The sequence below is a fragment of the Paenibacillus harenae DSM 16969 genome, assembly GCF_000422465.1.
Lineage (GTDB): Bacteria > Bacillota > Bacilli > Paenibacillales > Paenibacillaceae > Pristimantibacillus > Pristimantibacillus harenae.
In genome coordinates this window covers 115,344-212,320 of record NZ_AULV01000016.1, presented here as the reverse complement: position 1 = coordinate 212,320, position 96,977 = coordinate 115,344, and the positions used below count along the sequence as shown (strand labels likewise).

At 49.8% G+C, this 96,977-nt stretch carries 66 protein-coding genes and 2 pseudogenes (1 of these 68 only partly in view); 14 read left to right on the top strand and 54 right to left on the bottom strand.

The genetic code is table 11. The features are described 5' to 3' along the window. A partial coding sequence (locus tag H581_RS0104715; RefSeq protein WP_028609021.1) for an IS3 family transposase occupies positions 1-301 on the top strand: 301 nt, incomplete at its 5' end. A gap of 202 nt (positions 302-503) precedes the next feature. Beyond that, positions 504-638, top strand: coding sequence for a helix-turn-helix domain-containing protein (locus H581_RS39565; protein WP_084134466.1), 135 nt, complete (start codon positions 504-506; stop codon positions 636-638). Positions 639-1,025: 387 nt separating this feature from the next. Here H581_RS39565 and H581_RS36915 read toward each other — a convergent pair whose 3' ends face one another. Together H581_RS36915 and H581_RS0104710 are read right to left on the bottom strand one after the other, a co-directional pair. After that, positions 1,026-1,412 (bottom strand): YmaF family protein, encoded by a 387-nt coding sequence (locus H581_RS36915; RefSeq protein WP_084134465.1) that lies wholly within the window; start codon positions 1,410-1,412, stop codon positions 1,026-1,028. Positions 1,413-1,815: 403 nt separating this feature from the next. Next, positions 1,816-3,834 (bottom strand): beta-galactosidase, encoded by a 2,019-nt coding sequence (locus tag H581_RS0104710; protein ID WP_028609020.1) that lies wholly within the window; start codon positions 3,832-3,834, stop codon positions 1,816-1,818. Between the two features lie 234 nt (positions 3,835-4,068). On the opposite strand from H581_RS0104710, the gene H581_RS0104705 reads away from it, so the two are divergent. Next, positions 4,069-4,923 (top strand): helix-turn-helix transcriptional regulator, encoded by an 855-nt coding sequence (locus tag H581_RS0104705; protein WP_028609019.1) that lies wholly within the window; start codon positions 4,069-4,071, stop codon positions 4,921-4,923. A gap of 59 nt (positions 4,924-4,982) precedes the next feature. On the opposite strand, the gene H581_RS0104700 is transcribed toward H581_RS0104705, so the two are convergent. After that, positions 4,983-5,819, bottom strand: a complete 837-nt coding sequence (locus H581_RS0104700) for an AraC family transcriptional regulator (protein ID WP_028609018.1) — start codon at positions 5,817-5,819, stop codon at positions 4,983-4,985. A 134-nt stretch (positions 5,820-5,953) separates the two neighbouring features. Here H581_RS0104700 and H581_RS0104695 point away from each other — a divergent pair, with 134 nt between their 5' ends. Together H581_RS0104695 and H581_RS33035 are read left to right on the top strand one after the other, a co-directional pair. Continuing rightward, entirely contained in the window at positions 5,954-7,090 is a 1,137-nt protein-coding gene (locus H581_RS0104695) for a glycoside hydrolase family 88/105 protein (RefSeq protein ID WP_051250457.1), read from the top strand. Positions 7,091-7,383: 293 nt separating this feature from the next. After that, positions 7,384-7,569: a DnaJ-like cysteine-rich domain-containing protein gene (locus tag H581_RS33035; RefSeq protein ID WP_036717724.1), complete on the top strand. Its 186-nt coding sequence runs from the start codon at positions 7,384-7,386 to the stop codon at positions 7,567-7,569. A 200-nt stretch (positions 7,570-7,769) separates the two neighbouring features. Here the strand turns inward: H581_RS33035 and H581_RS0104685 are convergent, their stop codons facing one another. The 3 genes from H581_RS0104685 to H581_RS0104675 all read right to left on the bottom strand — a co-directional run bounded on the left by H581_RS0104685 (position 7,770) and on the right by H581_RS0104675 (position 12,138). Beyond that, a complete protein-coding gene (locus tag H581_RS0104685; protein ID WP_028609016.1) occupies positions 7,770-8,699 on the bottom strand; it encodes a glycoside hydrolase family 43 protein in 930 nt (309 codons plus the stop codon). Between the two features lie 81 nt (positions 8,700-8,780). Further along, a complete protein-coding gene (locus H581_RS0104680; protein ID WP_051250456.1) occupies positions 8,781-9,746 on the bottom strand; it encodes a glycoside hydrolase family 43 protein in 966 nt (321 codons plus the stop codon). A gap of 10 nt (positions 9,747-9,756) precedes the next feature. Then, positions 9,757-12,138, bottom strand: a complete 2,382-nt coding sequence (locus H581_RS0104675) for an alpha-L-arabinofuranosidase C-terminal domain-containing protein (protein WP_028609014.1) — start codon at positions 12,136-12,138, stop codon at positions 9,757-9,759. A gap of 114 nt (positions 12,139-12,252) precedes the next feature. Here H581_RS0104675 and H581_RS0104670 point away from each other — a divergent pair, with 114 nt between their 5' ends. After that, complete coding sequence (locus tag H581_RS0104670) at positions 12,253-13,032, top strand: helix-turn-helix domain-containing protein (RefSeq protein WP_028609013.1); 780 nt, start codon at positions 12,253-12,255, stop codon at positions 13,030-13,032. Between the two features lie 531 nt (positions 13,033-13,563). Here the strand turns inward: H581_RS0104670 and H581_RS38580 are convergent. The 16 genes from H581_RS38580 to H581_RS0104590 form a co-directional block, all read right to left on the bottom strand. Next, the gene (locus H581_RS38580) at positions 13,564-14,127 is read right to left on the bottom strand and encodes an immunoglobulin-like domain-containing protein (protein WP_028609012.1); all 564 of its coding nucleotides are present in this window, start codon (positions 14,125-14,127) and stop codon (positions 13,564-13,566) included. 82 nt (positions 14,128-14,209) lie between these two features. Next, on the bottom strand, positions 14,210-15,907 hold the full coding sequence (locus tag H581_RS0104660; protein WP_028609011.1) for a glycoside hydrolase: 1,698 nt from the start codon (positions 15,905-15,907) through the stop codon (positions 14,210-14,212). A 9-nt stretch (positions 15,908-15,916) separates the two neighbouring features. Beyond that, positions 15,917-16,933 (bottom strand): carbohydrate ABC transporter permease, encoded by a 1,017-nt coding sequence (locus H581_RS0104655; RefSeq protein ID WP_084134464.1) that lies wholly within the window; start codon positions 16,931-16,933, stop codon positions 15,917-15,919. 59 nt (positions 16,934-16,992) lie between these two features. Next, a complete protein-coding gene (locus tag H581_RS0104650; protein ID WP_028609009.1) occupies positions 16,993-17,892 on the bottom strand; it encodes a carbohydrate ABC transporter permease in 900 nt (299 codons plus the stop codon). Then, the gene (locus tag H581_RS33030; protein WP_051250455.1) at positions 17,889-20,471 is read right to left on the bottom strand and encodes a DUF5696 domain-containing protein; all 2,583 of its coding nucleotides are present in this window, start codon (positions 20,469-20,471) and stop codon (positions 17,889-17,891) included. Before H581_RS33030 ends, H581_RS0104650 begins: the two co-directional genes overlap by 4 nt. Before the next feature lie 16 nt (positions 20,472-20,487). Then, entirely contained in the window at positions 20,488-21,111 is a 624-nt protein-coding gene (locus H581_RS0104640) for a Yip1 family protein (RefSeq protein ID WP_028609008.1), read from the bottom strand. Next, complete coding sequence (locus tag H581_RS33025) at positions 21,089-22,537, bottom strand: hypothetical protein (RefSeq protein ID WP_051250454.1); 1,449 nt, start codon at positions 22,535-22,537, stop codon at positions 21,089-21,091. The genes H581_RS0104640 and H581_RS33025 overlap by 23 nt, the downstream gene beginning before the upstream one ends. Positions 22,538-22,557: 20 nt before the next feature. Beyond that, positions 22,558-23,421 carry a carbohydrate ABC transporter permease gene (locus H581_RS0104630; RefSeq protein WP_051250453.1) on the bottom strand — a complete coding sequence of 288 codons (864 nt, stop codon included), beginning with the start codon at positions 23,419-23,421 and terminating at the stop codon, positions 22,558-22,560. Positions 23,422-23,426: 5 nt separating this feature from the next. After that, positions 23,427-24,359, bottom strand: coding sequence for a carbohydrate ABC transporter permease (locus H581_RS0104625; RefSeq protein WP_036717762.1), 933 nt, complete (start codon positions 24,357-24,359; stop codon positions 23,427-23,429). Positions 24,360-24,403: 44 nt separating this feature from the next. After that, positions 24,404-27,307, bottom strand: coding sequence for an extracellular solute-binding protein (locus H581_RS0104620; RefSeq protein WP_036717760.1), 2,904 nt, complete (start codon positions 27,305-27,307; stop codon positions 24,404-24,406). Positions 27,308-27,439: 132 nt separating this feature from the next. Continuing rightward, on the bottom strand, positions 27,440-28,840 hold the full coding sequence (locus H581_RS0104615; protein WP_028609004.1) for an ABC transporter substrate-binding protein: 1,401 nt from the start codon (positions 28,838-28,840) through the stop codon (positions 27,440-27,442). 296 nt (positions 28,841-29,136) lie between these two features. Then, positions 29,137-30,165: a LacI family DNA-binding transcriptional regulator gene (locus tag H581_RS0104610; protein ID WP_028609003.1), complete on the bottom strand. Its 1,029-nt coding sequence runs from the start codon at positions 30,163-30,165 to the stop codon at positions 29,137-29,139. A 137-nt stretch (positions 30,166-30,302) separates the two neighbouring features. Next, entirely contained in the window at positions 30,303-33,122 is a 2,820-nt protein-coding gene (locus H581_RS0104605) for a beta-galactosidase (RefSeq protein WP_051250452.1), read from the bottom strand. Between the two features lie 397 nt (positions 33,123-33,519). After that, positions 33,520-34,368: a formylglycine-generating enzyme family protein gene (locus tag H581_RS0104600; protein ID WP_028609001.1), complete on the bottom strand. Its 849-nt coding sequence runs from the start codon at positions 34,366-34,368 to the stop codon at positions 33,520-33,522. A gap of 240 nt (positions 34,369-34,608) precedes the next feature. Next, positions 34,609-35,247 carry a glycoside hydrolase family 11 protein gene (locus tag H581_RS0104595; protein WP_028609000.1) on the bottom strand — a complete coding sequence of 213 codons (639 nt, stop codon included), beginning with the start codon at positions 35,245-35,247 and terminating at the stop codon, positions 34,609-34,611. Between the two features lie 322 nt (positions 35,248-35,569). Next, positions 35,570-36,364 (bottom strand): AraC family transcriptional regulator, encoded by a 795-nt coding sequence (locus tag H581_RS0104590; protein ID WP_028608999.1) that lies wholly within the window; start codon positions 36,362-36,364, stop codon positions 35,570-35,572. Between the two features lie 212 nt (positions 36,365-36,576). Here H581_RS0104590 and H581_RS0104585 point away from each other — a divergent pair, with 212 nt between their 5' ends. Further along, the gene (locus H581_RS0104585; protein WP_051250451.1) at positions 36,577-39,168 is read left to right on the top strand and encodes a pectate lyase family protein; all 2,592 of its coding nucleotides are present in this window, start codon (positions 36,577-36,579) and stop codon (positions 39,166-39,168) included. Positions 39,169-39,241: 73 nt separating this feature from the next. Here the strand turns inward: H581_RS0104585 and H581_RS0104580 are convergent, their stop codons facing one another. Further along, the gene (locus H581_RS0104580; RefSeq protein ID WP_028608997.1) at positions 39,242-40,828 is read right to left on the bottom strand and encodes a glycoside hydrolase family 43 protein; all 1,587 of its coding nucleotides are present in this window, start codon (positions 40,826-40,828) and stop codon (positions 39,242-39,244) included. 32 nt (positions 40,829-40,860) lie between these two features. Continuing rightward, entirely contained in the window at positions 40,861-43,044 is a 2,184-nt protein-coding gene (locus H581_RS33020; protein ID WP_051250450.1) for a glycosyl hydrolase family 28 protein, read from the bottom strand. Positions 43,045-43,243: 199 nt separating this feature from the next. On the opposite strand from H581_RS33020, the gene H581_RS0104570 reads away from it, so the two are divergent. Continuing rightward, positions 43,244-44,068 (top strand): helix-turn-helix transcriptional regulator, encoded by an 825-nt coding sequence (locus tag H581_RS0104570; protein WP_028608996.1) that lies wholly within the window; start codon positions 43,244-43,246, stop codon positions 44,066-44,068. Positions 44,069-44,193: 125 nt separating this feature from the next. On the opposite strand, the gene H581_RS0104565 is transcribed toward H581_RS0104570, so the two are convergent. Beyond that, the gene (locus H581_RS0104565) at positions 44,194-45,324 is read right to left on the bottom strand and encodes a glycoside hydrolase family 88/105 protein (protein ID WP_028608995.1); all 1,131 of its coding nucleotides are present in this window, start codon (positions 45,322-45,324) and stop codon (positions 44,194-44,196) included. Between the two features lie 175 nt (positions 45,325-45,499). On the opposite strand from H581_RS0104565, the gene H581_RS33015 reads away from it, so the two are divergent. Next, positions 45,500-46,390 carry a helix-turn-helix transcriptional regulator gene (locus tag H581_RS33015; RefSeq protein ID WP_036717720.1) on the top strand — a complete coding sequence of 297 codons (891 nt, stop codon included), beginning with the start codon at positions 45,500-45,502 and terminating at the stop codon, positions 46,388-46,390. Here the strand turns inward: H581_RS33015 and H581_RS33010 are convergent. From H581_RS33010 to H581_RS33000, 11 genes are all read right to left on the bottom strand, one after another. Continuing rightward, positions 46,375-47,166, bottom strand: coding sequence for a response regulator transcription factor (locus tag H581_RS33010; protein WP_036717717.1), 792 nt, complete (start codon positions 47,164-47,166; stop codon positions 46,375-46,377). The genes H581_RS33015 and H581_RS33010 overlap by 16 nt on opposite strands. Then, the gene (locus tag H581_RS0104550) at positions 47,141-48,904 is read right to left on the bottom strand and encodes a sensor histidine kinase (protein WP_028608994.1); all 1,764 of its coding nucleotides are present in this window, start codon (positions 48,902-48,904) and stop codon (positions 47,141-47,143) included. Before H581_RS0104550 ends, H581_RS33010 begins: the two co-directional genes overlap by 26 nt. A gap of 100 nt (positions 48,905-49,004) precedes the next feature. Next, positions 49,005-50,576, bottom strand: coding sequence for a type 2 periplasmic-binding domain-containing protein (locus H581_RS0104545; protein ID WP_028608993.1), 1,572 nt, complete (start codon positions 50,574-50,576; stop codon positions 49,005-49,007). 80 nt (positions 50,577-50,656) lie between these two features. Continuing rightward, on the bottom strand, positions 50,657-51,538 hold the full coding sequence (locus tag H581_RS0104540) for a carbohydrate ABC transporter permease (protein ID WP_028608992.1): 882 nt from the start codon (positions 51,536-51,538) through the stop codon (positions 50,657-50,659). 32 nt (positions 51,539-51,570) lie between these two features. After that, positions 51,571-52,428: an ABC transporter permease gene (locus H581_RS0104535; RefSeq protein ID WP_342663390.1), complete on the bottom strand. Its 858-nt coding sequence runs from the start codon at positions 52,426-52,428 to the stop codon at positions 51,571-51,573. A gap of 309 nt (positions 52,429-52,737) precedes the next feature. Beyond that, entirely contained in the window at positions 52,738-55,452 is a 2,715-nt protein-coding gene (locus H581_RS0104530; RefSeq protein ID WP_028608990.1) for a glycosyl hydrolase family 95 catalytic domain-containing protein, read from the bottom strand. A 261-nt stretch (positions 55,453-55,713) separates the two neighbouring features. Then, positions 55,714-57,450 carry an ABC transporter ATP-binding protein gene (locus H581_RS0104525; protein ID WP_156889498.1) on the bottom strand — a complete coding sequence of 579 codons (1,737 nt, stop codon included), beginning with the start codon at positions 57,448-57,450 and terminating at the stop codon, positions 55,714-55,716. Between the two features lie 43 nt (positions 57,451-57,493). Then, positions 57,494-57,697: an ABC transporter ATP-binding protein gene (locus H581_RS37660; RefSeq protein ID WP_028608988.1), complete on the bottom strand. Its 204-nt coding sequence runs from the start codon at positions 57,695-57,697 to the stop codon at positions 57,494-57,496. Next, complete coding sequence (locus H581_RS33005; protein WP_084134461.1) at positions 57,691-58,434, bottom strand: carbohydrate ABC transporter permease; 744 nt, start codon at positions 58,432-58,434, stop codon at positions 57,691-57,693. The genes H581_RS37660 and H581_RS33005 overlap by 7 nt, the downstream gene beginning before the upstream one ends. A 3-nt stretch (positions 58,435-58,437) precedes the next feature. After that, complete coding sequence (locus tag H581_RS0104510; RefSeq protein ID WP_028608987.1) at positions 58,438-59,331, bottom strand: ABC transporter permease; 894 nt, start codon at positions 59,329-59,331, stop codon at positions 58,438-58,440. 253 nt (positions 59,332-59,584) lie between these two features. Beyond that, on the bottom strand, positions 59,585-60,442 hold the full coding sequence (locus tag H581_RS33000) for an AraC family transcriptional regulator (RefSeq protein ID WP_036717713.1): 858 nt from the start codon (positions 60,440-60,442) through the stop codon (positions 59,585-59,587). 389 nt (positions 60,443-60,831) lie between these two features. Between H581_RS33000 and H581_RS32995 the strand changes: the two genes are divergently transcribed. Beyond that, a complete protein-coding gene (locus H581_RS32995; protein WP_051250449.1) occupies positions 60,832-62,859 on the top strand; it encodes a beta-galactosidase in 2,028 nt (675 codons plus the stop codon). A 172-nt stretch (positions 62,860-63,031) separates the two neighbouring features. Here H581_RS32995 and H581_RS0104490 read toward each other — a convergent pair whose 3' ends face one another. After that, positions 63,032-64,669, bottom strand: coding sequence for an alkaline phosphatase D family protein (locus tag H581_RS0104490; protein WP_028608985.1), 1,638 nt, complete (start codon positions 64,667-64,669; stop codon positions 63,032-63,034). A gap of 408 nt (positions 64,670-65,077) precedes the next feature. After that, positions 65,078-66,565: an alpha-L-arabinofuranosidase C-terminal domain-containing protein gene (locus tag H581_RS0104485; protein ID WP_028608984.1), complete on the bottom strand. Its 1,488-nt coding sequence runs from the start codon at positions 66,563-66,565 to the stop codon at positions 65,078-65,080. Positions 66,566-66,765: 200 nt separating this feature from the next. Between H581_RS0104485 and H581_RS0104480 the strand changes: the two genes are divergently transcribed. Next, complete coding sequence (locus tag H581_RS0104480) at positions 66,766-67,758, top strand: LacI family DNA-binding transcriptional regulator (protein ID WP_028608983.1); 993 nt, start codon at positions 66,766-66,768, stop codon at positions 67,756-67,758. 128 nt (positions 67,759-67,886) lie between these two features. Here the strand turns inward: H581_RS0104480 and H581_RS0104475 are convergent, their stop codons facing one another. After that, the gene (locus H581_RS0104475; protein WP_084134469.1) at positions 67,887-68,168 is read right to left on the bottom strand and encodes a winged helix-turn-helix transcriptional regulator; all 282 of its coding nucleotides are present in this window, start codon (positions 68,166-68,168) and stop codon (positions 67,887-67,889) included. Positions 68,169-68,364: 196 nt separating this feature from the next. On the opposite strand from H581_RS0104475, the gene H581_RS32990 reads away from it, so the two are divergent. From H581_RS32990 to H581_RS0104465, 3 genes are all read left to right on the top strand, one after another. Beyond that, positions 68,365-68,964, top strand: coding sequence for an SDR family oxidoreductase (locus H581_RS32990; protein WP_051250447.1), 600 nt, complete (start codon positions 68,365-68,367; stop codon positions 68,962-68,964). Further along, complete coding sequence (locus tag H581_RS38780) at positions 68,952-69,263, top strand: Rossmann-fold NAD(P)-binding domain-containing protein (protein ID WP_051250446.1); 312 nt, start codon at positions 68,952-68,954, stop codon at positions 69,261-69,263. Before H581_RS32990 ends, H581_RS38780 begins: the two co-directional genes overlap by 13 nt. 195 nt (positions 69,264-69,458) lie before the next feature. After that, positions 69,459-70,220, top strand: a complete 762-nt coding sequence (locus tag H581_RS0104465; RefSeq protein ID WP_028608981.1) for an MBL fold metallo-hydrolase — start codon at positions 69,459-69,461, stop codon at positions 70,218-70,220. A 164-nt stretch (positions 70,221-70,384) separates the two neighbouring features. Here H581_RS0104465 and H581_RS32985 read toward each other — a convergent pair whose 3' ends face one another. The 15 genes and pseudogenes from H581_RS32985 to H581_RS32960 form a co-directional block, all read right to left on the bottom strand. Next, positions 70,385-71,806 carry a family 43 glycosylhydrolase gene (locus tag H581_RS32985; protein ID WP_051250445.1) on the bottom strand — a complete coding sequence of 474 codons (1,422 nt, stop codon included), beginning with the start codon at positions 71,804-71,806 and terminating at the stop codon, positions 70,385-70,387. A 327-nt stretch (positions 71,807-72,133) separates the two neighbouring features. Continuing rightward, positions 72,134-74,215 (bottom strand): glycosyl hydrolase 115 family protein, encoded by a 2,082-nt coding sequence (locus H581_RS0104455; protein ID WP_028608980.1) that lies wholly within the window; start codon positions 74,213-74,215, stop codon positions 72,134-72,136. Positions 74,216-74,225: 10 nt separating this feature from the next. After that, the gene (locus tag H581_RS0104450) at positions 74,226-75,104 is read right to left on the bottom strand and encodes a carbohydrate ABC transporter permease (protein WP_028608979.1); all 879 of its coding nucleotides are present in this window, start codon (positions 75,102-75,104) and stop codon (positions 74,226-74,228) included. After that, on the bottom strand, positions 75,104-76,036 hold the full coding sequence (locus H581_RS0104445) for an ABC transporter permease (RefSeq protein ID WP_084134460.1): 933 nt from the start codon (positions 76,034-76,036) through the stop codon (positions 75,104-75,106). Before H581_RS0104445 ends, H581_RS0104450 begins: the two co-directional genes overlap by 1 nt. A gap of 98 nt (positions 76,037-76,134) precedes the next feature. Continuing rightward, positions 76,135-77,703 carry an extracellular solute-binding protein gene (locus tag H581_RS32980; RefSeq protein WP_051250444.1) on the bottom strand — a complete coding sequence of 523 codons (1,569 nt, stop codon included), beginning with the start codon at positions 77,701-77,703 and terminating at the stop codon, positions 76,135-76,137. An 87-nt stretch (positions 77,704-77,790) separates the two neighbouring features. Continuing rightward, entirely contained in the window at positions 77,791-79,638 is a 1,848-nt protein-coding gene (locus H581_RS0104435) for a cache domain-containing sensor histidine kinase (RefSeq protein WP_028608977.1), read from the bottom strand. Beyond that, positions 79,635-80,651 carry a response regulator transcription factor gene (locus tag H581_RS0104430; RefSeq protein ID WP_028608976.1) on the bottom strand — a complete coding sequence of 339 codons (1,017 nt, stop codon included), beginning with the start codon at positions 80,649-80,651 and terminating at the stop codon, positions 79,635-79,637. Before H581_RS0104430 ends, H581_RS0104435 begins: the two co-directional genes overlap by 4 nt. A gap of 446 nt (positions 80,652-81,097) precedes the next feature. After that, on the bottom strand, positions 81,098-83,149 hold the full coding sequence (locus H581_RS0104425) for an RICIN domain-containing protein (RefSeq protein WP_156889496.1): 2,052 nt from the start codon (positions 83,147-83,149) through the stop codon (positions 81,098-81,100). A gap of 187 nt (positions 83,150-83,336) precedes the next feature. Then, positions 83,337-88,850, bottom strand: coding sequence for a discoidin domain-containing protein (locus H581_RS32975; RefSeq protein WP_051250443.1), 5,514 nt, complete (start codon positions 88,848-88,850; stop codon positions 83,337-83,339). 269 nt (positions 88,851-89,119) lie between these two features. After that, positions 89,120-90,019 carry an AraC family transcriptional regulator gene (locus H581_RS0104415; protein ID WP_028608974.1) on the bottom strand — a complete coding sequence of 300 codons (900 nt, stop codon included), beginning with the start codon at positions 90,017-90,019 and terminating at the stop codon, positions 89,120-89,122. Between the two features lie 175 nt (positions 90,020-90,194). Continuing rightward, entirely contained in the window at positions 90,195-90,452 is a 258-nt protein-coding gene (locus tag H581_RS39235) for an RICIN domain-containing protein (RefSeq protein WP_028608973.1), read from the bottom strand. Between the two features lie 99 nt (positions 90,453-90,551). After that, positions 90,552-91,139 (bottom strand): annotated as a pseudogene (locus H581_RS38775) (chitinase N-terminal domain-containing protein); the annotation flags it as partial. 1,014 nt (positions 91,140-92,153) lie between these two features. Next, positions 92,154-94,523: pseudogene (locus H581_RS38770) on the bottom strand (discoidin domain-containing protein); the annotation flags it as partial. Between the two features lie 1,739 nt (positions 94,524-96,262). Next, a complete protein-coding gene (locus H581_RS37655) occupies positions 96,263-96,577 on the bottom strand; it encodes a hypothetical protein (protein ID WP_156889495.1) in 315 nt (104 codons plus the stop codon). A 169-nt stretch (positions 96,578-96,746) separates the two neighbouring features. Next, on the bottom strand, positions 96,747-96,977 hold the 3' portion of the coding sequence (locus H581_RS32960) for a glycoside hydrolase family 97 protein (RefSeq protein ID WP_051250441.1). It continues 1,626 nt past the right edge of the window; 231 of the gene's 1,857 nt are visible here — the last part of the coding sequence; its start codon lies off the right edge, out of view; the stop codon is at positions 96,747-96,749.

The following is a 96,977-nucleotide window of genomic DNA, read 5'->3' as shown; positions in this document are numbered from 1 at the left end:
TGATGCAATCCTTCACTCGGACCAAGGGGTGCACTACACCCATCCTGTGTTTCAACAGAAAGTAAAGAATGCGGGGTTCACACAATCCATGTCTCGCAAGGGTAACTGCTGGGATAACGCACCCATGGAGTCCTTCTTTGGTCATATGAAAGATGAGTTAGATTATGAGGACTGCCAAACCATAGAAGAGCTTCGTCAAAGAGTTAACGAATACATCCTAATGTACAACACATCTCGCTATCAATGGGGATTAAAAAAGATGACTCCTGACGAATACAGGAGCCATCTACTTTCAGCTTAGCACTTTTTATTAAGTGTCCACAAACGGGGTTACAGTTCAGGAATCCCTGCACCGCCATTATTTCGTATTTCACCTTTTTTAAGTCGAAAAACAGCCTCTTTTGTTCATTGCGTCTAATCTTTCATCCTCGCCAGCAGCTGCTCCAGCCAATCCTTGTCGTTTCTGATCGAGCGGTAAACGTGATCGACGATCGTCACGCTATTTGAGCTTATTGTTTAAACAAGTCACCGGCAAATCATTAAAGCAATACGCTATAAAATTACGCATGGACAGAGCGCGAATGCTGCTGGAAGAGACGACCTTGAACATTTCTCAGATTGCAGAAGCCGCCGGATAAGAATTCGCCATCAAGCGGGTCGGGAATCGATAAAGCCCTAAAATGATGTTAAACAATCCCTCAAACAAATCCGCGCAAGAAACTCCGTCAACGATACCGTACATATCGGCTGAGCAACGAGCTCTATATGGTCTAACGGTTGCTATAATCGTTATTCGCCCCAAAAAGCCGTTCTTGAAAACCTAACGGTTATAATCACCGCTATCTGCGCTATCATTAACCGAACTCATTAGAAAACAAGGAAATAGCATCTATGACAAACGTTAAATCATAAAAGAGACTAAAATCGGCGAATTAACGGTAATGGCAACCATTAGAAAAACTATTCCCCCTGAAAATGGACAGCAATTTGCTGTCCATTGTTTATTTCCTAAGCTGATGACACAATTAAGCTTCGTTACCGGTTGCTCCTTGGTAATGATGCGTATGTGGTCTCATGCCGTTTACGGTCGTAAAACCCTCAAAATAATGGATATGCCCACCACCCGGAACATCAATAGCTGGACCTGTAACCCCTTGTAAAACATGAGTGTGACCATGATTTACTGATGTTACGGTATGATAACGGTGAACATGGGGGACGCCTGTTAGGGCTGGCTCGGTAACACCCACATATTGATGGACGTGTCCATCGTCATATGAAGTTACACCTGAAAAAGGATGAACGTGATAAACGGGACGACCGTCCCAAGAAGTAATGTATAGACCATGGGAATGTTCATCCCCTAGGTCATTTGAATGGAGAACGAAACCTTTAACAGGGATTTTTTTCAATGCAGCAGCTCCTCTATAAGTGGTCTTGATCTTAAATTATGTCAAGTCGTCTATATATGCCCTAGGTATTAGCCGATTGTTAAGCGTTGTTCCAGCACATATTGTCACTTATTCGGAAGAATAATTAGTTAGGCGATGTAGCGGATGGACAAAATGAAAGAGCTGTCGCTCACTGTTCCATGTAGGACCGGAGTGACAGCTCCTTTCTGCCTTGGAGTATATCGGTGATTTACGGTGCAAAGGAGAAGTATTTTTCGTCCCCACTGCGTTCCCAATCTCGAAAATGACCTGATCGATACGCTTGGACAGGAACTGGCGTTGTTAACAGATTTCCCTTCCGTCCAAGACGCACGGTCCTGCCTTCTAAACGTTTAAGACAGCCCTTGCCTCTACTTGCCTTTGCTTATCCTTCCGTCTCCGCGCTCGCCTCGACGATTGCGACTCCCCAGCGGTCCAGCTCGATCCGCTCTCCCGCGCGAATCTGCCGGTCTTCCAACAACTCCGTACCGCTCCCGTACGGATAGAAGAACGATACCGGCTCGTCCGAATAATTGAAGTAGTACCGGATCGTTCGTCCCGACTCATTTGTTCCAGACTTCATGATCAGAGGGAAGCGGAGCTCTTGTTCGGGGCCCCACAATCCCGCGGCCCTACCGGCTCGCTCCAACACTTTCCCCATAACTTCGGCACTCGGCAAGCAGCCGATATAAGTCGCGGTGCCTTTGCCGTAACGGTTCTCGGTAATGGCCGCATAAGCGCCCCAGTGCGGATGATCGTACCGGGCGAGGACTTCCGCCGTCGTCGGCGTAAGCAGCTCCATCCAGACGTTAACGCCGTTATGCTCCGCACCCGCCCCGAACGGGTCTCCCTTGAGAGAAACCTTCTTCGGTTCGACGAACTGGCTGTATCGAACGCCGCAAACCTCCCCGATATAACCGGGCTGAACATCGGTCCGGACCTTGATATGCTCGTTGGTGAATCCACTCCTGAACGTATATACGACGTGTCCGCCGTTCTCCACGTATTGGTTCAAGCGAGAGAGCAATTCGTCCGACGCCGCATACAGCGAGGGCACAGCGATCAAGTCATACTGCTCGAATGAATCCGATCCCGGATGCAAAATGTCGCAACCGATGTTCATCTCGTATAGCCGGTCGTAGATGAGGCGGACGATGTCATTGTAATCGACTTTCCCGCCGGGGAACGAGAACCACTGCAGCGCTGTCAACGCTTCGTTGCTGACAAGCACGGCCGCACGGTTCTTTTTCTTCAAGTTGACCAGCTTCGGGGACAGCCGAGCGAAATCGCGTCCGATCGTTACCGCCTCTTCATAGGTTGGATTCGTGCCCATGTCGTGACTGAGCAAGCCTTTCCAATACGTCTCGATCGAATTGTGAATCGAATGCCAATGCCAGTATTCGACCATATTGGCGCCGGAGGCCAGATGGCTGAACGCTTGAAGCCGCAGCTGTCCGGGATAGGGCGTCCAATGTGCAAAAGCTTGCGCTTGCGTCTCCAGCACGAAGTAATTCGTCCCTTTGAGCGAACGGGCAGAGTCGCCGCAGAACGAAATTTCTTTACCGGTCAGCTCGTCTTGCGAAGGGTGATAAATGTCAACCCCCGCAATGTCGAGCGCTCCCGCCGCGGAGAAGTGGTCGACGTCCGGCTGCACGCCGAACGAACCGTCCTTCCACCCGAAGTCGAAGTTATGCGTGACGAATTGATCCGGACGCTTGTACTCGTTCACGATCGATGTCTGCCAAGCCAGAAATTCGGTGACGAGCTGCCGTTGGAAACGGGCGAACTCCGCGCCCAAGCTTCCGTTGATCGTGCCGGCGACGGACGGGAAGTCCTCCCAGCTGTTGATCCGGTTACTCCAATAATCGAGTCCGAACTCCTGGTTCACCTGCTCCAACGCGCCAAATTTGTTCTTCATGTATTTAACGAACCGATGCTGCACGTTCGAACCGCTCGTACGGTAATGCTTCGTCTCGTTATCGACCTGATAGCCGATGACGGCGGGATGGCCGCATACATGAGCGATCAGCTTGCGTATGATGCGTTCGGCATAGAAGAGATACGTCGGGTTCGCGATGTCCATAATTTGCCGGGCACCGTAACGGCCGGGACCGTCCGGTGTGACCGCCAGCACATCGGGATGTTCCTTGACCATCCAGGTCGGAACCGCATAAGTAGGCGTTCCGACGATAACGTGAATCCCTGACCGGTGCATGGCGTCAAGCACCCGGTCTACGCTGGAGAAATCAAAGACGCCGTTCTGCGGCTCGTGAGTGCTCCATGTCGATTCCGCAATGCGGACGAGGTTAATACCTGCCGCTTTCATCATTCGGATATCTTCGTCAAGCCGCTCATATGGCATATATTCGTCGTAATAGGCCACCCCATAAAGCAATTGTTGCATCGTTCTACTCTCCCTTGTTTACCGATCGAACGGTATCGATTTTGTATATTTCCGGTGAAACGGAACTCCCTGCCCGTTATGCGACTCCTCCATTTTAGAGGATATCCGGACTTGAATAAATGACAAAATCATGCGACTTCTGTTAAAATAATGTCATTGATGTCATAAATGTTCGCAAATATGACGATCAATGTGATTGATGTATTGCAATATATTGCGTTTAAGGAGATGCTCATGCGCGAACACATCTTTCTTCCCAAACCGTTATTTCCTAGACACGTTTGCTATCCGGATTTTATCGGCGGTTATAGCGAATATCCCGAGCATACCGTGAAACGTGAGTACCGAACCACGGAGAACAATCTGGATCGCTGCTATAATTTACACATCGTTCTTGACGGTAAAGGCTACCTGCTCACCGAAGGCAAGCGTTATGAATTAACGAAAGGACAGGGCTTTTTATACGGACCCGGCATGAGGCAAAGGTACCACTCCGATACCTATGAGCCTTGGAATATCCGATGGATTCATTTCTTCGGGGATCGACTCGAGGAGTTGTTGGATGGTAAAGGATTGGACGAACCATGGCTGTTTGCCCTATCGAATTTGCCCCCCATCGAGGCTTTAATCGATAAATTGCTGACTATTGGGCGGACGTACCGGATCGAGGACGAACACCGGATTGCCTCCATGTTGTACGAACTCTTGACCCGGCTGCAGACAACGTCTGACCGGCTGAACGTACCCGTCAATCAAGCCGCCGATAAAATCCGTGCCGTCGCAAACTACGTGCGTGCCCACAGCGGCCAGCAATTCTCCATTGAGCAAGCGGCAGCCCTCGCCGGATACAGCACGCATTACTTCAGCCGCAAATTCGGGCAGACGTTCGGCAAGTCCTTTCCGGATTTTCTGTTAGAATCACGCTTGATCCATGCCAAGCGTCTCCTTGCTTCCACTCAGTTATCCGTCAAGCAAATCGCGCTGGAAACGGGCTTCTCTCAGGCCAGCTACTTCAGCTCTTGTTTCCGGCGCCTCGAAGGGATGACGCCCATACAATTCCGAAGCATTCACAAACTCGGTGACCATTAATAATACCAATCCGCCTAGTAAAGAATACTAGACGGATTGGATTCATCATGTTCCATCGGTTACGTTCCTCTTCTATAATGTAACGGAACAAATCCGGTGACTGACTTGAATACCCTACCAAAATGCGTAACACTGCCGAAGCCTACCTTCTTGGCAATCAGATTGACCTTCATCGAGGATTGTTCCAATAGTTTCTTCGCTTCCTTGATTCTGACGCTGTTCAAATACTCCACGAACGTAAATCCAGTCGCTTCTTTAAAAAAACGGCTTAGATAATAAGGGCTAACGTAGAATTTCTCTGCCAGCAGATACAGCGACAGTTCCTGCATATAATGGCTGTTGATATAACGGACAACTTCCGAGATTCTTTCATGCATGGGGCTTGGAGATTCCAACAGCTCTGTGCTGTTCTGCTTGACATGCCGGCAGCATATCATAAGCAGCTGCAGAGCCAAAGTCTGCGAGTACATCTCGAAGCCCGGCTTCTTATCCTGCATCTCCTGAATGATACGGTGTGAAAGCGCCTCTATGGAGAGCCTGTCGTGCAGAGAACATTTTACGATGATGTACTCCTGCTCAAACAAAGGATGAAGAACGTCCATATAGGAAACACCCGTCGAGGCCATTTGGTTCCCATGAATATTTACAATAAGCCGCTCATGCTCGGGCATATCCGTATTAGTGGTCCGATGCAGGATATTCGGAGCGATTATGACGATATCCCCCTCATGGATCACAATCGTCCTTTCCTTAATAAAAAACTCCCGTTTACCGGACATTAAATAGAAGATTTCGTAGGTACTATGAAAATGGCTGGCCGGCATATGATGACTTGGCGCCTTCCGGTAGGATACCGAGAAGGTCCTCTCGCTGTTATCGAATTGAAGATCACCCATCCGATTCCACGCCTCTCATTGGATTTCTTTTTATTATACTGCAAGATATGAGAAGTTTTCGTATATATCTGCAAAAAATGTACATATCCTTCGTGATACTATTTCCTTAAGCCTAAGAAGGAGGAATCAATATAATGAATTCTTCAGGAACCAATTCCAAGAAGCACTTACTAGAGACTGTAGAGACACTACTCCCCATTCAATGGGCCGAGAAGGCTTGCGAGGCGTTGATGTCTACATTTGAGCCGGAACAACTTCCGCCGGACCGATTCCATTATCATCAGGGAGTCTTTCTGTCGGGTATGGAGAAATGCTGGCGGGTAACCGGCGACGATAAATATTATGATTATATCAAACGGTGGGTAGACAGCCAGGTTCTCGCGGATGGCAGCATTAAGAAACACAAACCTGATGAATTGGATGATATTCAGCCGGGCGTGCTTCTTTTTAACCTGTTTGAGCAGACGGGGGACGAACGGTACAAGAAAGCTTTGTATAAACTTGTGCCGCTCTTAAAATCATGGCGGACCAATGAGTCGGGCGGGTTCTGGCATAAGGGGCATCTTCCGAATCAGATGTGGCTGGACGGGTTATATATGGCTGGACCGATCGCCGTCCAATTCGGAAAGACATTTGGCGAAAGCGAATATTTTGACATGATGACCTTCCAGGCGATCCTAATGGAGAAGCATACCAAGGACCCGGGCACCGGCTTGCTATACCACGGGTGGGATGAAACCAAAACCGCAGATTGGGCCGATCCCGTTACAGGCCTGGCTCCGGAATTTTGGGGCCGCGCGATCGGCTGGTATCCTGTCGCCCTTCTGGAAATGTTCGAATACCTTCCAGAGGATCATAAGGATAAAGCGACGCTGACAAGCATCCTTCAGGATCTGCTCATCGCCTTGACCAAATACCAGGATGTTGCCACCGGTTTATGGTATCAGGTTGTCGACAAGGCAGACCGACCGGATAATTGGCTGGAAAATTCCTGTACCGCCTTGTATGTTCATGCCATTGCCAAAGCCGTGCGGTTAGGCTATTTGGACGATAAGTATTTGCCATATGCCTGGAAAGGCTATCAGGGCGTAATAGACACGCTGAAGTTCGATGGAGACGGCAACGTGATTATCGGCCAAATCTGCATCGGCACAGGAATCGGAGACTACGCCCACTATATTGCACGTCCTACCAGCGAGAATGATCTGCACGGCGCAGGCGCTTTTATTCTCATGTGTGTGGAGATGAGTCAGGCTTCATATCCTTCGTAAAATAACGATAGCAATAGCGGAGCCAATTTTTATCGGGAGCTCCGCCTTTGCTGTTTCGTCTTCTTTTCGATGTTATGAACACCCCGTTGGACTAACATGCTAAGGAATTTGGAGAATGAGGGAGAATATTTCAGAATAATCAGACTTTTTAGAGGCGCATCGCAAATAAACCATTTATATCGGTTTTGCCTTCTCCAAAAAAGTAATGATATGATATTTGTGACTCGATTCACATCTCGTTATACTTATATGCGTGCTCCTCATTTTTCAAAAACAGTGAAGGAGGAACAAAGATGAAGTGTAAACCATGTGATGGAACCGGGAAGGCAAAATGCTCCGACTGCAATGGTGAAGGTTTTGGCTATGGACATGGAAAGTGTATGGCCTGCGATGGAAGCGGTTTAATTGAATGCACGCAGTGTGATGCGACCGGCAAAGTGAGCCTGTTCCGATGGATGAATCTCAAAAAAGCAGAGTAATTTCTATTATCCCCTCTATAAAAAAAAGCGAGATTATGATTCTACATACACTCGCTCAGACTGTTAACTAAGCCCCGTTACTCGGGGCTATTGTTTTAATCGTTCTTCAAATGTGCGCATCAATACCGATAGTGGAAGGGGCAGCCCCAAAGCCCAATATAAGGAACACTTTGACCCCGAAAAGCCCAGTCGAGAATAACCTAATACCCGTTTTTTATTCTGCTGTACTCTTCCATTGTTATTGAAAGCACAGTTCCGTGCTTGAAGCGGTAAGGGAAGCTGAAGCTTTCATCCGATCTGATAAAGAGTCCGCTATCAATCTCGTCGGCTACAAAAGGAACATAGCCCTGCCCTTCTCCCTCGACACCGAAAAAGTCCAGCATTAGGCACCATTTGCCACTGCTCAGCTTATACGCAGTAGGCGCTTCATAGGCGGGGTGGCCGAGTTTTGCCATTTCACCGTTAAAAACCTCGTTTGTTGTGTATTCACCGGTAAGGGATTCTCCCTTTTGCAATATAATGCCTAAGGGGTTTGCCTCGCTTTTTACAAATCGGTAGAACATGCCGTTTTCCTCATAAATAGCGGAATCAATAACCCCGCTGTCTTCTTTACGATACAGCAGCTGCGGTTTCGTATAGCTTTCAAAATCCTTTGTACGAGAGTAATAGATGGCTTTATGCCCGTAATCATTGGAAGCATGAGCCGATGACCAGTGAATGACGTAGTCTTTATTAAGACGATCGTAAAACACATCAGGCGCCCAAAGACAGCCGAAATCCTCATCGCCTAATTCGATCATTCTCTGCTCCGACCAGTTCACAAGGTCGGTCGATTCCCACAAGGAAAGGCATTTACTTCCCTCTCTGCCGATGTTCGTCCAGCTCCCCCTGTACTTGGTATGAAAGCAGTTGGCTAAGCTCAAGTCGGTGGCAAGGATATAAAATTTGCCATAATCCGTTCGCACGATTGTATGGTCACGAACTCCCTTATCACCTTTTTCACTCCAGATAACGGGTTGTCCGCCGTTTACCTGTTCCCAGTTAAACCCGTCTGTACTGAGCGCAAAATAGACCTGCTCGCCGTCAGCGGTTTTCTTTTCTTTAAAATGTACGAATAAATAAGCTTCCATTAGAATGAATCACTCCTCTTCAGGCATGAAACAGCCGTCATTCCGCGAATGACGGCTGTTTTCATAAGCTGCTACAGCATTTCACTCGGGTTCGCCGAACTCCGGGAACCCCTCCTCGTTCCAATCCAATACTTTGGCACGAGCATGACGATTGGGGTCGTTAAGCGGTTCACCTACGATTTCCTTATAGTCACGGGAATGATAGATCAGGATATCGGCCGAACCATCTTCCGAGACGGTGAAGCAGTTGTGGCCCGGTCCGTATTGTCCGGATTCTTCGCTCGTTCGGAAGACGGGCTCCGGAGACTTCGTCCATGAATCCGGGTCCATCAGATCACAATTATCGGATGCGCTTAGCAGGCCCATGCAATAATGGCTGTCCGTAGCGCTTGCCGAATAGCTGATAAAGATCCGTTCATTCTTCTTCAGTACTGCAGGTCCTTCGTTCACCCGGTGGCCAATGATTTCCCACTCATATTCCGGTTTTGCAAGCAGGACCTGTTTACCGCGTAACGTCCATGGATTAGACATCTCAGCGATATACAAATTGGAGCTTGCTGTGGTTTCCTGGTCATATTGCGCCCAAACCAAATACCTTACGCTGCGATGCTCGAAGGTAGTGGCATCCAAAGAGAAGGAATCCCAATCGGTTCGAATCTGTCCTTTTTCCACCCATGACGGTTCCAGCGGGCTCTCCGCATCATTTTCCAAGACGTACATACGGATCTCCCATGCCGTCTCGTACTCGTCCGATCCGCCGGCGGCAAAATAGATGTACCATTTGCCGTCGATATAATGGATTTCAGGCGCCCAAATATGCCCGCTCATTCTGCCCTTCTCGTGTTTGCGCCAAATAACAATCGGTTTGGCGGTCCCGAGCTCCTGAATCGATCTGGCTCTTCTAAGCTCGATGCAATCATAAGCGGGAACAGAAGCGGTAAAATAATAATATCCGTCCGTATGTTTATAAATCCAGGGGTCAGCCCGCTGTTCGACGAGCGGGTTAGGGAATTGACGTTTGATTTGAATTTGTTCTTTTGACAGCATAATATACTCCTTATTTCACCCTGAATACGGTAATAGAATGTTTGGGAAAATCGTAATGAAAACCGCTGCCTTCCGTACTGAATTCCTTCTGCTTCGGCGCTACCCGCTCAGGCGACTCAAACGTGTTTTCGTCATCCAGCGCATGTCCGGACATCTCGTATACTTCAACGGTCAAAGACGTTTTGTGCAAATCCGCCAAAGCAATCTGCGCGCTAACGCTATTCTTCTGAACATTGACCACCTTGACGATGATATCCCCTGTCGAACGTTCGTAGCTTGCCGAATAATACAGCGGCTCGATCACGGGGAGTTTATCTTCCGTGTCATTGATTAACATATTGTCGATGTAAGCGCGGATCCGTCTTCCCGAAATCTTCAAAGCAAGTTCGTATTCCATGTCAGGTTCCACGTTAAATAAGCTTTGGGTCAGGCAAGAGGTTCTGCCGTTCACGCTGGAGCATATTGCCGAATCCTGATTCTGCCACCCGCCAACTTCCCAGATCAGCTGATTGTTATCGTCGCTTTTTCCAAAATAAATATTGAATCCTTTGGGGCCGCTGATTTTTTGGGCTTTCAGACTCAGCGTGTAATTCTCCCAATCCGTCTCTCCAAGATCCAGCTTTCGCGTTGCCGTTCCGCCCAGCCGGTCTTCATCCGTATCCGACAGCGCGGCAGACGAGCCGTTCAATTCTCTCGTTTCTCCGGTATCGTTGTTAACCAGCAACATGTCCCGGAAGCGGAAGGAACAACGGTCTGTCCCGAGCGCCAAGGCTCCGTTAATCGGCTTCATTTTGTTTTCCTGTTTTTCCCCGAACCCGTTTGCTTCAATTTGTAAGAGCTGATCTCCCTGGTGATGCATAAACAGCTTCTGCACGTAGTAGTTTGCCGTTCCGTATACTTCATGATTATTGAACCAAATAAGGTCCGGCTTCCAATTGATATAATCGACATTGCACAGCATCGGAGCATAGCAGGCCAGTCCCACCGCATGAGCGTTTTTTTCCAGTCCGGTCATAAAAGCGGCTTCAACGAGCGCGTTATAATAGGTATTTCCCCATGAAGCGTATTCGCCCAAAAATACTTTCGGATCCTCGGCCCTGAAGTCGTCGTAACGGTGATAATGGGCCAGAAACCATTCCGGCGACTGATAATAGTGCTCGTCCACAAGATCCGAATTGTTTTCTCTTGCGGAATTCCAGCCGCGTTCATATTCGCCGCCGGCCGCAAACGGACCGGAGGAGTTGATGACCTTGATATCCGGATATTTCTCTTTGATTGCGTTATGGAAATAGGGATAGCGTTCGAAAAACGGTTCTCCGACTTCTTCGTTTCCGATGCCGATGTATTCCAGCCCAAACGGCTCCGGGTGACCAAGCTTTGTCCGAATAGCCCCCCATTCGGTTGAAGAGTCGCCATTCGCAAATTCGATCAAATCAAGCGCGTCATCAATCCAGGGCTGCAGCTCATCAAGCGGAACGATTCGTTTATGGTGCGGGTCATATCCGCCCGGAAGGATCGGTATCGGCTTGGCGCCAATATCCTCGCAGAACAGAAAATATTCATAATAACCCAAACCGAGTGTTTGATTGTAGCTCCAATTATTCCGTCTGGCCGGTCTTTGCGCTATATCGCCTAATGTGTTTTTCCAGCGGTACATCGAGTTTCTGTCGTCGGGATTCAATGAACCGTCATGCACAAGGCAGCCGCCCGGAAACCGCATAAACTTGGGTTTCAGATCCGTGAGCAAGGCGGCAATGTCTTCCCGCATGCCGTTCGGCCGATTGCGGAAGGTCTTTTCCGGAAAAAGGGACACCATATCGAGATAAAGCTTGCCTTTTCCTTTCGTCACAATCACTAAACGGCTGCTGGTATCGGTATCGACCGCCGTAAGTTTTGCATCATATTTTGTCCATTCGGACGATTGCACCACGATCGTTGCCTCGCCATGAACGGCACCGTCCGTCCCTTCAATCGTTACGAAAACCGGTTCTTCAAAGCTGGCATCCCGCCGTGCATAAATCGAAAACAAGTAGTTTTCTCCCCGTTTGACGGGAATGCCGCTGTTAAAGCCCTGGTTCATAATCCCGACGCCGTCGCCCTCGGATTGAATGTCGATGGCAACGTAATGCAGATTGCGCGGGTTTAAAGGATGACTGTCTTCGACAGTCATTTCCGCCTTTCCGCCGCCTCTTTCGATTTTTTCCCAGGCAGTCAAGGCATGGTATTCCGCGCGATCGATCGGATCGAATTCAAAAGAACGGTTTTGAACAAGCTCAGCATAAAGTCCTCCGTCCGCCGCATGATTCAGATCCTCGAAAAAAATCCCGAACAAGTCGCCTAATTCCGCACCTCGCTCCTTTGTATAGATAGTCAACGTTGATTGTGCGCTCATCACGATTTCATCTCCTTGCTCCTTTTGATTCGATTGTAAGCGCTTGTTCATCCCGAAACAATCCATTATAATGATGAAAAACTGACTTATCGTGCTTTTTTAAGGAGACACACAATGATTTCAATGATAAGCTGCGGATATAATTTTATTCATAAGGACGGGATCACGATTGATCGTCCTGCAGGCGCGGGGAATTATGCCTTTGTTTTTTTCAAAAGTAAAGCGGAACTGATTCTGGATGGCAAGCTGCTGGCGGCAGAAAAGAATTCCTACATCCTGTTTCACCCCTCGACCCCCCATCTTTACCGGGAACTAGATAAGCCGTTCATCAACGACTGGTTCCACTGCGACGGCAATGAAATCCTGGAATTTCTCACGCAGTTGAAGCTTCCGCTCAACACGCTTGTCAAGGCTACAGATCCGCTTTTGATTGCCGGATGCATCCGGGAATTGCAAAGCAGCAACAGACTGGGCGGCCCGCTGCGTGATCAGATTATTGACTTTGATATCAGAGCGCTGTTTATGAAGCTCAGCAATCTTATGGAGTTAGCCGGCCTCCCCGATAAAACGAGCCGATATTTCCGCCAGTTTTCCGAGTTGAGGAGCGAGCTGTACAGTTCGCCCCAAACCCATTTGACGGTAGAGAACATTGCTTCGCGCGTCAATTTGAGCAAGTCGTATTTCCAGCATATCTATAAGGAGCTGTTCGGATGTTCAGTCGTTTCGGACATGATCAACAGCAGGCTCGAATATGCCAAATATCTTTTGGGGAACAGCTCGTTAACCATAGCAGCTATTTCGAAGATGTGCGGGTACGAGAACGATACCCACTTTATGCGTCAATTTAAACGCTTCGTGGGCACTACGCCAAGCCAATTCAGGTCACGACGATAATAACATGATCTGCCGCTGAAGTATTAGGAAGTGATCGAGAAGATGCAAATGAGCAAGCAAATTACTTCATAGATGTTTGATCTCTTCTAATTATGTCTTCTGTAGGAATATCATGGCAGAGGGTACGACAATTACAGAGTAAAACTTTTCTTATTGCTCCACATAAAACAGAATGTCTGGCTATGGCAGATCACATCATTGTCCTTAACGAAGGACGGATGGAAGCGTCTTCCTAAGCAAATATATTTTTGTCACGTAGAGACCCGTTATTCTTGAACTGTCAACGGTGACTCAAGTATTTGGCGTAAATCGCATCGTACTCGGTTTTCGTTATCGGTATAACCGTTCCGTGACGGGGACTGCTGGGCAAATCGTAATCGTGAGGCCCAATACATCCTGAAACACCATTTTGCCGTAAGGGGATATTGGCTGATTGTCAAGCATTACCGGTATGACTTTCATCAGCGAACAGCTTGGAGGCCCAGAACACGATATACTCGCCTGTTGCTTCATCATAAAAACTTCGGGAGCCTACGTGTTGCCTGCCTCTGCAGGCGAAACCTCGACCATGCTTTGCTCGATCCAATTCAGAAGATCGCTCGATTCCCATACCATGATGGATCGGCTCCCCTGTCTTTGAGCCCGGTCCCAGTTCCAGTCTCCGTTTATTTTCAAGTCGGTGGCAATCATATAGAACTTGTCGCCTTCGGGTGACCGGATGAGAAAGGGATCCCTTACCCCTTTTTCGCCCATAGTGGACGTAAGTACCGGTTTCCCGCCATTCAGCTCTTTCCAGTGCAGCGGGTCGTTCCCTTCACTAAGCGCAAAGTAGACTTGCTCTCCGTCCGGCGTCCCTTCTCCCGTAAAGTAAGAGAAGAGGTAACCGGCATAATCTTCCTTTGCAGGACTCGTTCTGACCGTTGCCTGAAACACCTTCTCCGCAGTGACACCATTTCGGGAGATGGTCGCCGTAAGCTTCACCGATTCATTTCCGTTGCCGAGCTTGGGACGAGTCACTTCTCCGTACGCCGTAATGACTTCTGGGCTTCCAGATTGCCATGTTATCGTCGTTCCGTTCTCCCCTTTGACAGGCAAAGTCAAGTGGTCCTGCACATTATCGATATTGTATGCCGTCAGCGCTTCTTGGTCTATTTGAACCGCTTCTTCGTCGCTTCTGCTATTTCCTTGAATCGTCTGCCCCTCTCCCTATCAAGGAAACGATAGACTTCGCAGGAATAACCGCTTCGAAGGCTTGATCGTCCCGAACCGTAACGTCTTCACCCCGAGCAAGATCGCGGCCAGCCGACGTGATGTATGATTCCATAACCGCAATGGAACGGCTCTTGTCTATGCCTTTCAACGAAAGCCGAATACGCTTATCCTCTTCGCTGTCGTTGACGAACACAGCCGTAACCGTCTGTTCTCCTTCATGTACGTAAGCTGAGCCTAGCAGCTCGCTCTCCGCTCCCTCGTCCAGTCCCGTAAGCGCAATGCGCTCCGCGCCGGGACGTATAAATTTGCTGTAGTTGCCGAGAGCCCACAAGATTTTGGATGTCAAAATATTTTGCTCGTCTCCCGCTTCATTAAAGTCGGTATAGATCAGACCGTCCTTGTAATTGACCTTGGACACCGCCGTCCACCACTGCCATGCTGCCGCATTCGCCTTCGTCAAATCAAAATGAATCGTTCTGGCCATATACAAAGCGGGATCGATGCCGAGGTCGCGGCCGGGACCGTAATCGCCAAGAATACAATATTCCGATACCCAATATTTAGCCTCAGCGTCGTATTTCTTCATATTGGCATCCAGCAATTCTCTCAGCTTGCCGAGCCGATCGTCTCCCGATTTGCTGTAATCGGACCAATAAGAATGCGAAGCGATTTTATTGCCGATCGCTTCCTTGAGTTCGGGGTCGCCAAGCAAATCCTTCATATATTCCCGGTATTTTCCTGTTCCCAGACTATTGGCCCCGCTTGTATATTGCCCGCCGCCCGCGAACATTTGATAATATTCGTCATCCAGCAACGAAGTAATTTCCACGCCGTCCGGAGCGCTGATTTGCGCATCGAGGCTGCTTTCCTTTAACTGACGGTACAATTCGAGAATGACTCGCTTCATGTCTTCGTTGTTATAACGGTTCCCTTCCTGCTGCGCACGGTTCCAATCCCAGGTCGGCTCGTTAATGGGACTTATATATTGAAACGTCAGGCCTTCCCGTCTAAAGTGCTCCAATACATCAATTAAGAATGTCGCAAATACATCCTCATAGCCCTCTTTCAGATTGGTGGAGCCGACGTCCGGATCCGGTTGGGCGTGTCCGTTCTTCGTCATCCAGACCGGAGGACTGTTCACGAATGCAATCAAAGTATCGACGCCGCGATCCTTGGCCGCCTGTAGAAACCACTGCTGACCCGACTGCTTGCTCCAATCGTAATCGCCGGTCTCCGACATCTTGAACGCTTCCGCCCGCCGCCACGGATCGGGAATAATCGTCTGGTCCGTTTCAATCGAGCCTGCGCCGATATTGAAACGCCATGCCGATAGTCCGATCCCCTTCTCCCTCGAAAAAAGCAGGTCTGCAACTCGATTTTTATTTTCTTCCGTCCATTGTTTGCCCAGAGGATCCATAGACCATGCATCGGATGCGCCAAAGTTATCCATCGTTTGATAACGGACCGATCCGTCGATCGATACATCATAGGCGTCTGGAGGCGCCGGCTGCTGCAGGGGCTCCTCCGTCTCTTTCACGCTATTGGTGCTATTGGAGCTGTTGGAGCTGCTAGAACTGTCGGAACCTCCCGACGTGAATCCGAAATACAAACCGAGAACTGAAGTAAAGGCAACAAGTGTAATGACTATCAATTTTCTTTTCATCCGCCTCTCCTAACCAACTAATCCTGAACGTTCAACGCTTTCCACAAAATGTCTTTGCACGAACAAATATAAAATAATAAGCGGCAGTATGGCCATCAAGACGCTGGTATTCATCATCATGGACATAAAGAACGGATCCTGAACGTAGGATGCCGTTGCCGCTTGTTCCCCTCCGCTAAGGTAAGTGGCGATCGCATACCCGGAAGAAGCCATCATCGAAGACATGACCTTCGGTTCATTCAAATACATGTTCGTAAAGAAGGAATCGTTCCATTGCCATACGAACGAGAACAACATGACCGTCACCATCGAAGGGATTGCATTAGGCAAAATAACTTTACTGAAAGTTGTAAAATAGCCGGCGCCGTCAACGTAAGCGGCTTCTTCAATTTCTCTCGGAATCCCTTTGAAAAACTGGCGAAAAATATAAACGTACAACCCCGTCTTCACGCCCATGCCGAGTACGGCAGAAATGATAAACGGCCAGTAGGTGTTGATCAGATTGGCGGGCTCGCCCTTGATTAGCTCAATCAATCCGAACAGATCAAAATTTTTAAAATGTAAATAGAGCGGAATCATAATCGTATGCGAAGGCACTAAAATCGTAAAAATAACTGCCGAGAACAAAAGACCGCTTCCCTTGAACTTCACTCTCGCAAAACCGTATCCGGCCAGCACGCAGGTTGTCGTCTGAAGCAGCATAACCGCGGAAGAGAGAAATAACGTATTGAGCAGAACGCGCGGATAGTTCATCGCTTTGAACACGAGCTTGAAATTATCGAGCGTAAACGCCTTCGGCACCCAAATGACGGCGGAATCGTATAAATCGTCCATGCTTTTGAACGCAATCGATAACTTCAACAGAATCGGGTAGACGATGACAAACGCTATGCCGAAAATAAGCACGAATCGGACGATGACCCATAACCATTTCTTTGCGAATTCAACCCAATAGGCAGAAGATGCCATGCGATGCATCCTCTCTTCTCTCGTTGACCGTTGTTGCACTGCGGTTTCCGTCTTCATGCAATTCCTCCTTAAATGTTTGCAAAGCAAACATACTTCGTAAGCATATGCCTAAACCCCTAATCTTGGTAAAAGACCTTGCGCGACACAATCGACGTCGTGACCCACAGCACAAGCGCAATGACGGCAAAATACATCCAAGCCATCGCGGCGCTAAGTCCAAAATCAAAGCTTTTGAATGCCGTATCTACCACCAGCCGGCTTGTTTCATCGCTGATGAAGCTATCTATTATCGTGTAGACAAGATTTGTCAGGATCAACGGACTGATCATTGGAAACGTAATCTTCCAAAAAGCCTCGTAGCCGGTCGAGCCTTCGATCTTGGCAGCCTCGTATAAGGAGGGAGAGATCGACTGAAGCCCTGCAAGGAAAATTAAAATTTGGACGCCGGATTGACTGACGATCTCATAGATTCGTCCGACAGCCCCGGTCAAGTACTCGACAAAAGTAAAACTTATCCCCGATTCGACGAGGATAACTGCGAGCTCCAAATTTTTCATAACGGACAAATCGCCGCCGGTTGTGTCGTTCGCGCTTCGAACGACGGACTGCATCAAATCTCCGTTCTCGATACTGGCGATAATTCCCGATGCCAGAATAACCGGAAGGAAGAAGATAGCCCGAGCAAGCACCCGTCCTCTAAACCTCTGATTGAGAAGAACCGCAAAAAATAAACTAAAAATAATAATGAGCGGCGTGTTGACCCCAATATTAATTACGGATTCCGTCAGTATCCTGACATACGATTCGTGCGACAGCAACGCCTCTAAATAGTTCGACAATCCGATAAACTCAAGGCTGAATCCCTCATCCGTAACTTGCAGATTGCTTAAACTGTACCGGAACGAGGACAGCAACGGAATCATAAACAGGAACAAGAAGCCTACAAACCAGGGAAGTATGAAATAAAGCCCGTAATATCTGTTTTTTTGTTCAAGCGAAAGCTTCTTGAACCTCATCGCTGCATTTCACCTCCAACCCAAAAATCCTTTGCCCCGACTATAATCCCGTCCACATTCGATTCTGTATCGTTATAATTGACGATAATTGTTTTGCCTTTTTCGAACATCGTTTGATACACGCCATCAGCCAGTTTTCGATGATCGGCAATCGTTTGGGACTGCACATCATGGAGAACATCGTTTAGTTCGCGATATCTTTGTGACGCTTCGTCGACCCATAGCCGGTAATCGGCGGAAAACAAGTGATCGAACCCCGTCATCTTGATCGCCGACGAATCAGCATTAAACCATGTATAATGCATAGCGGAGCCCGTTTCGAGCGCCTTCAGGAAGTTGTACGTAGAATCCTGATCGTCCGCCATATTCCAGGCCATTCCGGCGTAATTAACGTAACCGTGAAACACCGACTGAAAAAAAGGAACGGTTTCATCGGTAATGATAAAAGCGCTGCTTGTCATCGGCGCATCCACGATATGCCGCGCATAGGCAGCCGCATAAGCGTTTCCGCCTTCCACCAATATTTCCTTGACGGAGCCGCTCATTCGCTGCAGCTGTTCATCGACGATCTCCTTCGCTTCTTCGCGATCGATGACATTGGAACTGTTAAAGTCGGAATTCAGCTTGCTGCCAAAATCGCGCAGCGACAATCCGGTGAGCTGAAGCTTCTCGTAATCGTCCATAAATCCGTCTGCAATTTGGGGCAGCGACTTTGGACTAAGCACATAACCGGGCTCCTGTTCGTCTTCTTCTCTGAAGTCGGCAGCACTGTACGGATAAATTTTCGCCAGCTTGCCCGTAATAAACCGGGAAGCCTGCGATTTTTTGAAACCGTCCGCTTCCGGAGCTGCTTCAAGAAAGGCTGCATCAGGAAACAGCGAAATGTGGTTGGCATCGGCATAAGTTTTAAGTTTGTTCAATCCTTTGCTTCCGCCAAGCTTCTTATCGACGGTAATGGATTTCGCGAGGTCATGGACGATGCCGCCATTGAACCAACCCGTATAACGCAGCTTGATGTTTCCGATTCCCAGTTCCAGCATTTGATCCAATACGGATTCGGCCTGATCGAAGGTCGTAAGCGGCTCATATGCGTTATAAGGAATGCCCAGGAAAAATTTCTTTTTCGGTATGCCGCCTATAAGCTCGACATAGAACGGAACGCCTTCTTCATCCGTCAGCCTAGTTAGACCCGCTTTCTTGATCAAGTAATCGCGGTAATGCGCGGCCATGCCCGAGTAGCTGGCATCCTTGGCGCCGAGAAATCCGTAGCGAACACTAATGTTGCCCTGGAAGGGCGCTGCTTGAAACTTCTTAACCGTACTGGAGCGCCACCCGTTCGTCAGCGTAACCTCCTCCAGGTTAAGGAGCTTAAAGCTAGAGGATACCGTGTTATAAACATTCAGCCTGCCGCTGATGTCAGCCTCGACTGCCGCGACCGCATCTCCCTCTTCAATGATACCGATGAATGCCCGGTCCTCGTACTTCATCCCGAATACAGGCAACCGCGCAGCTTCATCATTCTGAATTCGGATTCGCTGGCTAATGGACGAATCTGTTCCGTATAATTCTTTACGGAACGGAGCGGCGTACGTTTTTTCATTGTTGAAACGAATCAGTGAACCCGAACCGTCCGGAACGAGCGTATAGCCTTCATCCCCCTGTCCGCTCGCACCAAAAAACGGCAGCAAGGATAGCGTTTGAATTTTCATCGATTCCGGGTATTCGATCCCGCCCGAATCAACCGTAACCTTCAACTGTTCTCCGTCAAGCCGGTAAAGGAGAGGGATCTTAACGTTGAGGCCGCCGGCAGCCCCTTCGCCAAACGCGGCATTATCAATCGCTTTCTGCTCCTCGTCATATCCGATCTGTTCGAAAACTTCGGTTACCTTCTTTAATCCGACTCCCTTTAAGGAGGAGTCTCTTCTTTCGTAACGCTTCTCTTGCTCGTTATGTTTAAAACGCTTTTCAACTTCTCTTTTGTCCCCCGAATCCTCGATCTTGTCCAGGATGAGAGTTTGAAATCTTTCCTCGCTAATATACTTAGGTATAGCGTCGATATCGTTTTTAACTTCCCCTAGAGAATAAACGATGTTCAAGCCGTCGCTTCCCTTCTCAATGACAAATTGGCCGTTCTGAACGCTGTGCGTATAATTGTCATATTTTAACGAATTTCCCGAACTGTCCAAATAAGTTATCTCGACCTGCACGTTCAGCTTCGCTTTGTTGTAGCCGGTTGCTACGGAATCATCTTCGCGATCTTGCGGATTGGAATACCAGATCGCCCCGCTGCGCTTGTCCTGAACCGCGATTTCCGTCGTTGCCTTGTTGACGTACAAAATCAAAAATTCATTCTCAGCCGCCTTCTCCATTCCTTCGGCTATACTCGACGCCTTGCCGGAATCGCCGCTCGTACCCGTAGCCTCAGCAGTCTGTTCGTCGCCCGGCGCGGACGCGGACGCCGCCCCTGCCTCTGAAACGGACACAGCCCCGGATCCAGGTTCCGCGAAATTGGTGCCTTGGGATATAAGTAAGCAGCCGATCATGACTGCAGTCATGATGATCGCAATCCTCCGCCTCACCGCTTGGCCCCCTTTCTTATGCTCGCAATGAAAGTTCCTGATAGATCGTGTAAACAAAACTAACGATTTGTTGAATCAGGCTGAAGAACAGCAAACCCAAAAAGATGATGATACCCATGACCACGACAGTTAACAGCATCGTCATGATCGTCTTCATAACCGTATATTGATGAACCGTCATCGTTCCGATAAACAGCAGCCAAACAAACCATAGTGTAGCTACGGATTCCAGCAAAAAATAGAACGAAGCCTCGCGCAGCGTAATGACATTGCTTAGCAATATATTGGGCAGATAAATTAAAATTAAAGGGAGCATCGCGTAGCCAGTGGCGATGACAATTTCTTTGAATTTACCTTCCCCGTCCATCAGAGTGGTCAACGACCAGTTCGCGACGCACCAGAGTAAGAACGGGAGGACAATGTATTTCAACTCGTCGATGCTGTTTAAATCAAGCGGGTAATTATAGTTGACTACATAGCCGGCATACTGGCGTTTCAGTATCATCATAACCGTCACGCCGAACAAGATGGCAAGAGCGATTCTAAGCTTCCCTTTGTTCTCGTATTTCAGATCCCAAAAACCGTCAAAGGGATGAAAAGCGACATGCAGTGTGTACTTAGCGTCCTTGAGAAACTGCATCCTGTTTCATGCCCTCCTTTCTTACCCTCATGCCACGGCGCACTGCCATTACGATCAGTATGAGCGCGATCACAATCGTCATGTAAGTCCCGAAGTACTCGCGCATATATTCCCTGCGGAATTTCGTTAACGCTTTGGAATAATATTCCCTGTCGTTGCCTAGCTTCAGATAAGTCATCGCTTGCTTGTATTCGCCTTGACGCAGCATCGATTTGCCGATTCCGACATAGGCCATTTCGTAATTCGCATCAAGCTTGAGTACTTGTTGCCACAGCTTTGCCGCATCATTGTGCTTCCCTATGCTGTACAAACCGTTCGCTTCGTTAACCAGGCTTCCGAATTTGGTCGCGGAAAACTCGGTAATCATTCCCAGATCGCGATCCAGAACAAAGATTCGATTGCCGAAACTTTCAATCGCGACCGGATTTTTGAACGTACCTAGTTGATTGCCGTACTGACCGATCACGTACAATAAATTGCCGTCCTCGTTATAAGTGAAAACTCGCCCCCGAGTCGAATCAAGCGTCCGGTACACGCCATTGCCGCTGACATCGATGTCGATGAAAGCCGATCTGTCTCTACTGTAATCGCCTATCGGACCCCATTCCCCGTTTATGCGGAGCACATCAATGCCGGACGGGTTCAGCCTTTTGACGGGAACTAAAGTTTGCTTATCAGCAGTAGTCGTAAAGATAAATCCGTCTGCATCTACGTCCACATTATTAAACTCTATCGGGACAAATCGAATCATTTTTTCCCGCTGTTCTTTTGTCGATACGGTTTTCCAGAACAAATCAACCGGATCAAATTGCACAGGATTCGTACCTATAAAACCGGTAAAGTCGCCTACGCTGTCGAATTCGATAATGCCGTCAAAGACGCCTCTTGCGACAACATAGATTCGGCCGGCTTTATCGACGATGACCTTGCGCGGGAAGTATTCGAAATTGTCGCTAAGCACCTCCGACTTAGGAGCGCCGATTTCTCTGATGAACGCTCCGCTGCTGTCCAGTACAACTACGCGCTTATTTTCGGTATCCGCAACATAAATATGACCTGCCCCGCTAACAAAGATGCCTTCCGGTTTATTGAAGCTATCCTGCTTGCCGTTATTGTCGAAGCCTTGAATTTGACGGATTGCCTTCCACTCGCTGTTAAGTACCACAATTCGGCCGTTACCGGAATCCAGAACGTACAGATTGCCGTCAGGCGCCGCGAACATATCGTTCGGTGTCGCTAATGGTTCAATGCCTATTTCCTGACCCGTTATCGTTCTGGAAGGAAGATAAGCAATCGGCGATTGAACGGCCTCTCCCCAATACGAATAGGTATATCCCTCGTACGGCGATGCGTGAGCCGGCTTAGGACTTAGGCTGGCGATAATCAACGCAGCCGCCAGGATCAGAATCGATCGCTTTATTATCAAACCTATACGCCTCCATCGCTTTAGTCCTTCATGCCGGACGAAGCCATCGTTTGTATCACATTGCTTTGAGATAAAACAAAAGTTACGATCGGCACCGTCATCATAATAACCGCAACTGCGGCTCCCACCCCTGCGCGGGCGATACCGCCCTGAACGATTTGCCCCATGGCGTAATGCATCGTCTTAAGCTGCTCGCTATAGATAAAGCTGCCACCATCCGTTCCCCACAGCATTTGCATCATCAGGATGAGCAGCGTCAACCAGGCAGGCTTGACGAGCGGCATGACGACTTGCCAGAAAATACGGTATTCGCTGGCTCCGTCGATCTTCGCGGCCTCCAGCAGCGCGTCCGGTATTTGCTCCATGAATTGCTTCATCAAATACAGGCCGAGCGGATAAGCGAACGCCGGAATGACGACAGCCTGATACGAATCGATCCAACCCAAGACAGACATGATCATATAGTTCGGAATGGCCGTCACATGCGGAGAAAACATGAGCGAAAGGACAATGACCGTGAACAATACTTTATGACCGCGAAATTTGTGCTTGGCCAGCGGGTAAGCCGCCGCCGAGGCAAGCAGAATATGTCCTGCGGTGCCTGCGGCCGTAATAAAAAACGTATTGAAAATATATCTGGAAAATGGCACCCAGGAGTTTTTCATAACTTTAAACAAATCCGTAAAGTTATCGAACGTCGCATTCCTCACGAACAGGGTAGGCGGGAATATGAACAGCTCATCCAGCGGTTTGAACGCATTGTTAATGACATAAATCAACGGTACCGCCATAAAGGCACCGAACACACCCAGCAAAAGGATCAGCATGATATCCACCTGCCAAGAACGGTTCACTCTTTTTTTGAGACGTATGGCCAGCTTCATCTTGCCTATTCCCCCACCCTCTTAAGCAACTTTTGAACGACCAGATTCGAGCCCAGCATCAGAATAAACAGCACGGTTGCAATAGCCGACGCATAACCCATTTCGAACCGAATCGTACCGTAATCCACCAAGTGCGTAACGACCGTATGAGCTCCGTACTGCACGCTCGGAAAGCCCGCAAGAGCCATTGCGACGTCCGCTACCGCAAGTGAGGACGTAATCTGGATGACGGCGCCGAACATCAGTTGAGGCCGCATTGAAGGAAGGGTAATAAACCAAAGCTCCTGCCAGCGGTTTTTGATTCCGTCCACCGCTCCCGCCTCGTACAGCGTGCGGTCAACCGTCTGCAAGCCGGCAATGAACGCAAGAAAGCTGGTGCCCAAACTTAGCCACAATTGGACGATGATGATGATCGTGAGCATGTATTGCGGATTCTGCAGCCAGAGGATCGGCTCGTAAATGATCCCGATCTTCATTAGGAATCCGTTCATGATGCCGTACGAATCGCCGGAAAAAATAATTTGCCATATAAAGAAAACGTTGCCCGATATCGACGGCGCGAAAAACACGAGCGTCATGAATGCCCTGACCTTCGAATTAAGCTCATTGATGAGCCAGGCAAAGACGAAACAGGCAATATAGCTGACCGGTCCGGTAATAACGGCAAAGATCATCGTATTTTTAAGCCCGATCAGGAATACGTCATCGTTCCACAACAGCTTGGAATAGTTCTCCCAGCCGATCCAGTGCGGAGGCTCCAACATATTAAAATGCGTAAAACTGAAGAAAATGGATATGACGACCGGAAACACGGTAAATAACAGGAACAACAACACATATGGAGCGAGCAGGACGTATGAATGCCGATCCCGCTTCATGTCCTTGACGAACAACTCCCACTTCCCTTGCAAACCGGCAGAGCGGCCCTTCGGCTGCATCATAATCTCGGCCGCGATTTTCGTTTTTTGCAAAAGAGTCCCTCCTAGTCCTTGCCGTCCAAATTGAACTCGTTACGTTTTTCCGCGATCTCATAGTCGATTTCCTGTACATAGTCATACAAGGCGTCGGCCGTGTTCGTCCCGTTGTTGATCACTTCGCGTAGCGCGTTGTCGAGATGCCTTCCCGTGAAATAACCGCCCGGAACCTCCGGCACACCCTGCACCCATTGCCATTGCTCTTCGAGATTGCGATAATCGCGCGCCGGCCACGGCAGCTCTTTGAGCGCTTCGATATTGGCCGTCGGATAACGCGCCGCAGCGCCCATCAGCCCTTCCATCTCTCTGCCGAAGCGTACTTGCGCGTCCTTGCTTACCCACCATTTCATGAACTCCCAGGCCGCATCCTTGTTCTTGGCCTGCTTTAGCATGATGGCAGCTGTTCCGCTGCTGGCTACATCCCGGCGAATTGTGCCGTCCGGCTGCTCCATGCCCGGAACCGGAACGAACTCCCATAGGCCTTTGATTTCCGGCGCGGACACGGTCAAATAGTTATAGAAGGTATAATCCTGAATGCCAACCGGCATTTCGCCCGTCCGGAACCGCATTGGAAAATCGAAGATCAACGGAAGCTTGTAGCTGGTATAGAAATCTGTCCATTTCTTGAATGCGCCGAGTCCAATCTCGGTATCCAGACCGCTCTTGGCCCCGTTGTTCAAGTAGAACGACCCGTCCATCTGGTATAACAGCATCGCAAAAGCCCGGTTCGCCTCCAGCACGGGGACACCCGTCGCCTGGGCAATCGGAAGAGCGAAATCCATGTGGTTCTTCTGCAGAACCGGGATCATCGCATATACATCCTCCCATGTTTGCGGCGGGTCCAAATTCAGATCCTCCAGAATGTCCTTCCGGTAAAAGAGCATATTGAAGATTTGCTGCTCAGGCAGACCAAATACTTGATTCTCAAACTTGTAAGGAACAATCGCGCTATCTCTGAATTGCTTCACGACCGTGTCGTAGTCCGGGAATTTCGACAAATCCTCTACTGCATTCCGCATGCCAAAATTGACCGGCACATCGTTTCCGACCTGCATGGCCACATCGGGGCCTTCACCCGCGAGCGACGCGCGAAGCAGCACATCCTGATTGACAAGCTTAAGATTTACGCCAATTCCGGTAAGCGGCGTAAACGTATCGTCAATCATCGCTTTCAGCACTTGCGCCTGATCGCGCCCCGTTCCGACCCATACCGTTAAGGACTGCTTAGCGTCGGCCGTGTTTCCGATCGTATTGTAATCTTCAATGAAGGAATGGAAGAAGGACGATACCTCGTGAACGGTTTGTCTGCCAAAGGAAGCATTTGCTTTAGGCAGCTTTACGTTAGAAGATGCAAGGACTAAGTAATCGATTTCGAGCGGCTGCTCTCTGACCTGGAGAATCCAGGCACCTAAGCTGCCTACATTGATTTTGAATTGAGCCAGCCGCTTCTGAACCGATTCCGGTTTTTTTGCCAAATCTGCCAGCTGATAAGCCATTTTGTTCAATACGGCGGTTTTGTCGCTTTTCTCGCCCGTCAGGCGCACTAGCTCTTCCGACACGGCATACAATAGGTCACTTTGTTTCTGAAACACTTCTACCATATCGGGAATTTGTTTATTTAATTGATAATCCCGGTAAGGATCTGGAACGTTGCCGGTAATCATCAAGATTTTTCGATACATGGCATTAATTTCGAGCAGACTTGCTTCAACTTGACGTATCAGAGGTGCGATCGCTCCCAGGCTGATCTCAAGCTTCAGCTCGTGCTTCCCTTTAGTTAAATAGAATAAATAAGGCTCTTCCCCGCTGCCGAGCACTTCCATCTGCCAATCCGAGTCGTAATAAAACGGAATTTGCGTCATTTCCTGAAAAGGAATTTCCCCGTCAATCCATAGCGAGCGTGTAGAATAAATGCCCCGTAGCAATTCTTGCCTGTTCTTAATGGCAATGCGGTATAAACCGTCCTCCGGCGCTTCAATTTCCCATGCGATCCATTGGCCCGGCACCCGCCAGTTGTTGCCGCCGATTGTATTCATTCTAATCTTCGATACGTCGTAAGGCTCTGTAGACGGACTGGAGCGGTCGGGAATGGGATATAAAGTCGGCGATGACTTGTAAGTGGCGTTCTCACCCTGAACTTTGATCAGGTGCCCGCTGGTCTCGTTATAATTCTTAGACGCGTAGTCGGCCTTCACTTCTTCGTAAGCAGCTGGCCCATCGTAGCGATACAATTTGATATAGCCGATTGCCATCGGCTCTCTGGAAGACACCAGTGTCAACGTGTGCTTTCCAGCCGAGAAATAGAACATGTACGGTTCTTCGTAATATCCTTCCGTATCTCTAAGCAGCGACTCCTGCCACATCGGCGATTCGACCTGTCGCGGACGCAGCTCGTTGCCCCGATTATCTTGCACGATTTGCTCGCTCTCGTTTTTCCATACACGGTGGAAAGTCAGGTTTCTGGCGCTAGAGAACGGAAGCTCTCCGTCGATCAACAGCTCTCGTTCGATTGCAGAGCTTTTGCCTTCGATCGGAAAATAGTTAATGGCGATATGATATAAGCCGGATGCAGGCACCTCAAGTTCCCACCCTATCGAACCGCTCTCCCCCGTCTTGACGAAGTCGCCCGATATTCCACCAAGCTCGCCTACGATTTCGGGGTTCATTTCATTAACGCTTGTAAAGTCCGCCCCTCGAATCACGATCTCCCCACTCGGCCGTGCTTCATCTGCATACTGCTGCAAATAATGGTCGTAGCCGTTCTCTGATGCGTTCGTCAAGGAGTTCTGGCCGCTCTTTGCATCGGCTTCTGTATTTGCCGCATCCCCAGTTCCGGACGCGTTCGACTGAGATATAGGGAAAACCAATATCGAGAGCAGCATAGCCATGACAATCAGCCAAGCGATGGTCATTCTGGAAAAGGTGATTTTCACCTCATCCCCCCCTTTGCAAACTAGCGGAATCTTGTTTTGTCAGTAACCGCCCAGTTCTCCATAAGCCGGAAAACCGGGCAGTCTGCTTGTTCACTATAAGTCTTTCCTTAACTACTCTTTCTTCTCTTCTGTCTTACCGCTGAGCACTTTTTCGGCAGCAGCTTGCGCTGGTCCGATCACTTGAGCGACACCAGTCGACGGCGTAATTTCGCCTTTAACGAACTTGCCTGTCACAGAGTCAAGCTGATCCTTAACGCCAAGACCTCCGAATCGTCCGCCAAACACCCGCTGTACCTTGCCGGCTTCATTCATAGCATTAGCGATGGAAGTTTCATCCGGAAGCACATTTTCAAGCCACAGTTTGCGGTTTGCTTGCCAATTGTCGAAGTCCTGCAATTCTTCCCAGATCTTCACAATGGCTTCCGCGTCCTTGACGCCTTTTGGAATGACATAGGCAGCCGTTTGTCCAAGCGGATCTACATAGGATAACGCATTAGGCGCTTTAGGAAAGTACACGTATCCCCACTCATCCTTCATCTTTTCTTGAAGGCGTCCCTCGATTTCCCATAGTCCGCCCGGATACATAGCAATATTGCCTTCCGCAAAATATTTCGCCGGATCTTCCCAGTCGTTTCCTTCGTTCTCCTTCACGACCTTGTGTGTGTTATACAGCTCGTTCAAGAAGTTAAGCGCTTCCATTGCAGCGGGAGAATCAAAGCTTGCTTTTTTCGTAGCTTCTTCGAAGATATAGCCACCGTTGCTGGCGATCAGCTGCTCCGAGAATATGTAATGCGCGCCGGCAAGACCGTATTGGTCAACTTTGCCATCACCGTTATTGTCAACGGTCAGTTTCTTCGCAGCATCAAGCATTGTCGTCCAGTTCCAGTTGTCCTCGTCCATCAGCTGTTGCGGATCTTTCAAGCCCGCTTCCTTGAAAATCCGTTTATTGTAATACATGCCGGAGTCGTTCGCGTTGAACCAGCCTTCCAGGCCGAATACATTCTCACCGCCAAAACGCATCGAATCGACTACGTCTTGCGCAATGCGCGTATTATTGAGGGCATCATCAAGTGGCGTTAGGAATCCTCCGTGCATAAGTCCCCAAATGAAGCCGTCAGGCAGGCGGACGATTTCCGCGAAAGGATCGTTAGCCAAGACAGAGGAGGAAAGCTTCTCTGAAGTCGACCAGTATTCCGTGTTCAGATACTTAATTTTGACATTGTATTTTTCTTCCACCTTCTTGATTCTTTCGCGGGCCAGTTCGTCGGCTTCCGAATCTCCGGTTGGGGTTGCATCCCACCAATGCGAAATGCGAATTTCTCTGCCTCCCAAATTAGCGGCAGGCGGTTCAGGCTCCTCGGTCGGAGCAACCGTTGCAGACGGAGCCTCGGTGGCCGGTGCGTCGGTGGCCGGTGTATTTCCTCCGTTGCTGCCACTGCATGCAGACATAATCAATAATATGGCTGATAATAAAACAACTAACATCGGTTTCATCTTTTTCATCTGTTTCATTGTTTAGCGCACTCCCCTTCATGAATGATTAAATAAATCAATGCAGGACAGACAGTTGAGTTGAATAATACTCGGCGCTACCCTCCCCAAAAATAAAATAAAATCCGGTCTCCGAAACTTTATGCAAAGGCTTTCATGAAAGCCATTTCAGTATAGCTCGATTCCAATACTTGGTCAATATGCAAGTTTTAATTTTCCAGCAATGCGTTGCCAATGTTAATTGGAACAGCTTGGCTCCACATAAAAAAGAGCAGCATACCAGATATGGCTGCTGCCTTATAATCACTCTAGAGAAGTTATCGCATAGGGGCTCCCGAACTTTGCCGAACGACAAGCTGTGGCTCGAGCGAGGTAAGCTTCTTGACTTTTTCATTGCTCATCATAGCTTTAAGTACTTTTACAGCCGTCCTTCCAAGCTCGTGCGCCTGCTGGGAAACCGTGGTCAGCTCGGGAATAAAATGATGCGCCAGCGGAATATCGTCAAATCCGACGACGGACATATCATCCGGAATCGACAGTCCAGCCTCCACTCCCGCCTTGATCACTCCGATCGCCGTATAATCGTTGACGCAGAACACGGCAGTTGGCCTCTCCTTCATGGCCAGCAGATTCAGCATTTGACGCTTACCCGAATCAATAGAGAAGCTGTCCGGCAGCATCCATTCCTCCCGGACCTCCAGCTCCGCATCCTTCATCGCCTTGCGGAATGCCCGCAGCTTGATGGAAGTCGTCGTCATGTTGCTTTCTCCACCGATGAAGCCGATTTCTGTATGCCCAAGCTCGATCAAGTGCCGAACCGCGAGAGCGGTACCCGCCGACTCGTCCGTGGCGACCCTGATCAAGTCGGTGTTACGCAAGCCTCCATTGACTAGTACGGTCGGAATGACGCTAGCACACTGCACGAGCTCCTGCACCAGATGCTCCTCGCAGTGCCTTAAATTGATCCTCCCTCCTAAAAACATAATACCGTCCACACGTTTCTCCCGCATAATGCTGAGATATTCCGATTCCTTCGCATAATCGCCGATCGAATTGCTAAGCAGGAAGGTATGCCCCGACTGCTGCGCCTCATGCTCAGCGCCAGCAAACACTTCCGGGAAAAAGGGGTTGGTCAGATCGGGCACGATCACACCAATAATTCCGGTTTCTTGTTTGAGGAGGCTTCTAGCCATCGCATTAGGCTGAAAGTTATATTTTTGAATAAGCTCTTCAATTTTAGCACGGGTCGATCCCTTTACCGGAGCAGTATCGTTTAATACCCGAGATACAGTCGAAATCGATACTTCTGCCTCCTTGGCAATGTCATATATGGTGACTTGTCTCAAGCTTAACGCTTCCTTCCTACTTCATGTCTCGGATCATTATAGCAAAATCAGACTTGGTATGTAATGCATTTCACCTATTGCACCGAAAAAGGGACAGGCTCGTCGCTTTAACGATCGTTCCTGCCCCAGCTTTCTTATTACGCTTTATTCAGCGTTATCCAGCGTCGATCCGATTGATCGTCATAGAAGAGCTTTACCGAATCTGGATTTCTACCTTCTTCGTCAAACAAGATCAGCTCGTTGCCTTTCTCCTTCAGCCACGCCATCGGAACTTTGTAGTCCTCCTGAGGCCCGATTTGCCAATATCGGCCCAAATTGCGACCGTTCAGAAGCAAATAGCCTTTGCTCAATCCCGTCATTCGGAGCTTCAGCTTCGGGCTAACGTTCTCCGGAATGGCTGGGAGATCGAACATGCTGCTATACCATGAAGGTCCGGCTTCGATGGAGGCTGAATCTTGCGCAAACTCCGCTGCGTCTTCCAGCGAGACTGCCGACCAGCCTCTCAGCTCTCGCGACCTGTCGTACGTCAGCAGTTCCAGCCGGTTCAACGGCGTTCGGGCTGCCGGCATTTCAATCGTGTTGCTGCCTTTGACTACATAGCCGGAAATATCGACGGCATGATAAGCAAACCAATCCTTATAGCCATCCAGAGCCACTTCTTGGCCGTTAATCCGAAGTCCGTTGCTTAATGCTCCGACCAGTATGGCCTCGTCATTCTCCATCAGCTCAAAATTTCGCGTCAGCGTAGAGGTAAACGGTTCGGCATGCACCTCGTCCAGATGGACAATCTCATTGCCGCAATTCCAGTCTCTTCGCAGACAGGCGGCCGAGCCGTCCATATATACAGGCCCGAATATCCCCTTTTCTTCACCCAAATTAGGAGAAAAATTGAGACTGCCCATATGCTGCACAAGAAGCTGTACCTTATTGCTTCCTTTTTGCAGCCGCATGACTGTGGACGCAGCCCCGACCTGACGGATCATCGCTTGCTCCCTGCCATTTACAAACAGGCGCGCGGAATCTTGAATGGCAGACAAAACAAGTATGTTTTCTTGATCGCGATCGCATTCGACTTCGTTGTTGTATATGAGGTAGCCGAACTCCAAACCAAGCTCCGCAAATCCGCGCGGACGTTCGGCAAGCTCGCCTCCTCTGAGCGAATGTAGATTTAAGATTTTCCGTTTCCACTCCGACAAGCTTGGTGAGAGCAGCGGTTTGATGGCGTTGCCTGCACTTCGTACCATTCTGCCCTCATGATCCCGGCCTTCGCCTCTTTGGAGGCCCCAATCCCCTACAAGGAACGGTTCGCACGCGGAGCTGCCGCTTACTGCACGAACGCCGCCATCGGCTTCCAAGTCCATATCTTCCCAGCCGAATGCCCAGCGGACTCCGTCCCCTTGGAGTCTCCATGCCCGGTCCGACATATAGCCGTTTAACACAATCACTTCGACGCGTTGCTCGCCAACCTTCAGACAAATTCGCTGCGGTGTCTGGAAGTTGAATACGTCCAACCGCAGCGTACGGCCATCCGGGCTGCTCTCATGCGGAGGGATCTGACTTTCGTTATCGTAATGGATGGCCTGATCGGCTTCGAAGACGATATGTGTACACTGACCGTTTTCTCCAGCTAATATAATCGTTTGAACTTCGCCAATCCGGTCATTCCCGATCAGGAATCCGCCACTCGTCAGCTTTAATCCCGGGCAAATATCGATCCGGTCGAGAATCGGAACGATTTGCCCCGGCTTGATCGAAACCGGAAGCGTACGTCCGCTTTCGAGTGTAACCTGGAACACTTCCTTCTCTTGCTTGAGACTTTCGGCAAACCAAAGCTTTTGCCCGTTCCAATGTCTGCCTTGGAGCTTGACGCCTTCCCCGCAACGCGCTCCGATCGAGTCCATCGGCTCCGACTCTAGTAAGAATTGCCCCAGTGCCTGCGTGAACAAGGACACTTTCTTGGCCATTCGGTATTTGGCTGTAACTCTTCCATACTCCGACAAAGGAGCATCGTAATCATAGGAGGTAACCATATAAATATCGCTGCTTCCTACCGTCCGCCCGCCGTAGCCGTCAAAGTTGGTGCCTCCGAAAAACATATAATGGCTGATGCCGTCAAAACCGGCGCGAATGCACTCCATCATCCGCTTCTCGTACAAATCGTGTGTCTTCTGAGTGGCCGCCGGCGCTCCCCAATGCTCGAACCACCCCGTCCAAAATTCGGTCACGAGCTTCGGAACGTCCGGCTGCTTGCGCATTAACTTCCCATAATGGGAGTCCGCGCCCGACCAAAAATTCGCCCCTTCTATCGTTCCTTCCAAACCTCCCTCGCAGGTGATTAATGGAACGTCGATTCCACGTTCCAGTAAACCGTCGCGAAGCCCATTCATGTAGGACAGGCCTGACGCATCATCGCCCAAATACCCGTATTCGTTCTCGACTTGTACCAGAATAACGGTGCCGTCTTTCGTAGATTGACGAGAACGGATAATCGGAACAATTTGATCAAAGTAACGATATACGTAACGAAGATACGGTTCATTGTCTGTTCGAAACTGAATATTTTGTTTATTTTTCAGCCAATACGGAAAACCGCCGAAATCCCATTCCGCACAAATGAACGGCCCCGGCCGAGCGATAACCCACAGTCCCAGCTCAGCGCATAAATCAAGAAAAGCACCACAATCGTTGTCGCCGCTAAAGTCCCACTTTCCTTCTTCCGGTTCATGCACATTCCATGCAAAATAAGTATCGACGCAATTCATCCCGGCAAGCTTAGCCTTGACCAGCACTTCCCGCCATTCCTGTCTGGGCATGCGAAAATAATGAATCGAAGCGATGTTCAGAAATACTCTCTTCTCCCCAATTATAAAGCTCTTCGCATCGTAACGAAGCTGTGTTCCCTCCCGTGCATGATCTGTTATCGTTTGTCCCCTAATGTTCCCAGGCGTATAAGTCATAAATCCCTTTCCTTTCCTTTTTGAACGTAATGTCTTAGTCCAATTGCTGATCGAATAGTTCACTCTCAATTAACATGGAAGGAGGCGATAAACGTATTTATTATTTCATCGGCCATTTATGAAATGGGTTTCATAAATGGCACTTAAATTATAGAACTACTTCGCAAACGTTGTCAACGCTTACCAATTCCGAAACCCATTTCTGGCGACGCTAGATACTATGTGCTCAAATGAAGTCAGCTGACCAGCATAAAAAATCCCCTCCATTGATTCTCATCTAGTTTGCTACGTTAAGTAACCTAGACTCAAATCTAATTTCGGGGCTTAAGAGGTAGGAGGACCCTACTCTTCTCTATCAATAGATTTTTTCGATTATGCTTGATAGTCTTGTTACCGTTTACTCGTCGCGACACACACGAAAACCTTGATCGGGGCCTATGCCATTCGCCTCGAAATTGCTCAGATAAGCTAACTCGCCGACGTCGCCCATCCAACCGCCGCCCTTCACAACCCGGGTAGAGCTACTATTGCTATCCAAGTCCCCATACCCGTTCCAGCACCATTCCCTTACATTGCCTGACATATCGTAAAGTCCTAACTCGTTGGGCTTCTTATCACCGATAGATTTTGTTTTATTATGGTTGTTTTCTACCATAGGCCAGTTCCATTCTCCCGATAAGTATGTATCTCCGGCGTTTTTCCAATACCATGCTACTTCATCTGCATGATTGCTTCCGCTGTAAGTGTAACTCTTGCTCATCTGACCTCCGCCTGCAGCATATTGCCACTCCGCTTCTGTCGGCAATCGGTAACCATTGGCTCCCGCATTGATCGTTACTGTCCATTTTATATGATCGGTTTCACTCTTATTTTTCGGGTCTTTTTTATTCTTGTCTATATGGTAATACGGTGTTAAGCCCTCTTTTATACTCCTATTATTACAGTACTCCACAACGTCATACCAGCTTACCATTTCTACCGGCAAATTGTCGCCTTTGAATTTTGAAGGATTACTTCCCATTACCTGGGTCCACTCTTTTTGAGTTACCTCATATTTGCCGATATAAAAGTCCGATAATGTTACATTTTTCCCATAGTAGTTGGACTTTGTGTTCATAAAAGTCCCGCCTTTGACGAATACAAAGTTATCAGGCATTTTATCAGGCTTTTTATCAGGCTTTTCTTGCGAACAAGCGCTGACAGCAACCATTAATGCTATTAAAAGGAAAATGAATAACTTTCTCATTGATATATCTCCTTTAAACGGATAGGACAAATTGTAGGGCTTTACGGCCTGCAATTCGCTTCCGGCAACATCGAAGGCCGTTCGTCTTGCGGGAAACGGCCCTCAATGCGTCCGGACTGACGGATCGTCCGGACTGACGGATTAGGAAATACAATATTCAGAAAAGCTCAAAACCCGCTTGCCCGCGAAGACAGTCCCGGCCGTGGGCTCCCGTTAGTTGCCCTGCTTGGAGGCGACCTGTTACCAAACCGTTACGTTAGAGCTGCCACTGCTTTGATATCCCTCTGTCGCTAACACCTGGTAGGACCAACTGCTTCCCAGATTCATTCCTTTACTCTTCCATGCGTTAACGTGGTTGCTAAAAGTGATAGCGACGTTGCTGCCGGTCGCTCTCTTCGACTGGCGGACACTCCAGAACTGGGTGAACGTTTTTGTGCCGTCAATGGAAGGTGCGTTGACTCGCTGAGTCGTATAGATGTCATATGTGCCGCCGTCGCTGGACACGGTGCCTTTATGCGTTCCTGTAGGTCTATAAGTACCCCAGCTATCAACGACGTAATATTCTATGAGTGAGTTTCTCGTCCACCCGTAGAGAGTCAAATACCCATTGCCCGACGGCGCCCAGACGCCGGCATTGTAGTTTACGGTCCTGGTTGGCGATCCGGTATTCCAACCTTTACCGACAACAAAATTCCCGGTATTCGACCAGGTAACGCTGTAATTTCCGCCGGATCCATTGGTAGCATTTACTGTTCCGCCGCCATCGGTCCAATTTTGCCAGTAGTCTGTCGCTGCATTTGCGGTTGCTGCAAACAAGCCGGTAATACTCATTGAAGCTGCAATAACTAACGTCAAGATTTTCTTATTACATTTAAACATATTTTACCTCCCGAAATTTTCTATTTGCCGCTACTTGCCTGCATACTGCTTGAATATTACCTTTTATAACTCACTCCCTTTCCCTTCTTGCCGGTTGTTTCTTTGCCGTACATCACTTATCCTGGTGTCATTTTCCGTGAACTTCTGATTGTCCCTCCTCTGAGAAGAAATTTTTTTCAAGTATAATTGCAAGACAAATTATGTCTTACATTACTAAATTATAGAAAGTAAGCGCATACATCACAACTTTAAAAATTATAGATTTACCCCTATATTTTTAACTATTTTTTTATATACCGTCGAGGTCTTCCGCTGGGCGAACTTATATCAACTCCTGGGCGCCGCTGCGGTATTCATTGGGTGTAATCCCGTATTCCTTTTTAAAGGCACGATAAAACGAACGCAAACTGTTAAATCCCGATTCGAACGCAATCTCTGTGACCGGGTTCGCGGTAGACAGCAGCAGCATCTGGGCAAGGGCTAGCCGCCGGCCATTCACATAATCCCGAAATGATATGCGGAGTTGGTCGGAGAAGATTCGTGAGATAAGAAATTTGCTGACCCCCAATTCTCTTGAAAGCAAATCCAGGGTTACAGGCTCTAGGAAGTGAAGATCCACATAAGCAAGAATCCTTTGAATACTGTCCAGATCTTGGGTGTATTCTATTTTTTTCAGGGATAACAATGGCAGAACATGTCCTAATATGACAGAGGTGTAAGCCTTGAGCAAACGGTTATCGCAATTTTCCGTATACCGATCGTATAAGGCTTTCAACATGTTCGAGACGTAATAAACCAGGTGCTCCTTGGGAACCATCGGGTTATTTGGCATATGCTTCATTAAATCTCCCGTAAAATCTCCCGGGAATGCGGCATCGAAAAAAAACAGCAGGATCCGGCTGCTCTCCGTTGTTTTGTAGCTGTGGGGTTGATTAGGAAAAATAACCACCATGTCTCCTTCAGACAAAACATATTCCTTCTGATTGACGGTGATATGGATCTTGCCGGATAAGACGATTGCGATTTCAACATGTTTATGCAGATGAAGAGGATAGGTATTATCGGTAGATATAAAGGTGTGAAACGGTTGGTGACGATGCTGATATTGGATTTTCACTTCTAAGCCTCCAATAGAAGTAATCGTAATTCCCTGTAAGCGGTGAAGTGTTTCTCAACTCTTTCATAGAACACTAATTTTATACTACAGCACAAGTACAAGAATTGGCGCAAAAAAATTTTTTTTTGGCAGGTGCGAAATATCTGCAAGGTATAAAATGATAGGAAGTAAGCGGCGTGAGGCTTGCTATATTATTCAATAGGGAAGGGAGGATGTATAACGGGTTGCAGAAGAGTCACGTAAGACTGCATCCATGTTATGCAGAAAACCAGATGAAAAGTAAGGATAAGAGCTTCAGAAGAGTCGTGGCCGTCATCTTAAGTATTGCGATTGCATTTTCATTGGGCTGGGTACTGCCTGGCGGTACGGGTTCTGCTCAATCTAATGAAAGCGGTTTCTCGGGTGCGCCCATCGTTGCGTTTCCCGGTGCGGAAGGCGGTGGCGCCTATACGAGCGGCGGTCGAGGCGGCGACGTATACATCGTAACCAACCTTAAGGATTATAGCGATAAGGAAGAACCTATTCAAGGGTCCCTTCGTCATGGGATTGTATCTACCCCGGCAGAGGGCCGTACGGTTGTTTTTAACGTATCGGGAACGATTGAACTGAAAAATTCCTTAAGGTTCAAAAACATCAAAAACCTGACCATCGCCGGGCAAACCGCGCCAGGTAACGGCATTACCGTCGCAGGATGGGATACCAATATCAGTAATTCAGAGAACATTATTATTCGGTATGTCTCCTTCCGTCCAGGCGCTTCGAATGTATTTAGCGGCAGCGATTCCATGGATGCCCTTTGGGGAAGAGACAACAAATACTTCATCCTTGATCATTGTTCCTTTAGTTGGAACACGGATGAGACCCTTTCCACATACAGGGGCGAGAACGGTACCATTCAGTGGTCTATTATTTCAGAAAGCTTGACGCTCTCGGGACATTCGAAAGGCAGACATGGCTATGGCGGTATTGCAGGCGGAGATAAAACCACCTTCCATCACAATCTTTATTTGAACCATACCTCACGCAATCCAAGACTCGGCGGCGGATATGCCGGTGCCGCCAATGCGGACCGTGTGGCCGTGCTTCAATTCTCCAACAACGTGATCTATAACTGGGGCTTTAATGGGGTTTACGGCGGCGCTTATACTTTTACTAATTTTATGAATAATATGGAGATAGCGGGACCGGGAACAAGAGACAACGTTGTCAATCGGGTTATTGAAGCAGGGGAAGCTGGAAGGCTTGGCGGTTTCTACATCTCCGGGAATAGGATTAACGGTGTGAAGACAGGCTTGTTGGATGGATCGTCAGAGTACGTCAAGTATTCCGGCGACACCAGCGGCAACAATAGAACAACCATTGCAGCCGAACCGTATCTTTCCGCAGACAGCACAGGAGTCAATAACGGGATTACCAATCCGGCGTTTGACGATTATGTTCTAAACGGTGTAGAGGATGCCGGCGACCGATTGCTGAACACCATTTTACAGCAGGCAGGTGCAACCTATCCGCGTCGCGATGCCATTGATGCAAGAGTTGTTGCAGAAGTGGAAAAGGGACTCGGAAGATATATCAATACCGAACATGAAGTTGGCGGATATATCTCGGACTTTGGCGTTATTGAAGAACAGCGTGCAGCGGATTTTGATACGAATCAAAACGGTGTTGCCGACGAATGGGAAAAGGAAAAAGGGATCTGGGGCACCGGGGATGCCTATAAAACCATTACAGACAGCGGCTATACCTGGCTTGAGCTTTATATCAACGGTCTTGTTGATAAGGGACACGCTGCTGAAAATCCTGATGCGGAACTGACAACACCAGCGAACAATGAACAGTTTGCCTTAGGCAAACCGATATCCGTGAAAATTAAAGCTTCTTCCGAATTCGGACACCGCATTGCAAAGGTAGCGGTATACAATGGTTCTGAGTATCTGGGTGACGCCGAGTTAAAAGGAGACAAGTATGAGTACACCATCAGGGGACTTGAGGATGCTTCTTACTTCATTTCCGCAAGAATTACGGACTCGGAAGGAAATGAGACTCAAACTACTGCAGCCAACATTCATATCCATACAGATGACCGTACATTAGCTGACGGAGATTGGTCATCGACTGATATCGGCAAGCCGGACATTAAAGGTACTGCAAGCCTGACAGACCATGTAATCACTGTAAAAGGGAACGGGAAGCTTGGCATGAGCGAGGGCAGCACGGAACAATCAGAAGAATCGGATGCTTCCAAGGATGATTTCCATTTTGTGTATAAGAAAGTAACTGGAGATATGGAAATCACGGCTAAGCTGGAGGAAATCGGATCCGTTGACAACCATGCATTCACAGGCCTGATGGTTCGTGATGACCTGAAAGATGACAGCGCAACCGCAGCTCTCGGACTTTCCTGGGTGAAGATCTCCCAAGCTACCAGCTGGTCAACCTATTTGGCAGGAAGGGAAACCAAAGGCGGAGACTTTAATGAAATGACCGAAACGCTGGACAACGCTTCTAATGCCGCAAAGGCGGGTATTCAGCTTATACCGGACATTCCATTCAAGATCAACGGTATCGAACAGGGTTACTGGCTCAAGCTTGGACGCAAGGGCGATACCTTCTATGCTTACGGCTCCATGGATGGTATAGAATGGACACCGATCGGCGAGAAAACCATAGCGATGAAGAAAGCGGTATATGTTGGTTTTGCCGTTGACAGCAATGATGTTGCAAATGATATCGAGCAGCTGAACTATGCGAAGTTCTCAAATGTCAGCGTTACGGATAGCCAGATGATAAAGTCAGCTGATTAGCCTCCAGGTAAGCAAAAAATAACCCTGATCACACCGGTATTGGTTGATCAGGGTTTTTGTTAGTATCCACATTTCAAAGCTCAAGGCTATTAGGTTCTTTCTCCTCCACGCGAATCCAGTCAAAATCGGTATACCCGCTTCCGGAGGCTTCTCCGAGCAGGTGGCAAAACAATCCCAGCTTCGCGCCGACCCAGCCTCCCGGGGCTGCTTCGAATGCGTCGCCTGTCGGCTCATACGAATCTCCGTCGAAGCTGTATTGGAATGTGCATTGCGCCTCTCTTGCTATATTGACACGGAAATAAACCGTTGTCTCGGTCACCGGAATGGCTATATTTAGCCGTTCCGATGACCCTTCCTTGCTTCCTTCGCCGCTTACGAGCACAAGCTGCAGGCCATTCTCCGACTTCTCCAATGAGAGGTACCGGTATTGATGACCGAACACCGTCAGCCCTGCGCGCATCTTGTCTGATCCGGCATGAAGCGTCAGCTTCGTCGTCACCGTCATCTCCGGAGCGGCCAGCTTCTGACACAAGATGTTGGGAGCGTCGTAGAACGTCGCTGCTCCCTGCGGGAGAGGATGAGCCGTAAGCCGCAGCCGGCCGGGGCTTGCCGTAAGCGACAGCCATTCAGGCTTGCTGCTTCCTTGCCATTGCCACTGAAGACCAAGCGATGGACTCTCAAATTCATCGGAGGTTGCCGGTACGGAAACAGGCCCGCTGCTCCCTGTATTTGGCTTTCGATACGCGGAGACCGGCTCGCCGATCCCGTCGCCGTTCGAATCGACGCCAATCGCCGGCCAATCGTTCTCCCATCTCATCGGCTGCAAATGGACAATGCGTCCGTACGCATTCCGATCCTGGAAATGCATGAACCATGATTCTCCCGAATCGAGCTCCACGTATCCGCCTTGATGAGGACCGTTCACATCCGTATTCCCCTGATGCAAGACAATCTTGTCTTCATAAGGACCAAAAATGCTGCGCGACCGCAAAATGGTTTGCCAGCCTGTTCTCACGCCTCCGGCCGGCGCAAAAATATAATAATAGCCGTCCCGCTTATACAACTTCGGGCCCTCCATGGTAGGATGGTCGGCAGTGCCGTCGAATACGATGCTCCCTTCATCGAGCAGCGCCGTTCCGTCCGGCTTCATACGGCACATGTTCAGCTTATGCTTGATGCCGCACCTGCTGTTGGCAAACGCGTGCACCAGATAGGCCTGTCCATCTTCATCCCAGAAGGGGCACGGATCGATCCAGCCCTTAACGGCTTTCACCAGGTGCAATGGTGTCCAAGGCCCTGCCGGGTTTTGCGCAGTCGTCATGTATATCCCCTCGTCCGGCGCACCGAAATAAATATAAAACGTTCCCTTGCGGCAGCGGATGCTTGGCGCCCATACGCCGTCCCCGTGACGAACGCACCCGTCAAATCCGCCGGGCAACTGATCTATCGCGTGCCCGATAATCGTCCAGTTCACCAAATCGTTCGAGTGCAGAATCGGTAAACCAGGTGTGCTGACGAAGCTTGAGGCTGTCATGTAAAAGTCGTTTCCGACCCGAACGATATCCGGGTCCGAATAGTCCGCGTACAAGATCGGGTTTTTGTAAAAACCGTTCCCCATGTCTGCAATCCATACGGGAGACGGCGGTTGCGTCATTTTCATACTCTGTGTTTTCCCCTTCCGGCATTTTGCGTTTAACGAATTGCGTCAACAGCAGCGGAACAAGCTCCTTTAATGAGCACATGTCGTTCGTCAGCTGCAGCTCCCGCTTCGTATAAGCGGATCAGTTCCACCTGTTCGCATTGATCCAGAATAACGAGCGGACCGTCCTTTACGCGCAGATCTATTTGCTCCAATACAAGCCGCTTCGCGTGATGGCAGACAACCCCCTGTTCGGCGGCTGCCGTAACATTGTGGACGTACAACTGTTCCAGCGGCATTTCCGGCAAACCGTTGATTAGCAGCGCCGTTTTGGCGCCGGTGCAACTAACGTCAATGATTTCGATATTGCGAAAAATCGGCGTTCCCTCGTTAACCGGCTTCTTTTCATGTTGAGCGACGCCCGAACCTTCCATCCCTTCATAGAAGAGATTAAAGGATATCGCTTCCCCTGGAATATCGATCATCCGGATACGACTGATGGATATATTCTCCACAATCCCTCCCCGTCCGCGTGCGCTTTTGAAGCGAATCCCGATATCCGTACCTATAAATGTGCAGTCCGACAAAGAAACGTATCTTACGCCCCCGGACATTTCGCTCCCGATTGTAAACCCTCCGTGTCCATGGTACACAACACAATTTTTGATTGTCACATACTCGCAAGGCAGGCCCAGCATTCTCCCTGCTTCATCCTTGCCGGATTTCAGGCATATGGCGTCATCCCCGACGTCAAATGTACAATGCTCAACGACCGCATAGCTGCACGAATCCAGGTCAAGACCGTCCCCATTCTGGCTATACCACGGATTGCGTACGGTTACGTTTCGGATTGTCACATGCTTGGAAGCCCACGGATGCAAGCACCAAGCCGGTGAATTTTGAAAGGTCGGCCCGTCCAGCAGGATGTTCCGGCATCTTCTAAAGCTCAGCAGGTTCGGCCGCAAATAATCCCGCGCCGGCATGAAGGCCGAAACATCCTTGACGCCTTCCCGGTTAAGCCGATCAACGATAGCGGACCCTTGCATCGCAGCTTCCGAAGGCCACCACATATCGCCTTCCTCGTCAGTCGTGCCGCCGCCCCTGAGCAGCTGCTTCCACTGAAGCTCCGTCATCTTCCCCTTCTTTACCGGCCTCCATGCATCGCCCCCGCCGTCAAACACACCTTTGCCCGTAATGGCAATATGCACTTGCTCCTCTGCATCCAGCGGCGATTGGCAGCGTACGGCGCCTATACCTTCATAGGAAGACGAAATAAGCGGATAATCGTCGAACATTGTACTGAATCGGACGACCGCGCCTTCCTCCGTATGAAGCTCCAGCCGGCTCGCCAGCTTAAGCGGCCCGGTCAGCCAAATTCCGGGCGGAATAATCAGCTTGCCGCCTCCCGCTTCCGAACAAGCCTGAATCGCCCGGCGGAACGCGCCGGTATTGTCCGTCAGTCCGTCGCCCACCGCTCCGAAATCGGTCAACCGGAACGTACGGTCAGGTATGTCCGGCAGGAGCACCTCCGGCATGACCCAATGCGGGATGGGGTTCTCCCGTGTCAAATAATCGCTGATCGGCAGGCCGGCGCGCATAAGTCCTTCACGCACAAGCAGCGCTATTTCACGCGCTCCGCTTTCGTTAAAGTGCGTATCGTCCTCGCTGCCGTTCGGGTAATTCGGGTGCTCGTCCGGACGGAGGCGGACGAACAACGATTTCGACCCGTCAGAACCGAGCGAAACGAGCCTCTGCCCGCTTAATGCGCACAAATCGATGCAAGCGACGCCTTCCTTCTGCGCCAGCTGCCTGACGGCCTCCGGGTATTCCCCATGAGACGGAACGAAAGTTCCCATATCGTCAAATTGACGCCGCTGCACCGGTGTAAGGAGAATCGGTATCGCCCCTGCGTCCCTGGCGGCATCGATATACATCTTCAAGTACATTTGATAGCTGCCAAACGGCTCCGTCCGGCGCTCCTTTTCCAGCTTCTGATCGTTATGGCCAAACTGGATCAGCAGGTAGTCGCCTTCCGCCATCGCATCCACGATCCGATTCAAATGCCCTTCGTCGATAAAGCTTTTGGAGCTTCGCCCATTGCGGGCTTCGTTGACGACATTGACAGAACTGGTGAAATACCGCCCGATCATCTGCCCCCAGCCTGCCATCGGCGAACGTTCTTGCGGATAAAAGGCCGCTGTGGAATCACCGGCAATAAATAAGCGAATCGGCTTCATCACGGTACGCTCCTCGTATATAAATTCAGTTGAACACTCCGCTGCACATACGATCTGTACAACGGCTTCTATACTTAAACTAGCACAAAATAAGCATACTTCTCCAAACCTTTCTTGCTTCTTTCATACAATCTTTGCTACATTTGCTCCCATGTCCCGGCATTGTTAATATGTAATTAAAAAGGGGAGGCGTTATTAAATGAACGGGCAATTTGAAATCACCTTCGTCAAGCAGACTGCCAACATCCCGATGCGGCGAACTCACTACCACGAACACTATGAAATTTATTATTTATTCGCAGGTGAGCGTAATTTCTATGTAGAAGACCGTATATTTCACCTGAAGAAGGGTTCTATGATATTTATCAAGAAGCACGATATTCATAAGACATTGGAAGGCGGCGAACTGCATGAAAGAGCGCTCATCTACTTCATTGACGCTTTTCTGGAGCAGTATCGCAGCTCCCACCTTACGATGCTCCTGTCGTCCTTTTCGCAGGACCGCCGTGTCATTGATTTCAACAATCTGGAACAAAATTATATTGAGAATATTCTATTTCAAATGAATAATGAATATAGCAATCCGAATCGTCCGGGACAGGTGTTGTATTTTGAATCGTTACTCGTTCAACTACTGCTGTTCGCATCCCGAAAGCTTACGGAAACGGTGAAAACCGTCTATACGCCGATGAACAAAAAAATAGCAGAGGTCATCGAATATTGCAATTCGAATTATTCGAAAGCGCTTACCTTAAAAGATGTGTCATCCCGGTTCTTTATTAGTTCCTTTCATTTCAGCCGTCTCTTTAAGCGATATACGGGCTTTAACTTCACCGAATATATTCTAACCCTCCGGATACGCGAGGCGCAAAGATTGCTGCGGGAAACCTCTGGCAAAGTGATTGATATTGCGCAATCCGTCGGCTACATGAACATTACTCATTTTAACCGCAAATTCAAACAGATTAGCAAAATGGCACCGCTTGAATATAGAAAAATGATTAGGGCGAATGAAAGGAAATGAATTCCAAAGAAACGGAATAATGATGAAAACGAGACTCCATTCGCGTCGACAGGCTTCACCTCCCGCCCCATTCCGAGGCCGGGAAGCGTTGTCTATCAGACCTCCTTGACATCGCGCAATGAAATTCATTCAGAAATCACTTCTTGCCCAAACAGCTTATGAACCTCCATAGCGGCAAACATAAACGGGGCTAACCCCATCATCGCGTCGCTTACGACTTTTTCGCCAATGTAATATTCATAAGATTCACCGCGGTAAGGCGACCCGCCGAGTCCCGCTCCGTCGCAGATCTGATGCAGGTGAACGCGCTTTCCGTCACTCGTTACGAGCTGGTCGAGCATACCTTGAAAACCTTTCGCCGCGACTGGCTTGAATTTGTTTGATAAATAACCGAGACGCACACCTTTGGCCATTGAGAATGTGAACATCGCCGTACCGGAGGCTTCCAGATAGTTCCCTTGATCCCCGCCCCGGTCCAATACCTGATACCATAATCCGCTCTCTCCATCCTGCACCAACGAAAGCGCCTCTGCCATGCGCTCGAAAATACCGCAAATCGTACCTCGTTTGGGATGATCGGCCGGGAAATGCTCGAGCGAATCCACAATCGCCATTGCATACCAGCCCATGGCCCTGCTCCAGAAATGTCTTGATTTTCCCGTTTCCGGGTCGCACCAGCGCTGCTCTTTGCTCTCATCCCAGCCGTGGAAGAGAAGTCCGCTTTTCGGATCGCGCGTATTCTTTTCGACGAGCAGAATTTGACGCGCCACTTCATCGAACAGTTCCGGCTTATCAAACGTCTTCGCATATTCCGCTAGAAAGGGGGATGACATATACAAACCGTCCAGCCACATTTGGAATGGATAAATCTTCTTGTGCCAGAAGCCGCCCTCATTTGTTCGAGGATGCCCTTTCAACTGCGAAGCCAGCAAATGTGCCGCTTTCTCGTAACGCAGCTCCCCGGTCCGCTTGATAAGGGAGAACAACACTTTACCTTGGTTAACTTGGTCAAGATTATATTCTTCAAGCGAATACGTTCTTACAGATCCATTCTGCTGTACGAATAGATCCATATGCTTCTTGATGTAGATAAAATAGTTATCTTCGCCTGATTCCTCTGAAAGTCTGTTGAGTGCCAGGAGCATCATCCCCGGCACATACGCCCATCGTTTAGAGAACTCGAGGTGATAGCCATCCGCTTCAGTACCCGCCATGAACGTTTCCGCCGTTTTCACAGCCCATTGCAATTGATCCAATTGAAATCCCTCCGCAGCAATTTTTTTAAACTAATTTTAACGGGAGCCCTTGTATCATTTCTACATTCATCCTCGTCTATTTTGTCTGAACTTTGCATATTTTGCTCGAATGGGGGCTGTTTGCGGATGCGTGCAGACAACGCTAAAATGGAAGAAAGGAAACGGAGGTTACGCCATGAAATATCCTCCCATACACATGGACCATATGGACGTGAAGATCCCTTTCGGCGATCTTATGCTGAACATACTTTACGTGCGATTCGGCTATTTTTACAGCTCGATGCAGGAACATGCGCACAGCAACAAAAGCTATGAGCTGCATTTCATTCCGCAAGGGCAAGGCACCTTGATCGCAAACGGCGAACGATTTCCGATAGCGGCAAACACCCTTTTTATGACCGGTCCGGATGTGCCGCACGAACAGATAACGAATCCTGAAGACCCCATGGCCGAATATTGCATTTGCTTCGAAGTGATTGGGGACATCGCCGGGGCTGACAAAACGGCGAAGGGGCAGGATCTCGCCCACATGGCGGAAATTGTCGTTCGTACGCCGTTTTGGATCGGGCAAGACACGCAGCAGATGCTGCCGTTGTTCCAACAGCTGGCGCATGAAACCACCCATCAATATATAGGCTATTATTCGATAGTCGCCGGGATCATTGAGCAAATCATTATTAAGCTTATCCGAAATTATACAAGCAATAAACCTTCGCTTCGGCCTGCACAGCTAAAAACGCTCGATGATAACCGGCTCGTCATCATCGAGAACAGCTTTCTGGGAGAATACGCAACGATTACGCTGCAATCGCTGGCTGACAAGCTCGGACTTAGCGTAAGGCAGACGGAAAGAACGCTAAAGAGCCGCTACGGCGTATCCTTTACGCAGAAGCGGCAGCAGGCGAGAATGAGCGCGGCCGCCTATTTTCTTGCGACTTCGCCGATGTCCATAAGCCGTATCTCAGAACAAACCGGTTTCGCGGCGCTTGAGCACTTCAGTCAAACCTTTAAGAATCATTACGGTATAACCCCAAGCGCATATAGGAAGCGTCACAAGCATTCGTAATCATCGATGCGCTGAGTTGGCCGTTGCATACGCTCCCTATACTCTCCGGGCGTCTGTCCTGCATATTTTCGAAATACTTTATAAAACGTGCGACGGTTCTCGAACCCCACGCAGGCTGCGATCTTCTCCAGGGCAACCTGGTTCCTGCCGGCAAGCAATTCTTTCGCTTTGTCAATGCGGCATTGATTAATGTACTGCACGAACGAATCGCCCGTCTCCTTCTTAAATAATTGGCCGGTGTAAGCCGGATGAAGATTTAAGTACGCCGCGGCGTCAGACAACGAGATATCCTTCATATAGTTATTATGAATATAGTCCTTCAGCATTTTGACATGCTCGTTAATGGAATTTTGCTCTGCATCCACTTCCTTCTCGCCAATGGTTGAAGCATGGTTATTCTGCTGTCCGATTATCTCAAGGGCCATTCGCTTCAATAATTCAATCAGCTGCCGCTCGTCAATCGGCTTCAGCATATATTCCGCAACCTGAAGCCGTATCGCATCCTGCGCGTATTGAAAGACGTCGTATCCCGAAAGGATAATGAATCGCGTGACATTCTTAACCTTTGCCTGGCGAATAAAGGAGAGGCCATCCATTTCAGGCATCTGAATATCGGTTATGATTAAATCCGGCCGGAAATAGGCCATCATGTCCAGCGCTTCCGTTCCGTCGTTAGCTGTCGCGATCCTCGTGAATGCCGTATTTGCTTGTTCAACCATGTCCCGGATCCCCGACAGAATAATAGGTTCGTCATCCACAATCATCAGCTTGAGCATGGCTGTTCTCCTCCAGCATAAGTCTTAGAGAGCATCTCGTCCATTCGCCGGGTTTGCTTTCGATGGACATTGCCGATTCTTGACCGAAATACGCTTTGACTCTTTCCGCTACGTTGTTAAGCCCTATCCCCGTACCTTGATGGAAGAAATCGACAGCCGGTTCTCCGTTTATCAATCTCCTCAATCTCGCGATCTTGTCCTGTCCGATGCCCTTCCCGTTGTCGCATACCTCGATGAGCGCGAAGCCTCGGCCTTGCGTCAGCCGAACGGCGATTTGCTTGCCTCCCTTCTTTCCGGACAATCCATGAAGCAAAGCGTTTTCAATAAGCGGCTGCAAAATAAATCGCGGGCAACGGAGCGATAAGAGGCGATCGTCCGACTCGAATTCAAAATTTAAATCACGCATACGGATTTGGTGAATCGCGATATACGAACGGATGTGCTCAACCTCTTCCTTCAGCGTCGTATCGTCCGTTTTGGATAAGCTGTATCTCAGGAGATTGCCTAATGAAAATGCCATCTCCGCCACCTTGTGATCATGGTTGGATCTGGCCAGCATTCGCATCGTCTCCAGCGTATTGTACAGAAAATGAGGCTGAATTTGCGCTTGCAGCATTTTGAAATCCGCCTCCTTCTTCATTAATTCCACCTTTTGGACGCGGTTGACCAGTTCATCGATGCGGCCGATCATCGCGTTATAGTTCGAAATAAGAAAGCCGATCTCATCCTTGCCGGGTTTGCCGGCATAGGGATTGCCGAGAAAATTCTGGCCGACCTTCCTCATGTGCCGGGACAGCAGCAAGATCCGTCTTGTCAACGACGATAAAAGCACGTAATAGAAAACCGATAGAAGAATAAGCAGCCCGGCTCCCGCACCCGCCCACCAGAGCTTGGTCCACATCGATTGAAAAAGGGTGTCCTGCCGGTTCACCTCGACGACGGTTAAGCCAAGCCGCGGCGCCCGCACCGTATTCACCAGCAGCTTCCCCCGGTCTGCCAGAAACGACTTGTCTTCCCCGCGCCGGATGGCCGCTTGAATATCCGTGAGCTGCACGGAGCCAAGCTGCATATCCCTGACGGCGTAGACAATTTCCCCCTCCGGACCGGTCAGCAGGATCGCGTTATTCGGATGCAGAGCGCTTAGCGCTTGAATAAATTCCTCGATTAGCGCCGGTTTCACCATAATTCGGAGAATCCCGAGCTCGCTGGTATACGTGTCGCTATAGAGCTTATGGTAATAGTTCAAGACGGGACCGGATGCCGAGTCAAATGATTTCTTCCACAATCCTTTGTCAGGACGGAGCCTTGTCATATCCTCCGAGCTTAGCAAGCCGCCAAGCTCCGAATAGTCCCCGAATTCAGGAACGGAGAGCAGCCGCTTCTCGGTTTTCGGATACGCCACGATCCGTTCGACCATCGGCTCCCCGAGGGAAGCGAAAGAGAAGGCGGGACTGATTTCCTTCAGGAACGAATAAATAAGCTCCCGGTCATCCGCGTAATCGCCCCGCAAAAAATCAATCAACGCGGAATTGTTCTGATAAATAGAATACAACGACTCGATTTTGGACATGCCGGCTTCGAGGTTGGCGGCTTGCTGCTCAATATTCTGCTGATTGGTTAGTTGGTATTGGGTCATTAATCGCTCATGCAGTTGATGATAAACAAAGATCGCAAAAGCAAGGAACGGGAGCACGACGAGAAACAGATAACCTATAATCATCTTGGTGCTGATGCGCATAATCGTCACTCCCCTGGAAAATAGGGTATAAAATCGAAGGAGCTCATAGGAGCGCAGCCTTTGGCGGGACTGCTTTTCCTATGAGCTTAAAGGGTTTGCGTTACTTCGTCAACGCGTCATACTTTTCCTTTAACGGACCATATTGTTCGGTCGCCCATGCCTCCAGTTTCGTTATGCCTATTTTCTCCGCCTTCTTCAGCATTTCCTCATAAGCCTTCAAAGCCTCGTCCTTCGTCGGCGCCAAATAAACCTTCGCAACCTCCGTCTTCACCATATTGTCGATATTGGTCCGTATGATCTGTTCGGGCGAGTCGGTATCCGGATTAATCATCCCGATGGCCGGGTTAAACGTTGTTATTTTGGAGTAGGCCTCCCCTTGTCGCGTCGTCTCCGATCCGCTTTTATAGGAGCTAAGAGCCATACCTACTCCGGTTTCCGTCGGCACCCCCCACCAATACACGCCTTTTTGCTTCAGAACTTCCAAGTCCTGCACGTTGTAGTTGAACTCCGGATATCCCGCTTCATTCCACGTCCAGTCCTTCCCTTCCATGCCCCATTCGGCCAGCCGCCAGCCTTCCTCCGAGTACAAGTACTCAAGGAATCTGACCGTCGCCTCCACGTCCTTGTTATCCTTCGTCACATAAACGCCGAGTCCGCCGGTTCCGGTGCTGATGACGGATGCCTTGTCGCCAAGCGGCTCGGCAAGCTGTACGAATTCCAAACCGCTTTCCTTACCGCTGGCGTTAAGACGGTCCGCGCCGGAATAAGTCCACGTATAAGCAAAACCTTTGCCGGCCAACATCATTTGCTCGGTTTCAGACTCATTCTTGTAGGCAAAATTCTCGGAAGTAACAAACCCGTTGCGGTACAAGCTGTTTATATAGAGCATCGAATCGCGAGTCGCATTCTGCCTCAGGTAATATTCGATCTTGCCGTCTTTGTCGACAAAGCCCCCCGCAGCGCCGAATTGGGTATCGAAATAAGGCCGCTGCCAGTTCGGGTTCAAGATAAGCGGCACCATGTCGGGATGCTTCTCCTTGACTGCGGCAAACACCTTATCCAAATCGTCAATCGTCTTGATGGACGGATTGCCGAGCTCCTCCAAAATGTCCTTGCGCAGGGTCAATCCGGGTACCATCATATGGGCGTAGGGATTGGCCTTCCACTCCGCTTCAGAAGAGAAATCGTTGCGGATCGCGTAATAATTGCCGTCGCTTACCGTGTTGACAAGCTCTTTGACCGGGTCGAACTTCACGCTTGGCGCGTATTTCGGAAAGATTTCATTGTAGGGCAAACTTAAATTTCCGTCCGACATAAGCTTGAAGTTAAAGGATACGACGATGTCGGGCAAATCGCCCGAAGCTACCATCAAGGCGAGCTGCTTGTCGTCGGTTGCCACCGTCACCTTTGGCTTGACGCCGGTTGCCTTCGTAATGGCCTCCGGGATTTCGCCCGTCCAGTCCTGGAACGGATACCAGGTGGCATCCACGAACATCGTCAGCTCGACAGGAGGCTTGGAGCTATCGCCGGCTCCATTCCCTGTCGAACTTTCCTCCCCGTTATTGGCCTTGCCGCCGTTTGCGGGCGCATTGCCGGCGTTGCCGCTGCATGCCGACAAAACCAATGACATCGCAGCGACCAGAACGATTAATAATCTAAAGCTTCTGTTCATTTTTATACCCCCATGATCTTTATTATTTTAAGGATGTCCTGCTATCCATCAGTAAGACAACCGAAAAACCGAATTCAAAATCAGCCTTTGACCGAGCCGAGCATCATGCCGGATACAAAATATTTTTGCAGGAACGGATACACGCCGAGAATCGGGACGATGGAAACGATCATCGCCGTCGCTTGAATCGAGAACGGCGTTACGCTGGACCTTGACATGGCTGCCGACTGAGCCTCGCCCGACGGAACCATTGTTTGATTAATCACCTGCATCATGCGGTAAGTTAGCGTTCGCAGTCTCTCATCTTGTACGAAATAAGCCGAATCGAGCCATGCATTCCATTGTCCGGAGCCGATGAACAAGCTCATCGTCGCCAGAAGCGGCATGGAAACGGGCAAAATGATTTTGGTGAAAATACGGACCTCCGAGGCGCCGTCGATCCTTGCCGATTCGCCAAGCTCCTCGGGTATTTCGGTAAAAAACGTGATTGCGATCAGAAGGAAGAACAGGTTCAGCATCCCCGGAATGACGTAGACGCCGAACGTATTAATTAAGCCCAGGCTTTTCAGCACGATGTAGAAGGCAATTAATCCCCCGGAGAAATTCATCGCCACAACGACGATAAGGAAGTAGCTTTTGCGGAAGATCAAATCGCGCTTGGCTAGTCCGTAGGCAACAATGGCGGTGAACAGGACCCCGAGAGCGGTTCCTGCGATCGTACGCAGCATCGAAATTCCGAACGCGCTGATCCACTTCGGATCCTCGAGAAAGTATAGATAGTTGCCGAGCGTAAATTGCCGCGGCCACAAATACATGCCGCCGATCGCGGTGTCCGTGCCCGCATTAAGCGTAATCAATAGGATGTAGTAGAAAGGATAGAGCGTCACGAAGACGACGATAAATAGAATAACGGATATGATCGCGTCCAGTACCCGGTCTTCCGTCGTTTTTTTATGGCGCATGATGGTTCACCACTTTCCTGATTCTTATGATGCTAGAACAACCCGGTACCCGAGACGCGCTTCGCAATGGCGTTGCTTGTGAAGATCAAGAAAACGGAGATGACCGATTGCATGAGATCGATCGCCGTCGCAAATGAAAACCGCCCCTGCGCCAAGCCGATCGTGAACGCGTAGGTTTGAATGATCTGCGACTTCTCGCTGTTAAGGGCGTTGCCAAGCAGCATGGACTGCTCGAAGTTCGATCCGACCAGCCCTCCCCCCAGCATGCTTCCGATCGTCAGAATCAACACAACGATGCTTGCGCCCTTCAGCCCCGGCAGCGTGATGTGATAGATTCGTCTTAGCCGGCTCGCGCCGTCCATCTCCGCCGCCTCGTAAAGTGACGGGTCGATGCCGGCAAGCGCCGCGAGGAAAATAATCGTCCACCACCCCGCTTCCTTCCATATCGCCGTCGAAACCGCTAGCCCCCAGAACGAGTTCGGATCCGTTAAGATATTGAGCGGTTCCTTGATCAGGTGCAGGGATATCAGCAGATCGTTGAAGATGCCGAACCCCGACGAGAAGAAGGCATACGAGATGCCGGTTACGACGACCCAAGAGATGAAATGAGGCAAATAACTGACGGTCTGCACGAACCGTTTTAGAAACACATGCCTTACTTCGCTAAGCAGGATGGCGAACAGAATCGGTATCGGGTACGAAAAAACGATTTTCAACAGGCTCAAAACGAGCGTATTGCGTACCAGCATCGGGAAGTTATAGTCGTTGATCAATTCCTTGAAGTGCGTCACTCCTGCCCAAGAACTGGTAAAAATCCCGTCGATGCCGGTCGAGATTTTATAATTTTTAAATGCGATAATGATGCCGAACATCGGAATGTAACTGAACACCAGCAGGAACGCGAGCCCGATCCATACAAACAGCTGGAAGGGGAGCTGTCTTTGAAACCGCTTTATAAATAGGTCGTTTTGAATGATTTTCGCCTCTCCTTTCGTTTTGCTTTGTGTGTGCTTCCTGTCTGCCGCTTCCTACTCAAATTATAAAAGCGCATACATTTCGTGAAAACGGTTCATTTCGCAGGTTTTGGTGTCCTTTTTCAAGGTGGTTCTTCCCTTCATGTTCACCAACTCAAAGAGCCCTTGCTTCCGGATTTCCAGTGCCAAGGGCTCTTTTAACAACCGACATGATTTTACTAGGGATTAGGCCAACTGAAATACAACCGTAACGTCAATTCCCGAAATCAGCGTCAAGCGGATATATTTTCCACGCTCTTCCTGAAGCACCTTTACAGCATGGCCGTTAATCGCGGCATCCGTCCAAGGAATGCCTGCATGTAATTTAATCATATTGTCATTCTCGCTTGAACACAGCGTAACGCGTACCGTTTTGGTGAATAAATCCCAGGTTAACTCCTTAACTTCTACCCGGGTCCTTGCCATGAGTCCATGTATGGAGCCGGTTTTCCAATCGGAAGGCAATGCCGGAAGAACCTCGATTTCGCCCGTATTCGAGAATAGCAACGCTTCATTCACTGCCCCGACGGCGCCAAACGCCGTATCCGTGCAATAGGTGTTGTTTCTCCGATTTGTATCGTGATCTGTCATTAGGGAGACGTAATAGCCGGTTTCCGTCATCATGGGCAATAGCGATGAGAGCACTCCGTCGCCATTTTTCAACCTCGCGTGGACAAGTGCCTTATGCACCCAGCCATGCCCCGCGGTCGCATCCTGCGTATTGTATTTGTCTCTGTTCTCGAGAGCGATCTTCGCGGCTTGAGCTAATTCCCTGTTGTACCTTGTTTCATAGGCCGGCCAAGCCACATAAAGATGGCTCAGATGCCGGTGATTGTTATTTTCCGTATATTCGCTCATCGCCCATTCGCGTAAAGCGCCGTCAGTGTCGTATTTGTAATCCGGCAGCAGTGAGAGCAACCCTTCCCATTTGGCGATTGCAGCTTCGAAACCGTCTCGCTTTACGGCCTTTTCAAGCATAATAACCATCTGAAGTCCGTCTCGCGCTGCCGATATATCCATGACGGCATTGGCCGTAATCGTGCTGTTATAGCCGATCGGGTTATTCTCCGGCGAATAGGCAGGAATAATCAAATACTTTTCACCGGGATTTAGCGCCGTTTTGCCGCTCTGATAGCATGAATCTCCATTTATATCCGTGTAGTATTCCGGTGTGCAAATCTGCTCCCAGAAGTTAGCCTGTTTGGTAAGCAGAGGGAGCAAAATATCCTGTTCCAGATCCAGAAACCCTCTGTTTAGGAGTTGAGCGAATTCTTCATCGGAAAGGCCCCCGTCCTTGACGCCGAGAAGCGGCCGCAGATCATGGATCCTCATGCCGGCATGAATCGGAATCCGCCGGTTGCCGTAACACTGCCAATATTCAAAGATGGGCAGTAAACACCAGCTGGCACCGGCATTCCAGTATTGAAACGGATAGTCGTTGTCATACTCCACATGCATGCCCCGGTCGCCGTCGGAGTTGACCGACACCTGCAAGGCGTCGTGCATCCCATACGCCATCCGCGCATTGTAGGCAAAGTCCGGTGCGTTTCTCAAGAAAAACGTTATATAGCCAAGCTGCGCTTCCGTTAAATGGCCCGTATTCATCGCTGCGACTTGCAAATTGACGTTGGCGTCAAGGGTGTAGATGCCGCGCCAGCCGGGATTCCATTCCCCGGTCCACATCCCGTACAAGCGGGGCGCGCTGGAGCCGCCGCTGCAGATCATGGCATACCGTCCCTGGTTGTACGCCTGCTCCATAAACGCATGATTGACTTTGGACGCCGACGCTTTTTGAGCGTTGATCAGCGCCAGGTTGTCCACGTGCTTGTCAGCTTCGTCCCCGTGAATGAAGAAGCTCACAGCGTTATATTCGGATGCGTGCTTCCGGACATGCGGCGCGAGGGCGGCGACGTAATCGAAATGACCGGATGCGTCCTTGTATTTGCCGGCAACGGCGTTCGTATTCCGATATAGTTGATCGGCGATTGCGTATTGCGGCATCCCGCAAAAATCTTCGATTCTGCCCATTTCATGCGTTCGGTCGGACTGCGTGATTAAATATACGGCATCCGCGTTCATGATTTTAATGGCAGGGTTCTTCTCGGTGCCGACGTTCATCGTTTCGTTCGTTTCCGGGAGCAGCACTCTCTTCTTAACGCCGTTTATCGCTATGACCTGCGTCAGCCCCGCGTATCCGCCACCGGCCAGCTCGCTCCCGGGATAGGAAGGATAATGCGCAACCTGCGCGATATACGCTGCATCGGGGCCGACCAACTTTTTATATTGAAGCGCCGTAACCTCGGAAGCGGCATTCTGTGCTCTGCACATATTCGAAATGTCATCGATCGAGATCACCATGTTAATTTTTGCGCCGATGGAAGATTGCGTTATCTTCGTGATCGATACGTTGTCCGCTCTGGACGTAAACGAAGTTCGAATCCATGAGCCAAGCTCATCGGTGTAGCGCACTCCCGTCTCCGCCGTTTCATAATTCGTCCACCGCTCATAGTCCGATACGCTTCCGCTATTCGTCATGCTAAGCCGGAGTTGATGACCGGGATGGTAGCTGTAAAAAAAGGTTCTTCTTCTCGTCGTGCCGTCCGGAAATGTTATTTTCCATTGGTCGTTTAAATGAAAGACGTTCCGCCTGGCTTCGGCAAGCTGCCCTGTCAACTCCTCCGGAATCACTCTGGGATGGTTGGATGGGTAGTTGAACCATATGTTTTGAAAAATAAAGCAGTCCGCATAAGGCGAACCTGAGGTGATATAACCGTTCTCGCCATTGCCGCTTACCATACCGTCACGCCATTCGAAGCCGGGAGCGGAAGCCGGAACCTCCGTGTAGGCGCTGGCGTAATTTCCTTTTTCATACATACGTGAATATGAAATTTCGGTCGTCATCTTGTTCCTCCCAATCTGCTAGTGCCAGTCTATAGAAATAATCATATAAATACAGACGGCGGTATGTTATGTACAAAGACGACAAATGGAGAGTAGAAGATGTCGCATTTTCACAGATAGACAAAAATCCAATATTAAGTTGTTTAAGTTGCATATACTTTTCCGCACCCGCTAACTCGCTCTAAAAAAAGAAGCCAGACCGCTATCTGATCGGTCCAGCCTCTAACTTGTCTAAATGTGTTTCACACGTATAGTTCTCCGCTATATAACCGCTTCCGCAGTCTCGAACTGGCTGTTGTACAATTCGGCGTAGAAGCCGTTCGCCGCAAGCAGTTCCCGATGATTGCCGCTCTCGATAATGTCGCCGTCCTTCATGACGAGAATCATGTCGGCATTCTTGATCGTGGACAGCCTGTGAGCGATAACAAACGAGGTTCGTCCCGCCATCAGTCGGTCCATCGCTTCCTGTATGAGGAGCTCCGTTCTCGTATCGACGGAGCTCGTCGCCTCGTCGAGGATAAGCAGCGGGGCGTTCGCAATGAGCGCTCTCGCAATCGTGATCAGCTGCTTCTGCCCTGCGGAAAGGTTCACTTGCTCGTTCAATACGGTGTCGTAGCCATGCGTCAAGGTCCGGATAAAATGGTCAATACCGACGGCCTTGCAGACGTCCCTCACTTCGTCATCGGTAACGCCTTGCTTGTTGAAGATGATATTTTCTTTGATCGTCCCCTCGAACAGCCACGTATCCTGCAGCACCATACAGAACTGCTCATGAACGTTTTCCCGGGGAAGCTCGTGAATCGGAACGCCATCGATGGCAATTTCTCCGCCGTTCAACTCGTAGAATCGCATTAACAAATTGACGATCGTCGTCTTCCCCGCACCCGTCGGTCCAACAATGGCGATCTTCTGGCCGGGCAAAGCGCGGGCCGAGAAATCGTGGATGATCAGCTTGCTCGGATCATACCCGAACGTAACGTTCCGGAACTCGACTTGTCCTTTAACGTCCTCAAGCATCTTCGATTTATGATTCTCGTCCTCAAGCTCTTTCTCTTCCAAAAATTCAAATACGCGTGCGGAAGCGGCAGCGGTCGATTGCAGACTTGTCGCGGCCTGCGCGATTTGCCCCATTGGCTGCGTGAACAGTCTGACATAGAGCATGAAGGCGACGATAACCCCAAACGATATGTGATCGTTCATCGCTAATGCTCCGCCGACAATACATACCGCCACATAGCCGAAGTTTCCGACGAACATCATGAGCGGCATCGTCATGCCGGATAGAAATTGCGACTTCCATGAGCTGTCATATAATTTATCGTTGATCTCGTTAAACTTTTCCTTCGCCATCCGCTCCGCATTATAGACCTTAACGACATCGTAGCCCGAGAAGATTTCCTCGACATGGCCGTTCATCGCTCCCAGGTTGGCCTGCTGGTGGACGAAATGCGTTTGCGATTTTTTGATCATCACGGTCATGAAGGCAAATCCCAGAAACGTCGACAAGATCGCCGTCAGCGTCATCCATACGTTCGTATAGAACATCATAACCAAGGAGCCGACCAGCATCGTGACGGACGTCACAAGCATCCCGACGCTTTGATTCATCGTTTGACCGATCGTATCGATATCGTTCGTGACGCGGCTTAGCACGTCGCCGTTGCTAGTGGAATCGAAGTATTTGAGCGGAAGCTTATTAAGCTTCTGCGATATGCGCGTGCGCAAGCTTCGAGATACCTTCTGCGTTACCGTAGCCATAATGTAGCCTTGGAAGTACGAGAAGACGACGCTTAATCCGTACAAGACGGCAAGCAGAATACCGATACGGCTAATCGCGTCCATGTCGATCTCGCCCATTAAGCCCGCGGTGATGTGATCCGTCATGTCTTCCAGCTGACTTGGCCCGATAATCGTAAATATCGTGCCCACGACGGACAGCAGCAGAGCTGCAGCAATAAGAGGAACGTATGGCCTGCAATACGCGACCAGCTTGCCCATTGTGCCTTTAAAATCGATGTTTGGTTTGGTTGCGGTCTGTTGTTTAGCCAATTTCGAGCTCCTCCTTCGATAACTGAGAGTTCGCGATCTGACGATATACCTCGCAAGTCTGCAGCAGCTCCTGATGTGTGCCTCTTCCCGCGATCTTGCCTTCGTCGAGAACGAGGATGAGATCGGCATCCTTGATCGTTCCGATTCGCTGTCCCACAATGAGATTGGTAGTGCCGGATGTTTCTTGCTTCAGCATGGAACGCAGCTGACGGTCTGTCTTATAATGTCTTGAGCGGTCAGCAACTGTTGCAGGAAAGTCTGGACCGGGATCAATTTCTGGTCGGTGACGAAAAAGGCGCCGGAGAACCAGTCGTTCCAATGACCCACGGCCGTAAAGAGTCCGAGTGCGGCAAGCATCGGTTTCGAAAGCGGTACGATAATTTGAAGCAGGATCCTTAGCGGGCCTGCGCCGTCCAGCTCGGCGGATTCGATCAGCGCTTCGGGAATGCCGTGTATAAATTTCAGCATGACGAACATATTCCAGGCCGAGAATAGACCGGGGATGATAAAAACCCAGAAGGTATTGGCCAGTCCCAACTTAACCAGTTGAATATAGAAGGGGACCAATCCGCCATTGAACAGCATGGTGATGAGGACATAGGTTAGAATGCCTTTTCGAAGCGGAAGCCGCTTATACGATAACCCGTATGCGGCCGCAAGCGTGACGGCAAGCCCACCGAACGTGCCGACAACCGTTCTTGCGATCGTGACCAGATAAGCATGACGGATCACCTCGTTGCCCAGAACGATTTCGTAATTGATCCAAGTGAACGAACGCGGCCAGAGATATACGCCGCCTCTTGCGGCATCCGTGCCGGTATTGAGCGAGATCGCCAGCATATACAGAAATGGGTAAAGAATCGAAATACACATCAGTACCATCAGGACAACGATAAGACCTTGTCCCACCCGTTCAAGCGCAGTCGCTTTCATCTGTCACCACAGCCCCTCTCCGTTGATTTTCTTGGAGATCGTATTCGTCGTCACGACCAGAAGTAGACCAATGACCGAGGACACCAAACCGACGGCGGTGGCCATGCCGAAGTAGCCTTGTTGGAGCCCATTGCGAAGCACATAAGTATCGAGAACGTCCGCTACCTCCTGATTCGCCGAATTCATCATCGGATAGATTTGATCCATTCCCACACTGATCAGGCTTGGAATGCTTAGAATCAGAACAATCGATATGGTTGGCATGATGCCCGGCACCGTAATGTGGCGTATCTGCGCAATTTTACCCGCACCTTCGACTTTCGCGGCTTCGTAAAGCTGCGGATCGATCGTGGAGATCGCCGCCAGGTAGAGGATGGTGTTCCAGCCGACCTCTTTCCACAATCCGCTCGAAACAATCATGGGACGGAACCAATCCGTGGAGCCCAGGAAGAAGATGGGCTCTCCCCCCAGCTTTCCTATGAAATCGTTTACAAGTCCGCCATCTAAAGTTAGAAAGGATTGAAGGATATAGGCCACCACGATCCAGGAGAAAAAGTGCGGCAAGTAACTGACTGACTGTACGAACCGCTTAAAGACCGGGTGCGTAACCTCATTAATCATTAACGCGAGAAAAATGGGCGCCGGAAAACCAAAAACGAATTTCAAAACCGAAATATACAGGGTGTTTTGAACCACTTTCCAGAATTGCGGATCATGGACGAAAGAGAAATTGTCCAGACCAACCCAGTGACTTCCCCAAATAGAAGAACCGATCGCAAAGTCCTTGAACGCGATCTGGATGCCTGCCATCGGGACATAATTGAACAGAAAAAGCAATACAACCGCCGGCAAAATCATGAGATACTGCCAGCGATATTTATACATCCTTGCGAACATTATGCGCCCCCTCCTTGTCTGTATCTTTATTCTACTTACGGATCAGACGAAGGGATACGTAACAACGATTAGATTTATATCAATTTGATAAGATGTTTGATATTTAGCAGTAGCGGACCGAGGGTATTGGGAAGAGCTGAGTTCATTTACGGCGCAATATGCCGAATAGGATTCGAATGCTTTTGTTACACAACGCGGTTAGAGATTGCATCTTCTTCAACGGATTTATCGGTCGTTTGGACCTATTAGCCCGTTAATCCGGCCGCCGCTCCGACATTGTGCCAACGGCGCCATACAACTTTCGATACGTATTCGGCGTCATGCCTTCCTTCTGGCGGAATGTGGCGACGAAATGGCTGGCGTCTCGAAAGCCAACGGCCTCCCCGATGCGGCGTATGGTCAAATCCGGCCGGGATGGAAGCCATTCCTTCGCCTTATGAAGCCGCAGCTGAATCAGATATGCGTATGCCGTCTGGCCGAACAGCTCCCGAAACCTCTCGTTCAGCTGCCGTTCGCTGATGCCGAGCCGCGTTGCCATTTCCGCAAGTCCAATCCCCGGGTCGGAGAAGCTGGTTTCAAGCCAATCCAGCAGACTCTGAATGCGTGACAGTCGCTTCGACATGGATGGCCGGTTGTCCGTCCGGGCATCGGTCCGAAGCAGTGTCAGGAAACGGTACATTTCCACCGAGCTTTGCCACCCCGACGGATCCCCCCCGGATTCGGAGAAACTCAGCATGCTATTCAACTGCTGCGAAATCCGGTCGTTGCCGGGCTCCCATTGAAACCGTTCAGCCTCTTTCCACCCCAGCTTCTGCACAAAGCTTGCAGCCATGCTCCCTTGAAACGTAATATAACCGCTGCGCCAGTTTCCGCATTTGGGCTCATACCGGTGGGGTGTTCCAGGGGTCAGAAGCACACCCGAGCATGCCGTCATTTTCCATGTTTGACCGTTGGCCGACAGCTCCCCCTCTCCTTCCCTCGTCTGAAGCCAATGGAAGCACGGATACCCGTTTGGCCTTTCAATTATTTCTTCTTCAGTATGCATTCCGATCGTTTCCAGCTGCAGGGGTAGCAGCTCCGCCTGAGAGACGGGAACTACGCGGCGCTTCATGGCAATCCTCCATATTTTTATACCCGTTTTCGGTTATTTTATATAGGATATAGCAATTGCAGGTCATACAATATGATTGTCTAATGCAGTTTTATCATAGGATACGAGGTGAGACAAGATGATTAACGTCAGTAAACCGAAAATTTGGCAAGGAGGCGATACTACCCCGATCAATGGGTGAAGCCGGCCAGGAACGAGGATTCGCGCATGTTCAAGCTTGCAGGCATCGATGCGGCGACGCTCCGTTTGGAATAATTCAAATATCATACCAGAAGAAAGCTCGGCTTCTGAGGGAGACCGAGGATATGCCGGAAGGCGGCATCGTTCCTAACGGCGTAATAGTCCTGTCTTTGGACTGAGGAAAAAGAACTTGACGGAAGGTGATCTAAATGATTTATGTTGGAGCAAATTACCACCCCCATGATTGGGCTCCCGAGCGTTGGCCGACCGATATCCGGCTGATGAAGGAAGCCGGGTTCAATCTGGTACGTCTCGGACACTTGTGCTGGGACAGCTTCGAACCGTCGGAAGGCCATTATACCTTCGCTTGGTTCGATGAAGTCATGGACTTATTCGCGGAGGCGCAGATCAAGGTCGTTCTTGACATCGCTACCCGTCCGGCGCCTACATGGCTCCACAAGAAATATCCCGCCATCACGCTCGCCGACAGAAACCGGAATCGGTTGTACGCGGTGCATCGATATTATGAAGATGTGGGTCATCCGGTCTTTCAGGAATTTGCCTACACATTCGCAAAGGTACTAACCGAACGGTATGCCAACCATCCCGCTTTGTATGCGTTCGGGTTATGCAACGAGGTAGGAAGCGGCATACCGACATTCTCGGACGAAGCTCGCCAGCGCTTCGTGCAGTGGTTGAGAACCAAATACGGCAGCATTGAACAATTGAATACGGCTTGGGCTGCTCAAAGATGGTCTCGCAAACTGAACAGCTTCGAGGATATTGAGTTCCCCGTTTCCGGAGATGTGAACGGAGCTCCGGAGAGGATGCTGGATATGTGGCGCTTCTTTTCGGACGAGCAGCTTTCCTTTCTAAGCGGATTAAACGAGATTGTTCGGAACTATGCACCCCATGCACGGGAAACGACAAACCACTGGGGAGAAAATCCTGTGCTCGGTTTTGACTATTTGAAAGGTTATCGGGAAATCTTCGATATACCGGGAATCGGATTTTACCCTGGCGTTAACCCTGAGGACAGAAACGCGCTGTTCGGGACATGCTTTACGACGATTCACCGGATCGCAGAGACGGATCAGCCGGTATGGTGTCTGGAATTCCAGACCGGCTCCTATGGAGCCTATGCACCTCCGAAAGGGGCGCTGCGCATGTACGCTTACCTATCCTTGCTGTTCCGCTCGGAAGCCGTATGCGCTTGGACATGGAGAGCGATGTTAGGCGGCGAAGAGCAGTACATCTTCGGACTGCTTGATCACGACGGACTACCCGGAAGAAAATGGGGTGAATTCCGTCAATTCGCCTATGAGATGCAGGAGCTGAAACATACGGGTTTAGAGCTTCCCTATTTGCCCAAACCGGAAATCGCCCTTGCTTACTCCTTCGAATCGTTTAAGGTGTCCCAGAATCAAAGAGGGCATTACAAAACCGCCTATCTGGATCAAATGATGCAGACCTTCCTGACGTTGTGCGAAGATAATGTCGACTGTAATATCGTGGATCTTCGCAAAATCGAGAAAGAATACAAGCTTCTGCTTGTTCCCGGCCACTGCATCATGGATGAAGAATCCGCAAATTCGATCAGAAGCTTCGTAGAGCAAGGCGGAACGGTCATCATGACGGCTTACTCCGCCAAAGTGGATGAGCACAACCGCGTATTCGGCACAACGATGCCCGGAAGGCTTAGCGATGTATTCGGCATTCGCTCCAACGCGTTCGAACGTCCGATTTACCATCATACCGATACGAATGAAGGCGGACTTCAGAAACAAAAAATGAACCTTCGGCGTGAAAACCCGAAGATCAAGATTGCCGATCACGTAGTGGATATTCCGATTACTTATTATGAAATTCTGGAGCCTGCCACGGCGAAGGTTTTGGCTACATTTACCGACTTGGAGAATGAGCTGCCTGCCATAACCGTCAACTCCTACGGCAAGGGTCAAGCGGTCTATGCGGCCGTTCCGGCGAATATTGACCTCATGCAAGCATTGTTTGCCCATTATTACACGGAGCTCCAGATGAACAAAGGACCGGAAACGCCGCAAGGCGTAGCTGCGCGTCGGGTCGGAGACTATTCGATTTATGTGAATACGACATCTTCTGTGCAGCGCGTACCCATTCCCGCACCGGGGCAAGGCGTATTGACCGGCCGAAGATTTGATAATATTTTGCAGTTAGAACCGTATGAGGTGGAAGTCTTTAAAAGGAACACAAAATGATTGGGGGTTGAGCTACTAAGCGAATCCTGAATCGACGAAACAGTGACGGTGACGAAAACAAAAAGCCGCCGTCATTGGCGGTTCCGAATTCACCGGGTAAGAACAAGCCACGGCTTTCGGATGCCGTGGCTGATGGTTTTCTTATAGGAAGAGCTTCATTCCGGTACGTTCCTTACACTGTGACCGCACCGTCGTAAATTTTCTGTAATCCCGGTTTGCCCTTTTCCATCAGGAAGGAAGCGCGGGTTGTGATCGGCGCTCCAGGACGTGAAACATACGGAACAATACGGTAATCCGCCTGAAAGCTCTCAGGAGTAGCGGTGCAGCGCACATAGCCGCGCTGGTTGTTGTAGAACTTGATATGCGGATTTTCCGTAAGTATGTTTATTTGAGCGTCGGTAATATCATAACCGTCGCCTCCCGAAGTGATGGAGGTGCCGACAAATTCAGCTCCGAGGATCTCGGAATCCGGGTTGTTGAAATCCGCTTTAATATCGGCGGCCCAGTTCGAGTGAACGTCTCCTGTGAGGACTACAAGGTTGGAAAGTCCTTTCTGTTTGGCAAAATTAAGAATCCGGTCGCGGTTGGCGGAGTAGCCGTCCCATGCATCCATGCTGAATTCGTCCCCGGTTCCGATCATGAAGTCCCTCTCGCAGAAAAATACCTGCTGCGGAATAATATTCCACTGCGCTATCGATTGATCGAGACCTGAAAGCAGCCATTTCTCCTGCTCTTCGCCTATAATCGAGCGATCCTCACTCGCGGATTCTGGTGTCGGGGGCTTGCGTCCGTCGCCGCTCGCTTGATCATCACGGAATTGGCGGGTATCGAGTACTTGAAAATTAGCCAGGTCACCATAAATAAATTGTCTGTAGAGCTGCATGGTAAAACCGCTCGGCAGGGAAGAACTTCTTAAAGGCATATTTTCGTAATAGGCCTGGAATGCCGCAGCTTTGCGGACCAGGAAAGGTTCGATTGGCTGATTAGCCTCAGGGATCAGACCGGCATGGTTGTTCTCGACTTCGTGGTCGTCCATCGAAACCACCCAAGGGAAATTGGCGTGTGCGGCTTGCAGGTCGCTGTCGCTTTTGTACAAGGCATAGCGGTTGCGGTAATCCTCAAGTGTAAATATTTCGGGGCCGTTATGGTACCGGGGGCTTGAAGTAGTTGGTGCTGGACCGGGGCCTTCGTAAATGTAATCGCCCAGATGAAAGACCAGGTCCAATTCTTCCGCCGCCATATGGCGGTAAGAGGTATAGTATCCCTGCGGGTAGTTTTGGCAGGAAGCAAAAGCAAACGTCATTTTCGAAACGTGAGATCCGTATGCAGGCAGCGTCTTCGTACGGCCTGTCGGGCTGACTTCCTTTCCGGCTTGAAAGCGGTAGTAGTAGACTTGGTTCGGTTCCAGTCTATCCACCTCGACATGCACCGAATGCCCAAGCTGGGCTCTGGCAAAGCCTGCTCCTTGACGTACGACTTTGCGGAAATTCTCGTCGCTTGCCACTTCCCATTTGACCGGGACGTCGCTGCCGGACATGCCTCCGCCATTCAAAGGGTCGGGTGCAAGCCGGGTCCACAGCACAACGCTGTCCGGCCAAGGGTCGCCGGACGCTACCCCTAAAGTAAATGGATAAGCCGTAAATTTCGGCGCTGCATCGACAGCCCCCCCTTTAAGCGAAGCAGCGATCGTCAAACCGAGCGATGCGAGTGCGATTTTTCCTGTTGCCTGCAAAAAATCGCGGCGATCCATCTTGCCTTCCCGCAACTGTTTTTCCAGATCATTAAAGAGTTGTTCCTTGTCCAATTTCATCGACTCCTTTTAGCTTGGATTCTTTCTATTAAAACGCTTATGTATTAAACTAGTGTCATCCCCGCATGTAATTATAATAAAGGTTTATGTAAATGAATGTTATAAATCGTTGTAAATTTATGGATATATTTTGGAATTAATTGCATGCACAAGAGAGGACCATTGGAAAATATAAAGATTTTGTCCATCTATGTAACTACTCGACAACTTTTCGAGCGGGTGGTGAATGGTTCAAATGACATAAAGGGACCTATAAAGCGCATGGCCGCTTTCTTTCACCGACATTTACAAAACCTTCATTAGAAATCGCTAGCCCGTTATTACCCTGCTCATAATATTTCAGCTCTCCTTCCCCATACAAATAACCGGCTGCCGCGGCAACCGGTTAGGAGTGGATTTGCTTTTCAGCTAAGTAATGACCAAAACGTTTACCGAATGGGGCTGAAGTTCGACAGTAAGATCAGATTGCGTATTCCAGCTCATAGGCTGTTCCACGACACGAACCTGTTCTTTCCCGATATCGTTGTAAGCGTCTTTCGAATCGCCGACCACACTATAAAGCACCGCATTCGAATACTGGATTGCACGGCCAAGCTGCAGAGAAACGGTTTCCGCCCGATCGGGATGGCGGTTGACCAAAGCAACTCTCAGATCTTCGCTTCCCGTCCGTTTGGTGGCGACTGCATCGACATGCGGGACGCTTGTTGACTTGCCGGACTTCTCCACATCGAAAGCCGAATTTACCGACAGCCAGGAGTCAACGACGATATCCCCCAGATGTCGGATATACAGCTCAAACACAAAGTAACTGGATCTCAAGACGATCCCTTCTTGATGCGTAAAGACGGCTCCTCGTGTATTGACGGTCGGAGCGAAATTCGCCATTCCGACGACATCGCTATGCTTGTGGCACTGATTTAAGAAACAAGCCGTAAACACAGCATCCGCCATGGTGTAGCTTGAATTGATGTCGTTTTTATCCCTCGGGGTGATATAATCCTCGGTTCCGGAGTTAATATCCGGATGATGCCAGCCTCGAAGATTCCATTCGTCATAGGCAATACGAATTTTGCCCAAATAGCCGAGTGAGCCGAGAATATGTTTCGTCTTGAGAATCGGTTTCTCAATTTCCATGGAATACGCCATACAAGTTTCATAATCCGATAAATCGTTGACTTGGCCCAGATGATCCCAATAGTCGTGAATCGAGATCCAATCCAGATCATTCCCTGCTTCCCGCAGCAAATTCAGATTCCAATCCAAATCCGAAATGCTAGCTGCCAGCAGTTCAATGTTAGGGTCAACCCGCTTCATCATTTTGGCCGATTCTTTTACGAAACGCCCCCATTCCCTAAGATTCTTGGCGCCCATTTCCCAATCGCCGTAGTTTTCATTGCCGATGCTCCAATATTTCACTTTATAAGGCTCGGGATGGCCGTTTTCAATACGGAGCTTCGCCCATTTTCCTTCGGAAGGGAGGTTGCAGTATTCAACCCAATCGCTCATTTCTTCCGGCGACCCGGTTCCGGCATTCGTGCAAATATAAGGCTCTGCGCCAATCAAACGGCAATATCCAATAAATTCGTCCGTGCCGAACAGATTCGGTTCTTCTACCCGCCATGCCTTATCAAAGTAAGGCGAACGCTGCTTTCCTATCGCATCTTTCCAGCGGTAGGCAGAAACAAAGCAGCCGCCTGGCCATCGTACAATCGGAACCTCAATCTGTTTCAATGCTTCCATAACGTCTTGACGATATCCGCTGCTATCGGAAAGCGCGGACGCCGGATCAAAGATTCCGCCATAGATTTGACGATGAAAATGCTCCAGAAAGTGACCAAAAATTTTCTTATCTCTTTTGCTAAGTACTCTTCTTGGGTTAATCTCCAACCTAGACATTCTTCCACGCTCCATGATCAGATAATTTACGTGTGCGCACACGGTTGTCAACACACTTGCAATATATCTTGAATAGCTTTTTATGTCAATAAAAATAATGAAATGTTTCTAATCCCTTGCTATTACTGACATCCTATTATAAAATATTTAAAAATTGGTTTCGTGTGCGTACACGTTCATTAGTATAAAAGGAGCCGGATATGACAGTCACCATTAAAGATATCGCCCGGATTTGCCAGGTTTCGGAAGGAACCGTCGACCGTGCGTTGAACGGAAGGCCGGGCATTAGCGAGAAGACGAAAACATTGATTCTCAAAGCTGCGAAGGAGCTGAACTATACCCCCAATCATTTGGCCCGGGGCCTTGCCAAAGGCAGGTCCATGACGCTTGGCGTCATTCTATTTGATGTCCGCAATCCATATTTCGCACAATTAATGAATGCCATTGAAGTCAAAGCCAGGGAGCTCGGGTATATCGTTTTTCCTATATTTACCCATAACACTCCCGAACATGAAAGGAAAGCACTGGAATATTTCAAAACCCGGCAAGTAGACGGGATTATCATGTTCAGTGTCCAATTCGGACATGAATTTGAAGAAGAATTAACCGGTTTAAACATTCCCATTGTCACAATCGGAAATCGTATTTCCGGCAGGTGGACCTATGTGGGCATTAACGAACGTGAATCGATGAAAGACGCTGTGAAATATGTTGTAAGCCAAGGCTATGAACAAATTATATATGTTTGTCCTCCATTAGCGTACAGAGGCGAGGTCAATCTCTACACACTGGAAGAAAGGCTGGCCGGATGTCGCGAGGGTTTATTGGAGATGGGAAAAAAGGAACCGCTTGTCATTATGGACTCGGATTATATCCATGTCATCAGCCAAATGGATCTGGAATCCCAGCCGAAAAAAGCAATTGTCTGCCCTGCGGATATCTATGCATTAGAAGTGCTAAGTTATTTTAAGAAAAACAAAATAAGAGTTCCTGGACAGGTAGGCCTCATGGGTTTCGATGATATCGATATGTTAAAGTATATTTCTCCAAGACTATGCTCCGTACGATATCCTGTAAGCGAAATCGGAATAACGGCAGTGAATTGCTTGCTTGAAGAAATCAATGGAAATCTCAATAAGCATTTGAATGTATTGCTGTTGCAGCATCAAATCGTTACAGGTGAATCTTTGTAACTTAATCGAGGACCCTGCATTGCTAAAATATCAAAGTCCCCATCATGAACAGGCGGGGACTTTTTTGACGCCTATAGACCCGCAAACTTTTTACATAACGCTGAAACAAACGTGTACGCAGCATTACATTATTTGGGGTTGTTTGCGATATAGTTCAGGCCCCAATTCTCTATTTGGAGAAGGATAGGATAAAGGCTCTTCCCCGTCTCTGATAGCGAATACTCAACCTTGGGTGGGATTTCAGAATACACTTGCCGGCTAATCAGGCCATCGCTTTCGAGCTCACGCAGTTGACGAGTGAGCGTACGCTGCGTAATATTGGGAAATTCTCTTCTTAATTCATTGAACCGCTTAACCCCATGAATCGCAAGCTTATGCAATATGACTAGCTTATACTTGCCTCCAACCATATTGACCGTATATTCAACCGGACAAACCGGACATTCTATCGTTTGTTGTTTATCCACTCTGGTCCCCCTCCTTTTTAATGGTATCCTTTAGGATACTACATATCCTTAATGTGCGTACTTATAAATTTGAATTTAAACCTATATTATTTAACTATAATCACTATATTACTTTTAGTAAACGAAAGGATGATCAACAATGGAAACGAAGGAAAAAATATTGGTTTATGGAGCTGGCGGCGTGCAAGGTGGTGCAATCGCCCGCAATCTTCTAAAAGAAGGATATACCGTTCATACGATCGTGAGAAGTTCGGACAAGGCCTCTCGGCTTCAAGAGCAAGGCTTTACTGCCTTTGTTGGAGATCTGTCAGATGCAGACAGTCTCACTTCTGCTCATGAGGGAGTCAGCAAAGTGTTCCTGCTGTTGCCGGTGAACTATGATCTGGAGCGTAATCGCCAATTCATCCGAAATACCGTCGATGCCGCCAAACATGCAAATGTGAAGCTTATCGTTTTTAATACCAGCGGTCTCGTTCTAAATGATGATACAGGTGTCACTGCCTATGATATGAAGAGAGAATTAATTGCTTATGTGTTGCAAAGCGGCATTCCGTCTATCATCCTTCAACCTACATTTTATATGGAAAACTTCCTTATCCCCGGCGTTGTAGGCAACCAAACACTAGCTTATCCTGTACCAGCCGATTCTGCAATCGCCTGGATTAGCATGGAAGATGCGGCTGCTTACGGAGCATATGCGCTTAACCATCCAGAGCAGGGCAGACATTGCCTATCGTAGGACCTGAGGCTCTGACCGGAAATCAACTGGCTGAGCAATTCAGTGCCGCATTGAATCGGAAGATACAGTTTTTTTCTCTCCCAGTAGAAGCATTCGAAGAAGCGCTAGCTCCAGTACTGGGCAAGCAAACAGCAGCAGGCCTCGCCGACTCGTACAAATGGATTGGATTAAATAATAAATTTCTGCCCAGGCCTGAACAAGTAATTGACGAGTTGCGTATCGCTGCACCCGGCACCCCGCTCGTAGAGTGGGTGAGACAAGCTGTTCAGCATGGATATTTTGCCCCCATCAACGAGTAAACGGAAATAGCTCATCCATTAACGAAAGGAACCTTCTACCCCGACTTGATACGCGGTGAAGGTTCCTATATTAATAAAAATAAAAAGTTCCCCTTTCAATATTCAAGCCAATCGATAAAAAGACTTGATTCTATCCATGTAAATGGAATTGTTCATCGTTTAAACTTGACATACGAAACGTAAGGAGATGTAAATATGAGAGTTACTCAAATTAGAAATGCGACTTTGGCTGTTGAATATGCAGGGATTAAGTTTTTGATTGACCCCTTCTTGGCAGATAAGGGCACTTACCCGCCTTTCCCCAACTCGTTAAGACAAGATGATCGATTTAATCCTTTAGTAAGCCTGCCTGCATCACTAGACACTATTACAAATGTGGATGCTGTAATTGTAACTCATTTACATTTAGACCACTTTGATGATGCTGCCAAAGAGGCCTTGCCGAAAGATATCAAAATGTTTGTACAAAATGAAGAAGATGCCAAAGAGGTCCGAAACGCCGGTTTTCAAAATGTTGAAGTTTTAAGAGAAGATACAATTTTTAAGCGTATTCAATTAATAAAAACAAAAGGCGAACACGGAAGGGGAGAAATATTAAAAGTTGCTGGTCTGGTCTGCGGCGTTGTCTTCAAGCATCCAAATGAAAAAACGCTATATGTAGCTGGAGATACTATATGGTATGAAGCTATTCAAGAAGTAATCGAAACACAGTTACCGGGAATTATTGTTGTGAATGGCGGAGATAATCAATTCGTTGGGAGCGGCTCACTAATCATGGGAGAAGATGATATTTATGAAGTGTATAAGGCTGCCCCAAAAGCAAAAATTGTTGTTAGCCATATGGAAGCTGTAAATCATTGGACATTATCAAGAAACGAATTAAAGAGCTTTATTCAAGAAAAAGGCATCTCCTCTACTGTTCTAGTGCCGGATGACGGGGAATCATACAAATTCTAAAACCCTGCGTCTGACGCCGGCCTCTAGCACTAGCGGCGGTCTAGGACTTGAAAAAAGTCTTAGACTGCCGCTAGCTTAATTGAACTGACGTATCATTTATGACCGGATGACCGTTATAGCCGCTAGACGGGGGAGTCCCGCTTGTTCTACAAATGCTTTCTCCATCACTCTTTAATCGCCTGATATCGAAATCCGGAAATTTCGGCCTCGCCGTTCCCAGCTGCATAAATTCCAAGCCGTAAACTAATAAAATCGCCAAAGTTATTATGATGATAACCCGATACTTCCAATGCTGCCGGAAACCGTGTCCATTCTACTCCATCGGTACTGTAGAACATGATGACCGTGTTGCATTCATTCCTAATTTTCAAATAAAGCCGACTACCCTGGCCCCGCCCAGGAGCGCTTTTGGAGCCACGCCGAAGCCGAAAAATACCATGCTCCGTAAAACCGATTCCTGCGTAACAGCGTTCGTTGTAGAAAAGAAGCAGCCCTGCTTCCACTTCAGGTCCGACCTTGATTTGAACCTCGGATTCATAGGCATGGTCAAGCGGAATACATAATAGAGGTGCTGAATCCGAGGGCGACTCGCCTTTAGCCCTCAGCTTCAAGACGCCCCCTCCTACGTAATAACGTTCAGGGTCCAGTTCCTTGTAAAATCGCCATTGCCAGCCGAGTGTGGCTCCTCGGAAATCGTCGGAAAGATCCAGAGAAGTATCTCCCGTTGTCTTTAACTGCCCATCCGCGTTCATCGCTAACGAAGGCCAACCGTCTTCCGTCCAAACGATGGGCTCCAGCAAGGTTTGTCTTCCGAGCGTGCAGAAGTCCTTTTCATAGGCATGATAGACGATATACCACTTTCCGTTCGGCGTATCGACCAACGTGCCGTGACCCTTGGACCACCAGCGTTCATCCTTCGACCAAGTATGCACAAGAGGATTATAAGGGGAGTTCTCCCACGGTCCTAAAGGATTCTCGCTTCTAGCTACAACAGCCATATGGCTTGTTGCAGGACCAGCTGTTCCTCCTTGTGCACTAACCATATAATAAAAACCGCCCCGTGCTAACAACTTGGGGGATTCAAGAGCGTGTCCTTCCGTAGCCCATTCCTCCGGGATCGGCCAACCCTCATAAATCTCGGAAATATCGTTGGTGACGGAAAGGCCATCCGGAGCTAGCAATACCACCCTTCCGAAGTTTAGAAACAAATACCGCTGTCCATCGGCTCCAAGCAGATGCCCCGGGTCAATACCGCCTACGTGCAGATCAATTGGTTCACTCCATGGTCCCTCCGCTTTATCGGCATATACGACATAATTCGTATCGTTTGCAGGAAAATAAATGTAAAAGCGACCATCCGCATAAACGAGGTCCGGAGCCCAGATATCCCCCATATAGGTCTGGATCGCATGGCAAAGGGGAACCCAATCAGTAAGGTTGCGGGAATGCCATACCAATAGTCCAGGCGCATACATAAAAGAAGAATGTGTCATGTAATAATCTTGACCTACACGCACAATTGAAGGATCAGGGTAATCGCCCCTAAGCACTGGAACCGGGTAAGATGATATTGTAGTAATCGGCATCTAATCTGCTCCTAATATAAACCAAGGCAGCATCCATGAGGCAACTGCCTAGTTTCCGATTTTCTTTTGTAATTGCAGTTGCTCCATTCAACACTTGCTTAAGAATCCATAAAGTTGAAAGCTTCTCTTTCAGCGTCAAAAAACAAGAACGGAAGGCACCAAGTCCTTCCTATCTTGTCTTTATGCTCATTTAAGGGACTAACCAATATTCAGATTCAGGTTGTGGATGGCATCAGCCACCATTCGTGCGACAGCCTCCGCACCTTGCTCATTCAAATGCGTATTGTCTTCGATGACTCGGCCGGCAGGCTTGAGCCATTTAACCTATCAGACGCCGAACTTGTCCGCCAGCCTCTGGGCTAGCTCATCATCTGAGAGAGGATTGCGGTGCGTGTTCTCCAAGTAAATATATTTCTCCGTTTCCGGCATCAGAAAATGCTTGTACCACGCGAAGAAATCGGGGCTGTCGCCGTGCATGCGAAGCCAGCGCCGAAGCGTGTCCATGTTTTGCACCGTGCTATCGATATTCGTCAGCCAGTCCGCGCGGAAGAAATTCGCCCACTTCCCGTGTTCGGCTTCCTGCAGCGCGACCCGCCCCCTCCGATAGTTCCACATCGCCTGCGAAGCATACACAAACGCCAGCGGATAGTTGCCGTTCCGGTAAGCGGAGTACGATTGTCCCAACGCCTCAAAGCCCTCGCAGCCGGACAGATGAAGCTCTACATGCAAAAGCAAATGATCTTTCAGCCGAAGGCGATCCGGTTCCGCGAGCTCGGGAAGCAGCTGTTCAATCCGCTCCCTCAGCTCGCGCAAGCCCGGAACGGCCTCGGCGCACTTCCGCCGAAACCACTCGACTTGCTCCGGAAAATCGAAGACGCCCGTTGCCCAATTTAACCGTGCATGCGGTTGATCCGATTTCCCCTGAAGCCAGTGTCCGACGATTTGGCGGGCCGGATGATGATAAAACTCATCTCCCGCCCGGTCATCTTCGTTCGGGCCGTACGGAACTGTCCGCCCCGCATATTCACGGAACAGCGCGGCGATCTCCGGCGAACCCGAGGGAAACATCCGACGGACAAACGTTTGAAGATGCTCTTCTGTATCCGCTTCCCCCTGCGTCCACAGCTCCCGTATCAAGTCCAGCGTATAGACATGCGGCCGAATGTTGCCGCTGTTAACGAGCACGTAGTCGTTAGCTCCGGCCCGAAACGCCTGCTCCACCTCTCCGCTGATCAGACTGGCCGGAGCCGGGAACAACGTCAAATGATTGGAAGCTTGGAGATCGTGAAACGTCACATGATAATAAATGCCGTGTTTGCCTTTGTCCTGCAGCTCGGGTAAAGACGGTACCCGCAGGTTCTCGTTGCCGTTGCGGCGGGATACCATCTTGCCGTATCCATTGTCCGCCCAAATCTTGATGATATCGTCCGGAATATGGATATGACCCGCTTTGTACAATTCCGAGATCTCCCCATAGAACGCCACGCAGCAGTACGGATCGGTTACCTTTGCGCGAACCATATCGTATTGCTTGCGCACGACGCGGCTGATCATTTCACCGCGCTTCTCAGGCGTGTCGAATGCGGGATCCTGAACCCAAAAAGGCTGATCGCCTTGCCCGCGGAATGAAAGAACCCAAACAATGTTACGGTCCTTCTGCTTCTCAATCGCTTTCTCCCATAACGTCTCAAACAGCTCCGGGTTCTCTTGATAGCTTGCTTTCTTACCGGGATATGCCCGCAGAAACATCTCGGCGCCCAGCGGCTCGGCATGGTGGTGGGTAACCCACAGCCCCATCTCCGCGGCCACATCCGCATGCACGCCGTGCTTTGGCAGGTCGGTGCCGGGGATAACCATATTCCCTCCGCAGCGCAGCAGCGCCTCGAAGACAGGCTCCCATACTTCGCTGGTCGGGGGGTACTCCTCCTTCCACCCGATCAGGCACACCTCGTCATTGACGAACCAGCCGCGAAACCGGACGAACGGTTCTGGCGAATCGTAATCGCCCTCAGGAATCTCGATCCGGCTTCGCCGCTCGGGAGAAAGGTCCGCCCAGAACCAGAACGGATCGACGCCGAGATACTTTCCGCTGTACTCGAGCATGCCGTAGACCAGTCCGAGATCGTCGGCCGCCGCAATATGCAGAGTCGTTCTGCCGCCGTCCTTCACAAAGCGGAAGCAAAACGCCTCCGGTCTGTCCGGGCACCGGTCTTGGGATACCGCATAGCGGATGACGACATCAGCCGGTTCATCCGCTCCCAATACATGCCTCGGAACGGCGCCCAGTACCTGCGCGTGGTCTCTCTCTACCATCTTCCAAACGTGGCGGACCGGCGAAGACGGATGGGGCGGAATGCGGTAAGTCGTTTTTCTGTCAATGATAAATGCCAACTTAAGTCTCCTCCTCATTCATAAACCGTCAGCCCTTCACCGAACCGAGCAGAAAGCCTTTATTGAAATGCTTCTGTAGGAATGGATATATGATCATCATCGGCAAAGCCGAGAGCACAATCGCAGCCATTTTCGCACCCGGAGTATATACGATCTCTTGTTGAAACAAGGAAGCAGTTTGTTCCATGTCCAGATTCAGCACGAGCATTTGCCGCAGAAACACTTGAAGAGGCCACATGTCGGAATCGTTTAAATAGATCAGCGCCGAAAAATAGGTGTTCCAATAGCCGACCATATAAAATAGCACGAAGGTGGCGATGGAGGCCTTGGACAGAGGAAGCATAATGCTGAAGAACATTCTCCATTCCCCGCAGCCATCTACGCGCGCCGATTCTTCCAGCTCGTACGGGATCGATGAAAAGAAGCTCCGCATGACGATCAGATAAAACGGCGCGATCGCCCCCGGAAGCCAAAGGGACCAAAACGTGTTGATCAACCCGAACTCATTGACGACCAGATAGGTCGGAATCATGCCTCCGGAGAACAGCATCGTGAAGACGACCATGAAGTTGATGGCGCTCCGTCCTTTGAACCACTTTTTGGACAAGCCGTATGCCATCAGTGTCGTGGCCGATATGCTGATTGCCGTTCCTACGACAGTAATAATGACGGCGTTCAGGAAGCTTTGCGAGAAACCGTCGTTCGCGAGCAGGTACAAATACGCGTCCCACGTCCACTCTCTCGGTATAACGAAGAAGCCTCGGGTCAAATATTCATTTTCGGTGGCAAACGACGTCATCAGCACATAGAGCAGCGGGAATAGGATTGCAGCCCCCCATACAATAAGAACCGAGTATACGAAAATATCGACGTACCTTTCATTGCCGGATAATCGGCGAATATTCATTAGTACACGCCCTCCTTTCCCGACCGTTTCGCAATGGCGTTCGCGGAAAGCACCAATACAAGCCCGATGACCGATTTGAACAGACCGACCGCCGTCGTGTAGCTGAATTCACCCTGCTGAACGCCGACTCTGTAAATATAGGTGTCAAACACGTCGGAAACTGCAAGATTGAGCGGGTTTTGCAGCAGAAATACATGCTCGAAGCCGACATCGATAAAATTTCCGAGACGGAGGATAAATAGGATGAGAATCACAGGCACGAGAGACGGCAGCGTGATGTGCCAAATCTTTCTCCACCGGTTCGCCCCGTCAATCCCGGCGGCTTCATACAATGTCGTGTCGATTGAAGCTAGAGCGGCCAAATAGATGATCGCGCTCCATCCTACCTCTTTCCAAATGTTCTGCAACAGCCATATCCAGCGGAAATGATCCGGATCGCCCAACCCCCGGTACCTCGGTAAACCGACCGATTCCAGAAACTGGTTGAACCCGCCAAACTCGCCGGAAAACAAGACAACGGTAACCCCGACGACGACGATCATGGATACAAAATGCGGCAAGTATACGACGGTTTGCAGCGTCGTCTTGAACCATCGCAGACGAACCTCGTTCAGAATGAGGGAAAATACGATAGGCGCGGGAAAAAAGAAGCATATGTCGATCAGGTTTAGAACGAGCGTATTTTTGAGCAGTGTCAAAAACTGCCGCTCGGTGAATAACCGGATGAAGTGATCAAGGCCGACCCACTCGCTGTCGAACACGCCGCGGAACGGACTGAAGTTCTGAAATGAAATTAAAACGCCGAACATCGGCAAATACTTGAATAGTATGATCGACAAGAGCCCAGGCAGAATCATCAAAAAAATGGGGAACGCCCGCTTCATATAATGCATTCTAGCCATAGACGCTCTCGAATCGCCGGAAAGTCTCATGCTGTCCCGCCTTTCGCATGACAGAAGCCGACCGCCGCACCGGATGCGGATGGCCGGCTTTAATCATAAACTTAGAATGAATAATGCAATTCTACTACTTAGTTGCCCTTAGACTTTGCATACGCGTCGTTTACTTCTTGAATAATTTTATCGCCGCCCCCGGCTCTCCATGCCTCGATCGCTTGATCGATGCTGTCCACAGGCTCTTTTCCGATAATAATTTTCAATTGGGCTTCCGTAAACGCCGTCTTGAGGTTGTTCCATGACTTCGTATACGTTTCCGAATAGATCGTTAACCCGCCCGACTCGTTCCGCCATGGGTATTTCGCGTTGTTCTCATTGAACTTCCTGTCGAAATCGGCGGTTTCCTTTGGGGTCCAAATGTGTACAAAGAAGTTGGGATCGGCGCGCCAGAAAAACCAGTTGTTCATAATCCGAGGCAGATCGGTTTCGTTCAACTCCGTTGCTTTATAGGTGCCGTCAGCCTCTTTCGTATAGTGAACGCCCTCGATCCCGTTCCTCATAATGTTCGTGCCTTCGTCGGTCACCCACCAATCAAGGAGCTTCAGGAGACGCTCCCGCTTCTTGGCGTCGATACTGGCGTTGATCACTATTTTATTGGCTCCGACCAAGTTCGCCGGATTGCCTCGCAATCCGTCAGGACCGATCGGCGGCGCCAGCTGTACCAATTCCGCGTTTGGATCGATAGCCTTCAGCTTTTCGTTATCGGTTCGAAGACCGAGCGGATGGTGGTTGAAGATGCCCGCTTTGCTAGCCTGGAACATCTCATAGACGTTGACTCCCTTCTTGGTGTAGAATTCCGGGTCCAGGACTCCTTCCTCATACATCTTGCGGAGATAGCCGAGGAATCCCTTCTGCTCCGCCGATTGGACGAATTGAGGCATCAACTTGCCGTCTGCCAATTTCCAATCGTTCGCCAATCCGAATGCTGCCCTCAACTGGGAGGCGTTCGCACCCAGTTCCTGGTCGGTCGTGAACCCGACAGTATCATTCTTGCCGTTCTTGTCCGGATCGTTGTGGGCAAACGCTTTCATGATCTCATAGAACTCGTCCACATTGAACGTTTCTTCGTTCGGCATCGGCAGTCCTGCGTTACGGATCCAGTCGGCCCGAATTTGATAGCTGTCCCGAACCTCTTGCCCCCAAGACGGCATCCCGTAGATCTTCCCTTGCGGGCTCAACATCTTCCACATATCATCCGGGAATGCCTTGGCCAGGTTCGGGTACTGATCCAGATGCGGGGCTAAATCCAAGAAAATGCCCTCGTTCTGCCACTTGGCAAAGTTATCCGGAGTTACCTTGTACATGTCAGGCAAGCTTCCTGATGCGGCCATTACGTTGAGCTTATCCTTGTATGTCGGACCGTCGGTCCACATAATCTTCATTTCAATGTTGAATTTCTCGTTTAAATACTGAATCGTTGGATGATCATCCCGCCACTTTCCGCCGCCCCATGATTCCGGCATAAAGGAGATCGTCAGCTTCTCCGAACCGTCGTCGATGACCTCTCCGGTTTCTTTCGACGAGTTTGCGGCACCTCCGTTATCGCCTGCTCCGGAATTGTTGTTTCCGTTGTTTGCTGCGCAGCCGGCCAGTAAGCCCACTGCCAGAAACACCGAAAGAAGAAGCGCTGTCCATCTTCTCATTCTTTGACCCCTCCTGTAAGATATGAATGGCCTTAATGGCCTCAAGTTAATTGTAGTTCAGAAGCACATCTATGTTTTTTCAACATTTTATGATTTGTTATCCGATCTTACTTTTCTATAAGGAATTCGGATGGAGACGACCGTCCCTCTGCTCTGAAAGGAATCAATGGCGATCCCGTACCGCATTCCATACTGCAACACGATTCGCGCATGCACATTGGCCAGGCCAAGCGACTCCCGAGCGGCATAGTGGTCCGCCCCCTGACGTTCGGCGACTTGGATGAGAGAACTCCGAATGTCCTCAAGCCTTTCTGCGGACATTCCGGGACCATTATCCGCCACCTCAAGAATGAGATCGTCTCCTTCATCGAAAGCGTTTACGATGATACTCGCATTGCCGTTTTTCGGCTCTACTGCATATTTCACCGCGTTCTCCACGATTGGCTGCAGGGACAGCTTCACCAGGCGCGCCGACATGAATTTCTCGTTCACGCAGACATTGCTTTGAAAATTTTGCATAAAACGAATATCTATAATCTCCAAATACTTGCTCAGATGCTCGATCTCCTCGCGAAGCGTCACTTCCAGAGGATCTAATTTGGCTGTGTAACGGAAGAAAGAAGCCAGATTGCCGGCAATCTTCACGATCCGGGGTACCTCCTCCAGAAAAGCGATGCTCCGAATGATGTCCAGTGTATTATATAAAAAATGCGGATTAATCTGCCCTTGCAGCGCTTTGATCATCGCATCCTTCTGCTGCACCTCCAGCTGCATCTGCCGCAATTGATAACGGTATACGTCATCGATCAAGTTGTTCAGCTGTCCGATCATTTTGCCGAAGCTGCGGTTCAAGCTCTGCAGCTCATCTTTGCCGGGATGATAGTCGACCTGGACGGCCAAATTGCCCCTCTCCACTTCATGCATCACTTTCTTCAAGCGGATCGCAGGCTCCATCAACAGCTTGGACAAGAACGGTACGACAAGAATGACAAACAAAAACATGACGAGCAGCACGATCAGCAGCGATTTGGTCGCTACATCCAATCCGGTTGCCATTTCCTGCAATGGAACGACAGCAAGGATTCGCCACTCCGTGAAGTCCGATTCGGTGAATGTGATTAAATAATCCATGTTCCCTACCTTTTGTAAAGTATCGGGAACGGCCAAATGAAAATCGTCAAGAGGCGTCTCCGAGAGCGGCTTGCCGAGAAGGCTCGAATCAGGGTCATACACGATCGTATCAGAGGATGAAACAATGATAAACCTGCCGGTTTTGCCGATCGACGTTTTGCCCATAATCTCGTTTATCTCGGACAAGGACAAGTTGATGACCAGCCGGCCGACAACACGCATGTTCTCTGTGCTGTGCACCGGGATCACCAGCGAAACGACCGGAATTTGATAAGGATATGACTCGTAAGTCGGGACGACTGAGGTCTTCTCGTCTATCGGCAAACGAAGCCATGGTTCCTCGAGGCGGTATTTGGCTTGTCCGTTCGAGGAAACGGACTCGCCGTTTTCCTTCAAGAGGACAAGACTTTCAATTTCGGAGTAATTGATGGCGATATAGCGGCGAAGGGCATCCTCGATGACCAGCCGGTTTGACAAAGTCAGAGGCTCGTCGCCTGTTAACCAGGCTTGAATCGCCCCAGCCTCCCGGTTCGGTTGAAACACTCCGCCGATCGAAGGGAGAGGTCCGGCGATTACGGCTGAGGTGGATTGGATCAACTGTTTGAAATAGCGGTCGATTTGGTGATTCAGACTGGCGGAGGAGCTTCTTGCGATATTATAGAAGTCCTGGGTCGTCGCCTTGGTGTAGTAATAATGAGCCGACATTGCTATTGTCGCTACCCCGAGCAGACTGACCGTCAGGAAAGCGACGATCATCTTCTGCTTGATGGAATACCGGTACAAGTAACGTTTGAACCTATTCATGAGCCCATCCGCTTTCGGAACATATTGGGGGAAACGCCTACCGAGCTTTTAAATACCCTTGTAAAATAAGGCTGTGTGGCGAACCCGACGCGTTCGGCAATCTCATAATTTTTCAGCTGCGTCTCGAGCAGAAGCTCCTTCGCCTTTTCAATTCTCACTTCCTGAATATACTGGACCAGGGTACGTCCGGTGCATTTTTTGAACCATGCGCTGAAATATGAAATACTCATATTGGCATACTGAGCCATTTCCGTTAACGAAATATCCTTCTTATAATGAGTATGGATGAAATCGCATACCCGTTTGATGATATGATTGGTATTCGATTTGCTCTGCTCCGCAACATGCATAATCAGAACATCGGCCAATTGGTTGAAATAGCGAAGTATAGCCCCGTCATCCGCATCGGCCGGAATCGCCGGGACAAACTGTCCCGGCGATAATTCCTTCACCATGCCGCTGATCTTCCATTCGAAGATGCGAAGCAAATTCCTTCTAACGGGAGGATTGATGTATTTGAGCTTCAAGACGGAGTCGATGAGATCCGACATTTTTCGATTAATTGTCTGAGGGGCATTCTCACCGATCGCGTCCACAAGCTGTTGGAATCTGGACATATAGGAGCTGATTTCTTTCAGATTCCCCATGCGTTGTTCCGATCTGCCCAGCGCCTCCCGAAGCTGATCCATATCCACCGGCTTCAGCAAATATTCGGTGACTCCGTAGTGAATGGCTTTCTGCGCATATTGGAAATTATCGTAACCGCTTATGATGATGTACATCATCGGAATGTCATGCTCGTGGATCTTTTGGATCAGCGACAGACCGTCCATCTTCGGCATCATGATGTCCGTAATCAGTACGGTCGGCCATAACTCCTGAATCAATGCCCAAGCTTCTTCCCCATTCGTCGCTTCCGACACGGTGATCGTTCCTTCTCCGATCCGATTCACCATCTCGACGACGGAGTTTCGGATCCAAGGCTCGTCTTCAGCCACCAGTATATGATACATAGCCTTCCCTCCGATATGGTTGTTTCTCTATTGTAGCAAATAAAAGTTGTCTGATTTTCTGTTTTTTTATCTAATCTTCTATAAAAATAAAGGAAAATCGCTAAATCAAAGTCCCCGGCGGTATAACCCGCACGGGGACTTTGATTTACCTATTGGTGTAAAGATTTGACTGCCGCCGCCCGGCTTGATCATTTGCAAAAATTTTCCTCGAGCCTTCCTTCATTTAATAACATGGATAACAAGCTGGGCAGGTTCCATTCCTTCGGAGAACTCTGATTATAGTACACGCCCTTTTTCTCCCGTTAATCGGATGACTGTACTGACCCTCGGTACATATGCATCGAGTGGTTCTAGAAAAGCAAAGAACTCCGGTTTGAAACGGATGAACAAGCGAATAGCAAACATGCAGCCCGCCTCATGACGAGGTCGGACTGCATGTTTTCATGTTAGTTTACGACCTGCCATCTTTGGTTGGCGCTGCTGCCTCCTCCATATTGGCCCAGGTCCGCCCCGTTGGTCGTGCGGCCCATCCCGTCCAGATATAACCCCGAAGCGCGGTTTCGGATCCGCATATTGTTGCCGTCGATCGAGACGGACCATTGCTGATTTGAGCTGGTGCTGGAGCTCCATTGTCCGGCAGTCGAGCCGTTGGTCGTGAGGCCCATGCCGTCCAGGTATAGTCCGGTTGCGACATTCTTAAATCGCACATAGCTCCCGTTCGTTTCCTCAATCCATCGCTGATTATTGCTGGTACTGGAGCTCCATTGTCCGGCAGCGGAGCCATTGGTCGTACGGCCTATCCCATCCATATACACGCCGGTGCCGGCGTTTTTGAATCTGACCGACGCAGTCCCCGAAGTTCCTCCCGTCGTTGCAGATACGACGGAGGATTTCGATCCTCCGGCTACCTCTACCTGATAATAGTAGGTCGTATCGGGAGTCAAGCTTGTATCGCGATATAATGTCGCTGCAGTGGGGGCGCTGCTAATCTTAGTAAAGGTGCCATTCGGATCTGTAGACCGGTAGATGTTATACCCCAGCGCATTCGGCACACCCGCCCAGCTTACGTAGACCGTATTCGCACCCGCCGCCGTTGCCGTCAATCCCGTAATCGAGCCCAATGTGATCTTGTTGCTCAAGCCGACCGTCTTTGCCGCATCGGGCGTGTACAGCAGCATGAAAAGCGGATAATCCTTAAACGCAACCTCAGGCATTCTCGTTTCGTAGGCATAGGTCAGGTATTTGTATTTTTCCTGGGTCATATCCCGATTTTCGATATATTTGTAATAGTTATATAAAACACTGTAGAAAGCATCGATTCTGCCTCTGCCGCCTGCGTTGATCGTATCAAAATATTGAATCGTACTGCTTTGGTTTGCGCGTGCAGGCGTCCATAACACATCGTAACCCAGATGATACTTGAGCAGATAAGTGGTTCCTGCCAGCAGCCGGTCGTCCAGGAAGTTGAACACATTCACCGCATTGGAAGCCGCAGACCTCGCTCCGGTTACCGGGTCAACCTTCGTGCCTTGGGCATAGATGGTCTGGGCCAATGTAGACAGCCCGGCGACATTGGCGTAAGAATGCCCCACATCGCGCCCCATTTCAATGGCCTGCACATGGTAGTCCGACGGATTTAATGCTTCTCCTGTCCTCTCATTTGTCGTCATCCACCGCATCTGATGCTTAATAGACCCGTTTCTTCCCCCTAGATCGCCTGCGGCATTCACGGTCGCAGCTTCTACAGCCTCATCGTAAAGCTGCAGATTATTGGTGAAGATAGCTCTTCCCATCGTTCCCATCACCGTGAACTGATGCTGATTCATAAAAAAAGTATGAGCGTTATAAGTGACGGAAACGATGTTCATGAGATGGATAAGATTCGCTGTATCCGCATCCGTCCATTTCAGACTCGCCGTAGGCGTATCGGAATAACGCAAGATTTCCGCTGCTGCCGAGAGAAGATAACTCATCGTAGCAAAGCGGAAGTTCGTATGGGTAACGCAGTCCTCTGCGGCAGAATAACTCCTGATGATTTTCATGGCATTGGAGCGATACGTTTCATCGCCGGTTATATACCACATAACCGCCTGCATGAAAGCGGTTTCAGAATCGGTATTGGCACGCGCTCCTACATATTCGGCGGGATTATCGTAAATTTTACCTGTCTCGGGGTCAGTAAACCTCCAAGGACCTTGAATGTGCTTGAATATATAAACGTTTTCATAATAGATTCTTGGGGATTTACTGGATTGGGAGTCGGCGGCAAAGGCATTAAACGCCGTATTCCAAGGCTCATCCCCCGCTCTTACGTGATCGCGCATGTTGTCCAAGTCCGTCTGACTCATTGCAATGCCGGGATGGTGAATGGTTCCCGTTACCGTATTCCCTGAGGAATTGGTATAGGACAAATTTGCAGACGTACTTACTACCTGCGGCTTATAAGAAGTAATCAGCGGCGAAATCGCCGCTTCCGCTGTCTCGCTTCTTCCAATCACGATAAAGCTTGCCAACGCTAATGTAAAACACAGAATTCCAGAGAGAACCCTGGGAAAACGACTTCTCAGCTTAAAAAAAACCACAATATCATCCTCCTTCAAACGAATGAAAAAAACTGGAAAAGTGGAAGGCCGCACGTTCCTATTACTCCGTCAGCCTTCCTTCCAATAATACAGTTATCTTTGACTAGATCACGATACGGGCCCACCGGATAAGAATGTCCGCTTGTTCATTCGTGAAGTATTTCCCGGTTTGGTCCGTCACTTGCTTGATATAGTCGGCCATCATGCTTCTTGCCGCGTCAATCTTGCCGGTCGCAGCTGCGTTTTTGGCCTGATCGAGCTTTTGGTTCAGCGATTTGGCCACCGTCTGCCATGAGTTGCCGCCCGTTTCCTGCATGAAATCGTTCGTCACGATTTTCAAGCTGTCAAACGTGACCGTCACCGTATACGTATGGGCAGCCGTCGTTTGATGGCCGGCCGTGTCCTCCGCTGTCACTGTTACCGCATGCTGTCCGGGCTCCAGCGTGTACGCCTTGGTCTGAAGCAGCGGTGCATGGCAAGGCGAATACGTTACGCCCGACACGGTGTCGGCTGCGCTGCAGGTAATCAAGATGTCCTGATCGATCATAAAGTGCGTATCACCAGTGAGTGTTAGCCGGGGAGCGGTCAGATCGACTTTGACCTCCAGCGAACTCGTTTCTTCCGTATCCACGGAACGGCGGTATTGAACCTGATGCGTTCCCTCTTGATCCAGAATCAGAGGCTCACTGTAAGCTGACCAGGTGTTTCCACCGTCCAGACTGTATTCCGCGTTTTCCGCAGGAGACAGCGTTACCGTGACCGGAGACGTATACCATCCGTCCTTGCCGTTCGGCGCCGCAGGATTCACGGATGCGGTGATGTCTTTCCACTGCAGCCCTTCGAGTGCCGCAAGCAGGCTCGCGGATGCCGCATCCACATCCTCCTCACTCGAATCGGCGCCGGACGCAACCGCATTCGCATTCGCAACAGCCGTTTGCAAAGCTTCGTAACTTTCCGCCGTGTAATAATCAGCGACGGAAGAAGCGGCTTCATCCAGCAGAAGCGTGAGAAGCGTCTTGTCAACGCCGATTTCAAGGAATTCGATTTCTTCAAAGTTCACGAATCCGTTATGATCGTCGTAGATACGAATATAACGGTACGGCGCACTATCCGGGTTAATTGCGGAATACCATTGATAACTCGAAGTATTCGGAATCTTGTATAGATCCGTCCAATTCACGCCGTCATTCGAGCCTTTAAAGACGGTCCCGTTGACGCGGCTAACATGTGAGCTTCTCGGAAGGTAGCGGAACGTGTCGATCACTTTTTCATTTCCTGCGCCAAAGTCGACATCCACCCAGCTCACAACAGATCTGGTGTGGGCGATGGTGCCGGGATTTTCATCGAACAAATACCAAGCGTTCTCTTCTTCGGAAATATTATTATTTTGCCAAAATTTTTCCGAAGCTCTGGCCATCGATGGATCCATCTTCACTTTTGTCAGAAGGGTCCGAACGGAAACGAGCAGTTTCTTCGCATCGTAGATTTGGTTAATCAACGTTTCCTCGTCCGCTTCAGGCATCACCATTTCCGCTTTGATGCGGTCCAGCTCCTTGCGGAACAGGTAATAGCTGGCCTTCGTATACTCTGAAGCCGGTAAGTTCTCCGCATACCGCATCACGACTTCAATCGGATCCGCATTAGCGGATACAGTGGCCGAGAACGATTGCAAGGAGCCGTCTCCGTGTACGGCTAACACCTTGTAATGCACGCTGCCGTATCGCAAGCTGGATTCCTGGAATGAAGTCGATCTCGTACCGGCGAGCGCTTCCTCCCAAGTGGAGCCGTCTTCCAGGTCGGTTGTGCCTGCTTTGAATACCGGATCGGTCTGAGCCGCCGCTTCATCCGTTGTGCGATACACATTGAACCAGGACGCTTGCTTCGGTTTATTCCAGTATACCGTCGCTTGATCCTGCACTTTGTCCACAAACGGAGTCAAGCTCCCTTGCGGCGATTCCGTTATCGTGACTTCACTGAACAACGCCTGATCGGATGCGGCAACTCCGGTATAGTACGCATAAGGCAGCAATGTTGGCATCTTGGTTACATACTTCCAGTTCGTTCCGTCCTTGGAAAGATAAGCGTACACGGTCTGCGAATCATGATCGCGCATCAGCTTGACGTACGGATACTCTGCCGCTGTGTAGCCTTCAATTTTCGCTTTCTTCGGACTTTCCACCTCACCCGACCACTGTACGATGGAGATCCGCGTACGGTCTTGCAGCACAAGGCTGCCGTTCTCGTCCGCGCCGAAATAAATATAACGAGATTGGTCGGCCGTGAGCCGATCGCGCATCATGATGCCGCTCGCTTCTCCCGACGCGCTGTCGATCTTCGCGCTGATCGAGCTGTTGCCGGCCGCGACCCGGCTTACAAAGTGCAGCGAATCGTTTATATCCCGCTTGAAAATATTGTAATCGTCGCCTTCGCCGAAACCGGTTCCGCCCGCAGCGTCGATCGCAATAGACGAACCGTCGATCACGGCGCTGCCTGACGTTCCTCCGATACGGTCATCGCGCCAAGCCGTATCGGCAGCGCCGGACACAGGCGCCGTCAAATCAGCTTTCGCACGGTACGAATCTAGGCCCGCGCCGTACTCGTTCACAGCGGAGACTTTGTAGTAGTAAAGTTTTCCGTTTTGAACCTCCCGATCTTTATAATAGTTGCCCGTTACACCTGTTGCGATCGTCTCATAATGGCCGTCTTCCGTTTCCGAACGCTTTATCGTGTAGGATTGCCCGCCTGAGGTCGTTTTCCAGGAGATACCCACGTAGCCGTTGCCGGCAAGCGCATGGACGAAGTCGACGTGGAACGGCTTCGGAGCATGCTCCAAATCTGACGTTAATTTCAGCACCATCGCGGTTTTGGGCGCAATGGTCACTTTGCCGTTCACGACCGGAACGTTCGTCCCCGACACGAGATCGAGAACCTCGGTTCCGGTAAAGTCGGCCGGTAATTCAAGGTCAAACGTCTGTTTATTGCCGTATTCATCGCGAGTCGTGTTGAAAATCATAAAATATTTGCCGTACCGCGACGTCGACAATTCCGGATAACCGGAATAAGGAGTGTCCGCTTCGAAATTATCACGGTTGACCGTCCCAACGCCCGGCTGATAAGAAATAGGCGCAGCTTCCCCTGCCAGCGCCTGCGGCGCTCCGCTCCAATTCGTTACCCTATCGGTCTGAAAATCCCAATCGATGTAGGGCGCCCGCAAATAATAATCTTCATACCGGAACTTGTTGTTCGTAGCGATCTGAACGATATGGTCGTACCTGTCATTCATCACACGAAGCCGGCCGTTGCTTGCCATCCCTCGATTTCGGTAAAACAGCGAGCCGAACATTTTGAAATCGCCGTCTCTTACCGACACGTACATATTGTCGATATCCGCCCATGCAAGCTGCTCGTAGTCGCCCGGATGGACGCCGAGCGCGGCAATTTCTTCCGGCTTGTAATAATCGAAATCCGAATGGGGAAGGACAACCCCGGCCATGACATTGCCGCCAACCCGGCTGTAATTGGCCCGATCGGAAGTCACGTATCGATAGGTTTCCGCCAAGCGGAAATCCGGTCCGCTCATCGAACCTCGATTTCCGAAGTCTTTCACATGCAACAGCTGGTGATCCGCAAGCTGCTGCTGCACGAAACCGACCGCTTCTCTCGCGTACTGCCAGTACTCGTCCCATTCCGGACCGCTGTATTTTTGCTCGTTCTGGGCCATTGCCATTTCCAAGGATGCAAACTGCATCCCCATTCCAAAGCCCACTCTCGCGCCATACATGGGGAGCCCAGATATCGTCTGGTTTCGCTCGTCCGTGACTTGCTCCGCTCTCATGATTCTTTTTCCGTCATTGGTTAGTGACTGGTAACGGATAAATCCGCGGGCGTGGACCGATTTCAATGCCGCCTTCAAAATTTCGTCGTTCATTTCCTCGTCGCCGGCGTGGTTCAACGTTTTATAGTAATAAGTCACAAGATAGTTGGCGGCCTCACCGTAGTTGGCGACATAACCGTTTTCCCTTGTCAGTCCCGCCTCCGTCAAGCCGGTATAATGCTTGCCGTATGGCAGTCTTCTAACAACGTTGCCTTCCGCGTCGAGCTTGCTCCCCGCGAGCCCTTTGCCGACAATATGGATAAAATCGTCCGTGAAATGCGCCTGCCCGTCATGATGGAACAGGGAATGATATAGATCCAGTTCTTCGCCGTTCGGACCAACCAGCACCTCTTCTCCCAAGAAGGGCCTGATCCCTAATGATTCCAGCAGGATTTGATTGCTGCGCTCTTTGCCTTCGTAGAAGCTTGAGCCGATCAAACGCAACCCTTCGTGAGCTTCCCATGCGCCTACGTACGTATAGTACACCTGGTTATAGATATAAGAAAGCCGTGTACGGCCAAAGTCGAAGTTCGCCTTCAGCACGCGTTCCCACGCTTCGCGGCGCGTCAGCTCGCCGCCGTTCCAGTCCACGCCCGCCAGAGTGAACTCGCCTTCGGTCGTTCCGGTGACGAACGGTTCGTCCAGAAATGCGCCCCACGCCTCTTCCCCGTATATCGTGTCGTCCTTGATCAGGTTCTCGACGATGTACAGTGCTTCGCCGAGCGCTCCGTAGTAGCCGCCCCAGTCGCCCTGGTGTCCGCCGCGCAGCACCAGTCTCGTATTGCCATAATAATCTTTGACATGGTTGTCGATCGTTTTGAAAATGCGTTGAAGTGCCATTCTTTTCTCTTCCGGCGTCTTCGCCGGAGACCAATCGTACTTCAACACGTTGGCGTAAAACATCAGCTCATCCTGATAGCGGACGATCGACATCTTGCCGCCTGCGCTTTCATCCACTTTATTCGATAATCCGTTGAAAAAGCTGATATGGCCTTGCATGTAGCCGTCAATCAGAGCCTGCTTCTCCTCATCCGTCAGATCCGGCGTGAGCATCGTATCCGGAGTCTGTTCGGACCCCAGCTTATAGCCCTGTTTCTCTCCGTCCACGTTAATATATGCTTGCGTATGCGTGTAGATATTATAATAGCCCCTTGAATCGGTCGTCATATCCCCCGACGGATTAAACGACTTAATCGTGATCTCGACCGTTTCCTTCCCGACCGTCGATTCGAGCGGAAGCATAATCGTATTGTAAAAAAAACGGTTCGGCAGCGTCCAGCCTCTACTAATCGCTTCATAGTCCCCATATCTGATATATCCGATTTGCTCACCGTTAATATTGACCATGCTGGTGGAAGAACTTTCTTCACCCGAAAATTTCACGGTGATGTAATTGCGCAAATACGGGTCGACCTTCATCGTGAACGTCAAATCTCCGCCCTGTCCTTGGACCGGAATCCTCGGATTCGAAACCCGGGCAGGCTCTCCGAAGAGTCCCGTGATGGCGGATGTAAATTCTCCTGTAAATTTGTGAGCGCTTTCAGACTCCTCGTTGCCGAAAACGATCTTATCCAAATAACCGCTCGCGGACGCATCCTCCGCCGCTTGCGCCGACGTTTCCATCATCGGTCCGAATGACTGAAAAATCAATACGATACTCAAGACACCGGCCAAGACGTACCTGGCTTGTCTCGATCTTATCCTCAACTGGCTCATCAAAATGTTCTTGAAACGACTTTGCATGTAACGTTTGCCCTCCCTAAGTATCCTCAAATAAAGATCGGCTATGAAGACGCATTCAACTCACTGTACTGTCAAGGTCCCTCCTTGTGAACGAAACTGGATGCCAGCTGTCGAAACCGCTTTCATCTCATGCCATTGAACTCACCTCCCGACACTCTTTCTCGCGTGTAAACAAACGACTTGCATCCTTTGTTGTTCCATATTATACCTGTACCTTGTACGCAATAATGGCAAAACGATGTGGAAAAATGTTTATTTTTTGCGTTGATTCATCGCATATCTGCTCTCTCTTTCCTCAATTGGATGAATCCGGTGCGATACTTTAGCGGTGTCACTCCGACTTCTTGCTTAAATACTTGAACGAAATAAGATGGATTGGAAACGCCTACTTCGGCCCCGATCTGTTCGACCGATTTCGCCGTCGTCTCCAATAATCTGCAAGCTTGCCTCATACGTTTGGCTGTAAGGTATTCCTTGAGCGTGGTGCCTGTTTCATCATGGAAAAGTTTCGATAGATAAAACTTCGACAAATACATGGCTTCGGCGAGATCGTCCATGTGGAACGCTTTCTGATAATGTTCGTCGATCCACTGCATGGCTTTCCGTGCATACTCTGCCGAATTCCTTTCGACCATTGCGGACGACAGCCGCGTCTCGGCGGGGGAACTGCGGATCATACTGTCCAACAGGCAGAGAATCAAAATGGCAATCTCCTCGATATCCTCGCCCTTCCCGTCTATTCTCGCATGTTGATATGATTCGTAATTTCGCTCCACCGCCTCTTCGTACGCGAGCAGATCAAATGCTTGCATTTTTTGATGACCGCGCCATAAGGCATTAAATAAGGCGTGACGCTTGACAAACGGCCGCAAGAGCTCGAGTGCAAGCTCAGGATCAAAGTGGAATATGGTTCTTGTATAGGGCTGATCGGGGCTCACACTCGCATAGACATGGTGCAGTTGATACGGTCGAAAGAAGAACAGCATACCCCGGCGGATCGGGAACGTTTCGCCGCCCACGACGACACGCCCCGTACCTTCATGAACGTACAACATTTCACAGCATTGGTGCCAATGATAATATCCTTTATAATGACTCGTATTGTTCAGCTTGTAATCCCAAAACAACTTGTTGCCTCCAAAAATAACACCCTCGAACATGCGTTTCATTAGCATCCCTCCATACCGAGAAACGTCAACAGAGCGTTCCGCTGAAATTCCCCTTGCCGATCCGATAGAATCCGCTGCCGTCGATCATACGGTCGTTTCGCACTCGCCGGCAGCGGATGTTATCAGCATTGAGAAAACGGATGTAACTTTGAGTCTCTACACTTTAAGCATCTTGCTACTGCTTAATCAAATACCATTGTTGGTTGCTGCCTCCGGTATCCGTCCACTGTTGTATGCTTGCCCCATCTGCAGTAGAGGCGGCATCGACATCCATCGCTTTGCCGCTATGGCGCGCGATCAGCTTACACGCCCCGTTGGCGAGACCGATAACGTCATCGCAACTAAAACCAGGATAAATTTGAAGTGATTTTAAGCGAAAATGGGGGGCGTTTAGGGAAGCGTCTAGAAGTGTGCAGTCTGATAGAATTATCACCGGCAAAGAAATCTGGATTCAAAAAGAAGAAGCCCCCAATTTAGAATCAGGGTTAGATTGAGGGCTTCGACTATTTCTGTACCGATTATCTTATCAACCTTATTGCTGCTTGACGGTAATGGTGATCGTCTCGCTGGACGTCTCGCCCGCCGCATTGACCAGTACGGCGCGGTACTCGTATACGCCCGGCGCCCTGCTGGAAATATTCGTTACCGCCTTCTGAGCTTTCGGCGTCGCAACGCTCAGCGTCTTCGTGTCAATCAATTCGTCATTCTCGTACAGGCGGTATTCGGAGCCGTTCATTCCCCACCACATGTTCATCGTAACATCGTAATTCCCGTCGCCGTCCCAGTTGTTATGGGACAATACCGGTTTGCCCGGTGCAGCGTCGGTGACGGTGACGACAAGCGGGTCACATGCTGTTGTGCCGAAGACGTTCGTCAGTTCGCAGGTGTACGTATACGTACCGTTCGCTTTACCCGTGATATCGATTTTCACGGTTTGGGCCTCCGGCGAGTTATCCGTCAAGTTCTGCGTAGTGACCAGCTTGCCGTTCTCGTACAGCTTGAACTCGGTGCCATTGTTCCCCCACCACAGGTTCATGGTGACGGTATAGCTGCCGTCCTTCAGTCCCGTGTCATGTCCGTTGTTGTCGGAAAGGACCGGTTTACCCGGTGCTCCCGACGCTAGCGGCGTCACATCGTACAGCCACTGTGCCCAGCGGATAAGCACTGCCGCCTGCTCGGCCGTGAACCCTTTACCGATTTGTTTGTTCACTTCCGTAATGTACGCTTGCAGCAGTTTGCGGGCTTCCGCGCCTTTTCTTTCTGCCGCTCTCGCTTTAGCCGTTTCCAGCTGCTGCTGCAGCGAAGCTGCAACTTGATCGGCACCTGCAGCACCGGTTTCGGCCGCGAAAGTACCGGTCAGCGCAGAAAGGCTGTCGAAAGTCGCCACTACACTGTACGAATGTTCAGCCGATCCGTGATGTCCCGAAGCATCTTCCACTTCCGCCGTCACCTTATGAGGGCCCGGATCAAGCGTATACGCTTTGACATTCACAAGCGGCGCATCGCACGGCGAGTAGGTCACGCCGGATACGGTATCAACCGCGCTGCACGTGATGCTGACCGTCTGATCAATTGTATACGAAGCTTCACCGGCAATCGTGACTTGCGGTGTAGTCAGATCGATCTTGACATTCACCGTTTTCGGATAAACCGAATCGGTCACCGTAACCGGTCGATAAAGCATTTGGTTCGGCCCTTCCTGGCTCAAGGCAACATGTGAGTCATAAACGCTCCAGCTGCTTCCGCCGTCCAGGCTGTACTGCACATTCCCGTTGGCCGAGTTGGCTGATAACGTCACCGTAACGGGAGCTGTATACCAGCCATTCAGGCCGTTCGGTGCGAATGGATCGAGCGCAGCCGTGATCTTGATCTCCAGGCCTTCCATCGCTTCACGCAGCTTCTGAGCTGCCGCATCAATCTCGCCTTGCGATGCCCCGGTATTGTTATTCACCGTTTGTGCCGCCGATACTTCAGCCTGAAGCGCTGCAACGCTATCGGCCGTATAATGGTCGGCAACGACCTGATCGGCTTGGTTCAACAAGAGCGTAAGCAACGTGCGATCCACAAAGAGGGATTGCAGCTCGCCGTGGAATCTCACTTCCGCCATATTCCCGAACCAGGCGTTCCCATTGATAATGCGGATATACCGATAGGAGGTATCGTCGTTAATCGTCAAGGTCTGCCAGTTCTGCGTAGCTGCCGCTGATGGGGAGATCGTCGTCCAGTTCGAATTGTCGTTGGATCCCTGAATAACTGTACCCTTGATCCTGGTGTAATATCCGTCTTGCCTTGCCAGAAGCTCCACAGCCTTCAATTTCGCTTTAGCGCCTCGGAAGTCGAATTTGACCCACGCCCCGGCTCCGCTGCCGTTCAAGCGATAATCGGTCACCGTTCCCGGATTGCCATCGAACAATCTGTTCGCCACTGAAATCGCGTCCGACGGCGATCTGCCGTAGGAATCAGTCACATCCGCAATGGACGTCACACCGTTGATCAAGTCCGATCCATCGGCCAGGGTCAAGGAAGATCCGTTTGTAGTAGATGTTTTTGCCGGCGCATCCAACCCTTCGGACGTTTGGTAATTGATGCTGAAATCTACCGGTCCCGGAGCTGCATGGGAACCCATCACCGCTTCCGCCGTCCAGTTGATATTGTCTTCCGACTTGACCGTCGCATCTACGCCCTGAATCTTCACGTTGACCGTGTTGATCGGTTCCATCGAAGTGAAGGCCAGATTCACCGTATCGCCGGTTTCAATCCGGTTGCGTATGGCTTGCTCCGAGCTGATGGACACCGAGTTGATCTTTGTCAACACCTTGGCAGTGCCGTGAAATCTCACTTCGGACATATTTCCGAACCAGGCGTTCCCATTGATAATGCGGATATACCGGTAACGGGTGTTGTCGCTAATCGACAAGAACTGCCAATCCCGCGTGGAGACCGCTCCTGTGGAGAGGGTCTTCCATGTCGCATTGTCGTTGGAGCCCTGAATGACCGTGCCGTTGATTCGGGTATAGTATCCGTCTTGCCTCGCCAGCAGCTCCACATAGGACAATTGCGCATATCCGCCTTGACCGAAGTCAAATTGAACCCATGCTCCGGCACCGCTTCCGTTCAAGCGGTAATCGGTTCCCGTACTCGGATTGCCATCGAACAGATTGTTCGCCACTGCGATCGCGTCTGACGCCGATCTGCCGGAGGAATCGGTCACTTCAGCGATTGACGTCACATCGCTGATCACGTCCGATTCATCCACCAGGATCAAGCGAGACCCGTCGGTTACGAACAACGATTCCGGGGCATCCATACCTTCCATCGTCTGATAATTGAGTTTAAATAACACCATGCCGGGCGCCGTACCCGGTACCATGACCGCTTCGGCCGTCCAATTCAGGCCATCCTCCGAATGGACGGTCGCGGGTACACCCTGAATCGTAACATTCACATTCTGAATGGCTTCCGTCGATTGGAAGGACAATTTCACCGTGTCTCCAATGACAATCCGCCCTCCGAAGGCCTGATCCGAACCGATGGAGACCGATGAGATCTTGTTGATGACCTCGTGACGCTTCCCGAAGATCCGGAACTCGGACAATTCAGTGAAGGGAGCGTCGTACGGCTTATTAATCATTTGGATTTTCAGAAAACGGAATTGCTCATTCTGGAGCTCCGGCGACACCGTCAACGTGTACATGTCTGCTGACACGGGGGTCACTCCCGGCGTCAACCGGGTCCAGGTTTCATTGTCATTGGATCCGTACATGGTAATGCCGCCGCCGCGTTCAGGAAATCCTGCCCGTGCCTGAATCCCGAACCTACTTGCCGAAACCCGGAAATTGGGCCCCATGTCCATATGAACGTCCCTACCGAACGTACTCGTGACACTGTCCAGATAAGTCTTAGAGTTAAAGCCGATGAACATATTCTCATAATTGATGCTGCCGTCAGTGTGTAACGGCGTGGTTAACTGCAGTTCTTGCACGGCGTCATGCAGAGCCGCCAGCTTCTGATAGAAATCAGCATCCGTTGCTGTGTCAATGACGCTCATGGTGGCGTCGTTTGTTAGTTTATACGTATCGAGCGTTGCCCGGATATAATCCGTATTGGCGTCATAGGGCGCAATGACGGCATCCACCGCCGACTGCCGATCATTGGCGACGGTCACCGTGACATCTCTCGTGGATACCGTCGTGCCGTCGGAAGCTTCCACGACGAAGGCATACGTTCCGGCCTGCGTCGGTTTCCAGTCAAATGCGCCGGTGCTTGTATCGAATACGGCGCCTTCGGGCGCACCCGCAATCCGATAGGTCACAACATCGGACGGGCCTGCGTCCGTTGCCGAGAAATCTAAATGGAGCGTTGCCTCGGATCCAACATAGGCAAACAGGTTCAAAGCGGTATTTCCTTCATTAAACACCGGCGGCGTCAGTTCATTGGCCGCGTTGACATTGATATGGTCGATATCGACCGTTGTTCCGTTGCCTATAATCGTGAAATAATGCATGGTCCGGAGCCCATGGCCTTCCGGGAGATTATAATATACATATCTCCATTGCCCCTGGGTATCCGGCAACGTGATCGTTTCGCCGAAGGCTTCCAGCTTCGCCGCGCCGTTCGTCTGAATCTTGTATCCGATCACTCTCGTACCGCTGCCGGATTCAACCAAAGCGATTTTGCTGCCGGATTCCGTTGCGTTAATGCGGACGAAGGAAACATCGCCCTCTTGCATGGCGGTCGAATTGCCGTCCAAGTTGGTGAACCGATCCTCGATCTCCTTCCAATTCGGGTTCGGGTCAACCTTCGGGAGATTTGCCGCTCCCTCGGCCTCGGCTTCCTTAGGGATGTACAGCCAATATTCCCCTCCGGAATCCCGTGATGCCCAATGGTAATTCGTCCTCTTTTTGAACATCTCCGTGTAGTAGGGAGCAACTTGCTCCATGTCCAAGCCTTGCTTATATTTATAGTAATAGTATAGATCGTAGGCATTGCCGCCGATTCTTCCCCGATATTCGGTACTCAATACCTGGTAAATGACCGGACTGCCATCCTCACGCATACGCGCCTCTGTCGGGATCCAAGGCGTATCATAGCCGTTCATATACCGGGCAAAATGATCGGTGCCTGCCAGAATGCGCTTGCCAAGAAAATCGTACGAGGCAACCGCATTCTCCGCAGTGGAAACCGTACCGTCAACCGGATCCACCTTGGTTCCCTGGGCCTGCAACAGACGAGATATAATGGAGACATTGATGACGTCGCCGGTGCTGTGAGCCTGGTCCCTGCCCATCTCCGTAATCTGCACCTGCGGGTTATCCACCTTCTCGCCTGTCGCCGCATTCGTATCGACGAGCCGGAACAGTCTCTTGATGGAACCGTTTATGTGCTGATCCGCAGCCGTCTTGTTCACCGTGAACCACTCGACTGCCTCGTGATACCGCTCGACATTGCCGGTGAAGATATATCCGGAAATGGCTCCGATCAGCGGATAAAGATGCTGGTTCATGAAGCGGCCATTCGTATGATTGAAGGTATCGGTGACCGGAACGATCACATTATTCGTGAGATTGGCCGTATCCTGGTCTGTCCATTCCAGTTCCGGCGTCTGCGTGCTGGTATACCTCATGATCTCCGCGGCGGTAACCATACGGTAGAGAGGAACTCCCGTGTGAATGTGCGAATCGACAAAATACGCGTAATCCGCAGGGTTCTTCTGCTCCCATTTGCGGATAATATACATCGTATTGGCCCGATAAACCTCATCGCCCGTTATCACATACATAAGAGCCTGCGTATACGCTGTTAAGCCATCCCATATGAATTTTTCGTTATAGCCCTGGCTGCACCAACAGCCTTCGGAAAATTTGGATGAGACCGTCCGGGTCGCAAGCGGACTTCCCCATGGGTCAGTCGACGCGACCAACTGGTCGAAATAGGTTTTCCAAGGTTCCTTTTGCGCCCGTATTTGAGTTTGCAAATTCTCGAGTAATTCCTTGGTTAGTCCGACACCCGGATGCTTGAAACCGTTTGCATCAATGGTCTCGTAAATCGTCGGCAAATAATCCGTTATAACCGATTCCGAGCCTGTTTCGGCTGATACGGTTCCCGCCGATACGGGCAACAATGCGGCGATCATGCTGACGATAACGAGTAGCGGCAGAAACTTTTGCAATACTTTACTAGATCTTTTGTTATGAACCTTCATGTTTGTACTCCTCCAATTCAATCTATTAGATGAACGTCATGTCATGTGCATGGTCCATAATCTCGATGTTTCCGGACTCCGGTCTGAGAACGTGACGATCGTTGATTCGTAAATTCCGGAACGTCACTCCCTTTACGATTCAAATTGTGGAATCGGTCTCCGTTCACTTCGAGCGACAATTTACGGGGCCCGTCCATTGTGAATGTCACGCGGTTCCCGCCCACGACGCCGTCAATCCCAGCTGATGAGGGGCGGATCGCCACGCCATGAATCTCTCCTACATTCTTGGTCACTTCGACTTCAACCGCGCCGGCACAATCGAAATAAACCATGGAGGCGTCCCGCACATCATGCATGTCCACCTTCACGTTATAGCTGAACGGCTGCCGTCATTCGCCTTGGGACGCGTACCGTATAATCGGAATTGCCAATCGCTCCCTCGGGTGCCGGGTAGGTAATCAAACGATTTGCTGTAGAAGACATGCTTTCCTCTCACTTGATCAAATTAAAATATCTGTTATCCTTTCAAGGAACCAAACTTACGTATATGGCCACTCCTCCCGAGCTTTCCAAATTAAACTCAAGTATTGTTTCCTTTGTAACCTCAACGGATTTCATTTCAACCTTTGTGCGAGTATCAAGTTCCGGTACATCTTCATAAATCTGTGCCTCATATTTGTTCGCATCATCAAGAAAATGCAGCGGAATTTCCACAGTGCGGGCATTCTCATTATTTATGCATCCGATAAACCATTC

Bases quoted from the DNA above. Each gene is read 5' to 3' on its own strand.
- H581_RS0104710 (WP_028609020.1), bottom strand. From the start codon at position 3,834: ATGCAACAATTGCTTTATGGGGTGGCCTATTACGACGAATATATGCCA.
- H581_RS0104705 (WP_028609019.1), top strand. From the start codon at position 4,069: ATGCGCGAACACATCTTTCTTCCCAAACCGTTATTTCCTAGACACGTT.
- H581_RS0104700 (WP_028609018.1), bottom strand. From the start codon at position 5,819: ATGGGTGATCTTCAATTCGATAACAGCGAGAGGACCTTCTCGGTATCC.
- H581_RS0104695 (WP_051250457.1), top strand. From the start codon at position 5,954: ATGAATTCTTCAGGAACCAATTCCAAGAAGCACTTACTAGAGACTGTA.
- H581_RS33035 (WP_036717724.1), top strand. From the start codon at position 7,384: ATGAAGTGTAAACCATGTGATGGAACCGGGAAGGCAAAATGCTCCGAC.
- H581_RS0104685 (WP_028609016.1), bottom strand. From the start codon at position 8,699: ATGGAAGCTTATTTATTCGTACATTTTAAAGAAAAGAAAACCGCTGAC.
- H581_RS0104680 (WP_051250456.1), bottom strand. From the start codon at position 9,746: ATGCTGTCAAAAGAACAAATTCAAATCAAACGTCAATTCCCTAACCCG.
- H581_RS0104675 (WP_028609014.1), bottom strand. From the start codon at position 12,138: ATGAGCGCACAATCAACGTTGACTATCTATACAAAGGAGCGAGGTGCG.
- H581_RS0104670 (WP_028609013.1), top strand. From the start codon at position 12,253: ATGATTTCAATGATAAGCTGCGGATATAATTTTATTCATAAGGACGGG.
- H581_RS0104660 (WP_028609011.1), bottom strand. From the start codon at position 15,907: ATGAAAAGAAAATTGATAGTCATTACACTTGTTGCCTTTACTTCAGTT.
- H581_RS0104655 (WP_084134464.1), bottom strand. From the start codon at position 16,933: ATGAAGACGGAAACCGCAGTGCAACAACGGTCAACGAGAGAAGAGAGG.
- H581_RS0104650 (WP_028609009.1), bottom strand. From the start codon at position 17,892: ATGAGGTTCAAGAAGCTTTCGCTTGAACAAAAAAACAGATATTACGGG.
- H581_RS0104640 (WP_028609008.1), bottom strand. From the start codon at position 21,111: ATGCAGTTTCTCAAGGACGCTAAGTACACACTGCATGTCGCTTTTCAT.
- H581_RS0104630 (WP_051250453.1), bottom strand. From the start codon at position 23,421: ATGAAGCTGGCCATACGTCTCAAAAAAAGAGTGAACCGTTCTTGGCAG.
- H581_RS0104625 (WP_036717762.1), bottom strand. From the start codon at position 24,359: ATGCAGCCGAAGGGCCGCTCTGCCGGTTTGCAAGGGAAGTGGGAGTTG.
- H581_RS0104620 (WP_036717760.1), bottom strand. From the start codon at position 27,307: ATGACCATCGCTTGGCTGATTGTCATGGCTATGCTGCTCTCGATATTG.
- H581_RS0104615 (WP_028609004.1), bottom strand. From the start codon at position 28,840: ATGAAACAGATGAAAAAGATGAAACCGATGTTAGTTGTTTTATTATCA.
- H581_RS0104605 (WP_051250452.1), bottom strand. From the start codon at position 33,122: ATGACTTATACGCCTGGGAACATTAGGGGACAAACGATAACAGATCAT.
- H581_RS0104600 (WP_028609001.1), bottom strand. From the start codon at position 34,368: ATGAGAAAGTTATTCATTTTCCTTTTAATAGCATTAATGGTTGCTGTC.
- H581_RS0104595 (WP_028609000.1), bottom strand. From the start codon at position 35,247: ATGTTTAAATGTAATAAGAAAATCTTGACGTTAGTTATTGCAGCTTCA.
- H581_RS0104585 (WP_051250451.1), top strand. From the start codon at position 36,577: ATGTATAACGGGTTGCAGAAGAGTCACGTAAGACTGCATCCATGTTAT.
- H581_RS0104580 (WP_028608997.1), bottom strand. From the start codon at position 40,828: ATGAAAATGACGCAACCGCCGTCTCCCGTATGGATTGCAGACATGGGG.
- H581_RS33020 (WP_051250450.1), bottom strand. From the start codon at position 43,044: ATGAAGCCGATTCGCTTATTTATTGCCGGTGATTCCACAGCGGCCTTT.
- H581_RS0104570 (WP_028608996.1), top strand. From the start codon at position 43,244: ATGAACGGGCAATTTGAAATCACCTTCGTCAAGCAGACTGCCAACATC.
- H581_RS33015 (WP_036717720.1), top strand. From the start codon at position 45,500: ATGAAATATCCTCCCATACACATGGACCATATGGACGTGAAGATCCCT.
- H581_RS33010 (WP_036717717.1), bottom strand. From the start codon at position 47,166: ATGCTCAAGCTGATGATTGTGGATGACGAACCTATTATTCTGTCGGGG.
- H581_RS0104550 (WP_028608994.1), bottom strand. From the start codon at position 48,904: ATGCGCATCAGCACCAAGATGATTATAGGTTATCTGTTTCTCGTCGTG.
- H581_RS0104545 (WP_028608993.1), bottom strand. From the start codon at position 50,576: ATGAACAGAAGCTTTAGATTATTAATCGTTCTGGTCGCTGCGATGTCA.
- H581_RS0104540 (WP_028608992.1), bottom strand. From the start codon at position 51,538: ATGCGCCATAAAAAAACGACGGAAGACCGGGTACTGGACGCGATCATA.
- H581_RS0104530 (WP_028608990.1), bottom strand. From the start codon at position 55,452: ATGACGACCGAAATTTCATATTCACGTATGTATGAAAAAGGAAATTAC.
- H581_RS0104525 (WP_156889498.1), bottom strand. From the start codon at position 57,450: ATGGGCAAGCTGGTCGCGTATTGCAGGCCATACGTTCCTCTTATTGCT.
- H581_RS37660 (WP_028608988.1), bottom strand. From the start codon at position 57,697: ATGCTGAAGCAAGAAACATCCGGCACTACCAATCTCATTGTGGGACAG.
- H581_RS33005 (WP_084134461.1), bottom strand. From the start codon at position 58,434: ATGAAAGCGACTGCGCTTGAACGGGTGGGACAAGGTCTTATCGTTGTC.
- H581_RS0104510 (WP_028608987.1), bottom strand. From the start codon at position 59,331: ATGTTCGCAAGGATGTATAAATATCGCTGGCAGTATCTCATGATTTTG.
- H581_RS33000 (WP_036717713.1), bottom strand. From the start codon at position 60,442: ATGAAGCGCCGCGTAGTTCCCGTCTCTCAGGCGGAGCTGCTACCCCTG.
- H581_RS32995 (WP_051250449.1), top strand. From the start codon at position 60,832: ATGATTTATGTTGGAGCAAATTACCACCCCCATGATTGGGCTCCCGAG.
- H581_RS0104490 (WP_028608985.1), bottom strand. From the start codon at position 64,669: ATGAAATTGGACAAGGAACAACTCTTTAATGATCTGGAAAAACAGTTG.
- H581_RS0104485 (WP_028608984.1), bottom strand. From the start codon at position 66,565: ATGTCTAGGTTGGAGATTAACCCAAGAAGAGTACTTAGCAAAAGAGAT.
- H581_RS0104480 (WP_028608983.1), top strand. From the start codon at position 66,766: ATGACAGTCACCATTAAAGATATCGCCCGGATTTGCCAGGTTTCGGAA.
- H581_RS0104475 (WP_084134469.1), bottom strand. From the start codon at position 68,168: ATGGTTGGAGGCAAGTATAAGCTAGTCATATTGCATAAGCTTGCGATT.
- H581_RS32990 (WP_051250447.1), top strand. From the start codon at position 68,365: ATGGAAACGAAGGAAAAAATATTGGTTTATGGAGCTGGCGGCGTGCAA.
- H581_RS0104465 (WP_028608981.1), top strand. From the start codon at position 69,459: ATGAGAGTTACTCAAATTAGAAATGCGACTTTGGCTGTTGAATATGCA.
- H581_RS32985 (WP_051250445.1), bottom strand. From the start codon at position 71,806: ATGCCGATTACTACAATATCATCTTACCCGGTTCCAGTGCTTAGGGGC.
- H581_RS0104455 (WP_028608980.1), bottom strand. From the start codon at position 74,215: ATGAGGAGGAGACTTAAGTTGGCATTTATCATTGACAGAAAAACGACT.
- H581_RS0104450 (WP_028608979.1), bottom strand. From the start codon at position 75,104: ATGAATATTCGCCGATTATCCGGCAATGAAAGGTACGTCGATATTTTC.
- H581_RS0104445 (WP_084134460.1), bottom strand. From the start codon at position 76,036: ATGAGACTTTCCGGCGATTCGAGAGCGTCTATGGCTAGAATGCATTAT.
- H581_RS32980 (WP_051250444.1), bottom strand. From the start codon at position 77,703: ATGAGAAGATGGACAGCGCTTCTTCTTTCGGTGTTTCTGGCAGTGGGC.
- H581_RS0104435 (WP_028608977.1), bottom strand. From the start codon at position 79,638: ATGAATAGGTTCAAACGTTACTTGTACCGGTATTCCATCAAGCAGAAG.
- H581_RS0104430 (WP_028608976.1), bottom strand. From the start codon at position 80,651: ATGTATCATATACTGGTGGCTGAAGACGAGCCTTGGATCCGAAACTCC.
- H581_RS32975 (WP_051250443.1), bottom strand. From the start codon at position 88,850: ATGCAAAGTCGTTTCAAGAACATTTTGATGAGCCAGTTGAGGATAAGA.
- H581_RS0104415 (WP_028608974.1), bottom strand. From the start codon at position 90,019: ATGAAACGCATGTTCGAGGGTGTTATTTTTGGAGGCAACAAGTTGTTT.
- H581_RS37655 (WP_156889495.1), bottom strand. From the start codon at position 96,577: ATGCATGATGTGCGGGACGCCTCCATGGTTTATTTCGATTGTGCCGGC.